Source organism: Variovorax trehalosi, assembly GCF_051216415.1.
Lineage (GTDB): Bacteria > Pseudomonadota > Gammaproteobacteria > Burkholderiales > Burkholderiaceae_C > Variovorax.
Genome location: NZ_JBPJZG010000005.1, coordinates 501,482 through 611,495 on the forward strand (window position 1 = coordinate 501,482; position 110,014 = coordinate 611,495).

Here is a 110,014-nt window from a genome sequence, read left to right on the forward strand (position 1 = left end):
CTCGGCCGAGAGGCCGTCGGTGAGCAGGGCCAGGTCGGTTTCGCCGCCGCGCTGCACGCCGGCCAGCTGGTCCTGCAGCACGGTCTTGCTGTCCACCAGCAGGCGGCCGATCAGCGTGCTCTTGCCGTCGTCGACCGAGCCGCAGGTGATGAAGCGCAGGGCGGTGCCGGTGTCGCCATGCACGGCGAGTTCGTTGGGGGTGGCTGTCGTCGCGCTCATCAGAAGTAACCGTCTTTCTTTCGTTTTTCCATCGAGGCTTCGGAGGTCATGTCGTCCATCCGGGTGGCGCCGCGTTCGCTGACGTCGACCGACAGCGTCTCCAGCACCACGTCACCGGCGTCGGCCGCGAGGCTCTCGACCGGGCAGGTCGTCGTGATGTCGCCCACGGTGCGAAAGCGCACGTCGCGCACCTGCACCGTTTCGCCGTCGCGCGGCGGGGTCAGCTCGGTCACCGGCACCAGCAGGCCCCGGCGCTCGACCACCTCGCGCTTGTGCGTGTAGTAGATCGACGGCAGGCCGACGTGCTCGCGCTCGATGTATTGCCACACGTCCAGCTCGGTCCAGTTCGAGATCGGGAACACGCGGAAGTGTTCGCCAGGGGCCAGGCGCGTGTTGAACAGCGTCCACAGTTCGGGGCGCTGGTCCTTGGGCTGCCATTGGCCGAAGCTGTCGCGGTGCGAAAAGATGCGCTCCTTGGCGCGCGCCTTCTCCTCGTCGCGACGGGCGCCGCCGATCAGCGCGTCGAAGCGGAATTCTTCAATCGCTTCGAGCAGCGTCACCGACTGGTGCGCGTTGCGCGATTCGCCGGGGTGCGCCAGGCGCACGGTGCCGCGCTTCATCGAATCCTCGACGCTGCGCACGATGAGCTCGGCGCCCAGCTCCTTGGCGCGCTGGTCGCGGTAGGCCGTCACTTCGGGGAAGTTGTGGCCCGTGTCGATCATCAGCAGCGGGTAGGGAATGCGGCCGACGCCGAAAGCCTTCTCCGCGCACTTCAGCAGCACCAGCGAATCCTTGCCGCCCGAGAACAGCAGGGTGGGGCGCTCGAAGGCGGCCGCCACTTCGCGCAGGATGAAGATGGTCTCTTCCTCCAGCGCATCGAGGTGCGTGTTGGACAGGTGCGCCGGCGACAGCAGCAGTTCGGTTTCGGTACGGGCGTTCATCGGGGTGAGGCTGGATTCAGGGGATCGGTGAGGCGTTGGCGCTCAGTGCGCAATGTGCAGTCCGCACTCGCGGTTGTCTTCGCCCTTGGTCGGGTCCACGTAGTCGAAGTTGTTCGGCAGGCCGTGCGCCGTACAGTACTCGTACAGCTCCTTGGACGACCAGTGCAGCAGTGGCGCGACCTTGATGAGGCCGTCCGGGTTGACGCTGACCGGGTCCATCTGCGCGCGCACGGCGGTGTCGGTGGCCCGCAGCGCGGTGAACCAGACCTTCGGTGCGGTCTCGCGCAGTGCGCGGGCAAAGGGCTCGAGCTTCACTTCTTCGGTGAAGGCTGCGTGGCGCGGATCGTCGAGCGCGGGCGTCGGGCCTTCCACTGCTTCACGGTGCGCACGCGAGCGGCGCGGCAGGTAGATGTGCAGGTCCAGGCCCAGTTGCTTCGTCACCTCGTCGGCAAAGCGGTAGGTGGCCTCGGTGTTGTAGCCGTTGTCCATCCAGATCACCGGCACATCACGCTTGGCCCGCGTGACCATGTGCAGGATCACCGCCTCGAACGGGCGGAAGTTGGTGGTGATGATCGAAGGCTGGCCCAGGCCGATCGCCCAGTCCACCAGGCCTTCGGCGTTGCGGCCGAGGTCGGTGTTGATGCGTGCGAAGTCGATGTCGGTGGCGATGCTCATGTCGAAGGTCTTCCTGCGGCTCAGCTGCCGGCCACGAAGTGCGGCGCGGTCTTCACCGCATCGCCTTGGTAGAAGGCAGAGAAGCGGTCGAACTGGCGCTGCGCGTCGGAGGCGTCCACGCCTTCCTTCAGCACGGCGCTCGAGAAGCCGGTGCGTTCCATCTGCACCAACTGGTCGATCAGCACGTCACCCGTGGCACGGATGTCGCCCGTGAAGCCCAGGCGCCGGCGCAGCAGAAAGGCCTGGCTGTAGGCGCGGCCGTCGGTGAACTTCGGAAAGTTCAGGTCGATGCGCTCGATGTCGGCGAGGCACACCTCGATGGCGAGCGGGTCGGCATCGTTGGCGAGCTGCAAGACCTTCGGGTCGCCGTCGTCGATGTGCTCTTCGGCCGAGAGGATGTTCAACGTCTTGTTCATGCTGCTTCCTCCACCTTGAAACGCGCACCGTTGGCGGCGGTCTTGAAGGGATCGGGTCCGACGCGGCGCAGCGTGTCGATGAAGGTTTCGCCCGACACGCGGGTATCGCGGTAGGTGGTGAGCACGGCCTCGATCACGCCCGGCACTTCGGCCGCCGAGAACGAGGGCCCCACGGCCTTGCCGGCCTGTGGCGTGCCGCTGAGCGCGGAGCCGTCGGAGCCGCCCAGGGTGACCTGGTACCACTCCTTGCCGTCCTTGTCGACGCCCAGGATGCCGATGTGGCCGCTGTGGTGGTGGCCGCACGAATTGATGCAGCCGCTGATGTGCAGGTCGATCTCGCCCAGGTCGTCGAGCTCGTCGAGGTCTTGATAGCGCTCGGTGATCGCTTCGGCGATGGGAATGGAACGCGCATTGGCCAGCGCGCAGAAGTCGCCGCCGGGGCAGGCGATCATGTCGGTCAAGAGGTGCACGTTGGCGCTGGCCAGGCCCGCGGCGCGGGCGGCGAGCCACAGCGCGTGCAGGTCTTCGGCGTGTACCCAGGGCAGCACCACGTTCTGGTCGTGCGTGACGCGGGCTTCGCCGGCCGAGAAGCGGTCGGCCAGTTCGGCGAGCGTGTCGAGCTGGTCGGCCGACGCGTCGCCGGGGGCCTGCTTCAGGCGCTTGAACGACAGCGTGACGGCGCGCAGCGCGGGGTTCTTGTGCGGCGCGACGTTGCGGGCGAGCCAGCGGGCGAACTGCACGTCGTCGGCGGCGTGGGCACGCAGCTCGGCATCGGTCTTCTCGGCGCTTTGCAGCACGCGGGTGGCGAGCGTCGGCGGCACGAAGGAGGCGGCCACGCGGTCGTACTCTTCCTGCGTGATGGTGTGCGGCGCGCCGTCGTGCTCGAGGATCTGCTTGTACTCGGCATCGACGTCGTCGATGTAGCGCTGGCCTTCGGCCTTCACCAGGATCTTGATGCGCGCCTTGTAGATGTTGTCGCGGCGGCCATAGCGGTTGTAGACACGGATCACCGCTTCGAGGTAATTCATGATCTGCTGCCACGGCAGGAACTCGCGCAGCACCGTGCCGATGATGGGCGTGCGGCCCATGCCGCCGCCCACCTGCACGCGAAAACCGATCTCGCCGGCTTCGTTCTTCACCACGTGCAGACCCACGTCATGCCAGCCGGTGGCGGCGCGGTCTTCGGTGGCGCCGGTGATGGCGATCTTGAACTTGCGCGGCAGGAAGGCGAACTCGGGGTGCAGCGTGCTCCACTGGCGCATGATTTCCGCGAACGGGCGCGGATCGGCGATCTCGTCGACCGCAATGCCGGCGCGCTCGTCGCTCGTGATGTTGCGGATGCAATTGCCGCTGGTCTGGATGCCGTGCATGTCGACCGAAGCCAGCAGGTCCATCACGTCGGCCGACTTGGCGAGCGGAATCCAGTTGTACTGGACGTTCTGGCGCGTCGAGAAGTGGGCGTAGTGGGTCGGGAGCTTGTGGCTGCCGAGCAGGCCCTGCGTTTCGATGGCCTTCTTGTAGACCTCGGCTTCGGGCTCGTCGTATTCGCGGGCAATCCTGGCCAGCACGCGCAGTTGGCGGCTGGAGAGCTCGCCATAAGGCACGGCCACGCGCAGCATCGGCGCGTAGCGCTGGACGTACCAGCCGTTCTGCAGCCGCAGCGGGCGGAACTCGTCCTCGTGCAGGCGGCCCTTTTGCCAGCGCTCGAGCTGGTCTCTGAACTGGGCGGCCCGTTGGTGAACGAACTGGCGATCGAATTCTGTGTATTGGTACATCGTGCGTGCTGTGTCTTGAAGTGCGGTGCGTCCAGCGCCCCAGCAAGAAGCCGAGATTCTGAAAGCGGGCCTTATGGAAACAAACTATTTTTTGGTTCGCGCTTTATGCGGATAAGCTTATTCGCCAGTGTTCATGCGGGTTTCGGGGCGGTTGGATGCTTATTCCGGATAAGGCCGGCGGGGTAGGAAACTGGCTGCCGGGTTCGAGGATTTTAGGAACTGCTGGGTTTCGTACGCATTGAATTGGTTTGTTTTCCGAGGCCGGGTCTCGCCCCGGCAGGCGAGCTACTTTCTTTTGCTTCGCCAAAAGAAAGTAGCCAAAGAAAAGGCGACCCCACTGTCTGCGACCCTTCGCTTCGCTGCGGGCAACCTGCGGTGCTCGCGTTTCGCGGGGTCTCGCAGAACTCGCTTCGCTCAAACAGCTGCGAGCCCTGATCCGCGAAACGCTGCGCTCCTCGGCGCAGCCAGAGGGGAGGGGAAACCGTCCGGGCCATTGCTTCGCTCGGCCCGAAGGGCAGACATGCTCCGCGTGTCTGCCTTGAGCTGGTTGTTGAGCTTTCGAACGTGGTTGGGCCGAGCTCGCCGAGCCGAGCCGGATCGGATCGGATCGGACCGGCGGGGCCGAGCGAAGCGACGGCCCGTGCTGTCTTGAAAGCCGAGCGCAGCGATGGCGCGTTCGAAAGCCCTTCTGTATGCGCCGAGGAGCGGAGCGTTTCGCGGATCAGGCCTCGCCCTTGTCTGAGCGAAGCGAGTTTGGGCGAGACCCCGCGGAACGTGAGCACCGCAGGTTGCCCGTAGCGAAGCGGAGGGACGCAGACAGCAGGGTCGCCTTTTCTTTGCTTACTTTCTTTTGGCGAAGCAAAAGAAAGTGAGTCGGCCGCCGGGCCGAGACCCGGCCTCCGCCCTCAAAAGAAAAGCTCAGCGCAGCATCGACGACATGGCCGAGCAGCAGTTCAGCATCCGAACCGCCGCTTCCACCGTGTCCGCACTGAAGCGCAACGTGACGCCATCAACCCGCTCGAACGTCGGCCACTGGCAGAACAGATCAGCCATCATCGGCGACTGGGTACGCAAGGTAACGACCTGCGGCCCCTTGAAAACCAGCGGCTTTGCATCGCCACGCGCAGCCAGCGCTTCAACCACCCCGGCGCGGATCGCCAATCGCGATTGCTCCGGCGAAAGCGACACGCCGCTGTTGAACCCCGTCGCCTTCTTCGTCTCGACAAACGTCGCATGCGGAAAGAGCGCGCGGTTCTCGGAGATGAACACATCATCCCCGCTGCCCATCACCACCGGCACGCCGTACTCGCCGGCCAGCGCCCCATAGATCCCGGCCTCGCCCAGCTCTTGGTCCCCGAACCGGATGCCCGCAAAGGCAAAGCCGTTGATCGTGTGCGCAAGAATGCCGCGCCCCTGCGCACGCGAGTGGTAGCCGACCATGCAGACCGCGTCCACGCCTTCATCCACACCCGCCACCATGCTCAGGTAGCGCGGCTTGCCTTGCACGACACGGGCGCGCGCATCGAGCACATCGGGCGGCATGTTGCGAAAGCCACCGTGTGAATCGTTGACCAGCACCTCGGTCGCACCCGCGTCGAACGCACCGGCAATCGCCGCGTTGGCCTCGTGCGCCATCAAGATGCGCGCGCGTTCGTACTCGGGGTTGCCCTGCCGTGCCTGCTCGTGGTGGTAGACGCCCGCAACGCCTTCGATGTCGGTGGAGATCAGGACTTTCATGTGGGCGTGCGCGATGAGGCGAAGGAAGAAAGGGAAGAGGGCGGCAACACCTCGGACAGCGCCGCACGGTGATTGCCATCGCGGCCCGTCACGGCCGTGGCGCGCCAGAGCGCATGAAGAATAGCCTGCTCGGTGCTGTCGGCCGCGGCCTGGAAGAGGCCGTCGAGCAGCCCGTCGTGCACCATCGCGATGGTCGGCATCGGGCGGTCGACGCGGTCGGGCACGGTGTAGGCGGTCGAAAAGGCCAGCACGATGTCGCCGCTGCCATGCCCGAAGACCGAGCCGGTGCGCGCCAAGCCCGCGCCTGCACGCAGCGCGAGGCGGCGCAGTTGGCGTGCGTCGAGCGGTGCATCGGTGGCGACGACGATGATGATCGAGCCTTTCTCGGGCTCCTTGAACTCAGGGGCGTTCTGCGCGGCCAGCCGTTCGCCGACCGCGTGCCCGGCCAGCACGAGCTGCGGCTGGCGCCCGTAGTTCGCCAGCACGAGCGCACCCACCGTGTGCACTTCACCGCAAGGCGACGACACGCGCCGCGAGGCGCTGCCGATACCGCCCTTGAGCTGGAAGCTCGACATGCCGCGCCCCGCGCCGACCGAGCCCTGCGCAAACTCTGCGCTCGCTGCATCGAGCGCCTGCAGGTAGTCGGCCTCGGTGATCGCCAGCCGCTGGATGTCGTTGAGAAAACCGTCGTTGCACTCGAAGACCAGCGGGTTCACCGTCGGCAGCGACCGGCCGCTCTCGGGGTTCGCCGCGAGGCAATGCCTGATCTGCGCCGTCGCCACCGTGCCGACCGAGAAGGTATTGGTCAGCGCGATGGGCGTCTCCAGCACACCGAGCTCGGCGAGCTGTACCAGTCCCACGCTCTTGCCGAAGCCGTTGAGCACCACCGCCGCAGCCGGCACCTTGTCGCGGAACGGATCGCCCGCGTGCGGGCGAATCACCGTCACGCCCGTCTGCACGCCGCCGTCGTCCAGCGTCTGGTGGCCGACCGTGACGCCTTCGACGTCGGTGATGGCGTTGCGCGCGCCCTGGAGCAGGGTGCCGATGTAGGGCAGGGTGGTCGTCGATGCCATGAAAAACTGGTTACTCGCGGTCGATCTTCGGATCGAGCGCATCGCGCAGCGCGTCGCCCAGGAGGTTGAAGGCGAGCACGGTGAAGAAGATGGCCAGGCTCGGGAACAGCGCCACGTGCGGCGAGGTCACCATGTCGGCGCGCGCCTCGCTGAGCATGGCGCCCCACTCGGGCGTCGGCGGCTGCGCGCCCATGCCAAGGAACGACAGGCTCGCGGCTGTGATGATCGAGGTGCCCACGCGCATCGAGAAGTACACGACGATGGACGAGATCGTGCCCGGCAGGATGTGCCGCACGATGATCGTCCAGTCCGACGCGCCGATGCTGCGCTCGGCCTCGATGTAGGTCTGCTGCTTGAGCACCAGGGTGTTGCCGCGCACCAGGCGCGCGAAGGCCGGCACGCTGAATACCGACACCGCCACCACCACGTTGGTCATGCTGCTGCCCAGGATGGCGACCACGCCCAGCGCCAGCAGGATGCCGGGGAAGGCGAAGAGCACGTCCGAGATGCGCATCACGATGCGGTCCCACCAGCCTTCGTAGTAGCCCGCGAGCAGGCCGAAGGCCGTGCCGATGAAGCCACCCACCAGCACCGAGAGAAAGCCCGCCATCAGCGAGATGCGCGCGCCCGCCAGGATGCGGCTGAAGATGTCGCGGCCCAGCGGATCGACGCCGAACCAGTGCGTGGCCGAGGGCCCGCTGTTCAGCATGTCGTAGTCGAAGAAGTTCTCGGGGTCGAACGGCACGATCCACGGCGCGAACACCGCGACGAACACCAGCAGCAACACGAAGATGGCGGCCACGATGCCCACGGGCTGCTTCTTGAAGCGGCGCCAGCATTCGCCCCAGGGCGTGCGGACCTTGCCGGCGTGTTGGAGGGTGGCGACCGGGGAGGTCGGAAGAAGGGTGTCGGCAGGCACGCCGGAAGCTTGCGTCATGTCGGCGTGCTCACTTGTAGCGAATGGTGGGGTTGATGTAGCCGTACAGCACATCGACCACCAGGTTGATCAAAATGAACTCGAGCGAGAACAACAACACCAGCGTCTGGATGACGGGGTAGTCGCGCATCTGCACCGCGTCGACCAGAAGGCGCCCGAGGCCGGGCCAGTTGAAGACTGCCTCCACAAGAATGGAGCCGCCCAGCAGGAAGCCGAACTGCAGGCCCATCATGGTGACCACGGGGATCAGCGCATTGCGCAGCGTGTGCTTGAACACCACGCTGGATTCGCGCACACCCTTGGCGCGCGCGGTGCGCACGAAATCTTCCTGGATCACCTCGACGAAAGAGGCGCGCGTGAAGCGCGCCATCACGGCCGCCACGGCCGCGCCCAGCGTGATCGAGGGCAGGATGTAGTGCTTCCAGGTCGCGGCGCCCACGGTGGGCAGCCAGCCGAGCTGCACCGAGAAGATCTGCATCAGCAGCATGCCCAATGCAAATGCGGGAAAGGAGATGCCCGACACCGCCAGCGTCATGCCGATGCGGTCGGGCCATTTGTTGCGGTACACGGCAGAGACGATGCCGATGCCCATGCCGAAGATCACCGCCCACACCATGCTGGTGATGGTCAGCATCACCGTCGGGAAGAAGCGCTCGCCGATCTCCGTCGACACCGGCCGCCGCGTGCGGATCGAAGTGCCGAAGTCGCCTTGCAGCATGTGGGTGAAGAAGCTCACGAACTGCTGCGGCAGCGGCTTGTCCAGCCCGAGCTCGGCGCGGACCATGGCCACGGTCTGCTCGTCGGCCTCCTGGCCGGCTGCGAGGCGCGCCGGGTCGCCGGGCAGCATGTGGACGAACAGGAACACCAGCACGGCCACGATGAGCAGTGTGGGGGTCAGGCCCAGCAGGCGTTTGAGAAAGTAATTCAGCATGGGGTGCGGATGTCGCGTGCGAGCGATGGCACGGTGCCATCGCCCGGTGCGCGCTCAATCAGTTCGAAACAGAGATGGCGTCGATGTTGATGTTGCCGTCAGGCATCACGAACACACCCGAGAGGCGCTTGGCATGCGCCGACAGGTTCTGCTCCGTGACCATCGGCACGCGCGGCAGGTCCTTGCGGATCTCTTCCTGAGCGGTCTTGTAAAGCGCGGTCCGTTCCTTCTCGTCGACGGTCACCAGCGCCTTGGCCAGCGCGTTGTCGACCACCTCGCTCTTGTAGAACGACATGTTGTTCAGCTTGGGCGCCCAGGCTTCCGAGGCGAACAGCGGGCGCAGGCCCCAGTCCGCTTCGCCGGTCGACGACGACCAGCCGGTGTAGTACATGCGAACCTTGGCCGTCTTCGGATCGGGCCATGCATCCACCTGCTCGGTGCGCTGGCCCACTTCGAGCGCCTGCACCTGCAGCTTGATGCCGATCTGCGCGAGTTGCTGCTGCACGAACTGGATGGTCTTCTGGCTGGTCGTGTTGTTGTAGGCGCTCCAGAGTACCGACTCGAAACCGTTCGGGTAGCCGGCTTCAGCCAGCAGGGCCTTGGCCTTCTTCACGTCATACGGAATCGGCGCCATCTTTTCGGCGTACTTCACGCCTTGGGGCAGCACGCCCTGTGCGGGGAAGGCATAGCCGCCGAACGCGACCTTGGACAGCGCTTCCTTGTTGATCGCGTAGCCGATGGCTTCGCGCACCTTCGGGTTGTCGTACGGCTTCACCAGCATGTTGAATGCCAGGAAGCGCGTGATGATCGAAGGCGACGCCACCACTTCGAGCTTGTCGCTCTTCTTTAGCAGCTCGGCTTGCTCGTAGGGAATCGGGAAGGCGAAATCGGCCTCGCCGGTCTGCAGCATCGCGGCGCGCGTGTTGTTCTCGAGCACCGGCTTCCACTGCAGGTTGTCGATCTTCGGAGAGCCCTTCTTCCAGTAGCCGTCGAACTTCTTGGCCTTCACGGCTTCGGTCTGCTTCCACTCGACGAATTCGAACGGGCCCGTGCCCACGGGGTGGAAGGCGATGTCCTTGTTGCCCCACTTCTTGAGCGCGGTGGGCGAAATCATCGCGGCCGAAGCGTGGGCCAGCGAGTTGATGAAGGGGCCGAAGGGCTCCTTCAGCGTGATGCGCACGGTGGTCGGGTTCAGCGCCTCGACCTTGCCCACGCGGTTGAACTGGTTGTAGCGCAGGAGCTTGTTGTCCTGGTTCAGCACGCGGTCGAGCGTGACCTTCACGGCTTCGGCGTTGAAGTCGGTGCCGTCGTGGAACTTGACGCCGCTGCGCAGCTTGATGGTGTAGACCAGGCCGTCCTTCGACACGTCGTAGCTCTCGGCGAGCACGTTCTGCACCTTCAGGTCCTTGTCGAACTGGAACAGGCCTTCATAGAAGGTCTTGGTCACCGCGGTGGTGATGGTGGTGTTGGTGTTGTACGGGTCCAGCGTCTCGGGCTGATAGCCGATCGACAGCACCACGTCTTTGGAGGCCAGGGCCGTGCCCGATGCAGCCAGTGCCGCCAGGCCCAGCAGTGCGGATGCCCATCGCAGGGAGGAAGAAGATTGCTTCATGGAAGAACTCCAGTCGGTTCGAGGAAAAAAGCAGGAGGGCCTGCGGGTTGAAAAACGGTTCGGAATCAAAAGGTCAGAACGCGCCGCCAATGGCATGCCGCGCAACGAAATGGCCGGGCGCAACCTGCACCAGCGGCGGCACGTCGGGCTCGTCGCCCACCGCTCGGATCGGGCTCGGGATCTCGCCTTCGAGCAGCGCGCGCGGCTTGTGGCGGCGCGACGGATCGGCCACCGGCACCGCGGCCATCAGCTTGCGGGTGTAGGCGTGCTGCGGCGCTTCGAACACCGCGCGGCGCGGGCCGATCTCCACGATCTGGCCGAGATACATCACGGCCACGCGGTGGCTGATGCGCTCGACCACGGCCATGTCGTGCGAGATGAAGAGAAACGCCACGCCCAGCTCGCGCTGCAGGTCGAGCATGAGGTTGACGATCTGCGCCTGGATCGACACGTCCAGCGCCGACACCGATTCGTCCGCTACCACCACCTTCGGGTTGAGTGCGAGCGCGCGGGCAATCGCGATGCGCTGCCGTTGTCCGCCCGAGAACTCGTGCGGATAGCGCTGCGCCACCTCGGGCGGCAGACCGACCTTCTGCAGGAGCCAGTCGACGCGCTGTTGCGCCTCCGCACCCTTGGCGATGTTGTGGATCAGCAGCGGCTCCATGATCGAGAAGCCCACCGTCACGCGCGGATCGAGCGAGGCGAACGGGTCCTGGAAGATGAACTGGATGTTCCGGCGCAGCGCCTGCAGTTCGCGCGTGGGCAGCTCGCGGATGTTCTGGCCGCCGAACTCGATGGCGCCGCTCTGGCTTTCGACCAGACGCAGCAGCGAGCGGCCGGTGGTCGATTTGCCGCAGCCCGATTCGCCGACCAGCGCCAGCGTCTCGCCGGGGTACAGGTCGAAGCTGATCTTCTCCACCGCATGCACGCGGCGCTTCACGCGGCCCAAGATGCCGCTGCGCACGTCGAAGCGCGTGACGAGATCGCGCACGCGCAGGATCGGGCCGGCGTCTTCGCGCACGGTGGTTTGGGGCGTGGTGTTGGAGCAGGGCACCGTGTCGGGCGTGCCCTCGGTGCGCAGCAGTTCGAACTTGGCCGGCAGGTCCGTGCCCTGCATCGCGCCGAGCTTCGGCACGGCCGACAGCAGCGCCTTCGTGTACGGGTGCTGCGGCGAGGCGAACACGGTTTCGGAGGCGCCTGCTTCCACCTTGTCGCCGCGGTACATCACGAGCACGCGGTCGGCAATCTCGGCCACCACGCCCATGTCGTGCGTGATGAAGAGCACGCCCATGCGCATCTCCTTCTGCAGCTCGCGGATGAGCTGCAGGATCTGCGCCTGGATCGTCACGTCCAGCGCCGTGGTCGGCTCGTCGGCGATCAGCAGTTGCGGCTTGCACGACAGCGCCATCGCAATCATCACGCGCTGGCGCATGCCGCCCGAGAGCTGGTGCGGAAAGCGGTCGAGCACGTTGCGCGCTTCGGGAATCCGCACGAGCTCCAGCATGCGCAGCGCCTCGGCGCGCGCGGCTGCATTCGTCTTGCCCTGGTGAATGCGAATGGCCTCGGCGATCTGGTCGCCTGCAGTGAACACCGGGTTCAGCGACGTCATCGGCTCCTGGAAGATCATCGCGATGTCTGCGCCGCGGATGCCGCGCATGGTTCCGTCGCGCGCCTGGGCGAGGTCGAGCACCTCGCCGTTCCGGCGGCGAAACGCCATGCTGCCGCCGAGGATGCGCCCGCCGCCGTGCTCCACCAGCCGCATCAGCGCGAGCGAGGTGACTGACTTGCCCGAACCCGATTCGCCCACCACAGCGAGCGTTTCGCCATGGTCGACGTGGAAGGACAGGTGCTTGACGGCATCGACGGTGCGCTCGGAGGTCGAGAAGCGCACGGTGAGGTCGTCGACGGCGAGAACACGGCCGTCCGGCAGGTTGAGGGCAGGGGTAGACATGGGAGTGCGAGAGAAAGAGGACGTGCGCGTCAGGCGAAGATGGCAGTGACGGGCGCTTCGTCGCCGCGCGCGTGGCCGCGGTACATGCCTTCGGTGTTGAAGGCGAGGCTCAGGTTGCCGTGGCGGTCGACGGCGATCAGCCCGCCGGTGCCGCCGATAGCGGGCAGCGACTGGTGCACGACCGCGTGCGTGGCTGCTTCGAGCGTCGCGCCGCCGTAGGCCATGCGCGCGCAGATGTCGTGGGCGGCCGCGACGCGGATGAACATTTCGCCGCTGCCGGTGCAGGAGATGGCGGCCGTGCGGTCGTCGGCGTAGGTGCCGGAACCGATGAGCGGCGAATCGCCGATGCGGCCCACGCGCTTGTTGGTCATGCCGCCGGTCGAGGTGGCGGCGGCGAGGTGGCCGTGCATGTCGAGCGCGACCGCGCCGACGGTGCCGAACTTCTTGTCTTCGTCGAGCGGTGGTGTCATCGCCGCGCCTTCGTGGTCGGTGACCACGCGGCCGGTGTCGCGCACGCGGTAGAGCTGCTGGCGGCGCGCCTCGGTCGAGAAGAAAAAGGGCTCGACCATTTCGAGCCCGTGATCGCGAGCGAAGGCTTCGGCGCCCACGCCGGCCAGCAGCACGTGCGCGCCGTCTTCGAGCACGGCACGTGCGGCGCGCACCGGGCGGCGGACGTGGCACACGCCGGCGATGGCGCCGGCGGCGAGCGTGGCGCCGTCCATCACGGCGGCATCGAGTTCGTGGGTTTCTTCGTGCGTGAAGACGGCGCCGTGCCCCGCGTTGAAGAGCGGGCACTCTTCGAGCAGTTCGACCGCGAGGCAGGTGGCGTCGAGCGCGGACGCGCCCTTGAGCAGCGCGGCTTGCGCGGCGCGCACGATGTTCTGCAGCGCGTCGTGGTACGCCTGTGCCTGCGCGGTGCTGGTCGTGGCGGCGCTGATGGTGCCGGCACCGCCGTGAATGGCGATGACGGGCGTGGTGTTCTTCATCGGGGAGCTTTCTTCTTTTTCCTGGCCGCGCCATTCAGGGCTGTGGCGCCGGATGTGTTGGCGGTGCGCGCGGCGTTGCCGTCGATGCGCGGCAGCCCGTTCGCGCCGTGCAGCCAGGGCCGCAGCACCTGCAGCGTGCGGCGGGCGGACTGCACCGGGTCGGGCGCCCGCAGCGCGACGGCGCTGGTCAGCGCCTCGACCAGCGCGAGCACGCTGGTCTCGCAATTCGGGCGGTAGTTGGTTTCTGTCTGGCAGTAGAGCGCCACGTCGGCCAGCGGCGCCATCGGCGAGGTTGGCCGGTCGGTGAGCGCGATCACGCTGCAGCCTTGTTCGCGTGCGATCTGCGCGAGCATCACGGTGTCGGTCAGGTAGCGCGGAAAGGTGAGACCGATGAACACGTCCTTCGGGCTCGCGTGCATCAGCGCACGGGCCGCGTGCGTGACGCCGCTCACGCCCGGCAGCAGGCGCACGTCGGGGCAGCTGCTGTCCAGCCCGTGCTGCAGCAGGCCCGCGAGCCAGCCGCTCGCGCCGAAGCCCGCGATGTAGACCGAGCGCGCCTTGCCGATGCGCTCCACCGCGGCCTCGCAAGCGGCGTAGTCCAGCGTCTGGCGCGTGGCTTCGATGTTGCGGCGGCTCTCGTCGAGCGCAGTAGCGAACACCTCGGCCACCGTGGTCGGGTGTTCGAGATTGCCGCGCAGCCGCTCCACCGGCGCCACCAGCGACTCGAAGCCGCGCACGAGCTCGGCGCGGAAGGTGGCGTAGCCGTCGAAGTCCAGCGCGCGGGCGAACCGGTTGGCCGTGGCAACGGAGACGCCCGCGGCGGCTGCGAGCTCGTCGATGGGCAGCGTGGCGACCTGCAGCGGGTGCTCCAGCACGTAGTCGGCCACCTGCCGGTGCGAACGCGTCAGCCGCGGCAAGGCCTGCGCAATGCGCTGGGCCACGGTGGTGCCTGGGGTGTCGACAGGGGTGCTCATGAAGGTGCGGGAGAGCCCAAAAGTGTGCTGTTTTTGAAAACTGGTTTACAAATATAAGTCAGGAAGGAAAATTTTCTGTCATTTTTGATCGAGATCGCAAATAACGGGCCAGCGGTGGAGGGGTTTGGAAAAGCAGTGGATGCGCGGTTTTCCCTCTGGGCGCATGCGGTCGCGTTCGCCGCGGGTTCGGCTCCTAGGTGTTTCCCCGGGGGTGTCGTGAATGGTCGCCGGTTCGCGCCATCAGAATCGGGTGATTCCGAAGGAGAAGGCGATGACGGAGGAAAAGACGCTTGATCGCGGTTTGGCATTGGGCGCACGAATCCTGAAGGTCGATCACGCCGGCGAGCAGGGCGCCGTGAACATCTACAGGACGCAGATATTCATGGCGCGATGGACCGCGCCTTCGCTGGTGCCCGAACTGCGCGAGTTCAAGTCCCACGAAGAGGGGCACAGGGCCTTGTTCGCGGCGGAACTGCAACGCCGAGGTGTTCGCCGGTGCCGCAGCTATTGGCTATGCGGCATCGGCGGCTGGGTACTTGGCTTGTTGACGGGGCTTCTTGGCCGGCATGCGATTTCCGCGACCACCGTGGCTGTCGAGCGCGTGGTGCTCGGGCATCTGAAGGCGCAGTTGCATGAACTGGCCGGAAAGGACGAAGCGGCTGTCCGAGTCATTTCGCAGATCGTCGAGGAAGAGCAATTGCATCACGACCAATCCGCATCGCGTGTGCAGTCGAGCCATGTCTGGACGCGCGTGCTGAGTCCTGTGGTCGCGCTGTCGACGGAGACTGTCATATGGCTGGGGATGCGTCTTTGACACCGCAAGCCTGTGATGATGAAACGGTCATGTGGGGACTTGCCAAAATGCCATCGGACACGTGGGTGATGCGTGTGAAGACGGGGGGAGCCGTCTCCTGTCGCGGCGACCTGGCGTTCGCCATGTGTTCCCCCCAATTGCCCAGTAAAGAAGGCCGCAGTCTTATGCGATCAAAAAGTCATCCAGCAAATTCCTCAGGCCGAACTCTCTTCGTGTGCCGGCTTGGTTTGGGTGCCATGCGCCTTGCAATGCTGGCCAGAGTCCTTGTCATGGCTGCGGTCCTTGTATTCGCACCATCGTTTGCTCGCGCGGACTCCTGGAACTTTCCGGCGACCGTCGAGAGCGATGTCGAAGTCCACGGTGACGTGTCGGTTCGTCGGACTCTGGACGCGCGGAAGAACCAGAAGTACCCCGACTACCGCATCGAGGTCTTGCGCGGAGGCGAGTTGCTGGCGCGCATACCCGGCGTTTATTTTGAGAGGCTCTTCACAGCACCCGACGATTCGCTCTTCGTCGGTCTTTCCAACGATGGCTTGCCTGGAACCGCAGTGATCATCTTCGACAAGGAGGGCAGGCTTTTTGCACATGTGAAGCACGGGGCCGCGGAGTTCGACTACTGCAACCGCTCGGTCACCCTTCGGCGTGAATGGTTCGACTCCGACAATCCGGATGTGCGATTCGACAAGGATCAGTGGGGTACATACGGCATCACCTTGCGGAATTGCCGCGGCGAAAAGATCAATCTCGTTGAGGCTATTCGAGAAGCCCACGACAGAGCATCGCAGCTGTACAACGCCAGCGCCCGCTGATGCCCGCCGCTAGCGGCACATCGAATAGCCGCCAGTCTCCAGATGAAAGTGGTCGCTATGCGCTGCGTTGTAGTCGGGACCCAGCACGCCATCGAAGAACCGGCATGCACCACGATGTGCATCGCGCAGCAGCAGGTCTGCCGGATCGCCGTTGCCGGACCAGTCCCGCCGCACCGTGATGTGTTGCCCACCGGCAAGCGTCAGGCCGGCCACGTCGAATGCATCGGCCGTCGCGTGCCTGCTGCGTGGCGCACCCGGCACCGCGCCTTCACCCCGATTCACGTTGCGGCACGCATAGCTGCCCAGATGCTCGATGGCCACCACGGGCTCGCCGAAGCGCTGCTTCGCGGCCGGCTGCAGCGCGTGCTTCTCCCACATGAAGAAGGACAGCGCCATAGGGCAGCTCAGTGAAGGCGATGTGCCCAGGCGTACACCGGCCGAGCGCAGCCGTACGGCATTCTCGAAGCCGCAGCCGTCGCCGGTCACGCGATCGGGCAGCAGGTCGTATTGCATGCCCGTTCGCGCCAGCGCCGTGAGGCAGCGCGTGGGATCGCGGCGGGCGCGAGCGAGCTTGAAGCCGGTCAGCCAGTCGGGCTCGGTCGCCACGTCTAGCGGTGCCCATGGATTGAGGCGCTCCGGCACTTCGACGGTGCCGCTGATCACGGCCCATGCGCCCGCGGCGAGCACGGCGCAGAACGCAAGGCCGACCCAAAGGCTGCGGCGCGACGAGGAGGTGGAGCCCGAAGTCATCGCCCCGTTCGCGCCCTCGGCGTCAGGCGGCATCCTTCTGCATGAAAACACTCAGCGGGTCTTCCGGATAACGCCCGAACCGTTCGCGTCGCGCATACCCCGAGCGCGCATAGAACGACAGCGCCTCGGGCTGGCTCACGCCCGTCTCCAGCCTGAACATCGCGCAGCCCCTGGCCATCGCTTCACCTTCGAGAAAAGCCAGCACCTTGGCCGCCACGCCTTGCCCGCGGTTCTCCGGCCGCACGTACATCCGCTTGAGTTCGCCGTACCCGGGCTCCATGACGATGGCCCCGCAACCGACCGCAGTGCCTGCCTCGTCGCGCGCCACGGCGAACAGCACGTTCGGTGCGGACAGCGCCGCGATGTCGATGCCGTAGTGGCTCTCCGGCGGATAGAGCGGCTTCTGGTACGCATCGAGGTCGTCGATGAGCTGGATGACGTCGGGTTGATTGGGGTTTTCAATGGCGATCTGCATGCGGCCGATGTTACCGAGCGACCCCACAAAGCCCGACTCGCGAAGGGGTTCAACGCCCCGGCCAACAATGGCCCAACGGCAGGCCGGTCGGCCCACCGCTTCATTCTTCGAAGGAGTAGCACTTTGGAATACCGTCATCTGGGCAAATCGGGCCTCAAGGTCCCCGTGTTGAGTTTTGGCACCGGCACCTTCGGCGGCAAGGGCGAGTTCTTCAGCGCCTGGGGCAGCACCGACGTGGCCGAGGCGCGCAAGCTCATCGATATCTGCATCGACGCGGGCGTCAACATGTTCGACAGCGCCGACATCTACTCCGACGGCGCCGCCGAATCGGTGCTCGGCGAGGCCATCAAGGGCCGGCCGCGCGACAAGCTCATCATTTCGACCAAGGCCACCTTCCGCAGCGGTCCGGGTGCAAACGAAGTGGGGTCGTCGCGCCATCACCTCGTGCAGGCGGTCGACAGCGCGCTCAAGCGACTGGGTACCGATTACATCGATCTCTTCCAGCTCCACGGCTTCGATGCGAGCACGCCCGTCGAGGAAACCGTGTCCACGCTCGACGACCTCGTGCGCGCGGGCAAGCTGCGCTATGTGGGCGCCTCGAACTTCTCGGGCTGGCATTTGATGAAGTCGCTGGCGGTGTCGGAGCGCTACGGCTATTCGCGCTACGTGGCGCACCAGGCGTACTACTCGCTGATCGGGCGCGAATACGAGTGGGAGCTGATGCCGCTCGCGCAAGACCAGGGCGTGGGCGCCGTGGTCTGGAGCCCGCTGGGCTGGGGCCGGCTCACGGGCAAGATCCGCCGCGGCCAGCCGCTGCCCGCCAACAGCCGCCTGCATGTGACGGCCGACATGGGCCCGCCGGTGGCCGACGAGCTGCTGTACCGCGTGGTCGATGCGCTGGAGAAGGTCGCGGGAGAAATCGGCAAGACCGTGCCGCAGGTCGCGCTCAACTGGCTCCTGCAACGGCCGACGGTGTCGAGCGTGGTCGTCGGTGCGCGCGACGAAACGCAGTTGCGCCAGAACCTTGGCGCCGTGGGCTGGAACCTCACGCCCGCGCAGGTCGCCGAACTCGATGCGGCCAGCGCGGTGACGCGGACCTATCCTTACTGGCACCAGCAGGGGTTCCTGGAGCGCAACCCGAATCCGGTCTGACCCGGTCTACCCCGGCGTGAGCCCGAGCACCCACTGCTTGAAGTGCTCCAGCGCCCCGGAGGCCGGACGGCCTTCGGGGTAGGCGAAGTAATAGCCCTGCGGCACGTCGAGGTGCCGGTCCACGGGTATCACCAGTTCGCCGGTGCGCAGTTCATGCTCGATGAGGATGCGCGGCGCAAGGCCGACGCCCATGCCGGCCGCGGTCGCCGCAACCACCATCGTGAAAAGCTCGTAGCGAGGGCCGCGCGAGGCGTGCACCGTGTAGTCCCAACCCTGCTGCGCATACCAGTCGCGCCAGGCATGCGCGCGCGTGCTCAGGTGCACATGCCGGCAGCGCTCGAAGCCTGCCTCGTCCCACGGGTCGTTGGCATCGCGAAACGCGGGGCTGCAGATCGGCACCATCTCGCCTTCTGCAAAGATCAGTCCGCCGCGCGTGTTGGGCCAGAACTGGTCGCCGAAATAGATGGCGGCGTCGTAGGCGTTTTCCTGGAAGGAGAAGGGTTGCGAGCGCGCCGACAGATTGACCGTGATGTTCGGATGCAGCCGGCTGAAATCGGGCAGCCGAGGAATCAGCCACTGCGTCGCGAAGGTCGGCACCACGGCCAGCTCCAGCACGAAGCCCATGTCGTGGCCCGCGCTGATCTCCAGCGTGTCGCGGCGGATCTGGTCGAGGTGCCGGCGGATGCGCGCCGCGTATTCGCGCCCCACGTCGGTGAGCGTCAGGCGCCTGCGCACGCGCGAGAACAGGGGCACGCCGAGCCGCTGCTCCAGCATCGCCACCTGCCGCCCGACCGCGCTCTGCGTCAGCGCAAGCTCGGCGGCCGCGCGGGTGAAGCTCCCGAGCCGCGCCGAGGCCTCGAAGGCCTGCAGCGCGCCCAGGTTGGGAATGTCTTTTCTCATCGAATGCCTGTTGTCTCTTCTGTCCTGCTGCCGCAAGCACCTGCCGTGCCCGGGCTCTCGTTGCCTCGTTCCTTCCGGCGCTGCACAACGTTGTGCGCATTTAGCGTTTGTTCCGCATGCCGCCGCGATCCTATTCTGCGTCTCGACCCCTGCCAACGATATGAGGAGACTTCCGATGATTGTTCTGCGCACCCGTCGCACTGCCCGGACCACTGTTCTGTGCATTGCACTGGCTTCCGTCCTTGGTCTGCCCACCGCCGCGCTCGCGCAGGCCGAGCAGACCGTCACCATCGGCCACGCCGGCCCGCTCACCGGCGGTGCAGCGCATTGGGGCAAGGACAACGACAACGGCGCGCGGCTCGCGGTCGAAGACCTCAACAAGCAGGGCCTCGTCATCGGCGGCAAGAAGATCAAGTTCGTGCTCCAGTCCGAGGACGACCAGGCCGACCCGAAGCAGGCCATGGTGGTGGCCAACAAGCTGGCCGACATGGGCGTGAAGGGCATGCTGGGCCACTTCAACTCGGGCGCCGCCATTCCGGCCTCGGCCGTCTACAGCCGTGCGGGCCTGCCCGACGTATCGACCGCCACCAACCCGACCTTCACCAAGCAGGGCTACAGCAACGTCTTCCGCATCCTGGCGAGCGACGACGACGTGGGCACGGCCATTGCCGACTTCACGGTGAAGGATTTAAAGGCCAAGAAGATCGCGGTGATCGATGACCGCACCGCCTACGGCCAGGGCGCCGCCGAGGTGTTCACCCGCGGCGTGAAGGGACTGGGCGGCACCATCGTCGCGCAGGAGTTCGGCAGCGACAAGGCCACCGACTTCATGGCCATCCTCACCAGCATCAAGGCCAAGCAGCCCGACGTGGTGTTCTACGGCGGCATGGACGCGCAGGGCGGCCTGATCGCGCGGCAGATGAAGCAGCTGGGCATCACGGCCAAGCTGCTCGGCACCGATGGCCTGTGCACCAACGAGGTCGCCAAGATCAGCGGCGGCGCGGTCGACGACCTGCTGTACTGCACGCGCGGCGGCAAGGAGATCGAGAAGACCAGCAAGGGCGCCGAGTTCGAGCAGCGCTACAAGGCCCGCTTCGGCGTCGAGGTGCTGACCTATGCGCCGTACCTCTACGACGCGATGATGGCGCTCGCCGCCGGCATGCGCGCGGCCAATTCGGTCGAGCCCGAGGCGTACCTCCCGGCGATGCGCAAGGTGAAGTTCGACGGCGTCACCGGTGCCATCAGCTTCGATGCCAAGGGCAACCTGCAGAAGCCGGACTTCACCGTCTTCACCTACAAGGACGGCAAGCGCGTCCGGGTGGCCGGCTCCTGAACGCACGCATGCGGACGCTGAACGCGGCGGAAACGGCGGCGGCGCTGCCTTACGGGGCGCTGGTCGAGGCGCTGCTGCAGATGTTCGAGCGAGAGCGCCGGGGCGAGGCGCGTGCCGCGACCCGGACCTCGGTGCCGCTTGCGGGCGGCGGCGTACTGCTGCTGATGCCGGCAGCCGACCCGCGCTTCGCGGCGCTCAAGACCGTGACCGTGCATGCCGGCAACGCCGGCCTCGGGTTGCCGGTGGTGCAGGGCGAGGTGACGCTGATGGACGCCGTCACGGGCACCCGGCTCCTCGCGATGGATGGCAATGTGCTGACGGCCCGCCGCACCGCGGCGCTGTCACTGGCCGGCGCGGCAAGGGCAGGGCGCAAGATTGGCGGCCGCATGCTGCTGATCGGCGCGGGCGTGCAGGCGCGTTCGCATGCGGAGGCATTTGCGGAAGTCGCAGGCGTGCGCCAGCTGTGGATTCATGCGCGCACGCAAGCCCATGCCGAACAACTGGCGCAGCACATGCGAACGCTTGGCGTGGATGCCAGCGCGATCGATGATCCGGCGCAGGTTTCCGAAGAATCCGACGTGATCCTCGCCACCACCAACTCGTCGAGCCCGGTAGTTCCATCACATGTGCGGCCGGAAGCCACCGTCATCGCCGTCGGCGCCTACCGCGCCGACATGGCCGAAGTACCGCCCGATCTCGTGCGCCGCTGCGCCGTGTTTGTGGATACGCTGGAGGGTGCGCGCGCCGAGGCGGGCGACCTGATCCAGGCGGGCATCGACTGGTCCGCCGTGCAGGCCTTCGCAAACGCGAAGCCGGCAACGCAAGACCGGCCTGTGCTGATCAAGACCGTGGGCCATGCGCTGTGGGATCTGGCGGCAGCGCAACTGGCGTACACGCATCAACAGCAACGATGAACGGCAAGCAAGGAAGAGAGCATTCATGCGTCGAGTGGTGATCATCGGCGGCGGGGCCATCGGCTCGGCCATCGCGTACTTCCTGACCAAGGACCCGGAGGCGGAACCCTTCGAGGTCACGGTGGTCGAGCGCGACTTCTCGTACAAGCAGGCCTCGTCGGCGCTGTCGGCCAGTTCGATCCGTCAGCAGTTCTCCACCGCCATCAACATCGAGATGTCGCTCTACGGCATCGACTTCTTCCGGCATCTGGGCGAGACCTTGCGCGTCGGCGACGATGTGCCGGACATCGGCCTCGTCGAGCCCGGCTACCTGTACCTGGCCTCGCCGGCAGGCGTCGATGTTCTGCGCGAGAACCACGCGATGCAGAAGGCGCATGCGGTGGATGTCGCGTTGATGACGCCCGACGAACTGAAGGCGCGCTTCCCGTGGATATCGACCGAGGGCGTCGAGCTCGCATCGCTGGGCCTCTCGGGCGAGGGCTGGTACGACGGCTACAGCTTGCTGCAGGCCTTTCGCAAGAAGGCCGCATCGCAGGGCGCGCGCTATGTGCAGGCGCATGCCACGGGCCTGCGTCGCGAAGGCCGTGCCGTGACCGGTGTGCAGCTCGACACCGGCGACAAGCTCGAGGCCGACATCGTCGTCAACGCCGCCGGCGCCTGGGCCGCGAAGGTGGCCGAGTGGGCTGGTATCGACCTGCCGGTGCGCGGCCGGCGCCGCAGCGTGTTCAGCTTCTCGTGCCCCGAGACCTTGCCGGGCTGCCCGCTGGTCATCGACACCTCCGGCATCTGGCTGCGCCCCGAGGGCCGCCAGTTCATCTGCGGCTTTGCGCCGCCCGAAGACCAGGACCACGACGACGTCCCGCTCGATGTCGAGTACGGCGCGTTCGACGAACTCATCTGGCCCGCGCTCGCCGAGCGAATCCCCGCCTTCGAAGCCATCCGCATGACCGGCGCCTGGGCCGGCTACTACGAGATGAACGTGTTCGACCACAACGCGATCCTCGGCCTGCACCCGGACTGCGAGAACCTGTTCTTCGCCAACGGCTTCTCGGGCCACGGCCTGCAGCAATGCCCGGCGGCGGGGCGCGGCATCGCGGAGCTGATCCGCTTCGGCGAATACCGCAGCCTCGACCTCTCGCCGGTTTCGTTCGCGCGCATCCTCGACAACAAGCCCTTGCTCGAAAAGAACGTGATCTAGGGCCTGTTCACACTATGCAAGGGGTCGCGTTGCTTCGCAAAGGGGCTGGCTGCAAGGCGCCCGCGCGCAGCAAGGCTCGTGCCTTGCAAGTGCGGGCAACGCCGCAGACAGCCCCTTTGCGAAGCAACCCGTAGGGAAGCTCGCCACAGCCCGCCCCTCGGCGTTGCGTTCCTTGTGCGTGCGGACGCACGCACGGCGTCACGCGCCTTGATGGGCGGGCTGTGGCGAGCTTCGCGACCCCTTGCATAGTGTGAACAGGCCCTAGCAGAGGGGGCAGGGGCGTACCATGCCCGCCAGAAAGGTGCCCCAATGACTGCACAGACATTGATCGATACCGCACAGGCGCTGGTCGCCGGCGACAAGGGCCTGCTCGCGATGGACGAGAGCAACGCCACCTGCAACAAGCGCTTCGCGGCGCTCAACATCCCGCAGACCGAGAGCGCGCGGCGCGACTGGCGCGAACTGATCGTCACCGCGCCCGGCCTCGCCGACAGCATCAGCGGCGCGATCCTGTTCGACGAAACCATCCGCCAGACAACCAACGCCGGAAAGCCGTTCGCCAAGGCGTTGGCCGATGCAGGAATCATCCCCGGCATCAAGGTCGATACGGGCGCGAAGGCGCTGCCCGGCCAGCCGGGCGAGACCGTCACCGAGGGCCTCGATGGCCTGCGCGAGCGGCTCGCGGAGTACGTCGGCATGGGCGCCCGTTTCGCCAAATGGCGCGGCGTGATCGCCATCGGCGACGGCCTGCCCACGCGGGCCTGCATCGATGTCAATGCCCATGCGCTCGCACGCTATGCGGCGCTGTGCCAGGAGGCAGGCGTGGTGCCCATCGTCGAGCCCGAGGTGCTGATGGACGGCGGCCATTCGCTGGCGCGATGCGCGGAGGTGACCGAAGCGGTCCTGCGCGAAGTGTTCGTTCAACTGAACGCGCAGGGCGTGCTGCTCGAAGGCATGCTGCTCAAGCCGAACATGGTGCTGCCGGGGCAAACCAGCCAATCGCAGGACAGCGTCGATGCGGTGGCTGAGGCCACGGTGACTTGCCTGCTGCGCACGGTACCTGCCGCGGTGCCGGGCGTGGCGTTTCTCTCGGGCGGGCAATCGGCGCAACTGGCGTCCGCGCGGCTCAACGCGATGAACCTGAAGTTCAAGTCGCGCATGCCCTGGGCACTGACCTTCTCGTTCTCGCGTGCGGTGCAGCAGCCGGCACTCGACCTCTGGAAGGGCCAGGCCGCCAACGTCGCAGAGGCGCAGAAGGCGCTCGTGTTCCGTACAAGCTGCAACAAGGTTGCGCGCAGCGGCGCCTATGACGCGCAGGCCGATGCGCCGCGATGAACAGAAAGCACGAATGACTGTCCAGGACCAGTACGCGCAGAAGCGCGTCTCCGCCGCCGACGCCGTTCGCCTCGTGCGCAATGGCGATCTCATCATCGTGCCGACCGGCGTCGGCGAGCCGCCGTCGTTGCTCACTGCGTTGTCCGAGCAACGCCGCGATTTCCGTGACGTCAAGGTCGCGCAGATCCTCGCGATGCGCAAGTACGCCTACATCGACCCCGAGACGGTGGACCATGTACGCCACGTCGCGCTGTTCTTCGGTGGCGCCACGCGCGCGGGCGGGCAGGAGGGCTGGATCGATTTCATCCCCAACTACTTCTCGGAGATTCCTGCGCAGATCGAGCGCGGGCAGATCCCCGCCGAGGTGGTCTTCAGCATGGCCTCGCCGATGGACGCGCACGGCTACTTCGCCGTGAGCCTGGGCGCCGACTACACAATGGCGGCCATCGCGAAGGCGCGCGCGGTGGTGCTGGAGGTGAATCCGAACGTGCCCTTCGCCCATGGCAACTGCCACGTTCACATCTCGCAGGTCGCGGCGTTCGTCGAAAGCGACGCGCCGGTCATGGAGGTCGGCTTGCCCAAGATCGGCCCCGTGCAGGAAGCCATCGGCAAGCATGTGGCTGACCTGATCGACGACGGCTCCACGTTGCAGATCGGCTACGGCGGCATTCCCGACGCAGTGGTGATGCAGCTCACGCACAAGCACGATCTGGGCATTCACACCGAGATGATCGGCGACGGCATCTTGACGCTGGTGGAGAGCGGCGCCGTCACCAATCGTCGCAAGAACTACCTGCCGGGCAAGTCGATCGCCACCTTCGCGCTCGGGTCGGCCAAGCTCTATCGCTTCATGGACCGCAACCCGTCGCTGGAAATGCATCCGGTGAACTTCACCAACGACCCGGCGCTCGCCGGGCTCAACGACAACCTCATCGCGATCAACGCGACGATGCAGATCGACCTGCTGGGGCAATGCGGCTCGGAGAGCCTGGGCCACGCACCTTACTCGGGCACAGGCGGGCAGTCGGACTTCGTGCGCGCCGCCAATCGCTCGCGTGGCGGCAAGGCCTTCATCGTGCTGCCTTCGACCGCGAAGGGCGACACCATCTCGCGCATCGTGCCCTCGCTCTCGCCCGGCACCCATGTGAGCACGAGCAAGAACGACATCAACTACGTGGTCACCGAATACGGCGTGGCGCAGCTGCGGGGCAAGTCGGCCAGGCAGCGTGCGCTGGAGCTCATCGCGATTGCCCACCCGGATTTCCGGGCGGAACTCACCGAACAGGCGAAGCGCGCGAAGCTGCTCTGATCAACTCGCCTTCGCCGCACGCACCAACGACGGCGTGGCCTTGTAGCTCTCCGGGAACAGCTTCTTCAGGTCGTCGATCTTGGGCATGTCGTTGATCGCGATGTAAGGCTGGCTCGGGTTGAGCGTCAGGTAGTCCTGGTGGTAGTCCTCGGCCGCGTAGAAGGGCTTGGCCATCTCGATGGTGGTCGCGAGCGGCTTGCCGAAGGTCTTGGCCTGGTTCAGCTGCGCGATGTATTCCTTCGCGATGCGGGCCTGCTCGGCGTTTTCGGCGAACACGGTGGAGCGGTATTGCGTGCCGGTGTCGGGGCCCTGGCGATTCAGCTCGGTCGGGTCGTGCGCCACCGAGAAATAGATCTGCAGCAGCTTGCCGTAGCTGATCTGCTGGGGGTCGTAGGTGATGCGTACTGATTCGGCATGGCCGGTTCGGCCCGAGCCCACTTCGTCGTAGCGCGCGGTCTTCGCATCGCCGCCGGAATAGCCCGACACCGCGTTGCTCACGCCCTTGACACGCTGGAACACGCCCTGCACGCCCCAGAAGCAGCCGCCGGCGAACACGGCGGTTTCGGTTTTCGCGGTGGCCGGGGCGACCAGGTCGGCGGTGGGGGCGGGCACGCGTTTGGCCGGCTCGGCGAACGAGGGCACGGCATACCAGACCAAGGCGGCGGCAGCCAGTGCGCCAGCGGTGAGTGCGAGGGATTTCATGTGTAGTCCTTGAAGGAGGTTTCGGTCATCAAGCCGATGGCGGCGACATTGCCGCCGAATCCACCGGCCGTCAATGGCGCGCCGCTTACTTCTTCATCTCGTCCTTGCCCATGCTGTCCTTCTTCATGGCGTCCTTGGACATGGAGTCCTTGGCCATCGAATCCTTCTTCATCCCGTCTTTCGACATGGAGTCTTTCGCCATCGAGTCCTTCTTCATGCCGTCCTTGGCCATCGAATCCTTGGCCATGCTGTCTTTCGCCATGGAGTCCGCGGCAAAGGCCGAGGCGCCGGCAAAAGCCATGCAGGTTGCGAGCAGGGTTGCGGTGAGCTTGTTCATTGGAAGTCCTTGAGTTGAGTTGAGGTTTTTTGCTTTCGCGCTTTTCATCGGCAGTTCAGGCGTCGTGAAGACGCCTCAGCTCCCTCCGAACCAGTTGTAGCCCTGGTCTTCCCAGTAGCCACCTGTGTAGGTGTTGGTGACGAACATCGCCTTGATGTGCTTGGGGTTCTTGTAGCCAAGCTTGGTCGGCATCCGCAGCTTCATCGGGAAGCCGTACTTCGGCGGCAGCGTTTCGCCGTCGTAGGTCAGCGCCAGCAGCGTCTGCGGGTGCAGCGCGGTGGGCATGTCGATGCTGGTGTAGTAGTCGTCGGCGCACTTGAAGCCGACGTATTTGGCGGTCGTGTCCGCGCCGATGTGGCGAAGAAAATCGGCAAAGCGCACGCCGCCCCACTTGCCGATGGCGCTCCAGCCCTCCACGCAGATGTGCCGCGTCACCTGGTCGTGCTGCGGCATGGCGCGCAGCTCCGGGAGCGTCCAGCTGCGCTTGTCGGCAACCATGCCGGTCACTTCGAGCTTGTAGGTGGCCTCGTCCACTTCGCGGATATCGTCTTCGCCGTAGTAGGCGTTGAACGGAAACGGCCGCGTGATCATCGACTCCGGGTACGTCTCGGCCAGTTGCGTGGGGCTGAAGATCAGGCCCTGCACCTTGTCGTTGAAGCGCGAGATCTTCGAGAGCGCGGCTTCCACATGGCTGTCGTCGCTGATGCTGCATCCCGTGAGCAGCGAGAGGCCGCCCAGCGTGAGCGAGCGCTGCAGGAAGGCACGGCGCGCAGGCTGGTCCAGGTTCTTCGCGATCAGCGTGCGGGCCTCGCGCACCACGGCATCGCCGTCGACGCCGGTCATCTTGGGGGCTTTGAAGATTCTCATGTCAGGCTTTGGGCGCGCGGCCGCGGATCATGGTGAGAAGGGTGCGGGGCACCAGCGCCACCATCACCAGGTGCAAGGCGACGAAAGCAACGAGCGACGCCATGCCGAAGAAGTGGATGCGGCGCGCAAATTCGTAGCCGCCCAACAGGTCGCGCAGCACGGCGAACTGCACCGACTTCCACAGCACCAGGCCCGAGAGCACGATCACCACGATATCGAGCATCACGAACAGGTAGGCCAGCCGCTGCACGCTGTTGTAGCGGCGCGGGTCGGCATGCGAGAGCTTGCCCTTGAGTGCGGCCAGCGCGTCGTGCCAGATGCCGGCCGGCGTGACGGGGAAGAACTTGTGGGCCAACCGTCCGCTCGCGATGTTGATCGCCAGGTACACGAACCCGTTGAACACCAGCAGCCACATCGCCGCGAAGTGCCACTGCAGCGCGCCGCCGAGCCAGCCGCCGAGCGTGATCCCGTTCGGAAAGCTGAACGCGAAGAACGGCGCCGCGTTGTAGATGCGCCAGCCGCTGGTCACCAGCACGAGCACCGCCAGGGCGTTGAGCCAGTGCGTGATGCGCATCCACAGTGGGTGGATGGGGCGGGCATCGGGTGCAATGCTTGCGAGGGCGGTGCTGTTCATGGGGTGGATTCTTGGACGCACCCCATGGCCGATTCATCACGCAAAGTTCAATTAATCGTGATAACTCGGGAATCCGTATCGCAGGACAATCGCGGGCATGGACACCCCCAAACGCGTGCTGATCGTCGAGGACGACGCCCACATCGCCGAACTGCTGCGCATGCACCTGCACGACGAGGGCTATGCGATCGAACACGCCGCCGACGGCCATACGGGCCTGCGCGAGCTGGAGCGCGGCAACTGGGACGCGCTGGTGCTCGACCTGATGCTGCCCGGCGTCGACGGCCTCGAGATCTGCCGCCGCGCACGAGCCATGGCGCGCTACACGCCGATCATCATCATCAGCGCCCGCTCGAGCGAAGTGCACCGCATCCTCGGGCTGGAGCTGGGTGCCGACGACTACCTGGCCAAGCCCTTCTCGGTGCTGGAGCTGGTCGCGCGGGTGAAGGCGCTTATGCGGCGCACCGACGCGCTGGCGCGCAATGCCCGCATGGAGTCGGGCAGCCTCACGCTGGGCAACCTCGACATCGAGCCGCTGGCGCGCGAGGTGCGCGTGGACGGCAAGCTCATCGAGCTCACGCCGCGCGAGTTCGACCTGCTGTACTTCTTTGCGCGCAACCCCGGCAAGGTGTTCTCGCGGCTCGATCTGCTCAACCAGGTGTGGGGCTACCAGCACGACGGGTATGAGCACACGGTCAATACGCACATCAATCGGCTGCGCACCAAGGTCGAGGCCGATCCGGCCGAGCCGCGGCGCATCCTCACCGTGTGGGGACGGGGCTACAAGCTCTCGCCGGCGGACGCTGGCGAAGAGGGCGCCGCATGATGGCTTGGGCCACGCTTTCTCGCCGTCTCTCGATGGTGTTCGCGGTGCTGCTGCTGGCCTGCTATGGCGCCTCGGCCTGGTTGCAGATGCGCTCGAGCGGGCTGCATGAGCAGGAGGTGGTGCAGCGCCTGTCGGGCGGGCTCGCCGCGCACATCGCCGAGAACTCCGAACTGATGCAGCCCGGCGGCCTCAATCAGGCCGCGGTGAAGGACCTGTTCGACAAGCTGATGGCAGTGAACCCCAGCGTCGAGGTCTACCTGCTGGGCCTCGACGGCCGCATCGAGGCGCAGGCCGCGCCGCCCGGCCACATGAAGCGCGAGCGCGTCGCGCTGGAGCCGATCCGCAAGCTGCTGTCGGGCGCGCCGCTGCCCATCCTGGGCGACGACCCGCGCAGTGCCGATGCGGCCAAGGTGTTCAGCGCCGCGCCGCTGAAGATGGGCGGTCGCGATGCAGGCTATGTGTACGTGGTGCTGCAGGGCGAGGACTACGACGCGCTCGCGGCCAACGTCGCGACCGATAACGTGCTGCGCACCACGCTCTGGTCGATGGCGCTGGTCGCACTGCTCGGGCTGATCGCGGGGCTGGCAGCGTTCCGGCTCATCACTCGGCCGCTGCGCGAGCTGACGAAGGCGGTCAAGCGCTTCGAGACCGAGGGCATCGCCTCGCTCGAAAGCGAAACGCCCACGCTGGAGCGGCTCTCGCACGGCACCGACGAGATCGCCTTGCTGGGCCAGGCCTTCACGCAGATGACGCGCCGCATCGCCGAGCAATGGCGCGAGCTCACGCTGCAGGACCAGCAGCGCCGCGAGCTTTTCGCCAACATCTCGCACGACCTGCGCACGCCGCTCACGTCGCTGCACGGGTATCTCGAAACGCTGTTGCTCAAAGCCGGCACGCTCAGCGACGAAGAGCGCCGGCGCTACCTGGAGATCGCGCTCGGCCAGAGCCGCAAGGTCGGCCGGCTGGCGCAGGAGCTGTTCGAATTGGCACGGCTCGAATACGGCGTGGTCAAGCCCGAGAAGGAAAACTTCGCACTCGCCGACCTGGTGCAGGACGTGTTCCAGAAATTCGAGCTCGCGGCCGAGGCGCGCCACCAGCAGCTCAAGCCCGACATCGCGCCGGGCCTGCCGGTGGTGTCGGCCGACCTCGGGATGATCGAGCGCGTGCTGACTAACCTGCTGGACAACGCCATCCGCCACACGCCGCCCGGCGGCGAGATCGAGGTGCAATTGCGGCCCGCGAACGCCGGCGTGGTGGTGCAGGTGAGCGACACGGGACCGGGCATTCCGGGCGAGTTGCAGAAGGGGCTTTTCGTGCGGCCCGTGTTCATGAGCGGTGCGCGCAGCGACGGTTCGGGCAGCGGCGGGTTGGGGCTGGTGATCGTGCAGCGCATCCTGCAACTGCACGGCAGCGACATCCGGCTGGTGCCGCAGGCGGGCAAGGGGGCGGTGTTCCGCTTTCAGCTGGGCGGCGCGCAGGGCGCCTGAAGCGCTTCAGGTCTCCGGGCCGACGTGGCGGTTCAGCCGCTCGACTAGCGCGGCCACATCGAAGCCTTGCGAGGCCACCGACTTGGGCAGCACGTGAAAGAGCCGTGGCATCAGGTAGAGCAGCACGAAGCGGTCGTCCTGGCGCCACTTGAGCACGTTCGCCCAGATGAGCCGGCTCTCGCCATGCGGGGGCGCGAATGCGCAGCGCGTCGTCCAGCAGCTCGACCGAGAACTCGTCCTGGATCGCCTTGTACTTGCGGTAGTGGCGGCGTGCGCCCATCGGCACGAACAGGTAGCGAATGGCCAGCAGCAGCACCGTGCCGCCGACGAGGCCGCCCAAGGCACTCGACTGGAATTGTCGCGAACCGAAGATCGCCGTCAACAGCAGCGCGGCGGTGATCGCGATCGTCACCCATCGCGCCAGGCGCGGAAACCGGCCATAGAGCCGCATGGCATCGACGTAGTCGTCTTCGGAAATCTTGAATGTCGCGGTCATCGTGTGCTGCTCCCCCGTGATTTGCCTGTGCCGGTTGGCCCGGGGGCGATGCTACAAGAGCAGTGCGACCCAACCCCAGGAGACACAAGACCATGCCCGCCTTCAAGACCGTCCTGATCGACAAGGACCCGCAGCATCCGCGCATCGCGCGCCTCGTGCTCAACCGCCCCGAGAAGCTCAATGCCATCGGCGACACCACGCCATCGGAAATCCGCCAAGCGGTCGAGTGGGCCGAAGCGGACGACGAGGTGCACGTCATCGTGGTCGAAGGCGCGGGCCGCGCGTTCTGCGCCGGCTACGACCTCGGCGACTACGCCGAGGGTCACGGCCGTGAGGGCGAGGGCGACCACCCTTGCAGGCAGGAGAAGACGCCCTGGGACCCGATGCTCGACTACGCCGCCATGAAGCGCAACACCGACGACTTCATGGCCCTGTGGCGCTGCCGCAAGCCCACCATCGCCAAGGTGCACGGCTACGCGGTGGCCGGCGGCAGCGACATCGCGCTGTGCTGCGACCTGCTGACCATGGCCGACGACGCACGCATCGGCTACATGCCCACGCGCGTGTGGGGCTGCCCGACCACTGCGATGTGGACCTACAGGCTCGGCGCGATGCGCGCGAAGCAACTGATGTTCACCGGCGACACCATCCCGGGCACGCAGGCGGCCGAATGGGGCCTCGCGAATTTCTCGATGCCCGCCGAGCAGCTCGACGACGCCACGCTGAAGCTCGCGCAGCGCATCGCGGGCGTGCCGCGCTCGCATCTGATGATGCACAAGCTGGTCGTCAACCAGGTGTGGCATTCGATGGGGCTGGAGCAGACGCAGATGTTCGCAACCGTGTTCGACGGCATCACGCGGCACAACCCGGAGGGGATGTGGTTTCGCCGGCAGGCGGAGGCGGAAGGATTCAAGAGCGCTGTCGCATGGCGCGACAGCGGCCGGGATATTCCGGAAGGCGACGAGGCGAGGGCGCTCGTCGCGGAGCTGGAAGCGAAGCTTGCGGCGGCGCGGGCGGCGGTGCAGCCCGCGCGCTGATCACTCGCTCGTCGCTCAGGGTGGGCAGGGGCGTGCCAGCGCGGCGTTCGGACGCGTCAGCTTGCTCGTGCCGCTTTCATCCAGTGCGCTCAGCGGCCGCGTGAACGTGCACCCGTAGGTGGGCGCCGCCACCGTCGCGGCCGTGACCACGTCGTCGCCCGCCGGCTTCACGCCGTCGCGCTCCCACTTGATCATGGCGTCGAAGGCCTCGACCTGTTCGGCGATGGTGAAGTCGCAATGCGTGATCCCGCGAACCGCGCGCTGTACCAGCCAGCCGCTGTTGCCCTTGGCTGCCACGCGCTTGTTGTAGATCTGTTCCATGCTGAAGGGCACGTAAAGGTCGCCCAGCGTGTGCAGCGTGACGACCGGGATCTTGAACTCGCCGTTGGCCTTGGGAATCCAGCGCAGCCCGTCGGTGCGCAGGCGGTTGGCGTCGGTGGCCGCGGTGAGCTTGATCACCGAACCGTTCAGCGCCGTCGAACCCGGTACGTCGCCGTCGATCGTGTAGGTGAAGCGGTTGGTGTCCAGCGTGTTCCTGTTCAGGATGCCGTTGACCGTGCCGTCGCTGCCGAACACGCCCCACACCGCAGCGAAGGAACCGCCGGCGGCCAGGCCGAGATCGAACATCGGGCGGTCGCCGCCGGTCAGGTTCCTCACCACCGAGGCGAATTTCAAGCCCGTGGCCGTGGGCGCGGAAGGGAAGGTGGTGAACAACGTGGCAGTGACCTGCGCAGAGATGTCCGACCAGTTCGGCGTCGGGTATTTCGGAAGGCCCGCCAGCGCTTGCGCCGTGACCTGTGCGCCGGCGAAGTAGTCGAACAGTTCCGTGTCACCGACCACGCCGCACATCGGCACCGCACCGTTGTACTTCACCTTGTGGTTGGCGGTAGCGAAGGCCTCGTCCTCGATGGCCGCCGCGGTGATGTGGCCGCCCATCGAATGGCCGGTGATGTAGGTCTTCGTCGGCGCAGCCAGCTCGCGGCCGTTGGCCTTGGCGATCTTGTTGAACTCCAGCGCCAGCGCGTTGGTGTCTTCCACCCCCACGCGCACGTCGTAGAAGTTCTTGCTGTAGCTCGATGCAGCCCAGGCGTAGCCGTTCTGGATCAGGTAGCGGCGGATCGACGGATTGTTCACCGACAACACGTTGGTTTCGCCTGCATAGCCGTGCGCGTACATCACGAGCTTGCCGTTCCAATTGGCCGGCACTTCGACGTGGTACTGGGCGCCGCCCAGCATGCCGGCCCAGCGGCTGGTGGTGGTGTTGTCGACCGTGTCGCTGGCGTCGCTGGCGAGTGCCGCGAAGGTGGTGGCCGCGGGGTCCGTCGGCGCGAAGGAATTGCGGGTGTCCTGCACACGCGTTTCTTCGGGGGCTGGCGGCGGCGGTGGCGCTGGTGGCGCAGGTGCAGGAGCCGGCGGCAACGGCGTGAAGGCAAAACCGTTTCCACCGCCACCACCGCCGCAGGATGCGACGGCAAGGCTGGTGGCAAGGGCAAGGAGTGTCAGGCGCGCGGAATGCATGGGTTGTCTCTCTCCGTTCTTATGGGTTCTTGGTTGGGAAGATCACCGGCGCAGCGCTGCCCGGACGGCCATGGAGAACGACCGTGCTATTTCGCTGGACCGGCGGCGCAGCGTAGGGGCGTTGCCGGGCGCATCGGCCCGGGCTTTCCCGTAGCTGCTATCTCCTGTGCGACACCGGCACAGAACCCCGGGGAGAGATCAGCCCTTGCGGCGGGTGACCACCACCGTGGCGTCCAGGCCTTCGTAGGCCTCGGCATCGCCATACCAGCTACCCGAGATCGGCGCGGCCTGCGCCGGGTCGCGCGTGACGCCCACGCGAATGAGCTGCCCGCTGCCCATCAGGTTGTTGGTCGGGTCGAACGCCAGCCAGCCGATGCCGGGCAGGTACGCCTGCAGCCAGGCGTGCGTGGTGCCGGCGCCGGTCATCGATTCGCCGGGCGATTGGGCCGCGCGGTCCAGCGCGGCGTCATAGAGGTAGCCTGAGACGAAGCGGGTGGCAATGCCCAGGCGCCGCGCGGCTTCCATCATCAGCAGCGCGTAGTCGCGGCAACTGCCGCTGCCCAGTGCGAGCGTGGCCAGCGGCGTCTGCGTGCCTTCCTCGTCGCGCGCCTTGTATTCGAGGCTCTGGCCGATGTGCGCGTTCATGCGGGTGAGCACCTCGCGCGTGTTGTTGGGCTTGTCGTTGTGCAGGAACTGGTGGGCCCAGCGGATCAGCGTGCCGCTGGCGTCGTCTTCGTGGTGTGGCCGCAGGTAGTGCTCCAGGTCCAGGCGCTCCTGCACCGAGTAGGCGAAGGGCAGGAATTCGGCGGCCGGGTCGAGTGCGAGCTGGTCCTGCTGCGCGGGCACGTGCTCGATGGTGAAGGAGCACACGATGCGCAGCTCGGTGGCTTCGCCCATCGGCTGCACCAGCGCGACGGAATTGGAATGCGGGTCCTGAATCAGCCGCGTGAAGGCCTGGGGGCTCACCTGCAGGTCGGTGGCGAGCACGCGCAGGTCGTGGCTGTCGCGGGGCCGGAACATCACCCGGTGCAAACCGAAGGTGACCGGCTTGTTGTAGCGGTAGATGGTGGTGTGCGTGATGTCGTACTGGATGGCCATGGGGCATTCTCCTGCGTTCGCGGGGTGCGCAGTGGCCTGTTCTTGTGGGCGAATGCCGCAGAATCGGCGCCCGCCCGCACTTCGAGCGAGCTTTCCAGGAGATTCCGGCCGCCATGTACTCCGCCACCTTCATCTTCGCCAAGAAGCAGTTCGACGACGAGTTCCACCGCCTCGACCAGACCATCGCCGCGGCCGCGAAAACGCTGCCCGGCTACCTGGGCGAGGAGACCTGGGAGAACACGGGCAACGGGCTGGTGTCGAACGTCTACTACTGGGATTCGCTCGACAGCCTGCAGGCGCTGATCCAGCACCCGGTGCACCAGCAGGCCAAGGCGGCGCAGGCGAACTGGCTGGACGGCTACAAGGTGGTGATCTCCGAAGTGGTGCGCACCTACGGCGACAGCCGGATCGACCACCTGTTGGCGCCTTCGACGTCCGGCACGGCGCCGATCTGAGGAGGCGTCAGAGGCGCTGCGTGCCGAGCGCCTTGGCCAGCGTGGCGGGCAAGGGCAGCGGTTCGCCATGCCATTGCGCGGCCAGCAGCTCGGCGCACAGGGCCGCGAAGCTGAGGCCGCGCGAGCCCAAGGCGGTGCAGGCCCAGAGACCGGTCGCTTCGTCATCCAGCGGGCCAACCAGCGGCCGGCGATCGCCCGAGGCGCACCGCACGCCGACCCAGGTGTTGACTTCGCCGCGCTCGAAGGCCGGCGCCAAGGCCGCGGCGGCGGCGGGGTGCAAGCGGGCGAGGCGGTCGCGGTTCGCGGCGCTGTCGGCGGCGTTCGGGGCGAGGTCTGTGCTGTCGCGGTCGAAGGTGGCGCCTGCGAGCCAGAGCAGCGCGCCTTCGGCATCGGGCACATGGGCGATCAGGTGGCCGTCGCCGTTGAGCGGGGTGGCCGGGAGTCCGGCCATGTGGCCCCATGCGACCTGGCCGCGCACCGGCTGCAGCGGCAGTCCCGCGGCAAAGCGGCCTGACTCGAAACCTGCGGCGACGACCACGCGGTCTGCTGCGATCAGCAATTGATCCGCTGCATCGAACAACTGCCAGCCGTCGGCGTTTCGCGTCAGCCGCGCCACGGCGGCGTTGCCGCGGAATTCGACACCCGGCTGACGCAGCCACGCCTCGATCAGCCGCGACGGGCGCACCCAGCCGGCACGCGCGTGCCAGATTGCAGGCGCATCGGCCGGCAAGCCAGACGCCGTCAGTTGCCGGGCGCTCGCAGGCCACGATTCGTTGGGGCCGCTGTCGCTCCAGCCGGCAGGCACGCGCGTGTCTCCCTCGGGCCGTCGTTCCAGCACGCCGCTGGCGCGCCAGTCGCGGCCCTCTTCGAGCAGGCGTTGCAGTTCGAGCCAGGTGGCGCGAATGCCTGCGCGCGTGAGGCGCGAGAGCAGGGCGTCGTCGGGGGACACATGGGGCGCCAGCACGCCGACCGGCAGGCCGGAAGCGCCCGAGGCAGGGCGCGAGGCCGCATCGAGCACCGTGACCTGCCATCCGCGTCGCGCAAGGCTCGCAGCCACGGCCGCACCTGCGAGACCGGCGCCGATCACCGCGCAATGCCCCGGTGCCTCGATCCGCTCGGGCGCCGGGCCGCGGCGCCGCACCGTCCATGCTGGTGCGAACACGCCGCCCAGGCAGTCGCGCTTGGGCGGCAGGCCGGCACGCCGTTCCAGTTGAAAGCCGTTTTGTGAGAGCGCGTCTCGCACCGCACGCGCATAGGTCCACGTCGCCAGCGCGGTGCCCTGCCGGGCGAATCGCGACACCGCCTTCAGCGTCTCGGGCGACCACATCGCCGGGTTCTGCTGCGGGCTGAAGCCATCGAGAAAGAGGCTGTCGGCCTCGAAGCGCTGGGCGCGCAGCATGACCTGCACGTCGCCGATGCACAGCGTGAGCAGGACGCGACCTTCGTCGAAAGCCAGCCGGTGAAAGCCCGGCAGCAGCCCATGCCACTGCGCGACAAGCTCCCGGGCCAGCGACGCCAGTTCCGTATAGGCCTCGGCGGCCCGCAAGAGATCTTCAGCCCCGACCGGATGCGCCTCGACCGAGACGAAGTGCAGCATCCGCGGCCGGTTCGCATCGGCGCGCCAGGCCTGCCAGGTTGTCAGGAAATTGAGGCCCAGCCCGAAGCCGGTTTCGAGAATCCGCCATTGCGGCTGCCCGGCCCAGGCTTGCGGCAGGCCGCAGCCGCCCAGGAACACATGCCGCGATTGCGCCAGTGCTCCGGTTTCGGTGTGATAGATGTCGTCGAAGCGGTCGCTGCGAGGGACGCCGTCGGCGCGCCAGGCCACTGGCTCAGCGGTCACGGCGAGGCGGGGAGTCAGGCGGCGGGTGGGGGAACGTAGCCCTGCGCCACGTCGGCGCCTTCGCCGAAGAAATGCTTTTCCATCTGCCGCGCCAGGTACTGGCGGGCGCGCAGATCGGCCAGGTTGAGGCGGTTTTCGTTGACCAGCATGGTCTGCTGCTTGAGCCAAGCGGCCCAGGCTTCCTTGCTGACGTTTTCCCACAGGCGCTTGCCCAGGTCGCCGGGATAGGGCGGAAAGTCGAGCCCTTCGGCCTCTTTGCCGAGCTTGATGCACTGAACCATGCGAGCCATTTTTTTGCCTCTTGGGTGGGGTAAGCGTTTCGCTTAGTTGATTTAGCTATTTAAAACTGAAAACTTGGTCGTTCCAGTTTCTATATGTCGTATTGAGAATACGCAGCTTCATTGATATGCCTTTTTAGAGCAAGACACCATGAGCCTTCGCCGCGACTTTATCAAGCTTTCCCTGGGTGCCGGCGTGGCCGGTGCCTTGGCCCTTTCGGCATTGCCGACGTTCGCCCAGGGCGCGGCCACCGCCAAGGGACCCGTGACGCTGCTGAACGTGTCGTACGACCCGACGCGCGAGCTCTACGTGGACTACAACCAGGCCTTCGCCAAGTACTGGAAGGCCAAGACCGGGCAGGACGTGACGGTCAAGCAATCGCACGGCGGCTCGGGCAAGCAGGCCCGCTCGATCATCGACGGCATCGACGCCGACGTGGCCACGCTGGCCCTGGGCGGCGACATCGATGCGCTCGCCACCCACGGCGGCCTGGTCAAGGCCGACTGGCAGAAGCGTCTGCCGCTCAATTCGGCTCCCTACACCTCGACCATCGTGTTCCTGGTGAAGAAGGGCAACCCCAAGGGCCTGAAGGACTGGGACGACCTGGTCAAGCCCGGCGTGCAGGTGATCACCCCCAACCCCAAGACCTCGGGCGGCGCCCGCTGGAACTACCTGGCCGCCTGGGAATTCGCCAAGCGCAAGTACGGCGGCGATGCCAAGGCCAAGGAATACATCGGCAACCTGTTCAAGAACGTGCCTGTGCTGGACACCGGCGCGCGCGGTTCGACCATCACCTTCGTGCAACGCGGCGTGGGCGATGTGCTGCTGGCCTGGGAAAACGAAGCCTTCCTGGCGCTGAAGGAATTCGGCCCCGAGAAGTTCGAGATCGTGGTGCCGTCGATCTCCATCCTGGCCGAGCCCAGCGTGGCCGTGGTCGACAAGGTCGTCGACAAAAAGGGCACGCGCGCCGTGGCTGAGGAATACCTGAAGTACCTGTATTCCGACGAAGGCCAGGACATTGCGGGCCGTAACTTCTACCGCCCGACGTCGGACAAGGCGAAGGCCAAGTACGACAAGCAGTTCCCCAAGCTGACGCTGGTGACGATCGACCAGGCCTTCGGCGGCTGGGCGAAGGCCGACAAGGAGCACTTTGCAGACGGTGCCTCCTTCGACCAGATCTACACGACAAAACAAAAGTAACCCGCGCTGCCAGGCCGGCTCTCGGGGCGCCCATTTCGTGGGCGCCGTGACCCGGCACGCCCTGAATTTCCGAAGAAAACCGAAAGCCTCCCGTGTCCGTTCTCCTGATTGCCGGCAGCCCCTCGGCCCCGTCCCGTTCCACCGCCTTGCTCGAGGCCGTGGGCGACCGGCTGGCCAAACGTCATGCCCGCATCGAACGGCTCGCGATCCGCGACCTGCCCGCGCAGGCGCTGCTGCTGGCCGAGTGGAACCATCCGGCCATCGAACGCGCCATCGCCCAGGTGGCGGCGGCCCGCGTGATCGTCGTGGCCACGCCGGTCTACAAGGCGGCCTACAGCGGTGTGCTGAAGGTCTTTCTGGACCTGCTCGCGCAGAACGCCCTCAAGGGCAAGACGGTGCTTCCGCTGGCCACCGGTGGCAGTCCCCATCACATGCTCGCGCTCGACTACGCGCTGCGGCCGGTGCTGCAGTCGCTGGCGGCGCGTCACATCCTGCCGGGCGTCTATGCGAGCGACTCGCAGATCGTGCTGACGCCCGAGAACGCCTACCAGGTGCACAACGACCTGGCCGAGCGACTCAACGAGGCCGTCGAGGTGCTTGCGACGGAAGGCCTGAAGCTGCCAGCGACACACGGCTTCGAGCCGGTGCCTTTCTCCCGCGTGCGATGTAGCGTCTGAACGCGGGGTTCTTCATAGAACCCGGCGTCGCCAGACCCATCCCCGTCCCCGTTTTTGAAGCCGCCTGTGCGCGGCAAGGGGACAGCTTTGCCCAAAGTTTTGCACCAAGGAATTTCCGCATGAACCCCGTTGCCACCGAAGACTCCGCGTTCGACGCACCGCCGCGCTCGATCTGGCAGGCCCTGCGCGACCTCGCGATCAGCACCGTCGTGGTTGCCGCCATCGCGCTGATCGTGAGCTTCATTGCCGCCTCCTCGGCCCATGCCCAGGGCAAGCCCAAGGGCGAGCTGCGCATCGGCTATCAAAAATCCGCCAGCCTCTTCGTGCTGCAGAAGGCGCAGGGCACGCTCGAGAAGAAGCTCGCGCCGTTGGGCTTCGGCGTGAAGTGGGTGGAGTTCCCGGCCGGCCCGCAGTTGCTCGAAGGCCTGAACGTCGGCGCGGTCGACGTGGGTTATGTCGGCGAGGCGCCGCCCATCTTCGCGCAGGCGGCGGGCGCCAAGTTCGTCTACTTCGGCTACGACCCGGCCGCGCCTCGTGCCGAGGCGATCCTGGTCACGAAAGACTCGCCGATCAAGTCCGTCGCCGACCTGAAGGGCAAGAAGGTCGCGCTCAACAAGGGCAGCAACGTGCATTACCTGCTCGTGAAGCAGCTCGAGAAGAACGGCTTGAAGTTCTCCGACATCCAGCCCGTGTACCTCGCGCCGGCCGACGGCCGCGCGGCCTTCGAGAGCAAGAACGTCGATGCGTGGGTGATCTGGGACCCGTTCCAGGCCGCCGCCGAGAAGGCGACCGGCGCCCGTGTGCTCGCCGACGGAACCACCGACGTGGTCAACAACTACCAGTTCTACCTGGGCGAGCGCGGCTTCGTGAAGAACAACCCGAAGGTCATCGACGCGCTCTTCGCCGATTCGGTGGAGCAGGGCATCTGGCTCAAGAAAAACCTGCGCCAGGCGGCCGAGCAGATCGCGCCGCTGCAGGGCCTGCCGGTCGACGTGGTCGAACTCGCGCTGCGTCGCTACGAATTCAACGTGAAGCCGATCACGCCCGCCGTCGCGGCCGGCCAGCAGCAGATCGCCGACACCTTCTTCGCGCTGAAGCTCATTCCCAAGCCCATCAAGGTCAGCGACGCGGTCGTCACCGCGCAGCCCTGAATCTCTTTCAAGCACCCAGCCATGAACCGCATTTCCATTCCCCGACGCCGCCTGATCCAGGGCGCCGCAGCCGCAGCCATCGCGCTGCCTTCGTTCGCCGCACTGGCGCAGGCGCCAGCGCGCCAGTTCCGCATCGGCAACCAGAAGGGCACGCTCAACATCCTCAAGGGCCGCGGCACGCTCGAGAAGCGTCTCGCGCCGCTCGGCGTCACGGTCAAGTGGACCGAGTTCACGGCCGGGCCGGTGCAGCTCGAGGCGCTCAACGTCGGCTCGATCGACTTCGGTGATGTCGGCGAAGCGCCGCCCATCTTCGCGCAGGCCGCCGGTGCGCCACTGGCCTACGTGGCCGCCACACAGCATCGCCCGCAGACCGAGGCGGTGCTGGTGCCCAAGGGCTCGGCCATCAAGACCGTGGCCGACCTCAAGGGCAAGAAGATCGCGCTCAACAAGGGCTCGAACGTCCACTACTTCATCGTCAAGCTGTTCGAGAAACACGGCCTGTCGTATGCAGACCTGAACCTGGCCTACCTGCCGCCGGCCGATGCGCGCGCCGCATTCGAAAAAGGCTCGGTCGATGCCTGGGTGATCTGGGACCCGTTCCTCGCCGCCGCAGAGAAGACGCTGGACGCGCGCATCCTGGCCGACGCCACAGGCGTGGTCGGCAATCGCGCTTACTACTTCTCGTCGCTCGACTACGTGGCGAAGAACGCCGACGTGCTCGCCATCGCCATCGACGAACTCAACAAGGTCGATGCCTGGGGCGCAGCGAACAAGGGCGATCTCGCCGCCGAGCTGGCCGCGCTGTGGGGCTTGCCGAAACCGGTGGCCGATGTCACCGTGAACCGCACCGCCTACGGCATCACGCCGATCACCAAGGCCATCCTCGCCGAGCAGCAAAAGATCGCCGACACCTTCTTCGAGCTCAAGCTGATCCCCAAGAAGATCAACGTGCTCGAAGCCGCCGGCGCGGGAGTCGCGTGATGCAGATCTTCTGGTTCCTCCCCACGCACGGCGACAGCCGCTACCTCGGCACGAGCGAGGGCGCACGCCCCATCGACCTGGCCTACCTGCAGCAGATCGCGGGCGCAGCCGATAACCTCGGCTACGAAGGCGTGTTGATTCCCACCGGCCGTTCGTGCGAAGACCCGTGGGTGATCGCCTCCAGCCTGATCGGCGCGACCAAGAATCTCAAGTTCCTGGTGGCCGTGCGCCCGGGGCTGCACCAGCCCAGCCTTGCCGCGCGCATGGCTGCGACCTTCGACCGGCTCTCGGGTGGACGCCTGCTCGTGAACCTCGTGACGGGCGGTGACCAGGCCGAGCTCGAAGGCGACGGGGTGTACCTCGACCACGCATCGCGCTACGAGCAATCGGCCGAATTCATCCGCATCTGGCGCGAGATCCTCACGCGCAGCCATGACAGCCAGGGCTACGACTTCGAAGGCAAGCACCTGAGCGTGAAGGGCGCCAAGCTGCTGTATCCGCCGGTGCAGACGCCGTATCCGCCCGTGTGGTTCGGTGGCTCGTCGGCTGCCGCGCACGACCTTGCGGCAGAGCAGGTCGATGCCTACCTGACGTGGGGCGAGCCGCCCGCCGAAGTCTCGAAGAAGATCGCCGACGTGCGCGCCCGCGCCGAACGGCAAGGCCGCCGCGTCGAGTTCGGCATTCGCCTGCATGTGATCGTGCGAGAGACCGAAGACGCCGCATGGAAGGCCGCTGAAGAACTCATCAGCCGCGTGGACGATGAGACCGTCATCCGCGCCCAGGCCGCCTTTGCGCGCATGGATTCCGAAGGCCAGCGGCGCATGGCCGCGCTGCATGCCGGCGGCGCCAAGCGCTCGCGCGCCGAGCTGGAGATTTCGCCGAACCTGTGGGCCGGTGTGGGGCTCGTGCGCGGCGGTGCGGGTACGGCCCTCGTCGGCGATGCGAAGACCGTCGCCGCGCGCATCGAGGAATACGCGGCGCTCGGCCTCGACAAATTCATTCTCTCGGGCTACCCGCATCTGGAAGAGGCCTACCGCTTCGCCGAGCTGGTGTTCCCGCTGCTCTCGCGCAAGGCGCAGTCGCGGCTCGTGGGCGGTTCGCTGAGCGGTCCGTTCGGCGAGGTCGTCGCGAATCTCGATGCACCCTCGCGCCTCGTCTCCCAGAGCTGAACCCAAAGGACTTCCATGACTGAACAAGTGCAGGAGCTTCCGGTGGCTTCAACCGATTCCGAGGCCAGTACTGGCAACGCGTTCAAGGCCTTCGGCCTCAACGTCGCAGGCCGTCTCGTTCCCTGGCTCGTGCCGGTGGGGCTCATCGTGTTCTGGCAGATCGCCTCGTCGCTCGGCTGGCTGTCGACGCGCGTGCTGCCGGCGCCGGTCGACGTGGTCAAGGCCGCGTGGTCGCTCACCGTGTCCGGCGAACTCTGGACGCATGTGAAGGTGAGCGCCGGCCGCGCGCTCGCGGGCCTGGCCATCGGCGGTGGCGCGGGGCTCGCGCTGGGCCTGCTCACGGGCTCGGTGAAATTCGCCGAGACGCTGCTGGACTCGACCATCCAGATGGTGCGCAACATCCCCGCACTCGCGCTGATTCCGCTGGTGATCCTCTGGTTCGGCATCGACGAATCGGCCAAGCTGTTCCTGATCTCGGTGTCGGTGTTCTTCCCGATCTACCTCAACACCTTCCACGGCATCCGCAACGTCGATCCGCAGCTCATCGAGATGGGCCGCACCTACGGCCTCACGCGCTGGCAGCTGTACCGCGAGGTGATCCTGCCGGGGGCACTGTCGTCGATCCTCGTGGGGCTTCGTTTTTCGCTGGGCCTCATGTGGGTGATCCTGATCGTGGCCGAGACCATCTCGGCGCAGGCCGGCATCGGGTATCTGACGATGAACGCCCGCGAGTTCCTGCAGACCGACATCGTGCTCGTGGGCATCCTGCTGTATGCACTGCTCGGCAAGCTGGCCGACCTGTTCGCGCGCGGCCTGGAGCAGTGGTGGCTGCGCTGGCACCCCGGCTACCAGAAGAAGCCGAAGTGAGGGCGGGGCAGATGAACAGATCCATTTCCCGCCGCGCAGCCATCGGCACGCTGGGTGCTTTGAGCGCGGGTGTCGTGCTGGCACAAGGCGTTGCGCCGAGGCCCGTCACCGTGCGCTTCGGCTACCAGAAGTCCTCGACGCTGACGGCCTTGCTCAAGGCACAAGGTACGCTCGAAAAGCAACTCGCGCCGCTCAATGCCACGCTGAGCTGGCACGAGTTCACCAGCGGCCTGCCGCTGCTCGAGGCGCTGAACCTGAACAACCTCGACATCAGCGCCGACGTGGCCGACACAGTGCCCGTGTTCGCGCAGGCGGCCGGTGCCGAGCTGACCTTCATCGCGCAGGAAGCACCTTCGCCCGCGGCGCAGGCCATCGTCGTGAAAGACGACTCACCGCTCAAGACCGTGGCCGACCTGAAGGGCAAGAAGGTTGGCTTCGCGAAAGCGGCCGGCGCGCACTACCTGCTGGTCGCCGCGCTGGAGAAGGCCGGTCTCTCGTTCAAGGACATCGAGCCCGCCTACCTCACGCCGGCCGATGGCCGCGCCGCGTTCGAGAAGGGCGCGATCGACGCGTGGGTGGTGTGGGATCCGTTCCTCGCCGCCGCGCAACGCCAGTCGAAGGTGCGCGTGCTGGCTGATGGCGCGGGCATCGCGTCGTACCAGCGCTATTACCTCGCGAGCACCAAATTCGCGAAGGCGCGGCCCGATGTGCTGCGCGTGATCTATGCCGAGCTCGAGAAGACCGGCAAGTGGGTCAAACAGAACCCCAAGGAGGCGGCCGCGCTGCTGTCGCCCGTGTGGGCCCTGGACGCCGCCACCATCGAACAAGCCAACAGCCGCCGCAGCTATGCGGTGCGCCCGGTCGTGGCCGAGGGCCTGACCGAGCAGCAGCGCATCGCCGATGCGTTCTTCGGTGAAAAGCTGCTGCCCCGAAAACTCAATGCGCTCGACGTCGCGCTGTTCAAACCCGGAGCCTGAAGCCCATGAGTGCCGTTCTGAAAGACATCCAACCCCAGGCCATCGCCGGCGGCGTGCGCCTTGAAGCGCGTGGCCTGCACAAGCGCTATGGCACGCGCGACGTGCTGCGCAACACCAAGCTCACTATCGAGCCGGGCCAGTTCATCGCCATCGTGGGCCGCAGCGGTTGCGGCAAGAGCACGCTGCTGCGGTTGATCGCTGGGCTTGAAGAGGCGACTTCCGGTGGCCTCTACACCGACGGCAAGGCCGTGAATGGCCTGCACGACGACACCCGCATCATGTTCCAGGAGGCGCGCCTCCTGCCCTGGCGCCGCGTGCTCGACAACGTGACGCTGGGCTTGTCGAACGACGCCAAGCCGCGCGGCAAGGAGGTGCTCGCGCAGGTGGGCCTGGCCGACCGCGAGAACGAATGGCCGGCGCGCCTGTCGGGCGGGCAGCGCCAGCGCGTGTCGCTCGCGCGGGCACTGGTGCATCACCCGCGCCTCTTGCTGCTCGACGAACCGCTGGGCGCGCTCGACGCGCTGACCCGCATCGAGATGCACCGGCTCATCGAGAACCTCTGGCAGCGCCACCGCTTCACCGCCTTGCTGGTGACGCACGACGTGCAGGAAGCCGTGGCCCTGGCGGACCGCGTGATCCTGATCGAAGACGGCCGCATCGCACTCGACGAAAACATCGCACTCGCACGCCCGCGCTCGCAGGGCGATCCGGCCTTCGCGGCCATCGAGAAACGCATCCTCGACAGGGTGCTGCAAAAGCCCGAAGAGGTGGACAGCAGCGCCGACGCCAGCTGGCTCGGAACACCCGCGCACGCACTGCGCTGGGCGATCTGAGCCTTCCTTCCTCTTTCCCGAAAGGCAGTCCCTATGTCGCAAAACTGGAAATTCGAAACCCTGTCGGTCCACGCCGGCTACTCGCCCGATCCGACCACGCGCGCCGTTGCGCCGCCGATCTACCAGACGGTGGCCTACGCCTTCGACAGCGCGCAGCACGGCGCGGACCTGTTCGACCTGAAGGTGCCGGGCAATATCTACACCCGCATCAACAACCCGACGCAGGATGTGCTGGAGAAGCGCGTGGCCGCGCTCGAAGGCGGCATTGCAGCGCTCGCGCTGGCCTCGGGTCAGGCGGCCGTGACCTACGCGATCCAGACCATCGCGGAGGCCGGCGACAACATCGTCAGCAGCACGGCGCTCTACGGCGGTACCTACAACCTCTTTGCGCACACGCTGCCTCAGTTCGGCATCACCACGCGCTTTGCGGACCACCGCGATCCTTCGAGTTTCGAGAAGCTCTTCGACGACAAGACCAAGGCGGTGTTCGTCGAATCGCTCGGCAACCCGGCCGGCAACGTGACGGACATCGCGGCCATCGCCGAGATCGCACATCGCCACGGCGTACCGCTGATCGTGGACAACACCGTGCCTTCGCCCTACCTGAGCCGGCCCATCGAGCACGGCGCCGACATCGTGGTGCACTCGCTCACCAAGTATCTGGGCGGCCACGGCACCAGCATTGGCGGCGCGATCGTCGATTCGGGCAAGTTCCCATGGGCCGAGCACAAGGCGCGCTTCAAGCGCCTGAACGAGCCCGACGTGAGCTACCACGGCGTGGTCTACACCGAGGCGCTGGGACCGGCCGCCTACATCGGCCGCGCGCGCGTGGTGCCGCTGCGCAATACCGGCGCAGCCATCTCGCCGTTCAACGCCTTCCTGATCCTGCAGGGCATCGAGACGCTGGCGTTGCGCATGGACCGCATCAGCAGCAACGCGCTCAAAGTGGCACAACACCTGAAGACGCACAAGGCGGTGAACTGGGTCAACTACGCGGCGCTCGAAGACCACCCGGACTACGCGCTGGCGCAGAAGTACTTCGGCGGCAAGTCCAGCGGCGTGCTGACCTTCGGCATCGGCAGCGGCCGTGAAGGCGGCGCGAAATTCCTCGATGCACTGAAGCTCTTCACGCGCCTCGTGAACATCGGCGATGTGCGCTCGCTGGCGACGCACCCAGCCTCGACCACGCATCGGCAGTTGTCGCCCGAAGAGCTGGCAAAGGCCGGCGTGACGGAAGACACGGTGCGCCTCTCGGTCGGCATCGAGCACATCGACGATTTGATTGCCGACCTCGACGTGGCGCTCACCGCCGCATCCTGATCGCTTCGACGAACGGAAATCCATGACAACACTCAACGCCATTCCCGAAGCGGCGCTCGACCAGCTGTTCCGCAAGGCGCGCACCGTGCACGCCTTCCAGCCGGTGCCCGTCACCGACGAGTTGATCCACAAGCTCTACGACCTCGTGAAGTGGGGCCCGACCGCGTACAACGCGCAGCCCGCGCGCTATGTGTTCGTGCGCAGCGAAGAGGCCAAGGCGAAGCTGAAGCCCGCGGTTTCGTCCGGCAACACGGCGCAGACTTTGGCTGCCGGCGTGACGGTGATCGTCGCGCACGACACGCGCTTCTACGAGCACCTGCCCACGCAGTTCCCGGCCTCTGACGCCAAGCCCTTCTTCGAGAAGAGCGCCGAGGCCGCGCAGGCCACGGCGTTCCGCAACAGCAGCCTGCAGGGTGCCTATCTGATCCTGGCGGCGCGCTCGCTCGGCCTGGACGTCGGGCCGCAGTCGGGTTTCAACGCGGAGCTGGTCGACAAGGCCTTCTTCCCCGACGGCCGTTATCGCGCCAACTTTCTCGTGAACCTCGGCGTGGCCGATCACGCCGGCACTTTCGAGCGTGGGCCCCGGCTCGCGTTCGACGACGTGGCGGAGATCGTCTGATCCCTCCATCCCATCCTTTATTTCTTCAACCTGAAAGAGAAACCATCATGTCCATCCAAGCCATCAACGTGCGCAACCAGTTCAAGGGCAAGGTCCGCGAAATCATCCGCGGCGACGTCGTGTCCGAAGTCGATGTCGAAACCGCCTGGGGCATCGTGACCTCGGTCATCACCACGCGCTCGATCGACGAGCTGCAACTGAAGGTCGGCTCCGACGTGGTCGCGCTCGTGAAGTCGACCGAGGTTTCGATCGCGAAGCTCTGACGGACCCTCAGGCGATTGCGAACAACCCGGCGTCCTCAACGACGCCGGGTTTTTTTACGTCACTGCAGCTTGGGCAGGAACGAAGTCTCCATGTGATAGCGCTTCGGATTGTTCCGATCGATATAGACCGGGATCCATTCCGGCACATAGTCCGTCGGATCGAACCAGAGGTTGGCGCTACGGAACACATGCAGGCGGTTGTTCGCGGTGTCGTGCCATTTGGCGACGATGCGGTAGGGGTTCTCTCCATTCACCTCGAGGCTGCCGTTGAGTTCCACCTCCTGGAACTCGGCCTCGATGAACTGGCCGTTCTGGCGCAGGTCGGCTTCCTTCTGCGCGCTCCAGCGGCCGAAGGCGATGATGCCGCCGCCGATGCCCGCGAAGATCACGCCCATGATCGTCAGGGCCAGCTTGGCCTCGGGGTCCACGAAGATGGCGCCGACCAGGAGCAAGAGCCCGATAGCCAGGAAGAGCCATTTGATGAGGGTGATGACTTTGTGATCCATGGCGCGACTGTGCCCATGTTTCGCACAGGTCGATATAGCCAACATGGCTTAGTCGAATGGGGCATGAGGAACTGCGAACAGCTTCGTTCCGGCTGGCGCGCCCGCCTCGCAGAATCTTCTGGATTCATCGAAGCCAAGGTCGCCTCACATGCTCAAACGCTCGTTTCTCCGCCACGCCGCCGCATGGCCCCTGATGGCCGCGGCGCCGCGTCTGCTGGCCGCCGGTAACGACGCACCGCCCGTCATCCGCATTGGCGTGGCGACCGGCGGTGTGGGCAACCCGGTGCGCTTCGGCGGCTCGTCGGCGGCGCTGGTGCATTCCACCGGCGCGCTCGAAGAAGAATTCAAGGCCGACGGCACGAAGATCGAATGGGTGTTCTTCAAGGGCGCGGGCCCGGCGGTGAACGAGGCGCTGGTCAACAAGCAGCTGGACCTGGCCTGGCAGGGCGACCTGCCTTCCATCGTGCACCGCGCGGGCGGCGTCAAGACCCGGATCATCGCGGGCTCGGGCGTGCGCAACGGCCTGTACCTGGCGGTGCCGCCGGATTCTGCGGTCAAGCGCATCGAGGACCTGCGCGGCAAGCGCATCGCGCTCTACAAGGGCACGAACCTGCACCTGGCGGCCGTGCGTGCGCTGGCGGCGCATGGGCTCAAGGAAAGCGACGTGCGCCTCATCAATCTCGACCTGCCGGGCGCGCAGGCCGCACTGGCCACCAAGGACATCGATGGCGCGTTCGGCTATGTCGAGCTCTTCGTGCTGCGCGACAAGGGCGTGGCGAAGGTGATCTATTCGGCCTCGGAGGATTCGTTCAAGTACACGCGTCAGACCGTGCTGCTGGCCTCGGACGATTTCGCGCGCAACCAGTCCAAGGCTACGCAGCGCATCGTGAACACGCTGGTGAAGGTGGCGCGCCGCTATTCCGACGAGTCGCAGCGCGACGAGGTGTTCAAGCAATGGGGCAAGGCCGAGGTGGCCGAGAAGTACTGGCGCGAGGACTTCATCGGCCAGCCGCTGCGCACGCGCCTGTCGCCGCTGCTCGATCCGTTCCTGGTGCAGCGCTACAAGGATTCCGCCGAGCAGGCACTGGCGCTCAAGCTGGTGCGCGGCAAGGCCGAGATCGACAGCTGGTTCGACCGCAGCTTTCTCGATGCATCGCTGCGCGAGTTCAAGCTCGAGAACTACTGGCCGGTGTACGAGGCCAACGGCGAGATCAGCGGCAAGCAGGTCGCGGTGTTGCGATGAATGACCACTCGTCGGTGAACGCCCTCGAGGTGGCCGCATGAGCGCGGTGTTGCCTCCGGAATCGTTGCCGCTCCCCGCGGCCGAGCGGTCTTCGCCGCTTGCCGTGTGGCGCGCCTGGCGCGCCCGGTTGTCGGGCATCGGGCGGCTCTTGCTTGCCTGGCCGGTGCCGCTGGCCGTGCTGCTCTTGTGGCACATCGCGGCGCGCAATGAATGGATCGCGCCGCAGGTGCTGCCGTCGCCCGAAACGGTGGCCGCCACTTTTGTCGATGCGCTGCAGAGTGGCGAGTTGCTCGAAAACCTGCGCATCAGCCTGCGGCGCGTGTTCGCGGGCTTCGGCGTCGGACTGGTGGGCGGTCTGCTGCTCGGCGTGGCGATGGGCCTGTCGCCGACCTTCAAGGACTACACCTACCCGCTCTTCAAGGCCTTCGCGCAGGTGCCGGTGCTGGGGTGGCTGCCGCTGCTGATGCTGCTGGTGGGCATCGACGAGGCGCTCAAGATCATCCTGATCGCCAAGGCATCGCTCGTGCCCATTGCGCTCAACACCTTCAAGGGCATCCAGAACGTGCCCACGCGCTACATCGAGGTGGCGCGGGTGTTTCGCTTCAGCCGTTGGCAGATGCTGTCGAAGGTGGTGTTTCCGGCTGCGCTGGCGCCGATCTGGAACGGCGTGCGCTATGGCTTCACGCATGCCTGGCTCGCGCTGGTGGTGGTCGAGCTGCTGGCGTCGAGCGAGGGGCTGGGCTACATGATCGTGTTCGGACGGCAGCTGTTCCAGCTCGATGTGGTGCTGGCGGCGGTGGTGATGGTGGGCGCGGTCGGGTTCGTGCTCGACAAGCTGCTCGCGCTGGTCGAGACGCGGCTGCTGCGCTGGCGGCGGGCGGGGTTCTGATGAGCGGCAGCACAGCTTCCGTGGACCGGAATCTCTTTCGCCGCGTGCCCAAGCCCTTGCGTGGCTGGGTGCTGCCCGTGTTGCTGGTGGCGCTCTGGTGGGCGGCGTTCCGCTTCGGCTGGTCGAGTTCGCCGCTGCTTGTGTCGATCGACAGCGTCTGGCAGCGGGCGGTGGAGCAGGCCACGAGCGGGGCGCTGTGGACCGGGCTCTCTGCGAGCCTGTGGCGCGACCTCGCGGGTTTTGCGATCGGCGCGAGCGCCGGGCTGCTGTTCGGCGCGGCGCTGGGGCTGTCGCGTTTGTTCGAGAACCTCGTGGGGCCGAGCTTCCACACGCTCAAGCAGATCTCGCTGTTCGCATGGATTCCGCTCCTGTCCGTGTGGTTCGGCCTCGGCGATGCGGCCAAGGTGGCTTTTCTCTCGCTCGCGGCTTTCTTCCCGGTGGTGCTCAACACCTTCGAGGGCATCCGCAGCGTGCCGGGCGAGCTGGTCGAGGTGGCGCGCGTGCTGCGCTTCAGCCGATGGCAGCTGTTCACGCGCGTGGTGCTGCCGAGCGCATCGCCCTCGATCTTCGCGGGCGTGCACCTGGCGCTGATCTACGCGTGGCTCGCCACGCTGGGCGCGGAGTACCTGCTGGTCTCGGGCAAGGGCATCGGCAACACCATGATCGACGGGCGCGACCACTTCTGGATGGACCTCGTGATCTTCGGCGTGATCGTGGTCGGCCTCGTGGGCTTCTCGCTCAACTGGATCGCGACGCGCATCGAGAACCGCCTCCTGGCCTGGCGCGGGCGTTCGGTGGCCGGCTTCTGAAAGACAAAAAGATATGGCACACGCCGCAACACTCGAGATACGACAACTGGGCAAGCAGTACGAGGTCGAGGGCGCACCGCTCAAGGTGCTCGATGACATCAGCTTGACCATCACGCCCGGAGAGTTCGTCAGCATCGTGGGCTCCAGCGGTTGCGGCAAGTCGACGCTGCTGCGACTGATCGTCGGGCTCGAAGCCGACTATCGCGGCGAGGTGCTGATCGACGGGAACCGCATCGTCGGCACCAGCCTGGACCGCGGCATCGTGTTCCAGGAGCACCGGCTGTTTCCGTGGCTCACCGTGCAGCAGAACATCGCGCTCGGGTTGCTGAACGCGGGCCTCGATGCGGCGCAGAAGCGCAAGGAGGTGCAGGCGCACATCGAGCTGGTCGGGCTCAAGGGTTTCGAGAGCGCGTACCCGCACCAGCTGTCGGGCGGCATGTCGCAGCGCGTGGCGATTGCGCGGGCGCTGGTCAACCGGCCCGAGATCCTGCTTCTCGACGAGCCCTTCGGCGCACTCGACGCGATGACGCGGGCGCATCTGCAGCAGGAGCTGCACCGCATCTGGCAGGCCGAGGGCATCACGATGATTTTGGTCACCCACGATGTGGAGGAGGCCGTGTACCTGGGCGACAAGGTGGTGGTGATGGAGCCCCGACCGGGGCGCATCCGCCGCATCGTGCCGGTGGCGCTTGCGCATCCGCGCAACCGCGTGGACCTGGCCTTCACGCATGTCAAGGAAGAGGTGCTGCGCGAGTTCGCGGGTGCGCCTCTGCCCGAAGCACCGCCGCAATTGCCGCCGGACACCTCGGGCGGCCTGCCGGCCGGGCTGCGCTTTGCCTACTAAGCCTTTCGTTTTCTTTCCATCAAACCCAAAGAGGACCTTCGATGAGCGCTGTTCTTTCTTCCCCCGCCGTTGCACAAGACAACGAACTCGACATCGTCCGGCAGGCCGGCCACATCGGCGCCGAGGTGCGCGGTGTGCGGCTCTCGGGCGAATTGCAGCCGGAGGTGTTCCGGTCGATCAAGGCGGCGTTGCTCAAGCACAAGGTGCTGTTCTTCCGCGGACAGCAGCACCTGGACGATGCACAGCAGCAGGCCTTCGGCCGCCTCTGGGGCGAGCTGGTGCCGCATCCGACCGTGCCCTCGAGGGACGGCACGAAGCTGCTGGAACTCGATTCGCGCCACGGCGGCCGCGCCAACTCGTGGCACACCGACGTGACCTTCGAGGTGGCTTACCCGCAGGTGTCGATCCTGCGTGCGGTCGTGATCCCGCCCTATGGCGGTGACACCGTCTGGGCCAACACGGTGGCCGCCTACGAGAGCCTGTCGGACGATCTGAAGGCGCTGGCCGATCGCCTCCGCGCGGTGCATGGCAACGACTACGACTACGCCGCCTCGCGTCAGCCCGCGGATCTGGCCGACGAGGGCGTCAAGCGCTACAAGGAGGTGTTCACCCGCCGCCTGCTCGAAGCCGAGCACCCGGTGGTGCGCGTGCACCCCGAGACCGGTGAGCGCAGCCTTGTGCTGGGCCACTTCGTTAAGCGCCTGGCCGGCCATTCGACGTATGACTCCCAGCACCTGCTGAGCGTGCTGCAGAGCCACGTGCACCGCCTGGAGAACACGGTGCGCTGGCGCTGGACGCAGGGCGATGTCGCGATCTGGGACAACCGGGCCACGCAGCACTACGCGATCAACGACTACGGCGACCAGCACCGGGTGGTGCGTCGCGTCACGGTCGCGGGCGACGTGCCGTATGGCGTGGATGGCGGCAAGAGCGTGGACCTGACTGCGCCGGCCGTGCGGGCGGCGGAGGCGGCTGAGGCCGTCTGAACATCGGCCTATACAACGTCCGGTTGTTAGGAATCGACTTTTCAGTCGTTTGAGGTTCCGCACGGCGCTCCTAAAGTGGTGGTTATCGCCATCAAGGCGAATACCAACGCACAACAGGAGCCGCACAGCATGTCAGTGGAAGTTGAAGAAGAACTCGTCTTGCCCGAAGCACTGGAACAGGCGCGCGCCAAGGCCGCCGAAAACAACTGGCCCTATGCCGGCGGCGTGACGCCGACAGTGGCCTGGGACCTGGTGCAGAAGGGCCAGGCCGTACTGGTCGACGTGCGTTCGGGCGAGGAGCGCAAGTTCGTCGGCCATGTGCCCGAGAGCCTGCACGTGGCCTGGGCCACCGGCACCGCGCTCACGCGCAATCCCCGTTTCGTGCGCGAGCTCGAAGCCAAGCTCACGAAGGAGGGCGGCAAGGACGCCGTGGCGCTGCTGCTGTGCCGCAGCGGCAAGCGCTCCGCGCTGGCCGCCGAAGCGGCCGCGAAGGCCGGTTTCACCCAGGTCTTCAACGTGCTCGAAGGCTTCGAGGGCGAGATCGATGCGCAGCAGCACCGCGGTGGTGCAGACGGCTGGCGTTTCCACAAGCTGCCCTGGGTACAGGACTGACGGCTGTCCGCACAAGATCGTTCAAGGGAGGAAAACACATGGCCCATTTCGAGGTAAGCGACATCGTGCGCGCGCTGCATGGCGTGCGCGACGAATGGCGCGATTCGCAGCGGCGCTCGCGAGAGCCCGGTGCGCGCGAATTTCCGTCGCGCGATGCGCTCACGCAGATCGTCGAATCGCTCAAGGGCGCGCTCTTTCCGATGCGGCTCGGCCCGCCGGACCTGCGCCACGAGAGCGAAGACTTCTACGTCGGCCACACGCTCGACGCCGCCTTGCAGGCGCTGCTGCTGCAGGCGCGTCTGGAACTCAATTTCAATGCGCGTCTCCAGCCGCGCCCCGCGAGCGAGATCGACGACCTCGCCACCGAGGCCGTCCGCCAGTTTGCGAACGCGCTGCCCGAGCTGCGCCGCCTGCTCGACAGCGACGTGCTCGCCGCCTACCAGGGCGATCCGGCCGCGCGCAGCGTGGACGAGGTGCTGCTGTGCTATCCCGGCGTGCTCGCGATGATTCATCACCGCCTTGCACACGAGCTGTACAAGCTCGGGCTGCCGCTGCTTGCGCGCATCGTCGCGGAGTTGGCGCACGGGCAGACCGGCATCGACATCCACCCCGGCGCGCAGATCGACGCGGGCTTTTTCATCGACCACGGCACGGGCGTCGTGATCGGCGAGACGGCCATCATCGGCAAGCGCGTGCGGCTGTACCAGGCCGTGACGCTCGGGGCCAAGCGTTTTCCGACCGACACCGAGGGCAACCTGCAGAAGGGCCTGCCGCGGCATCCGGTGGTGGAGGACGACGTGGTCATCTATGCGGGCGCGACCATCCTCGGTCGCGTGACGCTAGGGAAGGGCGCTGTCATCGGCGGCAACGTGTGGATCACCGACGACGTGAAGCCGGGCGCGAGCGTGACCCAGGCCAGTTTGCAGAATGCACCGAAAGCGAGCGCACCATGAAAGCCTTTGTCGAAGATTTCGGCGTCACCGTGCGCCAGTTGCGCGAAGCGAACGGCTGGTCGCAGGAGCAGCTCGCCGAGCGCTCGGACCTCAATCGCTCGTACGTGGGGGAGGTCGAGCGCGGCCGCGTGATCCCGTCGATCGTCACCGCGCAGAAGCTCGCGACGGCACTGGGCATCAACATCGTGAATCTGCTCGCACGCTGCGAGCAACTCGAGCAATCGCGCCTTGCAAGGCGGATCAACTTGGCGGCTATAGCCTGTTGAGGGGAAACCCTTGGCGCCCGGACACTGGCGACCAATTTCTTACCCCCTGCCTACCCTTTCACGGAGCTTTGATACATGAGCGCAACAGTTGGTGGTACCACCGCCCTTGGCGACAACGCCGCAAGACAGCTGGCCAATGCCACCAAGACAGTCCCCCAACTCGAGACCATCAGCCCGCGCTGGCTGACGCACCTGCTGCAATGGGTGCCGGTGGAAGCGGGCATCTACCGCGTCAACAAGGTCAAGAACCCCGAGTCGATCAAGGTCACCTGCACCTCGCGCGAAGAAGAAAACCAGCTGCCGCGCACCTTCGTCGACTACGAAGAGAACCCACGCGAGCACTACCTCAATGCCGTGAGCACCGTGCTCGACGTGCACACCCGCATCTCCGACCTCTACAGCAGCCCGCACGACCAGATCAAGGAGCAGCTGCGCCTCACGATCGAGACGATCAAGGAGAACCAGGAGAGCGAGCTCATCAACAACCCCGACTACGGCCTTCTGGCGCAGGTGAGCGAAGAACAACGCATCTTCCCGCTGACCGGCGCGCCCACGCCCGACGACCTCGACGAGCTGCTGACCAAGGTGTGGAAGGAACCCGCGTTCTTCCTCACACACCCGCTCGCCATTGCAGCCTTCGGCCGCGAGGCCACACGCCGCGGCACGCCGCCGCCGACGGTGAGCCTGTTCGGTTCGCAGTTCATCACCTGGCGCGGCATTCCGCTGATTCCGTCGAACAAGGTGCCGGTGGCCGATGGCAAGAGCAAGATCCTGCTGCTGCGCGTGGGCGACAAGCGCCAGGGCGTGGTGGGCCTGTTCCAGCCGGGCCTCTCGGGCGAGCAGAGCCCGGGGCTGTCGGTACGCTTCATGGGCATCAACAACCATGCGATCGCGTCGTACCTGATCTCGCTGTATTGCTCGCTCGCGGTGCTGACCACCGATGCGCTGGCGGTGCTCGACGACGTCGAGATCGGCAAGTACCACGACTATCCCGACACCTACAAGTAAGCCGCGGTGAGTACACCCACGACTCCGGGCGAGGCGCCGTTCGACCCGGCCATCCTCGCGCGCATGGCGAGCGCCATGTTCTCCGCGCTGCCGGGCACGCCGCCGACCTCGTTGCCCGGCGTGGCGAGCGGGCTGGTGCCGGGCGCGCAGTTTCCCGCCAACATTGCACCGCCGGGCTCGCCGCTCGTGAGCCCCGCCGGCTTCGGGCCCAGCGTGCCGGGCACGCCGATTCCGCAAGGGCAGATTCCGGGCGCCAACGTGCTGCCCGCATCGCCGACCCAACTGCCTTCGCTCGCGAACCGCGCGCCGGCTTTGCTGCCGCATGCGGTGGCGGGGAATGGCGTGCCGGACACTGTGTTTTCGGTCGCGCCGGCCTTCGAACCGCGCCTGGGCGGGACGGTGCTGGGCGTGCCGCAGCAGGTCGGTGCGCCTCTTGCACCTTCTGCGCCGCAAGCGGGTGCGTCGTCGCCGTTCTACTTCCTGAACAACAGCTACGGGCATCCGACGGCAGGTGCCGGCGATGGCTTCGCGATTCACGATCCGTTCGCAGGCCTGGCGGCGCCGACCGCTCAACCCGCGTTGCCACCGAGCCCGCCCTCGGCGCCGGCCGGCCGCGAGGCGCAGTTCTACTTCGTCGATGCGGTGCGACTGCCCAACGGCTTTGTCACGCCGGCCAAGCCAGATCCGCGTGGTTCCGACGCGGTGCCGCTCGCCGGCAGCGGCCAGCATCCGCCATTCGACGTCAATGCCGTGCGCCGCGACTTCCCGATCCTGCAGGAGCGGGTGAACGGCAAGCAGCTCGTGTGGTTCGACAACGCGGCCACCACGCACAAGCCGCAGTCGGTCATCGATCGCATCGCGTACTTCTACGAACACGAGAACTCGAACATCCATCGCGCGGCGCATGAGCTGGCCGCACGCGCCACCGATGCCTACGAAGGTGCCCGCGAGCGAGTGCGCAAGTTCATCAACGCACCCGAAGTCGAAGAAGTGATCTTCGTGCGCGGCACCACCGAGGCGATCAACCTCGTGGCCAAGAGCTGGGGCGGGCAGCACGTGGGCGAGGGCGACGAGATCATCGTCTCGAACCTCGAGCACCACGCCAACATCGTGCCGTGGCAGCAGCTCGCCGCCGCCAAGGGTGCGAAGCTGCGCGTGATCCCGGTGGACGACTCGGGCCAGGTGCTGCTCGACGAATACCGCAAGCTCTTGAACGACCGCACGAAGATCGTTGCCGTCACGCAGGTCTCCAACGCGCTGGGCACCGTGGTGCCGGTGAAGGAGATCGTCGAGCTCGCGCACCGTGCCGGCGCCAAGGCGCTGGTCGACGGCGCGCAGTCGGTCTCGCACATGCGCGTCGACGTGCAGGACATCGGCGCCGATTTCTTCGTGTTTTCCGGCCACAAGGTGTTCGGCCCGACCGGCATCGGCGTGGTCTGGGGCAAGCGCGAAGTGCTCGAGGACATGCCTCCGTGGCAGGGCGGCGGCAACATGATTGCCGACGTGACCTTCGAGAAGACCGTGTTCCAGCCGATCCCGAACAAGTTCGAGGCCGGCACCGGCAACATCGCCGACGCGGTGGGATTGGGTGCCGCGATCGACTACGTCAACAAGGTCGGCATCGAGAACATCGCTCGCTACGAGCACGACCTGCTCGTGTACGGCATGCAGAAGCTCGGTGCGATCCCGGGCGTGCGGCTGATCGGCACGGCGGCCGACAAGGCCAGCGTGATGTCCTTCGTGCTCGACGGCTACACCACCGAAGAGGTGGGGCATGCGCTGAACGACGAAGGCATCGCGGTGCGCACGGGCCATCACTGCGCGCAGCCGATCCTGCGGCGCTTCGGTGTCGAGACGACGGTGCGGCCTTCGCTCGCGTTCTACAACACCTTTGGCGAGGTGGATCGTCTGGTGGCTGTGGTGCGGCGTCTCGCGGGCCAGCGGCGCGTGGGCTGAGCAAGTTGCGCGCTATTTGCGCGCAACTTGCTCGGATTCCGGCATGGCCGAGGAGTGGTGATGAGCGATCAGCCATTGGCCGTTCACCCATTCGCAGACATAGGTGTAGCGCGCACTCAGGCGGGCGTTGTGGCATCCAGCCGATAGCCGAGGCCGCGCACCGTCTTCAGCAGCGGCAGCGCATGGCCCTCGTCGATCTTGGCGCGCAGGCGGCGCACGTAGACATCGACGATGTTCGTCAGCGGATCCTCGTTGGTGCCCCAGACGTTCGAGAGGATGCGCTCGCGGCTGTAGACGCGGCCGGGCGCCGTCATCAGCAGTTCGAGGAATGCGAGCTCCCTGGCCGTCAGCGGCACGCGCTTGCCGGCGCGGGTCACCTCCATGCGCTCCCGGTCGAGCACGAGGTCCGCCACCTGCAGCGTGGTGGCCCGGGGCCTCTGTTCGCGGCCGCGGCGCAGCAGGGCCTCGATGCGCGCCAGCAGCTCCTCGAAGGCGAAGGGCTTGGTCAGGTAGTCGTCGGCACCCAGCCGCAGGCCGCTGACCTTGTCCTCGGTCTCGCTCAGCGCGGTGAGCATCAGCACAGGCACGTGGTGGCCTTCGGCGCGCAGCGTCTGGCACAGCTCGAGGCCGCTGAGGCCGGGGAGCATCAGGTCGAGCAACAGCAGCGAGAGCTCGCTGCTGCGCGCGAGCGCCAGGCCTTCAGGCCCGGTGCGCGCAAGCTGGACGCGGTAGCCCTCGGCCCCCAGGCCCCGCAGCAGAAAATCGGCGACGCGTGCGTCGTCCTCGACAACCAGGATGTTCATGTTTTCTTCGGATCAGGCGCTGGCGTCATGATGGCACGGCAGTTCGATGCGAACCGTGGTGCCCCGCAGGGGGATGCTGTCGATCTCGATGCGGCCGTCGTGGGCCTGCACGATGGCCTGCGCGATCGACAGCCCGATGCCGGTGCCGTCGGCCCGGTGCAGGCGCGCGCGGCGGCCGCGCACGAAGCGTTCGAACACCTTGGGCAATTCGTCGGCATCGATGCCGATGCCCTCGTCGGCCACGCGCACCTGCACGCGGTCGCCATGAGCCTGCCAGCTCACGCGCACCGTGCCGTCGTGACATGAATAGCGCACCGCGTTGTCGAGCACGATCACGAGCGCCTGCCGCAGCCGGTCGGCATCGGCCCGCAGCAGGACGGGGGACGCGTCGGCGCTGGGCGCCTCGAGCTGGACGCGCACGTTGTTCCGCGCGCCCAGCGTGCCCGCCATGTCGGTGGCGTCGCCCAGCAGTTCCGGCAGGTCGACCGCGCCGAAGCGCATCGTCAGTTGATCGGCTTCGGCCTTGGCGACCAGCAGCAGGTCGTCGATCACGCCGATGAGCTGTTTCACGCCGCCCACGATGCGCGTCAAGGTCTCGCGGTACTCGGGCAGCGGTTTGTCGGCGCCGCGCAGCGCGATCTCGGCCTCGCCGCGGATGGCTGTGGCGGGCGTGCGCAGCTCATGGCTGAGATCGGCCAGCAGCTGGCGGCGCCGCTGATCGATCTGCTGCAGGGCCTGGTGCGCGGTGTGCAGCTCGCTGGTGCGCTCGAGCACGGCGTCTTCGAGCCGGCGGCGCGCGGCATCGGCGTCGAGCCGGTGTCGCTGCAGCTCGGCCGCCATCGCATTGAAGTGCCCGGCGACGCGGCCGAACTCGTCGTGCGTGTCGAGCGCGATGCGGTGGTCGAGCGCGCCGGTGCGCAGGGCCTCGGTGCCTTCGAGCAGGCGGTCCAGCGGCCGCTTGAGCCGCCGGTTCAGGTAGAGCGCCAGCAGCACGCCCGCAGCCAGCGTGAGGGCCGCGAGGCCGATGGTCTGCTGGCGCAGGCGGTCCAGGCCGCCTTCGGTGGCGGCGCGTGCCACGGGCATCACGTTGCGCTGCCGTTCGATGGCGCCGTTGATCAGCTCGCGCAGGTCGCGGCCGCGCGCCTTGTCGAAGACCTCGTTGAGCTCCTCCCAGACGCTGGCGAATTCGGCGCCGCGCTCCAGCGGCGCCAGGCTCAGCAGCCGGGCGCGGACGGCGGCGAGGTTGTCGTCGAGCAGTTCGGTCATGGCCACGAGCTGGCCGACTTCCGGCGGGATCGACGTGCCTTCGCGCACCGTCATCTCTTCCCACAGGGAGAGGTCGCGGCGCGAGAGCTGCTTGAGCCGCTCCTTGCTGGACTGCATCCGCGCCAGCAGGCCGTCGCGCACCTCGGGCGACGCGTCGGCTCCCATCAACTGCTGGGAGGCCCAGACGCGCAGCCGCTGCTTGCTGGCGGACAGTTCCAGCAACTCCGACAGGATGTCACTGGCCAGGCGGCTGTGGGTGGCGTAGTCGTTGACCCGGTTCGACCCCCAATAGACGAAGCCGGCCTGGATGCAGACCAGCGCGACGAGAACGGCGAACGCGAGCGAGAGGCGGAGGCGGAACATGCCGCACTTTAGCGGCGAGGCGCTTCGTGCGGGATTAACGCCAGATGAACAAGCCCTCAGGGTTTGGCCGCCTGCACCAGGTGCTGCTTGAAGAAGCGCAGTACCTCGGCATTGAAGGTGGCATGGAACGCCACGCGATCGAAGCCGGGGGCGTCGCGGCAGATCTCCGCTTTCGCTTCGAGCTGTGGCGCCGAGCAGGGCGCAAGAAAGCCGAAATGTGCGGCCTTGTCCGCCACATGCCAGTCCGGCGTCGCCGGCAGATTGCGACGCACCGCGGCCACGCTGTCGGGCGTGACGCCGTCGCCGCCGAGCGCGGAGGTCCAGAGCTGGATCGGGATGGTCACGTTCTTCAGGTTCTCGGCTGTGAAGACCATGCTGAGCGGGTCGGCGATCACGGCAGCCTTGATGCGGGCGTCGTGCGCCAGGGGCGCGGCGAGAAGCTCCTTGAAGCGCTGCCCCATCTGTGCGCACGCCGGGCTGGCCGGTGCCGTGGCGCAGGGTGACCCAGGACGGGGAGGGAGCCGTTCGAAATCCGGACGGGCGCCAGCGAGCACGAGGCCCGTGTAGCCGCCTCTGGAAAAGCCGTAGAAGCCGATTCTGTCGGCGGCAAGGCTTGCATGGGCGGGCCACTGCTGGAGCATGTAGTCGATCAGTCGCCCGATGTCGGTGGTGCGTGTCGCGAGTGCCGAGACCTTGTCGTTCGGGCCACCCCGGATCTGGTAGTTGTCTTCGGAATGGCTGATGGCTGCAACAACGAAGCCCCCATCGGCCAACGCTTGTGCCGTGTCGTGATGGCCGAGGAAGGAGCCTCCATAACCATGCGACAGCACGATCAATGGCAGGCGGTCGCCTGCAACCGGGCAGTCCTGCACACCGACAACGACATACCGTTCGAGCCTGATTTCGCCGGCCGGCGAGGCGCAGGGCGTCCATACGGCGCCTCGCAGCGCGGGGCCTTCCGCGGTGGCCGGTATCTCTACGATGCGGAAGCCTGCGGCCTGCGCGAGTGTTGCCGAGAGAAAGAAGATCGCGAGGAAAAGCAGGCGAAGAATGGGCATGGAGCGTCCTGTGCGAGGGGCGGAAGGCGTCAGCCTGCCGGACGGATGGGAATCAGCAGGTCGGTGCGCAGCTCGGCTGTCGCCACCTTGCGCGGCGAATTGAGGTAATGCTCGATCGTGGGGCGATCGTCCGGCTCGTAGCCGCTGCCGGGCAGCCACTGTGTGTAGAGCGCGTGCACGGCGGCGTTGATGCGGGTGTAGGGGCCTGCCAGGCAGTGCACGGCGTAGAGGCCGCCCGGAATGTCGAGCATCTCGGTCTCGGTATCGTCAACCGGCCAGGGTTCGGGTGAAGTCGCAGCGACGTAGTACCTGAAGCTGGACCGCACCTCCGGATCGCCGCAGGAAATGCCGAGCCAGTTCGACACGGCCCGGCTGCCGAGATGTGCGCGCAGCCGCCGATGGGTGTGGGGAATGGTGGAGAACGGCCCACGATGGCGCAGCGCATGCACCGGCTGTACCGGGCGCTCGACGATCCGCACGAGCGAGGGCGCAAGCGCAGCGTCCTTGTCACGGTGCGCGGGCGCGACGTCCCGAAGAACGGCTTCGCACATCTGCTGCTGGAACGCGCGCGGCGACTGCCCGGCGAACTGGCCGAAGGCGCGCGTGAACGCCTGCGGGCTCTCGTAGCCCACGGCCAGCGCCACCTGCGTGATGCTCTTGCTCCTGCCGCGGTCGCCCCGCGTCAGCAGTTGCGTGGCAAGCGCGAGCCGCACGCGCCGGACCGTCGCCGCTACCGTTTCCCCGGCAATGCTGCTGTAGATGCGGTGGAAGTGGAAGGGCGAGAAATGCGCCAGCCGTGCCAGGTCCTCGAAGCGGTGCTCGGCCATCGGATCGGCCACGATGGCCGCGACGACGCGCGCCACGCGCTCTCTGTAGTCCTGCTCGGCACGCCGGGTTTTCATGGCCGCCAGTGTGCCGCGAACCGGCCGCTGCGACTTAGCAGACCTTGCTCAGATCGCCGGCTTGTTGCTCTGCCAACGCCGTGTTTCGTTCGGGAAATCACAAGCGCACTTGCACGAGGGTCGTACATAAACTGCGGCCGTTTGGCGCCCCGACCGTGGGCGATGTGCAAGCAGCAAGGGAGAGAACGTGGAAAAGAAAAATGCAAGCAAGGGCGTCGTGACGGCGTTGGTCGTCGCGTCCGTGTTGGTGGGATGCGGCGGCAGTTCGGGGGACTTCTCGTTCCCGGTGCCGGCGGCGACAGACACAGCGACCACCGGCACAACAACCCCATCGAACGTCGGCACGACGGACCCCGTACCGGTGCCGGAGCAACGGGTCGATATTCCGTCGCTGACGAAGTACGTCAATTTGTTTGTCGGAACGATGATGTCCGACACCGGGAGCGGCCATTCCGGCAACGTCAACCCGGGTGCTCAGACGCCCTTCGGCATGGTCAGTTTCGGACCGGACACAACGGGAAGCGGACGGCCGTACAACGAGGGCTCGGGCGGCTACTACTATGCAGACACAAGAATCCGCTACTTCAGCATGACCCATCTCAACGGGCCTGGCTGCAGAGGGCAAGGGGCCGTGGCCATCCTGCCGTACACGGAGGGCCAGATTCCCGGAAACGGCGGCGTCCCCTACGAAAAGTCGAACCAGTCGGCCACGCCTGGCTACTACAAGGTGAAGTTCGACAACGGCATCACGAGCGAGCTGAGCGCGACGACACGCACCGGCATGGCGAAGTTCAGCTATGCGGACAAGGACAAGGCCTTCCTTGTCATCGATGCCTCTCGCAACAACCGCAACCAGGATGGCATCTCCTATCCTCAGCTGACGGACACCCAGCTGAGCGCGGATGGCAAGTCCGTTTCCGGCAATGCGATCGCGCACGAGTTCTGCGGCGGAACGTGGAAGCAGCCGGTTTACTTCTACGCGACCTTCGACAAGCCGCTCAAACCCAGCTCCAGGGTCGATGGCAAGTCGGCGCTGCTGCAGTTCGATCTGGCCACCACGGATCTCACGGTACAGATGAAGGTCGGGATCTCTTCGGTCAGCGTTGCCAATGCCCGGGAGAACCTCCAAGCCGAAAATGCGGGTTGGTCTTTCGACACCCTGAAGACGGCGGCGGAGAAGACCTGGGACAGTCGGCTGAATGTGGCCCAGCTCGATCTCGCAAAGCCGGGCGAGATCGACAAGCTCGATGTCGGGAAGAGGGCCGATGCCATCACCCAGCTCTCGAAGTTCTACACGGCCCTGTACCGCGTCTACAGCGGTCCGACCGTCTACAGCGACGTCAATGGCGACTACCGCAGCATGAAGCAGGTGGACATCAAGCAGTCGAGCGATGAGCTGCCCAAGCGGGACACCGAGAACGTCGCCAACTACAAGTTCAAGGTTGATGGCAAGGACGCCGGCTACAAGACCCACTACTCAGGCTTCTCGATGTGGGACACCTACCGCAGCCAGGCCCAGATGCTGGCACTGATCGCGCCCGACGAAGCCAGCGAGATGATGCAGTCGCTGGTGGCCGATGCGCAGCAGTGCGGCGCCTTCCCGCACTGGGTGGATGGCAGCGAGGACACGGTCCCGATGAACGGCGACCATGCGCCGACGGTCGTCGCGGGCTCCTACCTGTTCGGGGCGAAGAAATTCGATCTGGCGAACGCACGCAAGTACATGCTGCAGTCGGCGGGCGATGCCGACAGTCAATGCAACAACATCCATGCGATCGGCAAGCCGGTCAACATCGACAGCCGTGCCGACTACCTGAGCCTGGGGTGGATTCCGTCCGGTAGGGGCTATGAGCATCCGTCGTCGACGACGCTTGAGGCCATCACCACGGACCGTTCGATCGGCGCGTTTCTCGATGCACTGCCCGACACCCGCGCGGCGGACCAAAGCGTCATCCAGAAGGTGTTCAAGAGGGCGGGCAACTGGCAGAACATCTTCAATGACGCGAGCAAGTCTCTCGAATCCAAGGCCGCCAACGGCTCGTGGGCAGGCCCCGGCGATTTCCACGAATCGTCCGAGACCAACTACATCTGGACCTTCGCCCATGACTGGACTCGTCTCATCGACAAGCTCGGAGGCAAGACGAGTGCTCTCGACCGGCTCGCCAAGCTGTTCTCGCTCGATTCAGCGGATCCGTTTGCAGGGCGTGAACCAACCGGCAAGGAACTGAACGGCGACGGCAGCGAAAATGGCGAACATTCCAGCAAGTACTACATCGGCAACGAACCGGCCTTCCAGACCCCCTGGGCCTACAACTGGATCGGCTCGGCCAAGCACGCGCAGTACATCATCCCGGTGATCCTGAAGAAGAACTTCTCGCTCGGACCGGGTGGCCTGCCGGGCAACGACGACATGGGCGCGACCTCGGGCTGGTATGTGTGGGCCGCGATGGGTCTCTATCCGGCGATCCCCTCTGCGCCGGGCCTCGCGGTCTCCACGCCGCAGTTCTCGGGCATGACGCTCTGGCTGGGCAACGGCAAGAAGCTGCGCATCGAAGCCGACAGGCAGGCGCTGCTCGACGACGTGCGCTACATCAGCGAGATGAAGCTCAACGGCACGACCTACGCCGGCTCGTGGCTGCCGCTGGACAAGATCAAGGATGGCGGAACGCTGAGCTACAAGCTCTCGCCCACGCCCACCGACTGGGCTTCCGATCCGGCGTTGACGCCGCCTTCGGGGCCGGATGCGGACTACACCAAGGCGACGGCGTTGCCAGCGAGGTGAAGGGCTCCTGCAGAGGGCGTTATGCTGCGCAACATTCTCAAATAACGTTGTACAGCCTGAATGTCTCCCCCGACTGAAGTCACCGAACCCGGCTCGACCGCGAACGAATCCTGCGATGTGATCGTGATCGGCGGCGGCCCCGCCGGATCGACCGCTGCGGCGCTGCTGGCCCAGCAGGGCCGCAAGGTGGTGCTGCTGGAGAAGGCGCACCACCCGCGCTTTCACATCGGCGAATCGCTGCTGCCGGCGAACGTGGAGCTGTTCGACAGGCTCGGCGTGCGCGACCAGGTCGAAAAAATCGGCATGCCCAAGTTCGGCATCGAGTTCGTCTCGCCCGAGCACGAGCACCGCAGCTATGTCGAATTTGCCGAGGGCTGGGACAAGTCGCTCGATTCCGCCTGGCAGGTACGCCGCTCGGAGCTCGACGAGCTGCTGTTCCGCAACGCCGCTACGCGCGGCGCGGAGGCCATTGAAGGCTGCAAGGTGCGCGACGTGGCGTTCGACGCCGACGGCGCGACCATCAAGGCCGAGATGGACGACGGCGCCAAGCGCAGCTGGCGTGCCCGCTTCGTCGTCGATGCCACCGGGCGCGACACGTTGCTGGCCAACAAATTCCGCTGCAAGGAAAAGAACCCCGACCACAACAGCACCGCTGTCTTCGGCCACTTCACGAACGCCGAACGGCTGGAGGGCAAGAAGGAAGGCAACATCAGCATCTGCTGGTTCCCGCACGGCTGGTTCTGGTTCATTCCGCTGGCCGATGGCACCACCAGCGTGGGCGCGGTCTGCTGGCCGTATTACCTGAAGACGCGCGACAAGCCGCTGAAGGATTTCTTCTACGACACCATCGCGCTGTGCCCGGTGCTGGTGGACCGATTGAAGAACGCCACGCTGGTCGACGACGCGGTGCACGCCACCGGCAACTTTTCGTACTCGAGTACGCACGCGACGGGCGACCGCTACCTCTTGCTGGGCGACGCCTTCACCTTCATCGATCCGATGTTCTCCTCGGGCGTGTACCTGGCGATGCACAGCGCGTTCGACGGCGCCGAACTCGTGGCCACTGCGCTCGATCAGCCGGCCGCGTTGGCAACCGCGCGCCAGGGCTTCGAGGCCATGATGCGCAAGGGTCCGCGCGAATACTCGTGGTTCATCTACCGCGTGACCAACCCGACCATCCGCGACATGTTCATGCACCCGGGCAATCCGTTCCGGGTGAAGGAGGCGCTGATGTCGCTGCTGGCCGGCGACATCTACAAGGGCACGCCGATGTGGGGCGCGCTGCGGATGTTCAAGGTGCTGTACTACGGCATCTCGCTTGCGAACTTCCGGCGCACCTGGGCGGGGTGGAAGCGGCATCGCTTCAATACGCGGGACATGGGGGCGCTGAAGGGGGAGACGGTCCTCAAGTCGGAGTAATTGCGGCTCAGTCGCCCGGTATCTCGCCAACGAGCCGTGCGTTCTGCCGCGCGAGCGTACGGAACGCCGCAGAGAGACGGTCATCGGCCGCCACGGCTTGCCAGAACACGCCTGCCAGTTGCCGGGCGCGAGGCCATTCCTGCAGGGTTTCGACTGTCGGCAACAGTCCTGTGGCCGACAGCTCGCGCGGCGGCAATTCGCCACTGGTGGGCGCATAGAGCGTGGGAAGCACGTCGTAGGCCGGCGCGAGCCGCCAGTCGCTGCCTTCGATGAGCAGCGAGATGTTGCCGTAGTGGCGATCGGTGTTGCCGATAAGTCGACCGAAGGCTTCAAGGAAACGCAAGCGCTGCGCATCGTCGGCGCGCAAGAGACCGCGTGAGGCCATCCGGTTGGCTGTGGCGGCCCAGTTGTCGATCTTGCCGATGTACTGGGAGTCGTACGCCATCAGCGACACCATGCCGATGCGACCCCGTGCCAAACGGTCGAAGCGTTCGACCTCCAGGAATACGCGACCGCCCTCGATGAAAAGGCGTGTCGTGGCCGCGGCCACGCCGGCTTCCGCGAGCGTGGACAGCGCCAGGTGCTCGCAGACGAGCAGGTCGCGCGAACGGCGATCCGCTGGCGATGCGCCGGCCGGCGAAAACTTGACGATGACCTGCCTGCCATCGCGCATCGTGCAGAACTTCGGCTGTTCGCCGCCAGCCGACGAACCCGGCAGCGTGCCTTGCATCGCGCTGTCCGCCATGGACGGGTAGTCGGCAACGGCAACGGCGCGCTCAGGTTGCGCGGTCATGGCTTGAAAGCGACGGAACGATTCCGCGCCGACGACCAGATTGCCGGGCAGGTCTTCTCCGCACAGGGTGAGGGCCTGAAGTACGTCGTCGTCGTTCCAGTGTTCGGGGTTCGGAGGCAGTCCCAGCTCGGGGTGACCCTGGGCGAATGCGCGGCCGATGAACCCCTGGGGACGCATGTCGGACAGGAACCAGGGCAGGCCGTCGTGCAGCGCGCTGCGGCCCTCCTGCTCGTCCATCCAGCAACGGCCGCCCTGCAGTGGAACGATGCGACCGAATGGCAAGGCGTTGCCTGCGGCATCGATCTTGACGACCGGCACTTCGGTGCCGACGCGCTCGACATGCCGCGGAACCACATACATCTGGGAGCGTGCGGCGCCCACCTTGAGGATTTCCGCGCTGCGGATCAGCGGCGCCAATGTTCGAGAGACGGTCGCTTGGCTGACGCCGAGATGAGCCTGGATTTCGGCGCTCGTGGCCACGCCCTGCGTGCGGACGAATGCAAGTGCGACGGTGGTCAGGGATGCGGTGGCCATTGAATACCAATGTGAATAGATAAATTATCTACTTCTTCATTGGAGGATTCAAATCAAATGGATTAATTAATGAATAGATACTCTGGGTCAAATCGGATTGGCCGCCCCAAGGCTCCACGCCGTCCCCGACGCCCGCAGCGTCGCCACCGCATGCGCAACCCCCAGCCCCGGGCTGCTGAGCACATCGATCCCCAGGTCGGCAAGCAACGGCGTCACCGGCGCCATCGAAGCCTGCGCCAGCACGACCACATCGGCCCTGCTGACCGCACCGCGGATCGCGGTGGCCAGCGTTTCTACATAGCGCCCGGTATCGCCGGCCTGGAAATGCGCCCATGCCTCTTCGACGAGCAGCGCGCTCGGCCGCGTGCCGACACCAGCCTGCGTCGCCGCCGAGAGGATCAGCGCCGTCGTCGGCTCCAGCGTGCTTTCGACGGCGGCGACGATCAGCACGCGCGGGCCGGTGCGCACCGCGCGGTCGGCCATGGCGCGGTCGATGCGCAAGGCCGAGAAAGCGCCGCCGGTGGCGGTTTTCTCGGCGATGCCGCCGATGGTCGAGCAGGTGCACACGACCACCGCGGCACCGTCCGATGCCGCCTCGCGCATGGCCTCCTGCACGCGCCTGACCAGCGCCGCGTTGTCGATGCCCACGACGCGCGCGTCGGACAGCAACTCCTCCATCACCAGGTGGCGCACCTCGAGATCGGGTGCAAGGTCGCGCACCAGGCGCCCGAAGGTCTGCACATGCGGCTGCGCCGTGTGGAGGAAGGCGAGCGCGTCGGCCATGGCAGGATCAACCAGCCTCGCGGGCGCGCCGGGCCTCGTAGGCCTTGAGGTGGACGTAGGCGGTCCGCAGCACGGTGGGCACGGGCGAGTCGTTCTTTGGCGCGCGGCTCAGAAGATCGCCCACGATGTGGTCGGCTTCGACCGCCGCACCGCGCACCATGTCCTTGTACATCGATGCCGTCATCGGCGAGCCGGCCGTCGTCACCACCGCGCGGCCGCGCTGGATGGCCGCGGGGCGCGGCGCAAAGCCGTTGTGCGCGGCGATGGCGCAGCATTCGTCGAAGATCGAGAGCGCCACGTCCTGCCCGCCGGCCGCGACGATGTCGCCGATGGAGGCGCGCATCAAGCTCGTGAGGCCCGCCGCCGAGGCGATGAAGACCCACTTCTCCCACATGTCCTGAGCGATGGTCTCGCTCGCGGTGGCGTCGAACTTCGCGCCCGCGAACTGGGCCGCGATGGCATCGACGCGTGCCGAGCGCCCACCGGCGCGTTCGCCGTAGCTCAGGCCATGCATGTCGTTCAGGTGCAGCACGCGGCCTTCGTCGTCGAGCGTGGCCGAGATCATGCAGAGGCCGCCGAGCACGCGCTCGTTGCCGAAGCGTTCGACCAATTGGTCGATGTGCTTCATGCCATTGAGGAGCGGGAGGATCACCGTGTTCGGGCCCACAGCGGGCGCGAACGAATCCATCGTCGATTCGAGGTCGTAGGCCTTGCTGCCGACGACGACCACGTCATAAGGGCCGTCGATGTTCTCGGCCAGCACATGCCTCGGTGCGGGAAGTTCGAGGTTGCCGAAAGGGCTCTGCACCACGAGCCCGGTTTTCGCGAGTTGCGCAGCGCGGCGCGGACGAAGAAGAAAGGTCACATCGCGCCCCACCTCCAGCAAGCGGCCGCCGAAGTAACCACCGAGTGCACCGGCACCCACCACCAGGAATCTCATCGCGCATTGCTCCAGAAACAGAAAGATCGGGAGCGATGATGCCCGCGTTCGCGCCGGGCCGCTCTAGGCAGTTTCCTTCTCCAGCAGGCGCTGGCGGGCAAAGGGGCGCAGGTCGAGGCCGTGCGTGCTTGTGCGGCCCAGAACCTGTTCGGCAATGGCTTCGCCGAGGCCCGCCGAATGCTTGAAGCCGTGGCCGGAGCAGGCCGAGGCGATCAGCACCTGGGGCAGGCCGTCGAGCGCATCGATCACGAAGCGGCGGTCGGGCGTCACGGTGTACATGCAGGCGCGCGCCTTGAGGGCGCGGCCATCGATCTGCGGGAAGCGGCCGGCGACACGGTCGCGGTACATCGCGGCGGTTTCCTCGGGGCTCACGGTGCGGTCGATGGTGTCGGGCGTGGTGGCCGCCACGTACTGCTCGGTCGCGACCTTGAGCGCGGGCTGCGCGGGGTCGGAGGAGGGGAAGCCGTACATGTAGTCCTCCTGCCCGTCGCCGAACATCCAGATGAAGATGGGGAAGCGGCCGGGCGAGAAGTCGGCCGCCGCGCTGCCGGTGTCGAACCAGTGCATCACCTGCCGATGGACCGAAAAGTTCGCCTGCCAGTCGGCGCGGGCCTGCCGGCCGAGGAATTCCGGCAGCCACGCCCCCGCTGCAATCACCACGCGGTCGGCAGTGAAACTCGCCGAGTTGGTGCGTACGCGAACCGTGTCGCCGTTGCCCACCGGCTCGACGGACTGCACGCGCTCCCCGGTGCGCGTCTGGGCGCCCGAGGCACGAGCCACCGCGAGTTGCGCGCCGATGGCGGCTTCGGGCCGTACGAAGCCGGCGTCGCGCTCGTGGTAGCCGATCTCGTCGCCCTGCAGGTGGAACTGCGGAAAGCGCGCGCGGATGCCGGCCGCGTCGAGCACTTCGTGCGCGATGCCGAAGCGCTCGGCACAGGCGATGGTGCGGCGCACGAAATCCGACTTGCCGTGGTGTTCTGCTACGCGGTCGCGCGGGGCTAGGACGAGGCCGCCGGTGGTGGTCATCAGCGGCGTGCCGGTGCGGGCTTCGAGCTCGCGCCAGATCACGTGCGAGCGCTGCACGAACGGCACGTACTCGTCGCCTTCGCCGACGGCCAGGCGCGTGATGCGCGAGTCGCCGTGCGAGGAGCCCTGGTCGTGCGGCGGCGCAAACTGGTCGATGCCCAGCACGCGGGCGCCGCGCTGCGAAAGTTGATAGAGCGTGGCCGCGCCGAGAGCGCCGAGGCCGACGACGATGACGTCGTAGTGGGTGGAGGAGGAAGAAGAGGGCTGGGTCATGGCCTCCAGCATCTGGCGGCGCGCGCGCTGGCGCAAGAGCTTTTCCAGAAAAGGTCATGGGCGATTCGCATAATCGCGTTCGTCTTTCGGACCTTCCCTCCAGACATTTCATTCACACCAAGGAGTTTCACTCATGGCCCAGACCCGGATCGCCGTCGTTGTCGGCAGCCTTCGCAAGGATTCGTTCAACCAGAAGCTCGCGCTCGCGCTGGCCCACCTCGCGCCGTCGGACTTCACCTTCGAGCACGTGCGCATCGACGACCTGCCGCTCTACAACCAGGACGACGACGGCAACCAGGCCCCCGCGGTGAAGCGCCTGAAGAGCGAAATCGCGGCCGCGCAGGGCCTCCTGTTCGTCACGCCCGAATACAACCGCTCGATTCCCGGCGTGCTGAAGAACGCCATCGACCACGCCTCGCGCCCCTACGGCCAGAGCGTATGGGGCGGCAAGCCTGCGGGCGTGATCGGCATCTCGGTGGGCGCCATCGGCACCGCGCTCGCGCAGCAGCACCTGCGCAACATCCTCGCGTATCTCGACGTGCCCACGATGGGCGCCCCCGAGGTGTTCCTGCAGACCAAGGACGACCTGTTCGACGACAAGGGCCACGTCGGCAACGAAGGCTCGAAGAAATTCCTGCAGGGCTGGATGGACAAGTACGTGGCCTGGGTCAAGACCCATTCGGCTGCCTGACAGGTACGCAGATACGGGCGATCGACGCCCATGAAAAAGCCGCCTCGAGGGGCGGCTTTGTTTTTGGCGCAAGCCGAGGCTCAGGCGACCTGTGCAACATCCTTCTGGTTCGCGGCTTCAGCCGTTGCCACCAGGATGTCCGAACGCGCAGCAGCCAGCGCGGTCGCCTTGGGCTCGTCGCCCATCGCCACACCCTCGGCGCGCACGATGCGCACGTCGGTGATGCCGAAGAAGCCGAAGACCACCTTCAGGTAGCTCTCCTGGTGCTCGGCGCCTTGGCCCCAGTCGCTGGTCGAATAGACGCCGCCGCGGCTCGAAGCCACGATCACGGTCTTGCCGCCGGCCAGGCCCACGGGGCCCGTTTCGGTGTACTTGAAGGTGCGGCCGACCTGCCCGAGGCGGTCGATCCAGGCCTTGAGCTGGGTCGGAATCGAGAAGTTGTAGAGCGGGGCGCCGATGACGACCACGTCCGCGGCCAGGAACTGGCTCACCAGCTTTTCCGACAGCGCGTTCTCGCGTTGCTGGGCTTCGGTCGGTTCGGCCTGCGGGCCGGTCTTGATGGCCAGGGCGTCGGCGGTGAAGTGGCCTGGGGCGTCGACGGCGAGGTCGAGGTATTCGACGGTGGTGTCGGGGTGCGCAGCCTTCCAGGCGGCGACGGTTTCCGCCGTCAGCAGGCGGGAGGTCGAATAGGCACCGAGGATGCTGGAGTCAACGTGGAGCAGCTTCATATCAATCACTTTCGTGTGGATGGTGTCGGCGCTCAAAAGTGGCCGGCGTTGGGAGAATTCTATTTTTGGGTCGATTGATTGATAAGTAGCCAAAATTTGCATAGATCGTCCTGATTGCAGGACAATCGCCGCCATGCAAGACCTCAACGACATGGTTTTCTTCGCCGAAGTGGCCGAGCGGGGCGGTTTCGCCGCCGCCAGCCGAGCGCTCGGCATTCCCAAGTCGCGGCTCTCCCGCCGCGTGGCGGAGCTGGAGGAGCGCCTGGGCGTGCAGCTGATGCAGCGCAGCACCCGGCGCCTGTCGCTCACGCCGGCGGGCGAGATCTACTTGCGGCACGCCGCCGCCATGCGCGACGCGGCGCAGGCCGCGGCCGAATCGGTGGCGCAGGTGCAGAACGAGCCGAGCGGGCTGGTGCGGCTGAGCGTTCCGATCACGATGGCGTACAGCGGGGTGGCCCAGCTGCTGCCGCTCTTCATGGAGCGCTATCCGGCGGTGCGGGTCGACGTGCGGGTCATCAACCGCCCGGTGGACCTGATCGAGGAGGGCTTCGACATTGCGCTGCGCGTGCGGCCCGTGGTCGAGGAAAGCGCCACGCTGGTGGCCAAGATTCTCGGCACCGGCCGCGGGGTGCTGGTGACCAGCCCGGCGCTGATGGAGCGGCAAGGGCCGGTGGAGACGCCTGCCGACCTGGCGCGGCTGGACACCATGGCGATGTCGGTCAACGGCGAGGGCCGCAGCGAATGGCGGCTCTCAGGCCCGAAAGGCAAGGCCTACGTCCACACGCACACGCCGCGCTACGTGGCGGACGACATCGCGACGCTTCAGATCGCCGCGATCGCCGGCATCGGCGCCACGATGCTGCCGGGCTACATGTGCGCGGCCGACGTCGAGGCGGGCCGGCTGGTGAAGGTGCTGTGCGATTGGGGCCCGGAGGAGGCCATCGCGCACATGGTGTTCCCGCCGCGGCGCGCGCTGGTGCCGGCGGTGCGGCGGCTGATCGATTTCCTGTTCGAGCACCTGCAGGGCATCGAGGGGGCGCCTTTGCTCAGGCCGGACGGGGAACCCTGCAATTCCCACCCCGTTATGCGGAAAGCGACATAACCAAACAAGTAGATATTCGTTTGTCATCCTTGCTGGGCTTCGCACAATCCAAGGCTCCCATCCATCCAGGAGCGACCATGGCTACTCTGCGACTCGGCGATACCGCCCCCAATTTCACCCAGGACTCCAGCGAAGGCCCTCTCGACTTCTATGAATGGGCCGGCAATTCGTGGGTCGTGTTCTTCTCGCATCCGGCCGACTTCACGCCCGTGTGCACCACCGAACTGGGCAAGACCGCGGCGCTGTCGGGCGAATTCGCCAAGCGCGGCGTCAAGCCGATCGCGCTGAGCGTCGACCCGGCCACCAAGCACAAGGAGTGGATCGGCGACATCAACGAAACGCAGAACACCACCGTCAACTTCCCGATCATTGCGGACGCCGACCGCAAGGTGGCCGACCTGTACGACCTGATCCACCCGAACGCCTCGGCCACGGCCACCGTTCGCAGCGTGTTCATCATCGATCCGAAAAAGGTGGTCCGCACCACCATCACCTACCCGGCATCGACCGGCCGCAACTTCGACGAGATCATTCGCGTGATCGATTCGCTGCAGCTCACCGACAGCCACAAGGTGGCGACCCCCGTGAACTGGAAGGACGGCGACGACGTGGTCATCATCCCCAGCATCCAGGACCCGGCCGAGCTGGCCGAGCGCTTCCCCAAAGGCTTCAAGGCGGTGAAGCCCTACCTGCGCATCACGCCGCAGCCCAACAAGTAAGCGGCGCAGGCGGCATTCGCAGATGCAGACGCGCGTCGTCATCGTGCCGGGCTGGCGGGATTCCGGGCCCGGCCATTGGCAGAGCCTGTGGGAAGAGCGCATTCCCGGCGCCGCGCGGGTGGTGCAGGACGACTGGGCCTCGCCCAAGCGCGACGCCTGGGTGCCGGCGCTTGCCAAGCTGGTGCTCGAGACGCCCGGCCCGGTGGTGATTGCGGCGCACAGCCTGGGCTGCATCGCCACCGCGCACCTGCCGCCCGAGGCCGCCGCCCGCATCCAGGGCGCGCTGCTGGTGGCCCCGGCCGACCCCGAGCGCCGTGCGGTGCTGTCCGACTTCGCGCCCGTGCCCTACGCCACGCTGCCGTACCGCAGCATCGTGGTGGCCAGCAGCAACGACCCCTACTGTCCCATCCGCCTGGCGGGTGCATATTCGCGGGCCTGGGGCAGCGAATTCGTGCGCATGCAGAATGCGGGCCATATCAACATCGATTCGGGGCACGGAGACTGGCCGCTCGGCCTGGCCTTGCTGCAATCCTTGACCGACGAGCCCGCCGCCTGGTCGGCGGGCCGTGATTTTTCAGAAACCTTGGCAACCACATGACTTCCAGAATCAAGACCTTCGTCGCCGTGCTCGCGCTGGCGTCCTCCGCACTCGCCGGCAGCAGCGCCTTCGCCCAAGGGACGACGCTGCTCAACGCCTCGTACGACGTGGCCCGCGAGTTCTACAAGGACTACAACGCAGCATTCGTGGCGCACTACAAGAAGGCCACCGGCAAGGACGTGAAGGTCGACCAGTCGCACGGCGGTTCCAGCGCGCAGGCGCGTTCGGTGGCCGACGGCCTCGATGCCGACGTGGTGACCATGAACACCTCGACCGACATCGACTTCCTGGCCAACGCCGGCGTGGTCGCCAAGGACTGGACCAAGAAATTCCCCGAGAACGCATCGCCGACCACCTCGACCATGCTGTTCCTCGTGCGCAACGGCAATCCCAAGGGCATCAAGGACTGGGACGACCTGGTCAAGCCCGGCATCCAGGTCGTGATCGTCAACCCCAAGACCGGCGGCAACGGGCGCTACGCCTACCTGGCCGCCTGGGGCTACATCAAGAAAAAGGGCGGCACCGATGCGCAGGCCGCCGAGTTCGTGGGCAAGCTCTTCAAGAACACGCCGGTGCTGGCGCGCGGTGGCCGCGACGCCACCACCGCCTTCCTGCAACGCAACATCGGCGATGCGCTGATCACTTTCGAATCGGAAGTGGTCTCCATCGACCGCGAATTCGGCACCGGCAAGGTCGACTCGGTGTATCCGTCGATCAGTATCGTGGCCGAGAACCCGGTTGCCGTGGTCGAGCGCACCGTCGCCAAGAAGGGCACCGGCGAACTCGCCAAGGCCTACCTCGACTGGCTCTACTCCGAAGAAGCGCAGGAAATCGCCGCCAAGCATGCGCTGCGTCCGCGTTCGCAGACCGTGCTGAAGAAGTACGCCGCAACGTTCAAGCCGCTGCAGCTCTTCACGGTGCAGGAACTGTTCGGCAGCCTCGGCGAAGCACAGAAGGTGCACTTCAACGACGGCGGTCAGTTCGACAAGCTCTACACGCCCGGCGCGAAGTAAATGAGCGGCGCAGTCTCTTCGGCGCTCCCGTCCGCGGGAGCGCCTTTTTCGCGTGCCAACCGAGCAGGCGGCGCCAAGCGCGTGCTGCCCGGTTTCCACATCACGCTCGGCTTCTCGATTCTTTACCTCAGCCTGATCGTGCTGATTCCGCTGTCGGCGCTGGTCTTCAAGACCTTCACGCTGACCTGGGACCAGTTCTGGGTGGCCGTGACCGCGCCGCGCGTGATGGCCTCCTACCGCCTGACCTTCGGCGCCTCGCTGCTCGCGGCCATCGTGAATGCGGTGTTCGGCCTGCTCGTGGCCTGGGTGCTGGTGCGCTACAAGTTTCCGGGCAAGCGCATCGTCGATGCGCTGGTCGACCTGCCGTTCGCGCTGCCGACGGCCGTGGCCGGCATTTCGCTCACGGCACTGCTCGCGGGCAACGGCTGGATCGGGCAACTGCTCGAGCCGCACGGCATCAAGCTGGCCTTCACGCCGGCGGGCATCGTGATTGCGCTGATCTTCATCGGACTGCCGTTCGTGGTGCGCACCGTGCAGCCGGTGCTGGAAGACGCCGAGAAGGAACTCGAAGAAGCCGCCACCTCGCTCGGCGCGACGCGGCTGCAGACCTTCACCAAGGTGATCCTGCCCTCCATCGGTCCTGCGCTGCTCACCGGCTTTGCCATGGCCTTCGCACGCGCCATCGGCGAGTACGGCTCGGTGATCTTCATCGCCGGCAACATGCCGATGATCTCGGAGATCACGCCGCTCATCATCATCGGCAAGCTGGAGCAGTACGACTATGCGGGCGCCACGGCGGTCGCGCTGGTGATGCTGGTCATTTCCTTCCTGCTGCTGCTGGTCATCAATGGCCTGCAAGCCTGGCAACGCCGCAGGGCAGGGGCCTGACATGAGCGCACCTTCCAAAATCATTCGCCGCGCGCAGGCCGGCACCACCGAAGCAGCGTGGGTCCGCTGGACGCTGATCGGCATTGCGCTCGCGTTCATGTTCCTGTTCCTCGTGCTGCCGCTGGCGGCCGTGGCGACCGAGGCGTTGCGCAAGGGCGTCTCAGCGTACCTGGAGGCGCTGAAGGAACCCGACGCCTGGAGCGCCATCCGCCTCACGCTGATCACGGCCGCCATCACGGTGCCGCTGAACCTCGTGTTCGGCGTGGCCGCGGCCTGGGCCATCGCCAAGTTCGAATTCCGCGGCAAGGCCTTCCTCACCACGCTGATCGACCTGCCGTTCGCAGTGTCGCCGGTGGTGGCGGGCCTGATCTACGTGCTGGTGTTCGGTGCACAGGGCTGGCTTGGCCCGTGGTTGGCCGAGCACGACATCAAGATCATCTTCGCCGTGCCCGGCATCGTGCTGGCGACCGTGTTCGTGACCTTTCCGTTCATCGCGCGCGAACTGATCCCGCTGATGCAGGCGCAGGGCACCGACGAGGAGCAGGCCGCCATCGTGCTCGGCGCGACCGGCTGGCAGACCTTCTGGCGCGTGACGCTGCCCAACATCAAGTGGGGCCTGCTGTACGGCGTGATCCTCTGCAACGCGCGCGCCATGGGCGAGTTCGGTGCGGTGTCGGTGGTGTCGGGCCACATCCGCGGCCAGACCAACACCATGCCGCTGCATGTGGAAGTGCTCTACAACGAATACCAGTCGGTGGCCGCCTTCGCCGTGGCCTCGCTGCTGGCAATCCTGGCGCTGGTCACGCTGGTGATCAAGTCGGTGATCGAGTGGCGCCACGAGCGCGAAATGAAAGCCATCGCCGAACTGCCGCCCGAGCGTCCCCCGGAAGCCACGGCCGCCTGAGAGAAAGAAGAAATCATGAGCATCGAAATCCGCAACATCAGCAAGCAGTTCGGCGACTTCCGCGCGCTGCGCAACGTGAACCTCGACGTGGAGTCGGGCGAACTCGTCGCGCTGCTCGGGCCGTCGGGCTGCGGCAAGACCACGCTGCTGCGCATCATCGCGGGGCTGGAGACGGCCGATACCGGCAGCATCCTGTTCTCGGGCGAAGACACCACCGACGTGCATGTGCGCGAGCGCCAGGTGGGCTTCGTGTTCCAGCACTACGCGCTGTTTCGCCACATGACCGTGTTCGAGAACGTCGCCTTCGGCCTGCGCGTGAAGCCACGCAAGGAGCGCCCGAGCGACGCGCAGATCAAGGCGAAGGTGACCGACCTGCTCAAGCTGGTGCAGCTCGACTGGCTGGCCGACCGCTACCCGTCGCAGCTCTCGGGCGGCCAGCGCCAGCGCATCGCGCTCGCTCGTGCGCTCGCCGTGGAGCCCAAGGTGCTGCTGCTCGACGAGCCCTTCGGCGCGCTCGATGCCAAGGTGCGGAAGGAATTGCGCCGCTGGTTGCGCCGGCTGCACGACGAACTGCACGTCACCTCGATCTTCGTCACGCACGACCAGGAAGAGGCGCTCGAAGTGGCTGACCGCGTGGTGGTCATCAACAAGGGGCAGATCGAACAGGTCGGCTCGCCGCAGGATGTGTGGGACAAGCCCGCGAGTCCTTTCGTTTACGGGTTCCTCGGCGACGTGAACCTGTTCCATGGCCGCGCGGACAACGGCCAGGTGCAGCTCGACGGCATGCGCCTCGACTCGCCCGAGCACAGCGGCGCGCGCGACGCCAAGGCCATGGCCTACGTTCGTCCCCATGACCTGGATGTGACACGCTATGTGTCGGGTGCCGCCGGCATCGTCGCCACGCTGTCGCGCGCGATCGTCGTCGGACCGATCGCGCGGCTGGAACTTGAGCCCACCGAATCGAATCCAGATAATCCGGGCTCCGGAACCATCATCGAGGCGCAACTCCCTGCGCAACAGTTCCGTGACCTGGGCTTGAAGGAGGGCGACACCGTCGTCGCCAATCCGCGCAAGGCCAGGGTGTTCGTAGAAGAAGATTGGGTGTCTCCTTGATCGATTGGTACTTCGGCGCGCCGCGCCGCGCGCTCGGGCTGATCTGCCTGGCCTGCGTTCTCATGCTGGCCTTCGGGCTCTACCTGCAGCACGTGGTGGGGCTGGAGCCTTGCCCGATGTGCATCGTGCAGCGGTATGCGCTGGTGCTGGTGGCCCTCTTCACGGGACTGGCCGCCATCTTCCGCAACCGCGCGCTGCAGGTGACGGGTGGGGTGCTGGCGCTGGTGTCGGCGGTGGGCGGCGCCTACACGGCGGCCTCGCAGAGCTGGTTGCAGTGGTATCCGCCCGAAGTCGTTTCCTGCGGGCGCGACCTCTACGGGATGATCGAGACCTTCCCGCTCAAGCGGGCGCTGCCGTTGATCTTCCGTGGCGGTGGCGACTGCTCCAAGGTCGATTGGTCGCTCTTCGGCCTGACGCTGGCGAACTGGTCGTTCGTGGCGTTCGTGGTTCTCTCGCTGCTGCTGATCACGCTGCTCCTGCACCGCCGCACCGCGCGCTGAGTTCTTTCTTCGCATCCGAAACGGCGTGGCTCGCTGCCCTGGAAGGGGCGGCGAGCCATGCCGTTTTTTCATGGTGCGCCAACGACAACAATGGCATGAAGTAGCCCTTCGAGGGAACTCCCTCTTTAGCTGGCCTTCAGAAAGCAGGGCTAGGATCGATCCGATCCCCCTCCGTCGCGTGTTTCACTCTCACCTCATTGCATGCCAAACAACCCACCGCGGCGATCGCGCAAAGTCCCTCTCGGTATTGCAGCGCTCGTCGTCCTGGCCGTCATCGCTTTCTTCTGGCTGAGCCCGGCCAAGAAAACCGAATACCTCACCGCCACCGTGCAGCGCACCGACCTGGAGAACGCGGTGCTCGCCACCGGCGTGCTGCAGGCGCTCAGGCAGGTGGAGGTAGGCGCCCAGGTCAGCGGCCAGCTCAAGTCGCTCAAGGTGGTGCTGGGCCAGACCGTGAAGAAGGGCGATTGGCTCGCCGAGATCGACCCCGTCATTTCGCAGAACACTTTTGCGCAGGAGCAGGCCAAGCTCGACAACCTGCAGGCGCAGAAGCTCGCGAAGGAAGTGCGGATCAAGCAGGCCCAGCTCACCTGGACCCGGCAGCAGGAAATGCTCGCGCAGGACGCGGCCGCGAAGCAGGACATGGAAAGCGCCGACGCCGAACTGCGTGCGCTGCGCGCCGACGGCGTCTCGCTGGAAGCGCAGATCCGCCAGCAGAGGCTGGCCCTGGCCTCCGCGCAGACCAACCTCTCGTACACCCGCATCGTCGCGCCCATCGACGGCGATGTGGTCTCCATCAGCACGCTCGAAGGCCAGACCGTGGTGGCCGCCTTCCAGGTGCCCACGTTGATGAAGCTGGCCGACCTGTCGACCATGACGGTGAAGGCGCAGGTCTCCGAGGCCGACGTGGTGCGCGTGAAGCCGGGGCAACCGGTGTACTTCACCATCCTCGGCGACCCCGACAAGCGCTATTACGGCACGCTGCGCGCGGTGCAGCCGTCGCCCGAGAAGATCAACAACGCGGTGTTCTTCAACGCGCTGTTCGACGTGCCCAACCCCGACCGCACGCTGCGCGTCGACATGACGGCGCAGGTAGCGATCATGCTCGGCGAGGCCAAGCAGGCGCTGACCGTGCCGCTCACCGCGCTCGGCGCGCGCGACAAGGACGGCCGCCAGGAAGTGCGCGTGCTCAAGCCCGACCAGACCGTGGAGAAGCGCCAGGTGCGCGTGGGCATCAGCAACAACTTCCAGGCGCAGGTGCTCGAGGGGTTGAAGGAGGGCGACACCGTCATCACCGGCGATGCCTCGGCGCTCGACCCGGCGAGCAGCGGCGAAGGCGGTGGTGGCGGCAGCAGAGGAAAGCGCCAGTGACCGAGCCGCTGCTGAAGCTGCGAGGCATCGGCCGCAGCTTTCCCTCGGGCGAGCAGGAAGTGCAGGTGCTGAAAGATGTCGACCTGGACATCGGCAACGGCGAAATGCTGGCCATCGTCGGCGCCTCGGGCTCGGGCAAGTCGACACTGATGAACATCCTCGGCTGCCTCGACCGGCCCAGCAGTGGCACCTACACCGTCTCGGGCCAGGACGTGGGCACGCTCGACAGCGACGCGCTCGCCCAGCTGCGACGCGAGCACTTCGGCTTCATCTTCCAGCGCTACCACCTGATGCAGCACCTGACAGCCACAGGCAACGTCGAGGTGCCCGCCGTGTATGCCGGCACCGAGGGCGCGGCACGCGAGGCGCGGGCGCGGCAGCTGCTTGCGCGCCTGGGCCTGGAAGACCGCACCGAGCACCGGCCGAGCCAGCTCTCGGGCGGTCAGCAGCAGCGGGTGAGCATTGCGCGCGCGCTGATGAACGGTGGCCAGGTCATCCTGGCCGACGAGCCGACCGGCGCGCTCGACAGCAAAAGCGGCCAGGAAGTCATCGGCATCCTGCGGGAACTCCATGCGCAAGGCCACACGATCATCATCGTGACCCACGACATGCAGGTGGCCAGCTGCACCGAACGCATCATCGAGATCGCCGATGGCGTGATCGTGGGCGACCGGCCGAATGTGCCGACCGTTGCGGCGCCTGCGCAGGCGGTCGACGCCCATGCGTCGACGCAACCACCCGCGATGACCAGGCCCAAGCTCGGCATCGCGCGCTTCAGCACCGGCTGGGCCCGTTTCGCCGAGGCCTTCCGCATGGCCTGGCGCTCGATGATGGCGCACCGCATGCGCACCGCGCTCACGATGCTGGGCATCGTCATCGGCATCACCTCGGTGGTGTCGATCGTGGCCATCGGGGAGGGCGCCAAGCGTTTCGTGCTCTCGGACATCCGCGCCATCGGCACCAACACGCTGGACGTGTACCCGGGCCGCGATTTCGGCGACGACAAGGCCGCGAGCATCCGCACGCTGACGCCGCCCGATCTGCAGGCGATCGCGGCGCAGCCCTATGTGCACAGCGTGACGCCCGCCACCATGCGCAGCCTTCGCCTGCGCTACCGCAGCGCCGACGTCAACGGCAACGTGAACGGCGTGAGCGACGCTTTCTTTCGCGTGCGCGACGTCCAGATGGCGAGCGGTGCGGCCTTTACTGCCGAGGATGTGCGCCACCAGTCGCAGGTGGTGGTGATCGACCAGAACACGCGGCGCAAGCTCTTTCCCGATGGCACCGAGCCGGTCGGCAAGGTCATCCTGGTGGGCAACCTGCCGTGCACCGTGATCGGCGTGGCGCAGGAAAAGAAGAGCATGTTCGGCGAGAACAAGTCACTCAACATCTGGCTGCCCTACAGCACCGGCGCGAGCCGCCTCTACGGGCAGCAGCACTTCGACGGCATCACGGTGCGCATCCGCGACGACCAGCCGACCAAGGCGGCCGAGGACAGCATCGTGCGGCTGCTCACGATGCGCCACGGCACCAAGGATTTCTTCACCTTCAACATGGACAGCATCGTGAAGACGGCCGAGCGCACGAGCCAGTCGCTCACGCTGCTGCTGTCCCTGATCGCGGTGATCTCGCTGGTGGTGGGCGGCATCGGGGTGATGAACATCATGCTGGTGTCGGTGACCGAACGCACCCGCGAGATCGGCATCCGCATGGCGGTGGGCGCGCGGCAGAGCGACGTGCTGCAGCAGTTTTTGACCGAGGCGGTGCTCGTGTGCCTCGTGGGCGGGTTGATCGGCGTGCTGCTGTCGTACGGCATCAGCTTTCTGTTTTCGTTGTTCGTGACGCAATGGCAAATGATCTTTTCGATGGGGGCCGTGGTGTCGGCATTTCTTTGCGCGTCGCTGATCGGCGTGCTGTTCGGCTACCTGCCGGCGCGCAATGCGGCGCGGCTCGATCCGATCGAGGCGTTGGCCCGTGAGTAGCGCGCGCGTTGCCCTGGTTGCACTCGCCGCGGCGCTGGCGCTGAGCGGCTGCACGCTGTTCCAGCCCGAGCGGCGCGAGCAACGGCCGCTGGAAGTGCCAGAGGCGTGGCAGCAGCCGCAGCCCGGCACGCCGAGCGCGGCCGCGGCATTCCCGGCCCGTTGGTGGAATGCCTTCAACGATCCGCAGCTCGATGCGCTGATCGACGACGCGCTGCGCACCAACAACAACCTCGCCGCGGCCGGCATCCGCGTTCAGCGTGCGCAGTTGCAGGCGGGGCTGGCGAACACCAACCTCACGCCAAGCGTGGTGGGGCAGGCCAGCACCGGTCGCAGCTATGACCTCCAGCGCGGCGGCGTGGCCGGCTCGAATTCGTCGTCGGTCATCACGTTGAGCTACGAACTCGATCTGTGGGGCCGGCTCGCCGCGCAGCGCAATGCGGCCGACTGGGAGCTGAAAGCCACCGAGTCGGACCGGCAGGCCACGGCGCTTTCGCTGGTGGGCACCACAGCGGGGCTGTATTGGCAAGTGGGTTACCTCAACCAGCGGATCGCACTGAGCGAGGCGGGCATGGAGGACGCGCGCCGCATCCTTGCGTTGGTGCGTGCCAAGTACAAGGCCGGCGCCGTGTCGGGGCTCGATGTCGCGCAGGCCGGTCAGAACCTGGCCAGCCAGGAAGCGGCACACACGCAACTGCTGCAACAGCGCGTCGAGGCGCGCAATGCGTTGGCGATCCTGTTCGACCTGCCACCGGAAACCGCGGCGCAGGAGCCCTCGCAACTGTCGGACATCGCGCTGCCCGTGATCGACGCCGGCCTGCCCGCGAGCCTGCTAAGTCGCCGGCCCGACTTGCGCGCCGCGGAGCAGCGCCTGCGCGGAGCGCTGGCCAATGTCGATGCGACGCGGACCGGCTTCTATCCGGCACTGAACCTGACCGGCTCGCTCGGCACGACAAGCACTGCGCTGGGCGAACTGCTGAAGAACCCTGTCGCCACGCTGGGTGCCGGGCTGGCACTGCCTTTCCTGCAATGGAACACGGCGCGCCTGACCGTGGCCGTCTCGCAGGCGCAGTACGAAGAGGCTGTGCTCGACTTCCGCCAGTCGCTCTACACGGCGCTGTCGGAAGTGGAGAACACCTTGTCATCGCGAACACAGTTGCGTGAGGAGAGCGAAAAGCTGGTCGTGGCGCTGCAGCAGGCGCAGCGCGCGGAGAATTTGTCCGAAGTGCGCTACCGCGCCGGGGCCACCGCGTTGCAACCCGTGCTCGATGCCAAGGACCGGCGCCGTTCAGCCGAGGTGTCGCTGGCTCTCAACCGCTTGAACCAACTCAACGCGACGATGACGCTCTACAAGGCGCTGGGCGGCGCTGCGGCCGAATAGATAGCGGGGAGGGCCCCGGCCTTCAGCCCACGACAAGCGCCCGGGACATGGTGCGGTGTGGGCGGCCCCTCTGTGCCGCCGAGGAGCGCAGCGTTTCGCGGATCAGGGCTCGCAGCTGTTTGAGCCGAAGGCGAGTTCTGCGAGACCCCGCGAAATGCGAGCACCGCAGGGGAGCCCGAAGGGCCGGCACAGTGGGGCCGACCGCGCCGCACCGTATACCGGGCGCGCCTCCCCAAGAAGCGCTACTTCTGAAATGGCGGCGCCCCCCGCAGCTTGCGAAACAGCAACCCGGGCAGCCGCAAAACAAACTCCACCATCAACCGTGCATGCATCCAAGTCAGCAGCACGTTGTCGCGCCCGTACCGGAAGTGCGAAACCCCGCCTTCCTCGGCCGTCAGGTACTTCACCGGCGCATCGATGTTCACGGGCTTGACGCCGCGCCAGGCGAGGCGCACGACGGCTTCGGTATCGAAGTCGAAGCGCCGCATCCACGGCTGGCGCGCCATCACCGCGATCAGGTCGGCGACCGGGTACACGCGAAAGCCGTAGAGCGAATCACCGATTCCCGCGAACAGCGTCTCCAGCTGCGTCCACCCGTTCGACACGCGCCGCCCGCGCACCCGCAACAGCGGCGCACTGGCGTCGAACACCGGGCGCCCGAGCACCATCGTTTCGGGCCGTGCGAGCGAGGCCTGCATGAACGAGGGGATCAGGTCGGCGGGATGCTGCCCATCGGAATCCATCGTCAGCGCATGCGTGAACCCGGCGTCCTTCGCCATCCGCAGCCCATGCAGCACGGCCGCGCCCTTGCCCTGGTTCTGCGGCAGCACCCACACGCGCAAGCCCGGATCGCCGGCGGCCATCTGCTGCAGGCGCTCGCCCGTGCCGTCGTCGCTGCCGTCGACCACCACCCACACCGGGTTCCACTGCGCCCGCGCGCCCTCGACCGTCGAGAACAGGCGTTCGCCCGCGTTGTAGCTGGGGATCAGGACAAGGTGGGTGCGCGAGGCGTCTGGCATTCGGGGGACGCGTCGGTTGCGCGCTGTTCCATGTTTTGGCGAAAGTATTGTTCGAGATCAGCCTGAAGGATGTCGCTGTCGGACGTCGGCGAGAAGCGCTGGCCCAGCCGCAGGGTGAAGACGATCGGCAGCGGCGGCACGCGCCACAGCGGCCAGCCCTTGCTGAGGTAAGGCGAATCGGTGTCGATGAACACCGTCTGGATCGGTGCCTGCGCCAGCTTGGCGATCAGCGTCACACCGGGGCGAAACGCGTTGAGCGGCGGCGTCACGGTGCGCGTGCCCTCGGGAAAGATCACCAGCTGGCCGCCGCTGCGCAGGTCATTCACCGCCAGTCGCACCATCATGCGCGCCGATTCGTTGCTGATGTAGCGCGCCAGCCGTGCGCCGGCGCCGAGGAAGATGTTGCGCAGCAGGTCCGCCTTCATGATGCAGGCGCTGCGCGGCAGGCGCGCCACCAGCAAGAGCGCATCGAGCATCGTCGGATGGTTGGCCACGAAGATCACGCCGGGCTCGTTGCGCATCGGGTCCAGGCACGCGGCGTCGATGCGCATCATGCCGGTCACGGAGGCGAGCCACCAGAACATGCGGTAGGCAAAGGCGATCGTCATGCGCCCCAGTGTGCGGGCGGGGCCCACCGGCATCACCGGATAAAGCAGCATCGCGACGAAATTCCAGACCAGCGAGATCAGGCCGAGGAACAGCAGCAGCGCGTAGAGCATCAGCGCGAGCGGAATCGCCCAGAGAATGCGCAGCACGCGGGTCATCATGGCGGAATGAATGGTCGGCCCCGGTCGGTCGGTCGAGCGAGCCGCGGCTCAGGCCCGCAACTGGCCGGCTGCGACCGTATGGGCCTCGATCTCGACCAGCAGATCGCTGCGGCAGATGTCGGCTTCCAGGTACACCGCGTGGCGCGCCATCGGGGCGTCGGCGCCCAGCGCGCTTTCGATCACGCCGCGCACCGCCTCGGTGTCCGAAGGATGGCGGACGTACACCACGCAATCGAGCTCGGCCAGCGAGAAGGTCGCCGTGGCGCGCTCGTTGGCGGCGGCGATCACAGCGTCAAGGTTGCGCAGCGTTTCGCGCGCCTGCTCCTGCACGTTGCCGTGATGTTGCGTTTCGTGCCCGACGATGCTCGCGGTGCCTGAGATGAAGAGCGCGATGTTGCCGTCGCCAATGTCCGAGAGCGCCGCGCGCGAGAAGGTCGGCGAGCGCGGCCCATAGGTTTCGGGGTAGCGGTAGGCCGAGACCTGCCGCGGGTTCTCGACGGGCAGCGGCGCCACCTGCCCCGCAAGAAAGCGGATCGACAGCATGCCCTGGTGAATGCCCAGCGCACAGGCCGCTGGCGCGCCCTCGAACGCGGCGCGGCCGGCCTCGAAGAAGGCCTCTTGCCGGCCGAGGTTGAACTGGCGGTAGCGCTCGAGCCCGCCGCCGTCGGCGTTGATCTGCGGCAGGTAGTTCCAGATGCGCTGCAGGTGCGGCGTGCCGGCCTGCTCGAGCGTCTTGAAGAGATCGCGGTAGGCGCGGTGCGCGAGTTCGGCCAGGCCCTGCTTCTCGGTGGCTTCGTCGAGGTCGATGGCGCCGAGCAGCCAGTGCCCGTCGGTGCGCCAGCGCGCGATGCCGGTGGTGCCCGACTCGATGTGCGCGCCCGTCACATGCCATACGTCGGCCATGGCGCCGTGCGAGGACAGCACGCGCGCATTGACGGTCGGCATCCATGCCACGCTGTGCGGCGTGCCGTAGCCAAGGGCGGCGAAGGGCGCCTTGCCGTCCGTGGCCAGCGCCAGGCTGTCCGCCAGCGAAAGGCGCTCGACGCGCAGATGGGAGGAAGAGATGTCGTCCTGAACTCGCACTGTCAAGCGGCCTTAGCGATCTGTTCTGGTTTGCGGGCGGTGTAGGAAGAAAAGACACCCAGGCTCGGATAGCGGCGCACCTCGGTGAAGCCCGCATCGCCCAGCGCCTGCATCACCCGTTCGGGCGGAATGCAGGCCTCGATGGTGTCCCAGTAGTAGCGCCACAGTTCGGAGGTATTGCGCTGGCGGCCGACCACGCGGGCGATCAGCGGCACCACGGCGCGCATGTAGCCCTTGAGCAGCGCCGTCGCGATGCGGCCCTCGGGCTTGGTGATTTCGAGCACGATCACGCGCCCGCCCGGCCGCAGCACGCGATGGAATTCGCTGAAGGCGGCGGCCACGTCGCTGATGTGGCGCATCGCGTAGCCCATGCTCACGAAGTCGCAGCTGGCGTCGGGGCGGGGAAGCGCTTCGGCCACGCCCGTCAGCAGTTCGACGCCGGGCAGCTTGACCTGTTCCATCATGCCGGCGCTCGGGTCGACGCCGGTGAGTTTGCCCGTGGGGCCGATGATCTTGATCGCCTCGCGCGCCACGAGGCCGGTGCCGATGCCCACGTCGAGCACCTCTGCGCCAGTCGCGAGGCCGGCTTGCTGCAGTGCAGCGCGGCGGTACGAGGGGCCGGTGCCGAAGGCCAGCACGGCCTCGATGCGGTCGTAGTCCGCGGCGGTGCTGTCGAAGATGCGGCGAAGAAATGCCTGGTGCTCTACCTCATTGTTGTAATACAGCGGAAGGGGCGCGTGGGGCGCGAGGGTGTCGGGATTCCCGGTTCCGACGGTAGGCGATGGCGTCATCGAAAGATTATCGCCAAAAGCCCCGGCCCGAATTCCCGGGCGCCGGCGGGCGTTGTGTGCGCCGGACAGTAAACTCGCACCTTGCTTTGAAAACACAAGACAGCGAGATAGAAAGCCATGGCCGGACACAGCAAATGGGCGAACATTCAGCACCGGAAGGGCCGCCAGGACGAGAAGCGCGGCAAGCTCTGGACCCGCGCCATCCGTGAAATCACCGTGGCCGCCCGTGCCGGTGGCGGCGACCTGAGCGCCAACCCACGGCTGCGGCTGGCGGTCGAAAAAGCCAAGGCGGTCAACCTGCCGATCGACACGGTCAAGCGCAACATCGACAAGGCCACGGGCAACCTCGAAGGCGTCAACTACGAGGAAATTCGTTACGAGGGGTACGGCATCGGCGGCGCCGCGATCATCGTGGACACCATGACCGACAACCGCGTGCGCACCGTGGCCGAAGTGCGCCACGCCTTCTCCAAGCACGGCGGCAACATGGGCACCGAAGGCTCGGTGGCCTTCCAGTTCAAGCATTGCGGCCAGATCATCTTTGCGCCCGGCACCAATGAAGACAAGGTGATGGAAGTGGCACTCGAGGCGGGCGCCGAAGACGTCGTCACCGACGACGACGGTGCCATCGAGGTCATCACCGCCATCGGCGACTTCGAAGCCGTGAAAAACGCGCTCGAAGCTGCCGGCCTCGCACCCGACGCCGCCGAAGTCACCATGCGCCCCGAGAACCCGATCGAGGTCGCCGGCGAAGACGCCGCCAAGATGCAGAAGCTGCTCGACGTGCTGGAAGACCTGGACGACGTGCAGGCCGTCTATCACAACGCCTCGCTCTCTGAATGAGCGAACGAATGAACATTGATCCACAGCGAATGAAGAAGGCCCACGAATGAAGGTACTGGTTATTGGGGGAGGGGGCCGTGAGCACGCCTTGGCATGGCGCCTGGCGCAGGCCAGCCGCGTGAGCCGCGTGTATGTGGCGCCGGGCAACGGCGGCACCGTGAGCGACGAGCGCTACGACTGCATCGACATCACCGAGCCCGCCGCACTGCGCGAGTGGGCCATCCAGGAAAAGATATCGCTCACCGTGGTCGGCCCCGAGGCGCCGCTTGCCGCGGGCGTGGTCGATGAATTCCGCGCGCACGGGCTGCGCATCTTCGGCCCGACGCAGGCGGCCGCGCAGCTGGAGAGCTCCAAGGCGTTCTCCAAGGCGTTCATGAAGCGCCACAAGATCCCGACGGCCGAATACGAGGCCTTCACCGATGCCGCCGCGGCACACGCGTACATCGACGCCAAGGGCGCGCCGATTGTCGTCAAGGCCGACGGCCTGGCCGCCGGCAAGGGCGTGGTCGTTGCCATGACGGCCGAAGAAGCGCATGAAGCCGTCGACTTCATGCTGGTCGACAACAAGTTCGGCGTGTCGCACAACGACGGCGGCGCGCGCGTGGTCATCGAGGAATTCCTGCAGGGTGAAGAAGCCAGCTTCATCGTGCTGTGCGACGGCAAGAACGTCACCGCGCTGGCCACCAGCCAGGACCACAAGCGCCTGCTCGACGGCGACGAAGGCCCCAACACCGGTGGCATGGGCGCCTATTCGCCAGCGCCCGTGGTCACGGCCGAGGTGCATGCGCGTGCGATGCGCGAGATCATCCTGCCGACCATCCGCGGCATGGAAAAGGACGGTATTCCGTACACCGGCTTCCTCTACGCCGGCCTGATGATCGACGCGGCCGGCCATCCGAAGACGCTCGAATTCAACTGCCGCATGGGCGACCCCGAGACGCAGCCGATCATGATGCGGCTGAAGTCCGACCTGTTCGAAGTGTTCTGGCACGCCACCGACGGCACGCTCGACCAGGTCGAGCTGCAGTGGGACCGCCGTGTCGCGCTCGGCGTGGTGATGGCGGCGCACGGTTATCCGCTCTCGCCGCGCAAGGGCGACCGCATCACCGGCATTCCGCCCGAGGCGCCCGACGCCGTGGTGTTCCATGCCGGCACGACCATGCAGGACGGCGAACTCAAGACCAGCGGCGGCCGCGTGCTCTGCGTGACCGTGCTGGCCGACAGCGTGAAGCTCGCGCAGCAGCGGGCCTACGAGGTCGCGGCGCGCGTGCGTTTCGACGGTGCGCAATACCGCAAGGACATCGGATTCCGCGCAGTGCATGCGCGCAACGCCCCCCAAGCCTGATGCAGCAGACGAACCCCGCGGCAGTCGGTAGCTACCTGCGCGGACTGCAGCAGTCGATCATCGCGGCGGTCGAGAAGGCCGACGGCGGCACTTGCCTGCACGATGCCTGGCACAAGGCGCCGGGCGAGCAGTTGCAGGGCAATGGCCTGACCTGCATCCTCGAGGGCGGGGCGCTGTTCGAGCGCGCGGGCTGCGGCTTCTCGCAGGTGCGCGGACCCAAGCTGCCACCTTCGGCCACGCAGAACCGGCCTGAATTGGCTGGCGCGCCATTCGAGGCGATGGGCGTGTCGCTGGTGTTCCATCCGCGCAATCCGTACGTGCCGATCGTCCACATGAACGTGCGCATGCTGGCCGCGCTGCCCGAGGGCGGCGAGCCGGTCTGCTGGTTCGGCGGCGGCATGGACTTGACGCCGTGCTACGGCTTCGAGGAAGACGCGGTGCACTTCCACACCGTGTGCCGCGATGCGCTCGCGCCCTTCGGCGACGACAAGTACCCGCGCTTCAAGACCTGGTGCGATGAGTATTTCTTCCTCAAGCACCGCAACGAGCAGCGTGGCATCGGCGGCATCTTCTTCGACGATTTCGCCGAGGGCGGTTTCGAGAACGGCTTCTCGCTGATCCGCTCGGTCGGCGATGCGTTCCTGCCAGCGTACCTGCCGCTGGTCGAGCGTCGCCGCCACACGCACTACGACGAACGCGAGCGTGAATTCCAGCTGTACCGGCGCGGCCGCTACGTCGAGTTCAATCTCGTGTGGGACCGCGGCACGCATTTCGGACTGCAGTCGGGCGGACGTACCGAATCGATCCTGCTGTCGATGCCGCCGCTCGCAAGCTGGGCCTACCGCCAGCAGCCCGAACCGGGCAGCCCAGAAGCCGCTCTGTACAGCGACTTTCTTCCGCGGCGCGACTGGTTGTGAATTCTTCCGGCACGGCCCCGCGCATCGGCGTCTTCGGCGGTGCTTTCGATCCGCCGCACAACGCGCACGTTGCGCTCGCTCGGGTGGCGCTCGAACAATTGGGCCTCGCCGCGCTCCATGTCTTCCCGACCGGCCATGCGTGGCACAAGGTGCGAGAACTCACGCCCGCCAAGGATCGCCTCGCGATGGCGCAGTTGGCGTTCGGTGGCATTCCGGGCGTGGTTGTCGATTCGCGCGAGATGCTGCGCGACGGCCCCACTTACACCATCGATACCCTCCATGAACTGCAGCAGGCGTGCCCCGACGCCGAGCTGCTGCTGGTCATGGGCGCCGACCAGGCGCGAGCCCTGCCGAGCTGGCACGGCTGGCAGGATATACTCGCGGTCGCTACTATTTCTGTAGCGTATCGCGCACTATCGACGGCCGACACCGCCCGTTTTGATCCGAATGCACTGCCCGACCTCCCGTCCGGCGCGCGTTTCGAGGCGCTCGAACTGCCTGCCATGGACATCAGCGCCACCGAGATTCGGCGGCGCGCTGCACTGGGCGTGGACATTTCCTCGCTGGTTCCGCCCACGGTTGCACGCTATATTGACCAACACCACCTCTACCGCTCTGCCTGATGACCACTGAAGCCGCCGCCAAGAAAGACACCCAGAAACTCCAGCGAGCCATCATCGATGGTCTCGAAGACGTCAAGGCGCAGGACATCCAGGTATTCGACACGGAGCATTTGTCGCCTCTGTTCGAGCGCGTGATCGTCGCCTCGGGCACCTCCAACCGCCAGACCAAGGCACTCGCCGCCAGCGTGCGTGACGCGGTGCGCGAAGCCGGCTTCGGCAAGCCGCGCATCGAGGGCGAGGACAACGGCGAATGGATCATCGTGGACTGCGGCGCGGCCGTGGCGCACATCATGCAGCCCGCCATCCGCCAGTATTACCACCTCGAAGAGATCTGGGGCGACAAGCCGGTGCGCGCCAAGCTCGGCGGCGCCAAGCCTGCCGCCAGCACCTCGTCGAGCACGGAAGAAGCGGGCGACAAGAAGAAAAAGCCCGCCGCCAAGGAGCCTTCGCTGCGCCGCGCAAGCGCCGCCAAGACCGCGGTCAAGGCTGCCGAGCAGGAAGCCAGGGAAGAGAAGGCCCGCCGCTCGCCCGCAAGAAAAACGGCTGCGAAGAAGGCACCTGCCAAGAAGACCTCGACCACCGCACGCACGCCGGTCAAGGTCATCGGCAAGCCCGCCGCAAAGAAGCCAGCGGCAAAGAAGGCGCCTGCCAAGAAGGCGCCAGCCCGCCGCGCATGAAGCTCCTGGTAGTCGCCGTCGGGCAGCGCATGCCCGATTGGGCGCAGACTGCCTGGGACGACTACGCCAAGCGCTTCCCGCCCGAGCTCAAGCTCGAGCTGCGCGCCGTCAAGACCGAACCCCGCGGCTCCAAGTCACTGGAGACGCTCTACGCGGCCGAACGCGAACGCATCGAGGGCGCCATTGCCCGCGGCATGCGCATCGTGGCCCTCGACGAACGCGGCACCGCACTCACCACCAAGGCGCTCGCGGCGCGCCTGCAGGCCTGGCAGGGTGAGGGCGACGACGTGGCCCTTGTCATCGGCGGACCCGACGGCCTCGACCCTGCCTTCAAGGCTGCAGCGCATGAGCGGATCCGCCTCTCGGACCTGACCCTGCCGCATGCGATGGCACGGGTGCTGTTGGTCGAGCAGCTGTACCGGGCCTGGTCGGTCAACGCAGGCCATCCGTACCACCGGGAATGACCGGGCCGGTCGCCTTGCTCGAAGAGGCGGGCTATGTGCTTCTGCCTGCACTGTTGCAGGCCGGGCACCTCGACGAAGTTGCAGCGTCGCTGGAGCCGTGGCTGCAAGGCGCAGTAGGCCGCCGCAACCTGCTGATGCAGCCGCAATGCCGCGACATGGCGGTGCAACTCAAGACACGGCTGATCGAAACCGGCCTGCTCGACGAAACATCCGTGGCCGTGCAATGCACCTTGTTCGACAAGACGGCTGACCGGAACTGGCTGGTCGCACTGCACCAGGACACATCGATTCCCGCATCGGCGAGCCCGCCCGACGCGGCAATGCCGGTTTCCATCAAGGAAGGCGAGCCCTATGTCCAGCCGGCGGTCGTCGTGCTGGAATCGTTGCTCGCCGTGCGCGTGCATCTGGACGATTGCGGCGTCGACGCGGGCCCTTTGCGCGTCGTGCCGGGCAGCCATCGTGCGGGCCGGCTCGGCGACGCGGAGGCGCGAGCCTTGCGCGATCTTCATGGCGAAGTAACCTGTACCGCCGCGCGGAGCGATGCCCTCGCCATGCGCCCCTTGCTGCTGCACGCTTCTTCTCGCGCCCAGACTCCCGCCCGCCGGCGCGTCCTTCACTTTCTGTTCGGACCTGCGCGCTTGCCGCATGGACTGGTCTGGAACCTCACGGAGCCCTGAACTTGCCCGACTTCATCTACCTCGCGTCGCAAAGCCCGCGCCGCGCCCAATTGCTCGGCCAACTTGGCGTTCGCCATGAGCTCCTGCTGGCCACGCCCGACGAAGACGCCGAGTCGCTCGAAGTCGTGTTGGCCAACGAATCGCCGACGGCGTATGTGCAGCGCGTGACCGCCCTCAAGCTCGATGCGGCTGTCGCACGCCGCAAGCGCCTCGGCCTGCCCGATGCACCCGTGCTCTGCGCCGACACCACGGTCGCGCTCGGCCGCACCATCCTCGGCAAGCCCGACGACGCGCGCGATGCCGAGCGCATGCTCGCGCTCCTGTCCGGCAGCACCCACCGCGTGCTGACCGCCGTGGCGCTGCAGCACGGCCGCCGCCGCCATGCGGCGCTCAGCGTGTCGCGCGTGCGCTTCGCCACGATCACGAAGAAGCAAATCGCTGGCTATGCCGCCAGCGGCGAGCCGCTCGGCAAGGCTGGCGCCTATGCGATCCAGGGCGCGGCGGCCGCCTTCATCGAGCACATCAGCGGGTCCTATTCGGGCATCATGGGACTCCCGATGTTCGAGACCGCGCAATTGCTTCGCAGCGCCGGTTTCAATACCTGAGAAATCCATGCAAGACATCCTGATCAACTGGTCCCCTCAAGAGACCCGTGTGGCGCTGGTCGAGCACGGCGCGGTGCAAGAACTGCACGTCGAACGCACGCTGGAGCGCGGGCTGGTCGGCAACATCTACCTGGGCAAGGTCTCGCGCGTGCTGCCGGGCATGCAATCGGCTTTCATCGACATCGGCCTGGAGCGCACGGCCTTCCTGCACGTGGCCGACATCGTCGCGCCGTTCACGCCGGGCTCGCGGCCCAGCGCGCCGACACCCGAGCGCGACCATCGCAACGGCGGTCCGATGGTGCCGATCGAAAAGCAGGTGTTCGAAGGCCAGTCGCTGCTGGTCCAAGTGATCAAGGACCCGATCGGCACCAAGGGTGCACGGTTGTCGACGCAGATCAGCATCGCCGGACGGCTGCTGGTGTTCCTGCCGCAGGACAACCACATCGGTGTCTCGCAGAAGATTCCTTCGGAGCAGCGCGAGTCGCTGCGCACGCGCATGCTGACGCTGATCGAGGCGGCTGCTGCGGCCGACAGCGGCGGCGTGGTGCCGGCCAATACCGGCGGCTTCATCCTGCGCACCAACGGCGAGGATTCGTCCGACGCCGAGCTGGCCGAAGACATCGGCTACCTGCGCAAGACCTGGTCGCGCATCCGCGACGCGTCGAGCAAGCTGCCCGCGATGTCGCTGCTGCACCAGGACCTGAGCCTGCTGCAGCGCGTGCTGCGCGACATGACCAGTGAAGACACGCAGACCATCCGCATCGACTCGCGCGAGCAGTTCGAGGTGCTGCTGAAGTTCGGCCTCGAATTCATGCCGCAGGCGGCGGGCAAGCTGCAGCACTACAAGGGCGAGCGGCCGATCTTCGACCTGTATTCGGTGGACGAGGAGATTGCCAAGGCACTGGGCCGGCGCGTCGAGCTCAAGTCGGGGGGCTACCTCGTGGTCGACCAGACCGAGGCGCTGACCACCGTGGACGTGAACACCGGCGGCTTCGTCGGCGCGCGCAATTTCGACGACACGATCTTCAAGACGAACCTCGAGGCGGCGCAGGCGATTGCGCGGCAGCTGCGGCTGCGCAACCTGGGCGGGATCATCATCGTCGACTTCATCGACATGGGGCGCGACGACCACCGCGAGCAGGTGCTGGCGGAATTCCGCAAGCAGTTGGCGCGGGACCGGGTCAAGACCACCGCGGGCGGCTTCTCGCAACTCGGGCTCGTGGAGATGACGCGCAAGCGCACGCGCGAATCGCTGGCCCACATGCTGTGCGAACCGTGCGCGGCCTGCGGCGGACAGGGCATCGTGAAGACTGCGCGCAGCGTGGCTTATGACGTGATGCGCGAGATCCTGCGTGAGGCGCGGCAATTCACGCCGCGCGAGTTCCGCATCGTGTCGTCGCCGCAGGTGATCGAGCTGTTCCTCGACGAGGAAAGCCAGCATCTCGCGGGGTTGAGCGACTTCATCGGCAAGCCGATTTCGCTGCAGTCCGAGCCCGCCATCGGGCAGGGGCAGTACGACATCGTGCTGCTCTGAGCGCGGCTCAGAGCGTCGGGTCTTGCCCCGGCGTCGCGCTGCGCACTGCCAGCGTCTGCAGGCGGGCATAGAGCCCGTCCAGTGCCATCAGCTGCGCGTGGCTGCCTTGCTCCGCAATGCGGCCTTGCTCCATCACGATGATGCGGTCGGCATGCTGGATGGTCGAGAGCCGATGCGCCACGATCAGCGTGGTGCGGTTCTGCATCAGGCGGTGCAAGGCGTCCTGCACCAGCCGTTCCGATTCGGTGTCCAGCGCCGAAGTGGCTTCGTCGAGCAGCAGCACGGGCGCGTTCTTGTAGAGAGCGCGCGCGATGGCGAGGCGCTGGCGCTGTCCGCCCGAGAGCTGCGTGGCGTTGTGGCCCAGCACCGTGTCCATGCCTTGCGGCAGGTTCTCGACGTGGGCGCTCAGGTTGGCGGCGACCAGGCATTCGTCGACGCGCGCGCGGTCGATCTCCGAGCCCAGCGCCACGTTGGCTGCCAGCGTGTCGTTGAGCATGACCACGTCCTGGCTCACCATCGCGAACTGCGCGCGCAGGCTCTTCAGCTTCCATTCGCTGGTGTCGTGGCCGTCGAGCAGCACCTGCCCGCCGCTGGGCTGCACGAAGCGCGGCAGCAGGTTGACCAGCGTGGTCTTGCCCGATCCCGAAGGCCCGACGAAGGCCACCACCTGGCCGGGCTGGATGGTCAGGCTCACGCCGTCGAGCGCACGCTGTTCGTCGTCGCCGCGGTAGCTGACCTGCACGTTGCGCAGCTCGATGTGGCCATCGGCGTGCGCCATCTCGAAGCTGCCCTGCGATTCGGGCGCGACCTCGTCGACCAGGATCAGGCCGCGTTCGAGTGCGGCGAGCCCGCGCGTGATCGGTCCTGCCACTTCGGCCAAGCGCCGGATCGGCGCAATCAGCATCAGCATGGCGGTGATGTAGGCGACGAATCCGCCCACGGTGAAGCCCTGTTTGCCGCTTTGCCAGAGGGCGATCATCACCACGATCGACAGCGCGAGCGAGGCCATCATCTGCGTGAGCGGCGTGGTGGCGGCCTGGGCGATGGTGGACTTCACGGCCAGGCGATTGAGGCGCTGGCTCAGTTGCTCGAAGCGGCGCTCCTGGGCCTGCTCGGCGCCGTGCAGCCGCACGACACGGTGGGCGAGCACGTTTTCCTCGACCACGTAGGCCAGCTCGTCGGTCGCCTGCTGGCCCTGCTGGGTGAGCTTGTAGAGGCGCTTGGAGAACACCTTCATGATCCAGGAGATGCTGGGCACCAGGAAGGTGACGATCAGCGTCAGCTTCCAGTTCAGGTAGACCAGATAGCCCAGCAGCGCGATGAGCGTGAAGCCGTCGCGCGAAAGCCCGAGCAGCGCCTGCACCAGCAGCATCGCGCCGGTCTGCACCTCGTACACCACCGTATTCGACAGGGCGCTCGCCGACTGGCGCGTGAACAAGGCAAGCTCGGCGCCCAGCAGGCGCTCGAACAGTACCCGTCGCAGCTTCTGCATGCCTTCATTGGCGATGCGCGACAGGGCATATTGAGAAATGAATTGCGCAATGCCGCGCACGGCGAACAGCAGCAATACGGCAGCGGGCACGAACCACAGCGGCATCTCGCCGCGGGTGAAGCCGCGGTCGAGCAGCGGCTTCAGGAGGGCCGCCATCAGCGGCTCGGTGATCGCCGCCAGCATGGCCCCGCAGAGGCCCACGGCCCACCATTTGCGCGAGCTGCCGAACCAGGTCATCAGGCGCGCCAGACGGCGCATCAGGGGAGGGCGCGCGGTCTCGCTGCCAGGGGATGCTTGCATGGCGGCGGATTCTACGGGTCGCCCCGAGGCTGGCTTTCGCAGGAGTCGTGTAGGACCGCGTCGCCGGATAAACGTTTTGTGACGGGGACGCCGGGCCAGTGTGTAACATGTGGCCCCTTGCGTCGGGCAGAAACTTTTTGTCCGAAAACCTCTCCGAACCGCATGAACAAGCCGTTGTCAGCTCCTATCCCAACTCCTTCTTCATCGCTATTTGCACGCCGCACGCTCATTGCGGCCCTTGCTGCCACCCCCATGCTTCCTGCACTGGCCCAGTTCCGGGTCGAAGTGTCGGGTGTGGGGTTGACGCAATTGCCAATCGCGCTGGTGCCATTCAAGGGCCAGGATTCATCGCCCCAGAAGATCTCGGACATCGTCCAGGCCGACCTGGAGCGCAGCGGCCAATTCCGCGGCGTCGACGCCTCGGGCCAGGCCTTGGACGAGGCCTCCCGCCCCGATCTATCGCTGTGGCGCCAGCGCACCGCCGACTCGCTGGTGGTCGGCAGTGTCACCCGGCTTGCCGACGGTCGCTTCGACGTGAAGTTCCGCCTGTGGGACGTGGTCAAGGGCCAGGACCTCGGTGGCCAGAGCTACACCGTGCCGCAGGGCGACCTGCGCCTTGCTTCGCACCGCATCGCCGACTTCGTCTATGAAAAGCTGACCGGCGAGAAGGGCATCTTCTCGACCCGCATCGCCTACGTCACCAAGGGCGGCAGCCGCTACTCGCTGTGGGTGGCCGATGCCGACGGCGAGAACGCACAGGCTGCGCTCGCCAGCCCCGAGCCGATCATCTCTCCCTGCTGGTCGTCCAATGGCCAGCAGCTGGCCTACGTCTCCTTCGAATCGCGCAAGCCCGTGGTCTACGTGCACAACGTGGCCAGCGGACAGCGCCGCCTGCTGGCGAACTTCAAGGGCTCCAACAGCGCGCCCGCGTGGGCACCGGACGGCAATTCGCTGGCCGTCACGCTCAGCCGCGACGGCGGCTCGCAGCTCTACACAATCCCGGCCGGCGGCGGTGAACCGCGCCGCCTCACCCAGAGCGCGAGCATCGACACCGAGCCGGTGTACTCGGCCGACGGCAGCACGATCTATTTCGTGAGCGATCGCGGCGGTGCTCCCCAGATCTACAAGATGAGTGCCAGCGGCGGCAACCCGACCCGCGTCACCTTCAGCGGTACCTACAACATTTCTCCGTCCGTCAGCGGCGATGGCCGGTGGTTGGCCTACATCTCGCGCATCGGCGGTGCCTTCAAACTCCAAGTAATGGAATTGGCGACTGGCAATGTGGCGTCCATCACGGACACCAACGCCGACGAGAGCCCGAGTTTTGCCCCCAATAGCAAGCTGATCGTCTACGCCACGCACCTGCAAGGCCGCGAAGCCCTCATGACGACCACGCTCGACGGAAAAATAAAGGCACGACTGGCGGGACAGGCGGGAGACATCAGGGAACCGGACTGGGGTCCGTTTCAAAAGCAATGATTAGGTTTATTTGAGGAGTTCGTAATGTTGAAACGCACAATTTATTCGCTGGCCATCGTGGCCCTCATCGCTGGCTGTTCGTCGGGCACGAAGCTCAACGAAACGCCCGTCACCGACGGCCGCGGTACCACGGCCCAGCCGGGCGGCGGCGCCAGCACGGTGACGCCGGTCAATGCCGACCAGAGCGCGGCCACGGCACAAGGCCCGGTCGGCGTGGCACGCATCGTGTACTTCGACTACGACAGCTACACGGTCAAGCCCGAGTTCCAGTCGATCATCGACGGCCACGCCCGCTTCCTGAAGAGCGCTCCGCAGCGTCGCATCTCGATCGAAGGTCATACCGATGAGCGCGGTGGCCGTGAGTACAACCTGGCCCTCGGCCAGAAACGCGCCGAAGCCGTTCGTCGTGCACTGACCCTCCTGGGCGTGAACGACAGCCAGATCGAAGCCGTGAGCTTCGGCAAGGAAAAGCCGGCCGTCCAAGGTGGCGGTGAAGAGGCGTGGGCACAGAACCGCCGCGCTGAAATCCGCTACACCCGGTGATGCCACGCGCCTTGCTGCGGGGCGCGGCGCTGGCTGCCGCCCTGCTTTGCGTCTCGATGGGATCGCAGGCCGCGTTGTTCGAGGATGACGAGGCTCGCAAGGCCATCCTCGACCTGCGCCAGCGCGTCGAGGCGATGCGCCAGCAAACCGACCAGCGGCTGACCGACGAAAACGGCCAGTTGCGTCGCAGCCTGCTCGATCTGCAGAACCAGATCGAGCAGATGCGCGGCGACCTGGCGCGCATGACCGGTCAGAACGAGCAGCTCACGCGCACGCTGAGCGAAATGCAGTCGCGCCAGACCACCATCGACGACAAGCTCAAGCAGAACGAGCCGTCCAAGGTGGCCGTCGACGGCCGCGAGTTCAACGCCGACCCCAAGGAAAAGGCCGACTTCGAAGCTGCACTCGGCATCTTCCGTGCCGGCCAGTTCGCGCAGTCGCAGACCGCCTTCGCCGAATTCGTCAAGCGCTACCCGCAAAGCGGCTACAACGCCTCGGCGCTGTTCTGGCTCGGCAATGCGCAATACGCCACGCGCAACTACAACGAGGCCATCGCGAACTTCCGCTCGATGCTCTCGCTCGCGCCCGATCACGCCAAGGCCCCCGAGGCCGTGCTGTCGATTGCGAACTGCCAGATCGAGCTGAAGGACACGCGCGCGGCACGCCGTACGCTGGAAGACCTCGCCAAGGCCTATCCGCAGTCCGAGGCTGCACAGGCGGGCCGCGAGCGTCTCTCGCGCCTGCGCTAGTGCCGGCGGAGCCCTCCGCTTGAGCGCCACCCTTCCTGCAGCGTTGACACCAGTCGCCGCGGATGTCGTCACCGACACCGCGGCGCCTGATTTTGCGCGCCGCTTCGGCGGCCTTGAGCGGCTCTACGGCGTGGCCGGTGCCGCGCGCATCCGCAACGCCCATGTGCTGGTCGCCGGCATCGGCGGCGTGGGTTCGTGGGCGGTGGAGGCCCTGGCGCGCAGTGGGGTGGGACGGCTGACGCTGGTCGATCTGGACCATGTGTCGGAGTCGAACATCAACCGGCAGATCCATGCACTCGAAGCGACCGTGGGGCAGGCCAAGGTCGAGGCCATGCGCGACCGCATTGCGCAGATCAATCCGGACTGCAAGGTGCTCGCGCTCGACGAGTTCGTGGAGCCAGGCAACTGGACTGCACTGCTCGACGCAGCACAGGCCGCGAACGGCCCGGCCACCGCCGTCATCGACGCCTGCGACCAGGTGAAAGCCAAGCTGACCATGGCCGTATGGGCACGCGCCTCGCGCGCGGCGTTCATCACGGTGGGCGCGGCAGGCGGCAAGCGGCAGGCGCACAAGGTCGACATCGACGATCTTTCGCTCGTCACGCACGACCCGCTGCTCGCACAGCTTCGCCAGCGCCTGCGCAAGGATCATGGCGCACCGCGCGAGGGCCGCAAGATCGGCGTGACCTGCGTCTTCAGCCGCGAAAGCGTCGCGCCGCCCGATGCGTCCTGCGCGATTGAAGGCGACGGTTCGCTCAATTGCCATGGCTATGGTTCGGTGGTGAGCGTCACGGCCACTTTCGGACAATGTGCGGCAGGTTGGGTTCTCGACAAAATCGCGAGCAACGCCACGCTATAATCTTTGGCTTTGCCGGATTCAACGTCGGCAAGAAGCAAAAAATGGTTCTGGGACGTTAGCTCAGTTGGTAGAGCAGCGGACTTTTAATCCGTTGGTCACTGGTTCGAATCCAGTACGTCCTACCAACAACTTCGAGGGTTAGCCGGTAAATGCCCGCTAACCCTTTTTCTTTGCCCTGCGCCCTTGTCACGATCTATGTCACGATCCGTGATTGGGTGAGACATTTGGCCAAACCTTCCATTGCAGCGCGTGTGCCGGGCTGTTGGTCACACGGCGATGCACCTCTGCTTCAGGCCTAGTCGGGTAGTGTGTTGAATTCCACCGTCCTCTGACCCTGGTTAGTTCATTGCGGCGCTTGCAACAAGTGGAGAGGGGCAAAACGCCACAGCCGGATCTAGCAGGTCTCGGCGCGCATTCAGCGATAGCGCTGGCAATGTTCAAAGAAGAGCTCCAGTTCGGTCGACTTGTCGAAGACCACGTCAGCGCCGAGTGCGAGGCACCTCGCCCGCATGTCGGGTGTCGGGTAGTTCGTCAGGACGACCACGTGTTGTTCAGAGGAGCGGTTCCCGACCGCACGGAGAACCGTCAGGCCAGACCCTTCCTTGAGAAAAAGATCCACAACCGCGAGCCGCCACTCGTTGGCCGAAAGCATCTCCAACGCTTGGTCAACCGTCTCTCCAACTGCGACTACTTCGGCCTCCAAGAAAAACTCGAGCGCAGGAATCAGGTTGTCCCGAATGGTCTTGCTGTCCTCGATAAGAATCGTAGTGAGAGACATCGTTCACACGCCCATAGCGTCCGGTCAATATTTCTCAACGCAGGGCGAATACCCTGCCGACTAAGTAATCGCTCGTTATACGAATCTGGCACTCCTGAAGTTGTAGTCCATTCGCTTGAACGATGCGGGCGGGACTTACTGAGCCTTTTGAGCCTTCACTTCGGCCTCGAGTGTTTCCGTGACTTCATCGAGGAGTTCGGCCGACTTGCTGAGCTTCTTTTCGAGTACGTCGGTCCGGCGCACCGCCTGACGCACGTCGGCGGGCACCGTTTCCGTTGGCACGTTCTTGTCGAGGACAGCATGAACTACAGCAAGCTCATCAGCGGCTTTCCTGATGGTCCTTGGCTTGGCTGCTCTTGTTGAGCGCGGCTTCAACCGCGGGGGTGTCCGTGCGCGGCTGTGGGGGAGTTGACATGTGGATCTCCCACGTTGAGGAATGGCAAATGGTGACCCCACTGTCATCCGAAGACGACCCGCTTTGGGGCGCCGCTCGCTGGATAAAGCGAGGCGCAGGCCGGCAAGACAACGGAGGCGTCGCATCTCGCTGGCCTGCAGATCGCTTCGCAGCGACAGAGGAGGGCGCAGGAACTAGGGGTACGCAATCGGGAACCTCGACCCGGCTCAGCGGGCACGTTTCCGCTCCCGCCTGCGGGTGGCGGGTCGAACCCGGCCGTCGAAATCTCCCTCTTGAAATCCGCGGCGGCCGGCCTATCTTTTCCTCCGTCGGAAATTGGTCGACCGAAAAAGGAGGTATTGAAATGACCATGAACTTGCTCAAGCAGATCGCCGGCTCACGCCTTCCCGTCACCTTCCATCGCACCGAGGACATCGACGCGGTCAGGGTCCTGCAGGCCGCCGGGCTCGTCATCGCGCTGGTCCCCGCGCCCTCGAATCCGCTGTGCCTCTCGGGCCCCGCCGCTGCCGCCCAGGTGCTGGCCGTGACCCAGAAGGGGCGCGAGGAACTCGCGAGATTCGACTATCCCCGATCGCCACCCCCGCGTTGGCGGCACCTGTGGCCGCGGATCAAGGCGTGGCGCCGCGTCGGTGCAGCTGCGCCGACGCGAGCGGACGATGCGCGACCCCGGGTGCACTAGGCCCCGCCGAGCCTTACCCGCTTCTTTCCTTCTTTCTTTTCACCTGGAGGTTTCAACATGTACCGGTCTTTCTTTCCGCGCGACATGCTTGCCGAGATGGATCGCCTGCAGCGGGACATGCAGCAGGCGTTCGATCTGGCGCCCACCATCCGCGGCGTTGGCAGCAATGGCTTTCCCGCGCTGAACGTCGGCGCGACGCCGCAGGCGGTGGAGATCTATGCCTTCGCGCCGGGCGTCGATCCAGCCACCCTGGAGGTCCATCTCGAGCGCGGCCTGCTGACCATCGCGGGCGAACGCAAGCGCATGCTGCCAGAGGCGGACGCGAAGGCTGCCGTGCACATCAACGAGCGCTTCGACGGCGCGTTCCGGCGCATGCTCACGCTGCCCGACGATGCCGATCCTGAAGCAGTCGACGCCAAGCTGCGCGACGGCGTGCTGCGCATCACCGCGCGACGCCGCGCGTCGGCCCAGCCGCGTCGTATTTCGATCCAGTGAGATGAAGGAGATGAATGCCATGAACAACGACATCCAGACCCAAGGCTCCAGCGAGACCCGCGCGCCTGACGGCTCCGAATCCAAGCAGCCCGCATCGCGTTACGGCACCGCAGCGCTGACGCCGCCTGTCGACGTGGTGGAGGACTCGGGTGGCATCACCCTGTACGCGGACTTGCCCGGCGTCTCGCGCGAGAAGCTGAACCTTCATGTCGAGGCGCAGACACTGACCATCGAGGCCGAGTCGAATCTGACGGTGCCCGAAGGCCTGAAGACCAGCCATACTGAGGTGGGGCTCGGGCGGTTCCGCCGCGTGTTCACGCTGAGCAAGGAACTCGACACGGAGAAGGTATCGGCGGAGCTGGCGCAAGGCGTGCTGAAGCTGAGGATTCCCAAGGCCGATCACGCCAAGCCGCGGCGCATCGACGTCCAAGTCGCCTGAGCGGCGTGTCGAGGGCGTGTGCCAGAGAAAGCAGCACGCTCTCGACGCGCGCTCGCAAACGATGCCTCGGAAAAGCAGCAGAAGGTTGGCCGATGGGCACAACCGAAGAGGAGGAGATTTTGACCCCAGCCGAAGCCGCTTCAGCCTGTGCGCGGCGATGAAAAGGAGTGCGCGCATGCCAATGGATTTCCTTCGGCGCATCGAAGATGCCTCTTTCCCCCTTGCAGTCAGGTCCGAGATGGATATTCACTGCACGGTGGTTCTTGCCGCCGCGGAGTTTGTCGAGGCGGTCTTGCCACCCGCCAGCAGCGAGGGCAGGGACAAACGGGCAGCAGTGGTCTTGAGAATCACGCCGCTAGGGCGTTCCGAGCTGAGCCGGTTGCGGGACAGAGGCACACCCAGGATAAGTTGAAACTCGCTCGGATGCCAATCATCTCCGAGTCGCAGATATCAATTCGAGGACAGAGGGCTCGAACGCTCCTTGGAGGCCCCGAGGCAGTAAGGCATGTTGAGCCTCCTGGCCCGCATGCGCTGACTCGCTGTTGGAGGCGGCCGGTAGCCAATATCGCCGCCAGCCGGATCGCTTCAGTTCGAACGTAAGCGAGATTCCCTGGCGAGGTGCCCTGCCGAGCACGCGACAGGGTCCGATCAATGGCATGGGCAAATGCGACAAGGTCGTGTGCACCACTAGCGCACCGCGGCCGACGCTTTGCGGTGAGAAAAATCATGAAACCTATTCTTAAGGCACTTGAGGTTGCCGCGTTCCCGGTGGTCGCCATCCTGTTGTTCGCGACCGGGCTTTTCGCGGCCGTTGCCCACTTGGTGGCCATGCCGGGCCTGTACCTCTGGGAGCGGTATCTGGAAAATCGGCCCCGGCGACGTCGTCGTCCGGACGAACCCTTTTTTTCGAGGCGGAATCGAGCCAAGTCGTGACAAAACGCCGGTCTGCTGCGCCATCTGGCGAGCGAGCTGATTTCAAATGGTCGCTCACTGCGTGCGAAGGATGGCACGGCGGCGAATATCGTGGCCGTGGCAGCAAACGTCCCAGGCTTTTTAACGGCTTCCCTCAACACCTGCTGGAGCAGTCGTGCATCTGATGCACGACGAGCCTCTCTTGCCGGCCTATCGCCTGCTGAGACGAATCCCAATGTCGACTCGATCAGGAGGACGGTGGCTGCGCAGCTACGAGCAGCGAAGCAGACCTACTCTTGAATGTCGTCTGGCCAAAGCTGCTTGCCGTGCAACACACGCAGGATTCGGATTGCGTCCCCGATGATGCGATAGGCGACGACGTAGGGCGTTTTACTGATGACCAGTTCTCGTGTGTCGTCGACGCGACCTGGGCGCCCGAACTCCGGGTGATCGATCAGCACTTCGATCTGCCGCGCGATGCGTTCGTCTATTGCGATTGCCGCGCGCGGGCTGTCCTGCTCAATGTCGTAGTAGTCGAAAATGCGATCCCGGTCGTCGAGGGCCACAGGCGACCATTCAATTCTCACGCGCCACCCTTGGCACTCCTGCGCAGCGCCGCGGCGCGACGATTTGCGAAACGGGCTTCCACTTCATCGTGCGGAATGGGAGTACGCGGATCGTGTAAAGCTTCCTGCACCTTGGCCCGAAACCAAGCGTCATGAGCATCCGTGTCGGCGACCAGGCCGACAGGAAGCGCACCTTCATTCGCAACGCGCGTCAGCACGATCCGAACGACGTCCGAAACCGTCAGACCCAATCCGTCGAGGACTTCGACCGCGCGGTCCCGAACATTTGCGGCGATGCGGGTTTGCACCAAGGCATTGGCAGTGGTCATCAACGGCTCCAAACAGCGGGTGAGGAGAAATTGTAATGCAAATGAATGGCATGCGGCGCCACCGCACGCAAAGATCCGACAGCTCACTGCGCCCCCTTGTGGAGCCATCTTCGACTTTGCTCCGATGTTCCTCGATCCTGAGATCATCCCGCGCAGTTGCCACTGGCGAGCCAACGACGGCAAGGTGCAGCGCGACTGGACAGAAATTGTTGAAAACCTGGGAGTGAATGACAACGAGCGAGGCGCGATCGCCGAAGCCCTGCACCGCTTCGCGCCGAAAGTAGCGGCCCTGCCTGAGATGGCGAAAGACTGCGGTGTCGAAGCGCTGGTCGTCGAGGCCTGTCGAATGAACATCGATACCCAGGCGCAGCAACTCTATGCATTTGCAACACTGGTGCCCAAAGGGGTACGCTCAAATGGCTGACGTGGTCACTCGCAGTTCCTGTTAGAGGCCAAGGAGATTGGTCAGTCGATCGCCCATCTGTCTCCACGCCGAAGCCTACTTGGGATCGAGCTGCACGAAGCGGGAGCGCAAGTATCCGCTGCCGTCAATCCAGCGCGTCGGTATATGCCTTCCGATCAGCCGCGTAGCAGCCACATGCTGCCGCTTCCAGGCCGCTGCGATCAAGCACCTTGAGATCGCCGCGGTGATAAGCAATCAGCCCGCTGTGCTGCAGAGCATTCGCAGCCACGGTGACGCCCACGCGTCGCACGCCAAGCATGTAGGCGAGAAATTCATGCGTTACGCGAAAGCTGTCGGAATGGGCGCGGTCCTGGGTCATCAGCAGCCACCGGGCCAGACGTGGACCGATCTGGTGGAAGCGAAGACATGCGGCCGACGTTGTCAGCTGGGCCATCAGCACGTAGAGGTAGCGGTTCAACACGCGCCGCAAAGCCGGACTGTGTTCGAGTTCCTTTTGGAGGGCCTTGGCGTCCACGCGCCATGCCGTCCCTGCGCCCTGCACGACCGCACGCAAGGGCGTCTTGCTCATCCCCAGCACTATCTGCGTGCCAAGCATGCCCTCGCGCCCGACCATCCCGACTTCGAGCTCGGGACTGCCACCGGTCAACGTCAGCAGTGAAATGAAGCCTTCCTTGGGGAAATAGGCGTAGCCCATGGACTCTCGGGGCGTGCAAAGCACCTCGCTCAAGATCAACGGAGCAGGTTCGCAAATGGCAAGAAAGCGTTGCCGCTCCCTCGCGGGAAGCAGTTCGATCAGATGATTCTCGGCGTCAGTCAATCTCGCCCCCCGGGTGCGTTGCAGTCAGAACCAGTCTGCAATCCGCGCTGAAAATTTACTGTTCGATAGCGCACATAGCGCTCAGGCGTTCTCGACGAAGGAGCTAGGACCGCCGAGGATGCGAACGACGGGCATGCCAGACGCATCAGGCAAGGATGCCGACCTACAGCCGGCCACCTGTGCGCGATGCAACGTGTGCAACTTGTTGAAGCGCAAAAACGCCAAGGCTCCCAATGGATTCACTGTCAGAGCTTTTTCGCATGGAGATGCCTCCTTGGCACATGGTGCTGCGAGGCACGCTGGTCTATTGGTTCCTGCTGCTTATATTCCGCTTTCTGCTGCGGCGAGACGTTGGCTCGCTCGGCGTGGCAGATCTGCTATTCGTCGTGCTGATCGCCGACGCGTCCAGCAACGCGATGCAAGGCGAATACAAAACCGTGACCGACGGTCTCGTGCTCATCTGCACGCTGGTGGGCTGGAACTATCTACTCGATTGGGGCAGCTTCCACTCGCCGACGGTTTCGCGCTTTCTCGAAGCCCCCGCCCAGCCGCTGGTCAGGCATGGCCGCATCGTCCACCATCGTCGATGGCCTGATTGAAGATCGCAGTGGGAACGTCGAATTTTCAATGAACTTCGACCTCACGCCGTAGCTGTAAGCACCATCGGTTTCAGCTAGACCGTATTTCTTCGGTCATCGCAAACAAGCAGGGCCAGCGCCGCGTGCGGCTTCCCGGTTTCTGGCAAGCTTGGCAGCTGCAACCGCTTTCCCCTTACCGTTCCACCGAAAGGAAACTCTCTTTTGAACAAGGCCGAACTGATCGCCGCAATCGCTGCGGATACGAATCTGAGCAAAGCCGACGCCACTCGTGCGCTCGAATCGACACTCAAGAATTTGTCGGACGCCTTGGCACGGGACGAGTCTGTGCAACTGATCGGCTTTGGCTCCTTCAGCGTGACGAGCCGTGCTGAACGCCTTGGCCGCAATCCTGCGACGGGGGAGCCGCTGACGATCAAAGCGAGCAAGATGCCGAAATTCACGGCTGGAAAAGCGCTTAAGGATTTGGTCAACGCCACGAGCTGATCGCTCTCCGCCGCCCGATCATCCGGAAGCGATCTCCCCCTCGAATGCTGCTTGCATCGGACTCATCCCCCGCAGAAAAGCCCAGCGCGTCACTTCTTGATGAGACAGCCTGCGAATTGACCACGCCACCAAGCCACGCGGGTTTTCGGAAAGAAAAAATACTTCGATTTGCCGAGTTCGGGTGATGTATCCCGGGACTTGATTCCGTTGCCTTCGACCGCCCGTTGCAAGCCCTGGCCGGTTGTGAAAACGACTCAGCCGCTGAGCTTCGATTTCGGGCACTTCGTGTGCCTTCTCGACGGCTTCGCGCTCCCGCGTGTGCGTTGCTGTCAGCCGCGCCTGAAAATCTGCAATGTCGCGACGCCAACGTTACGAACGCCGACTCGCTCCTAGTGCGATGCCTGGACGTTCACCTGATAGGACACGTCGAGCAGCTTTCCTTTGCGCGCGTAGTACCTATCCAGCCGCCATTCCTTGAGGATGTCGAGGGCGAGATCGAAGGTGCTCAATTCGAGCCCATAAAGGTTTGCAAGAGGGAAGTCCGCTTCCGCCTCCAGTGCAAGCACCAGGCGTGCAAGCGTCTTGGCGTCGTCGCTTTCCGGAGCGGCGGTGATGATCTGACGAGCTTTTTTGATGGCGTTCATGGTGTCCTTGTAGAAGGTAAACGACGCATGTCATGGCGGCGTAACGCCAGGCGGGCCTAATGCCCATCCGCCTCGCGAATCGCGTGCTCCATCCCGCGCTTTGCTGCGGTGCCGCGAGCGGATTCAGTCTAGCACCGCCACCCTCCGAGCTCTGGCTCACAGTTTCAGATCGATGCGTCATTCCTTCGTTTACCGTCACGTCCGGGTAGATGTGGAAATCGGCATGCGCGACGGCGCGTGCTGGTGGGTTTGCAGACTCGGCGACCGGGCTTTGGAGCTTTCGGGCAGGGCGGCACTTTCGGGAGGAGATGCCCTGCGCCTTGCTGCAGATGCCGCACGTGCCAGTCTCGATGCGATAAGCACCACACCGTGAAGAGCGCTGTCCTGAGCCTGCGCGTCGAATTCGTGCCCTATAGCGGTGGCTTTGCCTGGGTCATCCTGGACCATGAGTCGCAAGACGACCCAGTCGAGATTGCGGCGTCGCTATGGAGCTACCGTCGGGCCTCTGAAGCGCTTGCGGCTGGCGAATCCGTGCTGCGGCTTACTGCTGCCTCATCGGTCTAGCTCCCTCCGCGCATGGTCGTCTCACCGTCGCTGTGCGGTGGCGTTCATCACACTCCGTCGCATCTAACGCATGTGAGCCATGTCTCGCAGATCGTCGCGCAACGCGGTCCGGTCGGCGCCATGCAGCGGCAGGTTGATCAATAGTTCCAGTCGTCGCTTCAGGGAATACAGGATATGCAGCGCATCGTGCCCGACCTGCTCTGCCTTCTTGTCGGCGGCGACGTCCGGGTAGGCCCACAGCGCTGCATCCGGCTGCCCTGGCCAGTTCGGCTGGAGAGCCTGCACGCCAGCATCGAGCGTGATCACCAGATCCACAGCGAGCGAACCGGTACGCGCAAGCTCGTCCCAACCACGGCCGGATGTCTTGATCACAGGGATGCTCGCACTGTGGAGCGCGCCCGCCGCCGCCGGGTGGATCACTCGTTCGATATGTCCCGGTTGCCCGCATGAAAAGATCGTGAACCGATGCTTCTGATCCAAGTGCGCAAGGACGCTTCCGCCAGCACGCTGCGCAAAGAATTTCGCCTCGAAACGAAAACAACCCCAATTCGTCGTTGCATGAACTCAATATAGCGCGGTGTCACGCGCAGGTAATCCAAGAAGAGGTCAATCGGCCGGTCCGTCACTTCGTCTCGCCATGACCTCAACCCACACCACCAATGTGCTGTTCATCTGCAACAGCAACGCCGCCCGAAGCCTCATGGCTGAGGCACTTCTCAACCAACTGGCTGGCGAGCGATTCCACGCCTACTCCGCCGGCAGCACTCCGGCACCCGACGGGAAGCCTGACCCACGTACCCTGAAGGCGCTTCAGGATGGAGGTATTTCCACAGAGGGGCTGCGCAGCAAAAACTGGAGCGAATTCGCCTCGGCATCAGCGCCCTCGATGGACCTGATCGTCACGCTTTGCGACGAAGCCGCAGGCGAAACATGCCCCGTCTGGCCTGGCCGCCCCGCGACCGCCCATTGGTCGCATCCTGATCCACGCGCCGCAGATGCGCAAAGGGATTCCGATGCCTTCGTTCAGACAATGTATGCGATCCGCCGGCACATTGATCTTCTGGTCGCACTGCCTGACGAACGAATTGAGCACCTCGTCCTCGAGTCTGAAGCTGCTCGCATCGGCAAGAGTTAGGGCGGATGTTTTTTCTTGCCAGGCCGCAGCTGGATTGCGGGCAGCCGAGATAGCGCCGGTTGCTGCTGTGGGAGCCGAAAGGCCAAGGCTACTTTCCTAGCTCGCTTGGGAAATCGGAATTCCCTCGACACGCGCTGAATATTTTTCGGTGAAGTTTTCGTGACGAACCGCAGTTCACCTTGCTCCACAACGTCTTAGTTGCGGGTGCGGTGCGAGCGTGCGGGGGCGAGAAAAGAACGGTGACCAAGACGGGTCGCTTTTCGCGAGAAAACCAAGAAATGTAGAGAGGGCGGGATGGAATCTTCATTCGCATCGGATGCCGTGCTCTCGAGGAGCGCCACCGGCAGCTGGGCAAACGATCCTGCCGCCGAACCACCAAACCAGCCTAGCACCGGTGCTGGCGGCCAACTGGACTTGAGACGTAGAACCTTGACGATGTCGGACCTCGCAACGAGCGGAAAGATCCCCGCGGTACTTCTTCTGTCGCTGCTTCTCGGAGCATGCGCGAGCCAACCCGAAGGAAAAGGCGAGGCGGCAGCGGAGGGCATGGCTTCGACCAAGCCAACGCCCACCACGACCGATGAAGAGGTTGATGCCAACGCGAAGCTGGTGCTGCAGTCGCTGGAGTTGATCCAGGCGAAGAAGCCGGCTCAGGCGTTGCCTCTGGCTCAACAGGCCGTCGCAGAGTACGAGAAGCGCTATCGCCAAAGCGGTGGCCTCTCGTTCTCCTCGCGATCCCTGGTCGAAACGCTTGCCTACCTGGCGCAAGCCGCAAGCGCGAACACGCCGGCGCAGGTTCATGGCCCCTGGTGGGGCTTTGCGCACTTCGCGAAGGGCTTCGCGCTGGTCGATCTGTATCGGATTTCGGAAGCCAAGGAGGCGTTCGAGACGGCCATCCACCTGTCGCCACAGAACTCCAAGTATCTTTCGGAACGGGGCAACATCGATGCGCTGGAGAAGAACTGGCGCGCATCGTTTGACAGATTCAAGCAGGCACTGGAAGCCGCAGCGCTCAGCCCAGAGCAGGTGAAGACGTCGGAGACTACACGTGCGTTGCGAGGCATGGCCTATGCCGAGATCGAGCTCGGCAATCTCGATGCCGCCAAGGCGTTGCACGA

At 66.0% G+C, this 110,014-nt stretch carries 118 protein-coding genes and 1 tRNA gene (2 of these 119 cut by a window edge); 72 read left to right on the plus strand and 47 right to left on the minus strand.

Annotation, left to right across the window (positions count from 1 at the left end; genetic code table 11):
* The 13 genes from ACSFA7_RS21205 to ACSFA7_RS21265 form a co-directional block, all read right to left on the minus strand.
* A protein-coding gene (locus ACSFA7_RS21205; RefSeq protein ID WP_435501193.1) for a sulfate adenylyltransferase subunit 1 crosses the window boundary here: on the minus strand, positions 1-219 show its beginning. 1,119 nt of this gene lie to the left of the window's left edge; the window shows 219 of its 1,338 coding nt (coding positions 1-219); the start codon lies at positions 217-219; its stop codon lies off the left edge, out of view.
* Positions 219-1,160: a sulfate adenylyltransferase subunit CysD gene (gene cysD / locus ACSFA7_RS21210; protein WP_093054501.1), complete on the minus strand. Its 942-nt coding sequence runs from the start codon at positions 1,158-1,160 to the stop codon at positions 219-221. The genes ACSFA7_RS21205 and cysD overlap by 1 nt, the downstream gene beginning before the upstream one ends.
* A 42-nt stretch (positions 1,161-1,202) precedes the next feature.
* On the minus strand, positions 1,203-1,835 hold the full coding sequence (locus ACSFA7_RS21215; RefSeq protein WP_176657169.1) for a phosphoadenosine phosphosulfate reductase domain-containing protein: 633 nt from the start codon (positions 1,833-1,835) through the stop codon (positions 1,203-1,205).
* Positions 1,836-1,855: 20 nt separating this feature from the next.
* Positions 1,856-2,251, minus strand: a complete 396-nt coding sequence (locus tag ACSFA7_RS21220) for a DUF934 domain-containing protein (protein ID WP_042582854.1) — start codon at positions 2,249-2,251, stop codon at positions 1,856-1,858.
* Positions 2,248-4,026: a nitrite/sulfite reductase gene (locus ACSFA7_RS21225; protein WP_435501194.1), complete on the minus strand. Its 1,779-nt coding sequence runs from the start codon at positions 4,024-4,026 to the stop codon at positions 2,248-2,250. Before ACSFA7_RS21225 ends, ACSFA7_RS21220 begins: the two co-directional genes overlap by 4 nt.
* A 918-nt stretch (positions 4,027-4,944) precedes the next feature.
* A complete protein-coding gene (locus tag ACSFA7_RS21230; RefSeq protein ID WP_435501195.1) occupies positions 4,945-5,763 on the minus strand; it encodes a M55 family metallopeptidase in 819 nt (272 codons plus the stop codon).
* A complete protein-coding gene (locus ACSFA7_RS21235; RefSeq protein ID WP_435501196.1) occupies positions 5,760-6,836 on the minus strand; it encodes a P1 family peptidase in 1,077 nt (358 codons plus the stop codon). Before ACSFA7_RS21235 ends, ACSFA7_RS21230 begins: the two co-directional genes overlap by 4 nt.
* Positions 6,837-6,846: 10 nt before the next feature.
* Positions 6,847-7,773: a glutathione ABC transporter permease GsiD gene (gene gsiD / locus ACSFA7_RS21240; RefSeq protein ID WP_042579669.1), complete on the minus strand. Its 927-nt coding sequence runs from the start codon at positions 7,771-7,773 to the stop codon at positions 6,847-6,849.
* A gap of 10 nt (positions 7,774-7,783) precedes the next feature.
* Entirely contained in the window at positions 7,784-8,704 is a 921-nt protein-coding gene (gsiC, locus tag ACSFA7_RS21245; protein WP_435501197.1) for a glutathione ABC transporter permease GsiC, read from the minus strand.
* 58 nt (positions 8,705-8,762) lie between these two features.
* The gene (gene gsiB / locus ACSFA7_RS21250; RefSeq protein ID WP_435501198.1) at positions 8,763-10,316 is read right to left on the minus strand and encodes a glutathione ABC transporter substrate-binding protein GsiB; all 1,554 of its coding nucleotides are present in this window, start codon (positions 10,314-10,316) and stop codon (positions 8,763-8,765) included.
* A 73-nt stretch (positions 10,317-10,389) separates the two neighbouring features.
* Positions 10,390-12,267, minus strand: a complete 1,878-nt coding sequence (locus tag ACSFA7_RS21255) for a dipeptide ABC transporter ATP-binding protein (protein WP_435501199.1) — start codon at positions 12,265-12,267, stop codon at positions 10,390-10,392.
* A gap of 29 nt (positions 12,268-12,296) precedes the next feature.
* Positions 12,297-13,253 carry an isoaspartyl peptidase/L-asparaginase family protein gene (locus ACSFA7_RS21260; protein WP_435501200.1) on the minus strand — a complete coding sequence of 319 codons (957 nt, stop codon included), beginning with the start codon at positions 13,251-13,253 and terminating at the stop codon, positions 12,297-12,299.
* Positions 13,250-14,227, minus strand: a complete 978-nt coding sequence (locus ACSFA7_RS21265; protein ID WP_435501201.1) for a MurR/RpiR family transcriptional regulator — start codon at positions 14,225-14,227, stop codon at positions 13,250-13,252. Before ACSFA7_RS21265 ends, ACSFA7_RS21260 begins: the two co-directional genes overlap by 4 nt.
* A gap of 220 nt (positions 14,228-14,447) precedes the next feature.
* Here ACSFA7_RS21265 and ACSFA7_RS21270 point away from each other — a divergent pair, with 220 nt between their 5' ends.
* Positions 14,448-15,041: a demethoxyubiquinone hydroxylase family protein gene (locus tag ACSFA7_RS21270; RefSeq protein ID WP_435501202.1), complete on the plus strand. Its 594-nt coding sequence runs from the start codon at positions 14,448-14,450 to the stop codon at positions 15,039-15,041.
* Positions 15,042-15,310: 269 nt separating this feature from the next.
* Positions 15,311-15,850, plus strand: a complete 540-nt coding sequence (locus ACSFA7_RS21275; RefSeq protein ID WP_435501203.1) for a hypothetical protein — start codon at positions 15,311-15,313, stop codon at positions 15,848-15,850.
* Positions 15,851-15,859: 9 nt separating this feature from the next.
* Here the strand turns inward: ACSFA7_RS21275 and ACSFA7_RS21280 are convergent, their stop codons facing one another.
* Both ACSFA7_RS21280 and ACSFA7_RS21285 read right to left on the minus strand, forming a co-directional pair.
* Positions 15,860-16,600, minus strand: a complete 741-nt coding sequence (locus ACSFA7_RS21280; RefSeq protein ID WP_435501204.1) for an extensin-like domain-containing protein — start codon at positions 16,598-16,600, stop codon at positions 15,860-15,862.
* A gap of 22 nt (positions 16,601-16,622) precedes the next feature.
* Positions 16,623-17,075: a GNAT family N-acetyltransferase gene (locus ACSFA7_RS21285; RefSeq protein WP_435501205.1), complete on the minus strand. Its 453-nt coding sequence runs from the start codon at positions 17,073-17,075 to the stop codon at positions 16,623-16,625.
* A 123-nt stretch (positions 17,076-17,198) separates the two neighbouring features.
* Between ACSFA7_RS21285 and ACSFA7_RS21290 the strand changes: the two genes are divergently transcribed.
* Positions 17,199-18,227 (plus strand): aldo/keto reductase, encoded by a 1,029-nt coding sequence (locus tag ACSFA7_RS21290; protein WP_435501206.1) that lies wholly within the window; start codon positions 17,199-17,201, stop codon positions 18,225-18,227.
* 6 nt (positions 18,228-18,233) lie between these two features.
* Here ACSFA7_RS21290 and ACSFA7_RS21295 read toward each other — a convergent pair whose 3' ends face one another.
* Entirely contained in the window at positions 18,234-19,127 is an 894-nt protein-coding gene (locus tag ACSFA7_RS21295; RefSeq protein ID WP_435501207.1) for a LysR substrate-binding domain-containing protein, read from the minus strand.
* 175 nt (positions 19,128-19,302) lie between these two features.
* Here ACSFA7_RS21295 and ACSFA7_RS21300 point away from each other — a divergent pair, with 175 nt between their 5' ends.
* The 5 genes from ACSFA7_RS21300 (at position 19,303) to ACSFA7_RS21320 (ending at position 25,216) form a co-directional block, all read left to right on the plus strand.
* On the plus strand, positions 19,303-20,460 hold the full coding sequence (locus ACSFA7_RS21300; RefSeq protein WP_435501208.1) for a branched-chain amino acid ABC transporter substrate-binding protein: 1,158 nt from the start codon (positions 19,303-19,305) through the stop codon (positions 20,458-20,460).
* Between the two features lie 8 nt (positions 20,461-20,468).
* Positions 20,469-21,374: a delta(1)-pyrroline-2-carboxylate reductase family protein gene (locus ACSFA7_RS21305; protein WP_435501209.1), complete on the plus strand. Its 906-nt coding sequence runs from the start codon at positions 20,469-20,471 to the stop codon at positions 21,372-21,374.
* Between the two features lie 25 nt (positions 21,375-21,399).
* Entirely contained in the window at positions 21,400-22,572 is a 1,173-nt protein-coding gene (locus tag ACSFA7_RS21310) for an NAD(P)/FAD-dependent oxidoreductase (protein WP_435501210.1), read from the plus strand.
* Between the two features lie 309 nt (positions 22,573-22,881).
* Entirely contained in the window at positions 22,882-23,907 is a 1,026-nt protein-coding gene (locus tag ACSFA7_RS21315) for a class I fructose-bisphosphate aldolase (RefSeq protein ID WP_435501211.1), read from the plus strand.
* A 13-nt stretch (positions 23,908-23,920) separates the two neighbouring features.
* Entirely contained in the window at positions 23,921-25,216 is a 1,296-nt protein-coding gene (locus ACSFA7_RS21320) for an acetyl-CoA hydrolase/transferase family protein (protein ID WP_435501212.1), read from the plus strand.
* Here the strand turns inward: ACSFA7_RS21320 and msrA are convergent, their stop codons facing one another.
* From msrA to ACSFA7_RS21340, 4 genes are all read right to left on the minus strand, one after another.
* Entirely contained in the window at positions 25,217-25,918 is a 702-nt protein-coding gene (gene msrA, locus ACSFA7_RS21325; RefSeq protein WP_435501213.1) for a peptide-methionine (S)-S-oxide reductase MsrA, read from the minus strand. It abuts the gene before it with no gap.
* A gap of 85 nt (positions 25,919-26,003) precedes the next feature.
* Positions 26,004-26,255, minus strand: a complete 252-nt coding sequence (locus ACSFA7_RS21330; protein ID WP_435501214.1) for a pentapeptide MXKDX repeat protein — start codon at positions 26,253-26,255, stop codon at positions 26,004-26,006.
* Positions 26,256-26,330: 75 nt separating this feature from the next.
* Positions 26,331-27,122 (minus strand): molybdopterin-binding protein, encoded by a 792-nt coding sequence (locus tag ACSFA7_RS21335; protein ID WP_435501215.1) that lies wholly within the window; start codon positions 27,120-27,122, stop codon positions 26,331-26,333.
* 1 nt (position 27,123) lies between these two features.
* Positions 27,124-27,756, minus strand: a complete 633-nt coding sequence (locus ACSFA7_RS21340) for a cytochrome b/b6 domain-containing protein (protein ID WP_435501216.1) — start codon at positions 27,754-27,756, stop codon at positions 27,124-27,126.
* Between the two features lie 97 nt (positions 27,757-27,853).
* On the opposite strand from ACSFA7_RS21340, the gene ACSFA7_RS21345 reads away from it, so the two are divergent.
* Both ACSFA7_RS21345 and ACSFA7_RS21350 read left to right on the plus strand, forming a co-directional pair.
* A complete protein-coding gene (locus tag ACSFA7_RS21345) occupies positions 27,854-28,582 on the plus strand; it encodes a response regulator transcription factor (protein ID WP_435501217.1) in 729 nt (242 codons plus the stop codon).
* A complete protein-coding gene (locus ACSFA7_RS21350) occupies positions 28,579-30,069 on the plus strand; it encodes a sensor histidine kinase (RefSeq protein WP_435501218.1) in 1,491 nt (496 codons plus the stop codon). The genes ACSFA7_RS21345 and ACSFA7_RS21350 overlap by 4 nt, the downstream gene beginning before the upstream one ends.
* A gap of 6 nt (positions 30,070-30,075) precedes the next feature.
* Here the strand turns inward: ACSFA7_RS21350 and ACSFA7_RS21355 are convergent, their stop codons facing one another.
* Positions 30,076-30,225 carry a YcxB family protein gene (locus tag ACSFA7_RS21355; protein WP_435501219.1) on the minus strand — a complete coding sequence of 50 codons (150 nt, stop codon included), beginning with the start codon at positions 30,223-30,225 and terminating at the stop codon, positions 30,076-30,078.
* Between the two features lie 143 nt (positions 30,226-30,368).
* On the opposite strand from ACSFA7_RS21355, the gene ACSFA7_RS21360 reads away from it, so the two are divergent.
* Positions 30,369-30,512, plus strand: a complete 144-nt coding sequence (locus ACSFA7_RS21360; protein ID WP_435501220.1) for a hypothetical protein — start codon at positions 30,369-30,371, stop codon at positions 30,510-30,512.
* Positions 30,513-30,657: 145 nt separating this feature from the next.
* Positions 30,658-31,602, plus strand: coding sequence for a crotonase/enoyl-CoA hydratase family protein (locus ACSFA7_RS21365; RefSeq protein WP_435501221.1), 945 nt, complete (start codon positions 30,658-30,660; stop codon positions 31,600-31,602).
* A 15-nt stretch (positions 31,603-31,617) separates the two neighbouring features.
* On the opposite strand, the gene ACSFA7_RS21370 is transcribed toward ACSFA7_RS21365, so the two are convergent.
* Both ACSFA7_RS21370 and ACSFA7_RS21375 read right to left on the minus strand, forming a co-directional pair.
* Positions 31,618-33,120, minus strand: coding sequence for an alpha/beta hydrolase family protein (locus ACSFA7_RS21370; RefSeq protein WP_435501222.1), 1,503 nt, complete (start codon positions 33,118-33,120; stop codon positions 31,618-31,620).
* Positions 33,121-33,318: 198 nt separating this feature from the next.
* Positions 33,319-34,218 (minus strand): transglutaminase family protein, encoded by a 900-nt coding sequence (locus tag ACSFA7_RS21375; protein WP_435501223.1) that lies wholly within the window; start codon positions 34,216-34,218, stop codon positions 33,319-33,321.
* 113 nt (positions 34,219-34,331) lie between these two features.
* Here ACSFA7_RS21375 and ACSFA7_RS21380 point away from each other — a divergent pair, with 113 nt between their 5' ends.
* The gene (locus ACSFA7_RS21380) at positions 34,332-34,673 is read left to right on the plus strand and encodes an antibiotic biosynthesis monooxygenase family protein (protein ID WP_435501224.1); all 342 of its coding nucleotides are present in this window, start codon (positions 34,332-34,334) and stop codon (positions 34,671-34,673) included.
* Positions 34,674-34,680: 7 nt separating this feature from the next.
* Here the strand turns inward: ACSFA7_RS21380 and mnmC are convergent, their stop codons facing one another.
* Together mnmC and ACSFA7_RS21390 are read right to left on the minus strand one after the other, a co-directional pair.
* Positions 34,681-36,513 carry a bifunctional tRNA (5-methylaminomethyl-2-thiouridine)(34)-methyltransferase MnmC2/FAD-dependent 5-carboxymethylaminomethyl-2-thiouridine(34) oxidoreductase MnmC1 gene (gene mnmC / locus ACSFA7_RS21385; RefSeq protein ID WP_435501225.1) on the minus strand — a complete coding sequence of 611 codons (1,833 nt, stop codon included), beginning with the start codon at positions 36,511-36,513 and terminating at the stop codon, positions 34,681-34,683.
* A gap of 14 nt (positions 36,514-36,527) precedes the next feature.
* A complete protein-coding gene (locus tag ACSFA7_RS21390; protein ID WP_013541095.1) occupies positions 36,528-36,803 on the minus strand; it encodes an oxidative damage protection protein in 276 nt (91 codons plus the stop codon).
* Positions 36,804-36,942: 139 nt separating this feature from the next.
* On the opposite strand from ACSFA7_RS21390, the gene ACSFA7_RS21395 reads away from it, so the two are divergent.
* From ACSFA7_RS21395 to ACSFA7_RS21445, 11 genes are all read left to right on the plus strand, one after another.
* Positions 36,943-37,992: a sulfate ABC transporter substrate-binding protein gene (locus tag ACSFA7_RS21395; protein ID WP_435501226.1), complete on the plus strand. Its 1,050-nt coding sequence runs from the start codon at positions 36,943-36,945 to the stop codon at positions 37,990-37,992.
* 92 nt (positions 37,993-38,084) lie between these two features.
* Entirely contained in the window at positions 38,085-38,669 is a 585-nt protein-coding gene (ssuE, locus tag ACSFA7_RS21400) for an NADPH-dependent FMN reductase (protein WP_206173608.1), read from the plus strand.
* A gap of 119 nt (positions 38,670-38,788) precedes the next feature.
* Positions 38,789-39,820 carry a sulfonate ABC transporter substrate-binding protein gene (locus ACSFA7_RS21405; RefSeq protein ID WP_435501227.1) on the plus strand — a complete coding sequence of 344 codons (1,032 nt, stop codon included), beginning with the start codon at positions 38,789-38,791 and terminating at the stop codon, positions 39,818-39,820.
* Between the two features lie 21 nt (positions 39,821-39,841).
* Positions 39,842-40,801 (plus strand): sulfonate ABC transporter substrate-binding protein, encoded by a 960-nt coding sequence (locus tag ACSFA7_RS21410; protein WP_435501228.1) that lies wholly within the window; start codon positions 39,842-39,844, stop codon positions 40,799-40,801.
* Entirely contained in the window at positions 40,801-41,970 is a 1,170-nt protein-coding gene (ssuD, locus tag ACSFA7_RS21415) for an FMNH2-dependent alkanesulfonate monooxygenase (protein ID WP_435501229.1), read from the plus strand. Before ACSFA7_RS21410 ends, ssuD begins: the two co-directional genes overlap by 1 nt.
* 15 nt (positions 41,971-41,985) lie before the next feature.
* On the plus strand, positions 41,986-42,837 hold the full coding sequence (gene ssuC / locus ACSFA7_RS21420; protein WP_435501230.1) for an aliphatic sulfonate ABC transporter permease SsuC: 852 nt from the start codon (positions 41,986-41,988) through the stop codon (positions 42,835-42,837).
* 11 nt (positions 42,838-42,848) lie between these two features.
* Complete coding sequence (locus tag ACSFA7_RS21425) at positions 42,849-43,814, plus strand: aliphatic sulfonate ABC transporter substrate-binding protein (RefSeq protein ID WP_435501231.1); 966 nt, start codon at positions 42,849-42,851, stop codon at positions 43,812-43,814.
* Positions 43,815-43,819: 5 nt separating this feature from the next.
* Complete coding sequence (locus ACSFA7_RS21430; protein ID WP_435501232.1) at positions 43,820-44,647, plus strand: ATP-binding cassette domain-containing protein; 828 nt, start codon at positions 43,820-43,822, stop codon at positions 44,645-44,647.
* Between the two features lie 33 nt (positions 44,648-44,680).
* Complete coding sequence (locus ACSFA7_RS21435) at positions 44,681-45,967, plus strand: O-acetylhomoserine aminocarboxypropyltransferase/cysteine synthase family protein (protein ID WP_435501233.1); 1,287 nt, start codon at positions 44,681-44,683, stop codon at positions 45,965-45,967.
* Between the two features lie 22 nt (positions 45,968-45,989).
* Entirely contained in the window at positions 45,990-46,586 is a 597-nt protein-coding gene (locus ACSFA7_RS21440) for a malonic semialdehyde reductase (RefSeq protein WP_435501234.1), read from the plus strand.
* Between the two features lie 47 nt (positions 46,587-46,633).
* Entirely contained in the window at positions 46,634-46,849 is a 216-nt protein-coding gene (locus tag ACSFA7_RS21445; RefSeq protein WP_042579699.1) for a TOBE domain-containing protein, read from the plus strand.
* Between the two features lie 59 nt (positions 46,850-46,908).
* On the opposite strand, the gene ACSFA7_RS21450 is transcribed toward ACSFA7_RS21445, so the two are convergent.
* Positions 46,909-47,355 carry a hypothetical protein gene (locus tag ACSFA7_RS21450; protein ID WP_435501235.1) on the minus strand — a complete coding sequence of 149 codons (447 nt, stop codon included), beginning with the start codon at positions 47,353-47,355 and terminating at the stop codon, positions 46,909-46,911.
* A gap of 148 nt (positions 47,356-47,503) precedes the next feature.
* On the opposite strand from ACSFA7_RS21450, the gene ACSFA7_RS21455 reads away from it, so the two are divergent.
* The 10 genes from ACSFA7_RS21455 (at position 47,504) to ACSFA7_RS21500 (ending at position 56,921) form a co-directional block, all read left to right on the plus strand.
* The gene (locus tag ACSFA7_RS21455; protein WP_435501236.1) at positions 47,504-48,598 is read left to right on the plus strand and encodes an ABC transporter substrate-binding protein; all 1,095 of its coding nucleotides are present in this window, start codon (positions 47,504-47,506) and stop codon (positions 48,596-48,598) included.
* Positions 48,599-48,635: 37 nt separating this feature from the next.
* Positions 48,636-49,487 carry an ABC transporter permease gene (locus tag ACSFA7_RS21460; RefSeq protein WP_435501237.1) on the plus strand — a complete coding sequence of 284 codons (852 nt, stop codon included), beginning with the start codon at positions 48,636-48,638 and terminating at the stop codon, positions 49,485-49,487.
* A complete protein-coding gene (locus tag ACSFA7_RS21465; RefSeq protein WP_435501238.1) occupies positions 49,487-50,296 on the plus strand; it encodes an ABC transporter permease in 810 nt (269 codons plus the stop codon). Before ACSFA7_RS21460 ends, ACSFA7_RS21465 begins: the two co-directional genes overlap by 1 nt.
* Before the next feature lie 13 nt (positions 50,297-50,309).
* Positions 50,310-51,140, plus strand: coding sequence for an ABC transporter ATP-binding protein (locus ACSFA7_RS21470; protein ID WP_435501239.1), 831 nt, complete (start codon positions 50,310-50,312; stop codon positions 51,138-51,140).
* A gap of 41 nt (positions 51,141-51,181) precedes the next feature.
* Positions 51,182-52,126: a TauD/TfdA dioxygenase family protein gene (locus tag ACSFA7_RS21475; protein WP_435501240.1), complete on the plus strand. Its 945-nt coding sequence runs from the start codon at positions 51,182-51,184 to the stop codon at positions 52,124-52,126.
* A gap of 129 nt (positions 52,127-52,255) precedes the next feature.
* Positions 52,256-52,738, plus strand: coding sequence for a rhodanese-like domain-containing protein (locus tag ACSFA7_RS21480; protein WP_435501241.1), 483 nt, complete (start codon positions 52,256-52,258; stop codon positions 52,736-52,738).
* Between the two features lie 38 nt (positions 52,739-52,776).
* Complete coding sequence (gene epsC, locus ACSFA7_RS21485; protein WP_435501242.1) at positions 52,777-53,691, plus strand: serine O-acetyltransferase EpsC; 915 nt, start codon at positions 52,777-52,779, stop codon at positions 53,689-53,691.
* Positions 53,688-53,957, plus strand: a complete 270-nt coding sequence (locus ACSFA7_RS21490; RefSeq protein WP_013541111.1) for a helix-turn-helix domain-containing protein — start codon at positions 53,688-53,690, stop codon at positions 53,955-53,957. Before epsC ends, ACSFA7_RS21490 begins: the two co-directional genes overlap by 4 nt.
* Before the next feature lie 75 nt (positions 53,958-54,032).
* Positions 54,033-54,965 carry a family 2A encapsulin nanocompartment shell protein gene (locus ACSFA7_RS21495; protein WP_042579703.1) on the plus strand — a complete coding sequence of 311 codons (933 nt, stop codon included), beginning with the start codon at positions 54,033-54,035 and terminating at the stop codon, positions 54,963-54,965.
* A gap of 63 nt (positions 54,966-55,028) precedes the next feature.
* Entirely contained in the window at positions 55,029-56,921 is a 1,893-nt protein-coding gene (locus tag ACSFA7_RS21500) for a family 2A encapsulin nanocompartment cargo protein cysteine desulfurase (RefSeq protein ID WP_435501319.1), read from the plus strand.
* A 116-nt stretch (positions 56,922-57,037) separates the two neighbouring features.
* On the opposite strand, the gene ACSFA7_RS21505 is transcribed toward ACSFA7_RS21500, so the two are convergent.
* Genes ACSFA7_RS21505 through ACSFA7_RS21520 form a run of 4 tightly spaced genes read right to left on the minus strand, consistent with a single transcriptional unit; the run spans position 57,038 to position 61,313 of the window.
* A complete protein-coding gene (locus ACSFA7_RS21505) occupies positions 57,038-57,724 on the minus strand; it encodes a response regulator transcription factor (protein WP_435501243.1) in 687 nt (228 codons plus the stop codon).
* Positions 57,725-57,736: 12 nt separating this feature from the next.
* Positions 57,737-59,353 carry a sensor histidine kinase gene (locus ACSFA7_RS21510; protein ID WP_435501244.1) on the minus strand — a complete coding sequence of 539 codons (1,617 nt, stop codon included), beginning with the start codon at positions 59,351-59,353 and terminating at the stop codon, positions 57,737-57,739.
* A gap of 56 nt (positions 59,354-59,409) precedes the next feature.
* Complete coding sequence (locus tag ACSFA7_RS21515; RefSeq protein ID WP_435501245.1) at positions 59,410-60,411, minus strand: alpha/beta hydrolase family protein; 1,002 nt, start codon at positions 60,409-60,411, stop codon at positions 59,410-59,412.
* Between the two features lie 29 nt (positions 60,412-60,440).
* Complete coding sequence (locus tag ACSFA7_RS21520) at positions 60,441-61,313, minus strand: AraC family transcriptional regulator (protein WP_435501246.1); 873 nt, start codon at positions 61,311-61,313, stop codon at positions 60,441-60,443.
* A 187-nt stretch (positions 61,314-61,500) separates the two neighbouring features.
* Between ACSFA7_RS21520 and ACSFA7_RS21525 the strand changes: the two genes are divergently transcribed.
* The gene (locus ACSFA7_RS21525) at positions 61,501-64,095 is read left to right on the plus strand and encodes a GH92 family glycosyl hydrolase (RefSeq protein WP_435501247.1); all 2,595 of its coding nucleotides are present in this window, start codon (positions 61,501-61,503) and stop codon (positions 64,093-64,095) included.
* A 60-nt stretch (positions 64,096-64,155) separates the two neighbouring features.
* Positions 64,156-65,514: an NAD(P)/FAD-dependent oxidoreductase gene (locus tag ACSFA7_RS21530; RefSeq protein ID WP_435501248.1), complete on the plus strand. Its 1,359-nt coding sequence runs from the start codon at positions 64,156-64,158 to the stop codon at positions 65,512-65,514.
* A gap of 7 nt (positions 65,515-65,521) precedes the next feature.
* Here the strand turns inward: ACSFA7_RS21530 and yjjJ are convergent, their stop codons facing one another.
* From yjjJ to solA, 4 genes are all read right to left on the minus strand, one after another.
* Positions 65,522-66,841, minus strand: a complete 1,320-nt coding sequence (gene yjjJ / locus ACSFA7_RS21535; protein WP_435501249.1) for a type II toxin-antitoxin system HipA family toxin YjjJ — start codon at positions 66,839-66,841, stop codon at positions 65,522-65,524.
* An 87-nt stretch (positions 66,842-66,928) separates the two neighbouring features.
* The gene (locus tag ACSFA7_RS21540; RefSeq protein WP_435501250.1) at positions 66,929-67,624 is read right to left on the minus strand and encodes an aspartate/glutamate racemase family protein; all 696 of its coding nucleotides are present in this window, start codon (positions 67,622-67,624) and stop codon (positions 66,929-66,931) included.
* Positions 67,625-67,631: 7 nt separating this feature from the next.
* Positions 67,632-68,564 carry a 2-dehydropantoate 2-reductase gene (gene panE / locus ACSFA7_RS21545; RefSeq protein WP_435501251.1) on the minus strand — a complete coding sequence of 311 codons (933 nt, stop codon included), beginning with the start codon at positions 68,562-68,564 and terminating at the stop codon, positions 67,632-67,634.
* A gap of 63 nt (positions 68,565-68,627) precedes the next feature.
* Positions 68,628-69,899, minus strand: a complete 1,272-nt coding sequence (gene solA / locus ACSFA7_RS21550) for an N-methyl-L-tryptophan oxidase (RefSeq protein ID WP_435501252.1) — start codon at positions 69,897-69,899, stop codon at positions 68,628-68,630.
* Positions 69,900-69,996: 97 nt separating this feature from the next.
* On the opposite strand from solA, the gene ACSFA7_RS21555 reads away from it, so the two are divergent.
* Complete coding sequence (locus ACSFA7_RS21555; RefSeq protein WP_435501253.1) at positions 69,997-70,554, plus strand: NADPH-dependent FMN reductase; 558 nt, start codon at positions 69,997-69,999, stop codon at positions 70,552-70,554.
* Positions 70,555-70,634: 80 nt separating this feature from the next.
* On the opposite strand, the gene ACSFA7_RS21560 is transcribed toward ACSFA7_RS21555, so the two are convergent.
* Positions 70,635-71,282 (minus strand): FMN-dependent NADH-azoreductase, encoded by a 648-nt coding sequence (locus ACSFA7_RS21560; RefSeq protein ID WP_435501254.1) that lies wholly within the window; start codon positions 71,280-71,282, stop codon positions 70,635-70,637.
* A gap of 133 nt (positions 71,283-71,415) precedes the next feature.
* Between ACSFA7_RS21560 and ACSFA7_RS21565 the strand changes: the two genes are divergently transcribed.
* The 11 genes from ACSFA7_RS21565 (at position 71,416) to ACSFA7_RS21615 (ending at position 82,850) form a co-directional block, all read left to right on the plus strand.
* Positions 71,416-72,384 carry a LysR family transcriptional regulator gene (locus ACSFA7_RS21565; protein ID WP_435501255.1) on the plus strand — a complete coding sequence of 323 codons (969 nt, stop codon included), beginning with the start codon at positions 71,416-71,418 and terminating at the stop codon, positions 72,382-72,384.
* A 77-nt stretch (positions 72,385-72,461) separates the two neighbouring features.
* Positions 72,462-73,103, plus strand: a complete 642-nt coding sequence (locus ACSFA7_RS21570; protein WP_435501256.1) for a peroxiredoxin — start codon at positions 72,462-72,464, stop codon at positions 73,101-73,103.
* 22 nt (positions 73,104-73,125) lie between these two features.
* Positions 73,126-73,701 carry an RBBP9/YdeN family alpha/beta hydrolase gene (locus ACSFA7_RS21575; protein ID WP_206173576.1) on the plus strand — a complete coding sequence of 192 codons (576 nt, stop codon included), beginning with the start codon at positions 73,126-73,128 and terminating at the stop codon, positions 73,699-73,701.
* Positions 73,698-74,714, plus strand: a complete 1,017-nt coding sequence (locus ACSFA7_RS21580) for a sulfate ABC transporter substrate-binding protein (RefSeq protein WP_435501257.1) — start codon at positions 73,698-73,700, stop codon at positions 74,712-74,714. Before ACSFA7_RS21575 ends, ACSFA7_RS21580 begins: the two co-directional genes overlap by 4 nt.
* Positions 74,715-75,602 (plus strand): sulfate ABC transporter permease subunit CysT, encoded by an 888-nt coding sequence (cysT, locus tag ACSFA7_RS21585; protein WP_435501258.1) that lies wholly within the window; start codon positions 74,715-74,717, stop codon positions 75,600-75,602.
* 1 nt (position 75,603) lies between these two features.
* Complete coding sequence (cysW, locus tag ACSFA7_RS21590) at positions 75,604-76,506, plus strand: sulfate ABC transporter permease subunit CysW (protein ID WP_042579715.1); 903 nt, start codon at positions 75,604-75,606, stop codon at positions 76,504-76,506.
* A 15-nt stretch (positions 76,507-76,521) separates the two neighbouring features.
* Positions 76,522-77,619, plus strand: a complete 1,098-nt coding sequence (locus ACSFA7_RS21595; protein ID WP_257860119.1) for a sulfate/molybdate ABC transporter ATP-binding protein — start codon at positions 76,522-76,524, stop codon at positions 77,617-77,619.
* Positions 77,616-78,119, plus strand: a complete 504-nt coding sequence (locus tag ACSFA7_RS21600; protein WP_435501259.1) for a disulfide bond formation protein B — start codon at positions 77,616-77,618, stop codon at positions 78,117-78,119. The genes ACSFA7_RS21595 and ACSFA7_RS21600 overlap by 4 nt, the downstream gene beginning before the upstream one ends.
* Positions 78,120-78,320: 201 nt before the next feature.
* On the plus strand, positions 78,321-79,490 hold the full coding sequence (gene macA, locus ACSFA7_RS21605) for a macrolide transporter subunit MacA (protein ID WP_435501260.1): 1,170 nt from the start codon (positions 78,321-78,323) through the stop codon (positions 79,488-79,490).
* Positions 79,487-81,472: a macrolide ABC transporter ATP-binding protein/permease MacB gene (macB, locus tag ACSFA7_RS21610; RefSeq protein ID WP_435501261.1), complete on the plus strand. Its 1,986-nt coding sequence runs from the start codon at positions 79,487-79,489 to the stop codon at positions 81,470-81,472. The genes macA and macB overlap by 4 nt, the downstream gene beginning before the upstream one ends.
* Entirely contained in the window at positions 81,429-82,850 is a 1,422-nt protein-coding gene (locus ACSFA7_RS21615) for an efflux transporter outer membrane subunit (RefSeq protein ID WP_435501262.1), read from the plus strand. The genes macB and ACSFA7_RS21615 overlap by 44 nt, the downstream gene beginning before the upstream one ends.
* A gap of 242 nt (positions 82,851-83,092) precedes the next feature.
* Here the strand turns inward: ACSFA7_RS21615 and ACSFA7_RS21620 are convergent, their stop codons facing one another.
* The 4 genes from ACSFA7_RS21620 to ACSFA7_RS21635 are packed head-to-tail and all read right to left on the minus strand — an operon-like array spanning position 83,093 to position 86,510.
* Positions 83,093-83,869: a glycosyltransferase family 2 protein gene (locus ACSFA7_RS21620; protein ID WP_435501263.1), complete on the minus strand. Its 777-nt coding sequence runs from the start codon at positions 83,867-83,869 to the stop codon at positions 83,093-83,095.
* Positions 83,836-84,633, minus strand: coding sequence for a lysophospholipid acyltransferase family protein (locus ACSFA7_RS21625; RefSeq protein ID WP_435501264.1), 798 nt, complete (start codon positions 84,631-84,633; stop codon positions 83,836-83,838). The genes ACSFA7_RS21620 and ACSFA7_RS21625 overlap by 34 nt, the downstream gene beginning before the upstream one ends.
* A gap of 51 nt (positions 84,634-84,684) precedes the next feature.
* On the minus strand, positions 84,685-85,719 hold the full coding sequence (locus ACSFA7_RS21630; protein WP_435501320.1) for a chorismate transformation FkbO/Hyg5 family protein: 1,035 nt from the start codon (positions 85,717-85,719) through the stop codon (positions 84,685-84,687).
* Between the two features lie 2 nt (positions 85,720-85,721).
* Positions 85,722-86,510 (minus strand): class I SAM-dependent methyltransferase, encoded by a 789-nt coding sequence (locus tag ACSFA7_RS21635; RefSeq protein WP_435501265.1) that lies wholly within the window; start codon positions 86,508-86,510, stop codon positions 85,722-85,724.
* A 117-nt stretch (positions 86,511-86,627) separates the two neighbouring features.
* On the opposite strand from ACSFA7_RS21635, the gene ACSFA7_RS21640 reads away from it, so the two are divergent.
* From ACSFA7_RS21640 to rng, 9 genes are read left to right on the plus strand one after another with little or no spacing between them, the layout of a single operon-like run.
* Positions 86,628-87,353 (plus strand): YebC/PmpR family DNA-binding transcriptional regulator, encoded by a 726-nt coding sequence (locus tag ACSFA7_RS21640; RefSeq protein WP_435501266.1) that lies wholly within the window; start codon positions 86,628-86,630, stop codon positions 87,351-87,353.
* Positions 87,354-87,399: 46 nt separating this feature from the next.
* Positions 87,400-88,698 (plus strand): phosphoribosylamine--glycine ligase, encoded by a 1,299-nt coding sequence (gene purD / locus ACSFA7_RS21645; protein ID WP_435501267.1) that lies wholly within the window; start codon positions 87,400-87,402, stop codon positions 88,696-88,698.
* Positions 88,698-89,615, plus strand: a complete 918-nt coding sequence (gene hemF / locus ACSFA7_RS21650; protein ID WP_435501268.1) for an oxygen-dependent coproporphyrinogen oxidase — start codon at positions 88,698-88,700, stop codon at positions 89,613-89,615. The genes purD and hemF overlap by 1 nt, the downstream gene beginning before the upstream one ends.
* Positions 89,612-90,238 (plus strand): nicotinate (nicotinamide) nucleotide adenylyltransferase, encoded by a 627-nt coding sequence (gene nadD, locus ACSFA7_RS21655; protein ID WP_435501269.1) that lies wholly within the window; start codon positions 89,612-89,614, stop codon positions 90,236-90,238. Before hemF ends, nadD begins: the two co-directional genes overlap by 4 nt.
* Complete coding sequence (gene rsfS / locus ACSFA7_RS21660; RefSeq protein WP_435501270.1) at positions 90,238-90,915, plus strand: ribosome silencing factor; 678 nt, start codon at positions 90,238-90,240, stop codon at positions 90,913-90,915. The genes nadD and rsfS overlap by 1 nt, the downstream gene beginning before the upstream one ends.
* A complete protein-coding gene (rlmH, locus tag ACSFA7_RS21665) occupies positions 90,912-91,379 on the plus strand; it encodes a 23S rRNA (pseudouridine(1915)-N(3))-methyltransferase RlmH (protein WP_042579728.1) in 468 nt (155 codons plus the stop codon). The genes rsfS and rlmH overlap by 4 nt, the downstream gene beginning before the upstream one ends.
* A complete protein-coding gene (locus ACSFA7_RS21670; protein WP_435501271.1) occupies positions 91,376-92,056 on the plus strand; it encodes a phytanoyl-CoA dioxygenase family protein in 681 nt (226 codons plus the stop codon). The genes rlmH and ACSFA7_RS21670 overlap by 4 nt, the downstream gene beginning before the upstream one ends.
* Positions 92,057-92,058: 2 nt before the next feature.
* Positions 92,059-92,661 carry a Maf family protein gene (locus ACSFA7_RS21675; protein WP_435501272.1) on the plus strand — a complete coding sequence of 201 codons (603 nt, stop codon included), beginning with the start codon at positions 92,059-92,061 and terminating at the stop codon, positions 92,659-92,661.
* Between the two features lie 7 nt (positions 92,662-92,668).
* Positions 92,669-94,195, plus strand: coding sequence for a ribonuclease G (gene rng, locus ACSFA7_RS21680; RefSeq protein ID WP_206173557.1), 1,527 nt, complete (start codon positions 92,669-92,671; stop codon positions 94,193-94,195).
* Between the two features lie 7 nt (positions 94,196-94,202).
* Here the strand turns inward: rng and msbA are convergent, their stop codons facing one another.
* On the minus strand, positions 94,203-95,987 hold the full coding sequence (msbA, locus tag ACSFA7_RS21685) for a lipid A export permease/ATP-binding protein MsbA (RefSeq protein ID WP_435501273.1): 1,785 nt from the start codon (positions 95,985-95,987) through the stop codon (positions 94,203-94,205).
* 252 nt (positions 95,988-96,239) lie between these two features.
* Here msbA and tolB point away from each other — a divergent pair, with 252 nt between their 5' ends.
* The 5 genes from tolB (at position 96,240) to ACSFA7_RS21710 (ending at position 99,742) form a co-directional block, all read left to right on the plus strand.
* The gene (tolB, locus tag ACSFA7_RS21690) at positions 96,240-97,466 is read left to right on the plus strand and encodes a Tol-Pal system beta propeller repeat protein TolB (RefSeq protein WP_307505962.1); all 1,227 of its coding nucleotides are present in this window, start codon (positions 96,240-96,242) and stop codon (positions 97,464-97,466) included.
* 24 nt (positions 97,467-97,490) lie between these two features.
* Complete coding sequence (pal, locus tag ACSFA7_RS21695) at positions 97,491-98,009, plus strand: peptidoglycan-associated lipoprotein Pal (protein ID WP_206173554.1); 519 nt, start codon at positions 97,491-97,493, stop codon at positions 98,007-98,009.
* A complete protein-coding gene (gene ybgF / locus ACSFA7_RS21700) occupies positions 98,009-98,758 on the plus strand; it encodes a tol-pal system protein YbgF (RefSeq protein WP_435501274.1) in 750 nt (249 codons plus the stop codon). Before pal ends, ybgF begins: the two co-directional genes overlap by 1 nt.
* A gap of 19 nt (positions 98,759-98,777) precedes the next feature.
* Complete coding sequence (locus ACSFA7_RS21705) at positions 98,778-99,617, plus strand: tRNA threonylcarbamoyladenosine dehydratase (RefSeq protein ID WP_435501275.1); 840 nt, start codon at positions 98,778-98,780, stop codon at positions 99,615-99,617.
* Positions 99,618-99,666: 49 nt separating this feature from the next.
* A tRNA-Lys gene (locus tag ACSFA7_RS21710) sits at positions 99,667-99,742 on the plus strand.
* A gap of 290 nt (positions 99,743-100,032) precedes the next feature.
* On the opposite strand, the gene ACSFA7_RS21715 is transcribed toward ACSFA7_RS21710, so the two are convergent.
* The gene (locus ACSFA7_RS21715) at positions 100,033-100,395 is read right to left on the minus strand and encodes a response regulator (RefSeq protein ID WP_435501276.1); all 363 of its coding nucleotides are present in this window, start codon (positions 100,393-100,395) and stop codon (positions 100,033-100,035) included.
* A gap of 135 nt (positions 100,396-100,530) precedes the next feature.
* Positions 100,531-100,662: a hypothetical protein gene (locus ACSFA7_RS21720; RefSeq protein ID WP_435501277.1), complete on the minus strand. Its 132-nt coding sequence runs from the start codon at positions 100,660-100,662 to the stop codon at positions 100,531-100,533.
* Between the two features lie 491 nt (positions 100,663-101,153).
* Here ACSFA7_RS21720 and ACSFA7_RS21725 point away from each other — a divergent pair, with 491 nt between their 5' ends.
* The 4 genes from ACSFA7_RS21725 (at position 101,154) to ACSFA7_RS21740 (ending at position 103,356) form a co-directional block, all read left to right on the plus strand.
* Complete coding sequence (locus ACSFA7_RS21725) at positions 101,154-101,489, plus strand: hypothetical protein (protein WP_435501278.1); 336 nt, start codon at positions 101,154-101,156, stop codon at positions 101,487-101,489.
* A gap of 57 nt (positions 101,490-101,546) precedes the next feature.
* Positions 101,547-101,984 (plus strand): Hsp20/alpha crystallin family protein, encoded by a 438-nt coding sequence (locus ACSFA7_RS21730; protein ID WP_435501279.1) that lies wholly within the window; start codon positions 101,547-101,549, stop codon positions 101,982-101,984.
* 19 nt (positions 101,985-102,003) lie between these two features.
* On the plus strand, positions 102,004-102,423 hold the full coding sequence (locus tag ACSFA7_RS21735; protein ID WP_435501280.1) for an Hsp20/alpha crystallin family protein: 420 nt from the start codon (positions 102,004-102,006) through the stop codon (positions 102,421-102,423).
* Between the two features lie 726 nt (positions 102,424-103,149).
* Positions 103,150-103,356, plus strand: a complete 207-nt coding sequence (locus ACSFA7_RS21740; RefSeq protein WP_435501281.1) for a hypothetical protein — start codon at positions 103,150-103,152, stop codon at positions 103,354-103,356.
* Positions 103,357-103,625: 269 nt separating this feature from the next.
* Here the strand turns inward: ACSFA7_RS21740 and ACSFA7_RS21745 are convergent, their stop codons facing one another.
* Complete coding sequence (locus ACSFA7_RS21745; RefSeq protein WP_435501282.1) at positions 103,626-103,922, minus strand: type II toxin-antitoxin system RelE/ParE family toxin; 297 nt, start codon at positions 103,920-103,922, stop codon at positions 103,626-103,628.
* Positions 103,919-104,230, minus strand: a complete 312-nt coding sequence (gene relB, locus ACSFA7_RS21750) for a type II toxin-antitoxin system RelB family antitoxin (RefSeq protein WP_435501283.1) — start codon at positions 104,228-104,230, stop codon at positions 103,919-103,921. Before relB ends, ACSFA7_RS21745 begins: the two co-directional genes overlap by 4 nt.
* Positions 104,231-104,354: 124 nt before the next feature.
* Here relB and ACSFA7_RS21755 point away from each other — a divergent pair, with 124 nt between their 5' ends.
* Complete coding sequence (locus ACSFA7_RS21755) at positions 104,355-104,654, plus strand: hypothetical protein (RefSeq protein ID WP_435501284.1); 300 nt, start codon at positions 104,355-104,357, stop codon at positions 104,652-104,654.
* Positions 104,655-104,778: 124 nt separating this feature from the next.
* Here the strand turns inward: ACSFA7_RS21755 and ACSFA7_RS21760 are convergent, their stop codons facing one another.
* A complete protein-coding gene (locus ACSFA7_RS21760) occupies positions 104,779-105,348 on the minus strand; it encodes a Crp/Fnr family transcriptional regulator (RefSeq protein WP_435501285.1) in 570 nt (189 codons plus the stop codon).
* A 383-nt stretch (positions 105,349-105,731) separates the two neighbouring features.
* On the opposite strand from ACSFA7_RS21760, the gene ACSFA7_RS21765 reads away from it, so the two are divergent.
* Both ACSFA7_RS21765 and ACSFA7_RS21770 read left to right on the plus strand, forming a co-directional pair.
* On the plus strand, positions 105,732-106,070 hold the full coding sequence (locus ACSFA7_RS21765) for a hypothetical protein (RefSeq protein WP_435501286.1): 339 nt from the start codon (positions 105,732-105,734) through the stop codon (positions 106,068-106,070).
* A 201-nt stretch (positions 106,071-106,271) separates the two neighbouring features.
* Positions 106,272-106,553: an HU family DNA-binding protein gene (locus tag ACSFA7_RS21770; protein WP_435501287.1), complete on the plus strand. Its 282-nt coding sequence runs from the start codon at positions 106,272-106,274 to the stop codon at positions 106,551-106,553.
* Positions 106,554-106,942: 389 nt separating this feature from the next.
* Here ACSFA7_RS21770 and ACSFA7_RS21775 read toward each other — a convergent pair whose 3' ends face one another.
* Positions 106,943-107,197: a hypothetical protein gene (locus tag ACSFA7_RS21775; RefSeq protein ID WP_307506589.1), complete on the minus strand. Its 255-nt coding sequence runs from the start codon at positions 107,195-107,197 to the stop codon at positions 106,943-106,945.
* Positions 107,198-107,566: 369 nt separating this feature from the next.
* Between ACSFA7_RS21775 and ACSFA7_RS21780 the strand changes: the two genes are divergently transcribed.
* Positions 107,567-107,761, plus strand: a complete 195-nt coding sequence (locus ACSFA7_RS21780) for a hypothetical protein (RefSeq protein ID WP_435501288.1) — start codon at positions 107,567-107,569, stop codon at positions 107,759-107,761.
* A gap of 63 nt (positions 107,762-107,824) precedes the next feature.
* On the opposite strand, the gene ACSFA7_RS21785 is transcribed toward ACSFA7_RS21780, so the two are convergent.
* Positions 107,825-108,133, minus strand: a complete 309-nt coding sequence (locus ACSFA7_RS21785; protein ID WP_435501289.1) for a hypothetical protein — start codon at positions 108,131-108,133, stop codon at positions 107,825-107,827.
* 265 nt (positions 108,134-108,398) lie between these two features.
* On the opposite strand from ACSFA7_RS21785, the gene ACSFA7_RS21790 reads away from it, so the two are divergent.
* Positions 108,399-108,896, plus strand: coding sequence for an arsenate reductase ArsC (locus ACSFA7_RS21790; RefSeq protein WP_435501290.1), 498 nt, complete (start codon positions 108,399-108,401; stop codon positions 108,894-108,896).
* 435 nt (positions 108,897-109,331) lie between these two features.
* Positions 109,332-110,014, plus strand: partial view of a tetratricopeptide repeat protein gene (locus tag ACSFA7_RS21795; protein WP_435501291.1) — the 5' portion only. The gene runs 682 nt beyond the window's last position; only the first 683 of its 1,365 coding nucleotides appear in the window; the start codon lies at positions 109,332-109,334; the stop codon falls past the right edge of the window.

Coding starts and splice junctions, on each gene's coding strand:
- gsiC (WP_435501197.1), bottom strand. CDS start 8,704: ATGCTGAATTACTTTCTCAAACGCCTGCTGGGCCTGACCCCCACACTG.
- ACSFA7_RS21625 (WP_435501264.1), bottom strand. CDS start 84,633: ATGACCCGCGTGCTGCGCATTCTCTGGGCGATTCCGCTCGCGCTGATG.
- cysT (WP_435501258.1), top strand. CDS start 74,715: ATGAGCGGCGCAGTCTCTTCGGCGCTCCCGTCCGCGGGAGCGCCTTTT.
- ACSFA7_RS21615 (WP_435501262.1), top strand. CDS start 81,429: ATGCGGCGCGGCTCGATCCGATCGAGGCGTTGGCCCGTGAGTAGCGCG.
- ACSFA7_RS21445 (WP_042579699.1), top strand. CDS start 46,634: ATGTCCATCCAAGCCATCAACGTGCGCAACCAGTTCAAGGGCAAGGTC.
- ACSFA7_RS21670 (WP_435501271.1), top strand. CDS start 91,376: ATGACCGGGCCGGTCGCCTTGCTCGAAGAGGCGGGCTATGTGCTTCTG.
- ACSFA7_RS21735 (WP_435501280.1), top strand. CDS start 102,004: ATGAACAACGACATCCAGACCCAAGGCTCCAGCGAGACCCGCGCGCCT.
- cysD (WP_093054501.1), bottom strand. CDS start 1,160: ATGAACGCCCGTACCGAAACCGAACTGCTGCTGTCGCCGGCGCACCTG.
- hemF (WP_435501268.1), top strand. CDS start 88,698: ATGCAGCAGACGAACCCCGCGGCAGTCGGTAGCTACCTGCGCGGACTG.
- ssuD (WP_435501229.1), top strand. CDS start 40,801: ATGCAGATCTTCTGGTTCCTCCCCACGCACGGCGACAGCCGCTACCTC.
- ACSFA7_RS21405 (WP_435501227.1), top strand. CDS start 38,789: ATGAACCCCGTTGCCACCGAAGACTCCGCGTTCGACGCACCGCCGCGC.
- gsiB (WP_435501198.1), bottom strand. CDS start 10,316: ATGAAGCAATCTTCTTCCTCCCTGCGATGGGCATCCGCACTGCTGGGC.
- ACSFA7_RS21370 (WP_435501222.1), bottom strand. CDS start 33,120: ATGCATTCCGCGCGCCTGACACTCCTTGCCCTTGCCACCAGCCTTGCC.
- ACSFA7_RS21560 (WP_435501254.1), bottom strand. CDS start 71,282: ATGAAGCTGCTCCACGTTGACTCCAGCATCCTCGGTGCCTATTCGACC.
- ACSFA7_RS21460 (WP_435501237.1), top strand. CDS start 48,636: ATGAGCGCGGTGTTGCCTCCGGAATCGTTGCCGCTCCCCGCGGCCGAG.
- ACSFA7_RS21490 (WP_013541111.1), top strand. CDS start 53,688: ATGAAAGCCTTTGTCGAAGATTTCGGCGTCACCGTGCGCCAGTTGCGC.
- ACSFA7_RS21555 (WP_435501253.1), top strand. CDS start 69,997: ATGGCCCAGACCCGGATCGCCGTCGTTGTCGGCAGCCTTCGCAAGGAT.
- ACSFA7_RS21375 (WP_435501223.1), bottom strand. CDS start 34,218: ATGGCCATCCAGTACGACATCACGCACACCACCATCTACCGCTACAAC.
- rsfS (WP_435501270.1), top strand. CDS start 90,238: ATGACCACTGAAGCCGCCGCCAAGAAAGACACCCAGAAACTCCAGCGA.
- ACSFA7_RS21575 (WP_206173576.1), top strand. CDS start 73,126: ATGCAGACGCGCGTCGTCATCGTGCCGGGCTGGCGGGATTCCGGGCCC.
- ACSFA7_RS21330 (WP_435501214.1), bottom strand. CDS start 26,255: ATGAACAAGCTCACCGCAACCCTGCTCGCAACCTGCATGGCTTTTGCC.
- ybgF (WP_435501274.1), top strand. CDS start 98,009: ATGCCACGCGCCTTGCTGCGGGGCGCGGCGCTGGCTGCCGCCCTGCTT.
- ACSFA7_RS21295 (WP_435501207.1), bottom strand. CDS start 19,127: ATGAGAAAAGACATTCCCAACCTGGGCGCGCTGCAGGCCTTCGAGGCC.
- ACSFA7_RS21300 (WP_435501208.1), top strand. CDS start 19,303: ATGATTGTTCTGCGCACCCGTCGCACTGCCCGGACCACTGTTCTGTGC.
- ACSFA7_RS21790 (WP_435501290.1), top strand. CDS start 108,399: ATGACCTCAACCCACACCACCAATGTGCTGTTCATCTGCAACAGCAAC.
- panE (WP_435501251.1), bottom strand. CDS start 68,564: ATGAGATTCCTGGTGGTGGGTGCCGGTGCACTCGGTGGTTACTTCGGC.
- ACSFA7_RS21505 (WP_435501243.1), bottom strand. CDS start 57,724: ATGAACATCCTGGTTGTCGAGGACGACGCACGCGTCGCCGATTTTCTG.
- ACSFA7_RS21275 (WP_435501203.1), top strand. CDS start 15,311: ATGGCTGCGGTCCTTGTATTCGCACCATCGTTTGCTCGCGCGGACTCC.
- ACSFA7_RS21380 (WP_435501224.1), top strand. CDS start 34,332: ATGTACTCCGCCACCTTCATCTTCGCCAAGAAGCAGTTCGACGACGAG.
- rlmH (WP_042579728.1), top strand. CDS start 90,912: ATGAAGCTCCTGGTAGTCGCCGTCGGGCAGCGCATGCCCGATTGGGCG.
- ACSFA7_RS21390 (WP_013541095.1), bottom strand. CDS start 36,803: ATGGCTCGCATGGTTCAGTGCATCAAGCTCGGCAAAGAGGCCGAAGGG.
- ACSFA7_RS21430 (WP_435501232.1), top strand. CDS start 43,820: ATGAGTGCCGTTCTGAAAGACATCCAACCCCAGGCCATCGCCGGCGGC.
- epsC (WP_435501242.1), top strand. CDS start 52,777: ATGGCCCATTTCGAGGTAAGCGACATCGTGCGCGCGCTGCATGGCGTG.
- ACSFA7_RS21365 (WP_435501221.1), top strand. CDS start 30,658: ATGCCCGCCTTCAAGACCGTCCTGATCGACAAGGACCCGCAGCATCCG.
- pal (WP_206173554.1), top strand. CDS start 97,491: ATGTTGAAACGCACAATTTATTCGCTGGCCATCGTGGCCCTCATCGCT.
- purD (WP_435501267.1), top strand. CDS start 87,400: ATGAAGGTACTGGTTATTGGGGGAGGGGGCCGTGAGCACGCCTTGGCA.
- ACSFA7_RS21500 (WP_435501319.1), top strand. CDS start 55,029: ATGGCGAGCGCCATGTTCTCCGCGCTGCCGGGCACGCCGCCGACCTCG.
- ACSFA7_RS21620 (WP_435501263.1), bottom strand. CDS start 83,869: ATGCCAGACGCCTCGCGCACCCACCTTGTCCTGATCCCCAGCTACAAC.
- ACSFA7_RS21480 (WP_435501241.1), top strand. CDS start 52,256: ATGTCAGTGGAAGTTGAAGAAGAACTCGTCTTGCCCGAAGCACTGGAA.
- ACSFA7_RS21740 (WP_435501281.1), top strand. CDS start 103,150: ATGAAACCTATTCTTAAGGCACTTGAGGTTGCCGCGTTCCCGGTGGTC.
- ACSFA7_RS21350 (WP_435501218.1), top strand. CDS start 28,579: ATGATGGCTTGGGCCACGCTTTCTCGCCGTCTCTCGATGGTGTTCGCG.
- ACSFA7_RS21425 (WP_435501231.1), top strand. CDS start 42,849: ATGAACAGATCCATTTCCCGCCGCGCAGCCATCGGCACGCTGGGTGCT.
- ACSFA7_RS21270 (WP_435501202.1), top strand. CDS start 14,448: ATGGTCGCCGGTTCGCGCCATCAGAATCGGGTGATTCCGAAGGAGAAG.
- ACSFA7_RS21465 (WP_435501238.1), top strand. CDS start 49,487: ATGAGCGGCAGCACAGCTTCCGTGGACCGGAATCTCTTTCGCCGCGTG.
- ACSFA7_RS21495 (WP_042579703.1), top strand. CDS start 54,033: ATGAGCGCAACAGTTGGTGGTACCACCGCCCTTGGCGACAACGCCGCA.
- ACSFA7_RS21310 (WP_435501210.1), top strand. CDS start 21,400: ATGCGTCGAGTGGTGATCATCGGCGGCGGGGCCATCGGCTCGGCCATC.
- ACSFA7_RS21520 (WP_435501246.1), bottom strand. CDS start 61,313: ATGAAAACCCGGCGTGCCGAGCAGGACTACAGAGAGCGCGTGGCGCGC.
- ACSFA7_RS21215 (WP_176657169.1), bottom strand. CDS start 1,835: ATGAGCATCGCCACCGACATCGACTTCGCACGCATCAACACCGACCTC.
- rng (WP_206173557.1), top strand. CDS start 92,669: ATGCAAGACATCCTGATCAACTGGTCCCCTCAAGAGACCCGTGTGGCG.
- ACSFA7_RS21635 (WP_435501265.1), bottom strand. CDS start 86,510: ATGACGCCATCGCCTACCGTCGGAACCGGGAATCCCGACACCCTCGCG.
- ACSFA7_RS21260 (WP_435501200.1), bottom strand. CDS start 13,253: ATGAAGAACACCACGCCCGTCATCGCCATTCACGGCGGTGCCGGCACC.
- ACSFA7_RS21220 (WP_042582854.1), bottom strand. CDS start 2,251: ATGAACAAGACGTTGAACATCCTCTCGGCCGAAGAGCACATCGACGAC.
- yjjJ (WP_435501249.1), bottom strand. CDS start 66,841: ATGGCCACCGCATCCCTGACCACCGTCGCACTTGCATTCGTCCGCACG.
- ACSFA7_RS21440 (WP_435501234.1), top strand. CDS start 45,990: ATGACAACACTCAACGCCATTCCCGAAGCGGCGCTCGACCAGCTGTTC.
- ACSFA7_RS21570 (WP_435501256.1), top strand. CDS start 72,462: ATGGCTACTCTGCGACTCGGCGATACCGCCCCCAATTTCACCCAGGAC.
- ACSFA7_RS21225 (WP_435501194.1), bottom strand. CDS start 4,026: ATGTACCAATACACAGAATTCGATCGCCAGTTCGTTCACCAACGGGCC.
- ACSFA7_RS21230 (WP_435501195.1), bottom strand. CDS start 5,763: ATGAAAGTCCTGATCTCCACCGACATCGAAGGCGTTGCGGGCGTCTAC.
- ACSFA7_RS21265 (WP_435501201.1), bottom strand. CDS start 14,227: ATGAGCACCCCTGTCGACACCCCAGGCACCACCGTGGCCCAGCGCATT.
- ACSFA7_RS21595 (WP_257860119.1), top strand. CDS start 76,522: ATGAGCATCGAAATCCGCAACATCAGCAAGCAGTTCGGCGACTTCCGC.
- ACSFA7_RS21335 (WP_435501215.1), bottom strand. CDS start 27,122: ATGAGAATCTTCAAAGCCCCCAAGATGACCGGCGTCGACGGCGATGCC.
- ACSFA7_RS21395 (WP_435501226.1), top strand. CDS start 36,943: ATGAGCCTTCGCCGCGACTTTATCAAGCTTTCCCTGGGTGCCGGCGTG.
- macA (WP_435501260.1), top strand. CDS start 78,321: ATGCCAAACAACCCACCGCGGCGATCGCGCAAAGTCCCTCTCGGTATT.
- ACSFA7_RS21715 (WP_435501276.1), bottom strand. CDS start 100,395: ATGTCTCTCACTACGATTCTTATCGAGGACAGCAAGACCATTCGGGAC.
- ACSFA7_RS21315 (WP_435501211.1), top strand. CDS start 22,882: ATGACTGCACAGACATTGATCGATACCGCACAGGCGCTGGTCGCCGGC.
- ACSFA7_RS21305 (WP_435501209.1), top strand. CDS start 20,469: ATGCGGACGCTGAACGCGGCGGAAACGGCGGCGGCGCTGCCTTACGGG.
- ACSFA7_RS21360 (WP_435501220.1), top strand. CDS start 30,369: ATGGCCAGCAGCAGCACCGTGCCGCCGACGAGGCCGCCCAAGGCACTC.
- ACSFA7_RS21510 (WP_435501244.1), bottom strand. CDS start 59,353: ATGTTCCGCCTCCGCCTCTCGCTCGCGTTCGCCGTTCTCGTCGCGCTG.
- relB (WP_435501283.1), bottom strand. CDS start 104,230: ATGACCACTGCCAATGCCTTGGTGCAAACCCGCATCGCCGCAAATGTT.
- ACSFA7_RS21340 (WP_435501216.1), bottom strand. CDS start 27,756: ATGAACAGCACCGCCCTCGCAAGCATTGCACCCGATGCCCGCCCCATC.
- ACSFA7_RS21755 (WP_435501284.1), top strand. CDS start 104,355: ATGTTCCTCGATCCTGAGATCATCCCGCGCAGTTGCCACTGGCGAGCC.
- ACSFA7_RS21760 (WP_435501285.1), bottom strand. CDS start 105,348: ATGGGCTACGCCTATTTCCCCAAGGAAGGCTTCATTTCACTGCTGACG.
- ACSFA7_RS21725 (WP_435501278.1), top strand. CDS start 101,154: ATGACCATGAACTTGCTCAAGCAGATCGCCGGCTCACGCCTTCCCGTC.
- ACSFA7_RS21435 (WP_435501233.1), top strand. CDS start 44,681: ATGTCGCAAAACTGGAAATTCGAAACCCTGTCGGTCCACGCCGGCTAC.
- ACSFA7_RS21640 (WP_435501266.1), top strand. CDS start 86,628: ATGGCCGGACACAGCAAATGGGCGAACATTCAGCACCGGAAGGGCCGC.
- ACSFA7_RS21580 (WP_435501257.1), top strand. CDS start 73,698: ATGACTTCCAGAATCAAGACCTTCGTCGCCGTGCTCGCGCTGGCGTCC.
- ssuC (WP_435501230.1), top strand. CDS start 41,986: ATGACTGAACAAGTGCAGGAGCTTCCGGTGGCTTCAACCGATTCCGAG.
- ACSFA7_RS21450 (WP_435501235.1), bottom strand. CDS start 47,355: ATGGATCACAAAGTCATCACCCTCATCAAATGGCTCTTCCTGGCTATC.
- ACSFA7_RS21775 (WP_307506589.1), bottom strand. CDS start 107,197: ATGAACGCCATCAAAAAAGCTCGTCAGATCATCACCGCCGCTCCGGAA.
- ACSFA7_RS21455 (WP_435501236.1), top strand. CDS start 47,504: ATGCTCAAACGCTCGTTTCTCCGCCACGCCGCCGCATGGCCCCTGATG.
- ACSFA7_RS21345 (WP_435501217.1), top strand. CDS start 27,854: ATGGACACCCCCAAACGCGTGCTGATCGTCGAGGACGACGCCCACATC.
- ACSFA7_RS21285 (WP_435501205.1), bottom strand. CDS start 17,075: ATGCAGATCGCCATTGAAAACCCCAATCAACCCGACGTCATCCAGCTC.
- ACSFA7_RS21730 (WP_435501279.1), top strand. CDS start 101,547: ATGTACCGGTCTTTCTTTCCGCGCGACATGCTTGCCGAGATGGATCGC.
- ACSFA7_RS21410 (WP_435501228.1), top strand. CDS start 39,842: ATGAACCGCATTTCCATTCCCCGACGCCGCCTGATCCAGGGCGCCGCA.
- tolB (WP_307505962.1), top strand. CDS start 96,240: ATGCTTCCTGCACTGGCCCAGTTCCGGGTCGAAGTGTCGGGTGTGGGG.
- ACSFA7_RS21515 (WP_435501245.1), bottom strand. CDS start 60,411: ATGCCCATTCTTCGCCTGCTTTTCCTCGCGATCTTCTTTCTCTCGGCA.
- gsiD (WP_042579669.1), bottom strand. CDS start 7,773: ATGACGCAAGCTTCCGGCGTGCCTGCCGACACCCTTCTTCCGACCTCC.
- msbA (WP_435501273.1), bottom strand. CDS start 95,987: ATGCAAGCATCCCCTGGCAGCGAGACCGCGCGCCCTCCCCTGATGCGC.
- ACSFA7_RS21255 (WP_435501199.1), bottom strand. CDS start 12,267: ATGTCTACCCCTGCCCTCAACCTGCCGGACGGCCGTGTTCTCGCCGTC.
- msrA (WP_435501213.1), bottom strand. CDS start 25,918: ATGAAATCCCTCGCACTCACCGCTGGCGCACTGGCTGCCGCCGCCTTG.
- ACSFA7_RS21540 (WP_435501250.1), bottom strand. CDS start 67,624: ATGGCCGACGCGCTCGCCTTCCTCCACACGGCGCAGCCGCATGTGCAG.
- cysW (WP_042579715.1), top strand. CDS start 75,604: ATGAGCGCACCTTCCAAAATCATTCGCCGCGCGCAGGCCGGCACCACC.
- ACSFA7_RS21280 (WP_435501204.1), bottom strand. CDS start 16,600: ATGACTTCGGGCTCCACCTCCTCGTCGCGCCGCAGCCTTTGGGTCGGC.
- ACSFA7_RS21475 (WP_435501240.1), top strand. CDS start 51,182: ATGAGCGCTGTTCTTTCTTCCCCCGCCGTTGCACAAGACAACGAACTC.
- ACSFA7_RS21320 (WP_435501212.1), top strand. CDS start 23,921: ATGACTGTCCAGGACCAGTACGCGCAGAAGCGCGTCTCCGCCGCCGAC.
- ACSFA7_RS21565 (WP_435501255.1), top strand. CDS start 71,416: ATGCAAGACCTCAACGACATGGTTTTCTTCGCCGAAGTGGCCGAGCGG.
- ACSFA7_RS21530 (WP_435501248.1), top strand. CDS start 64,156: ATGTCTCCCCCGACTGAAGTCACCGAACCCGGCTCGACCGCGAACGAA.
- ACSFA7_RS21235 (WP_435501196.1), bottom strand. CDS start 6,836: ATGGCATCGACGACCACCCTGCCCTACATCGGCACCCTGCTCCAGGGC.
- ACSFA7_RS21470 (WP_435501239.1), top strand. CDS start 50,310: ATGGCACACGCCGCAACACTCGAGATACGACAACTGGGCAAGCAGTAC.
- ACSFA7_RS21765 (WP_435501286.1), top strand. CDS start 105,732: ATGGAGATGCCTCCTTGGCACATGGTGCTGCGAGGCACGCTGGTCTAT.